The organism is Mesorhizobium sp. M1428 (assembly GCF_040317515.1).
GTDB lineage: Bacteria > Pseudomonadota > Alphaproteobacteria > Rhizobiales > Rhizobiaceae > Mesorhizobium.
The window spans coordinates 54,364-169,274 of the sequence record NZ_JAMYKT010000001.1 but is presented as its reverse complement, the minus strand read 5'-3'; the positions used below and the strand labels follow the sequence as shown (position 1 = coordinate 169,274).

106 protein-coding genes (2 of these 106 only partly in view) are annotated in these 114,911 nt (G+C 63.1%); 48 read left to right on the top strand and 58 right to left on the bottom strand.

Annotated features, from left to right (window positions below):
* Positions 1-114, top strand: the final stretch of a protein-coding gene (locus NKG60_RS00830) for a lytic murein transglycosylase (protein ID WP_352564461.1). 1,059 nt of this gene lie to the left of the window's left edge; the window shows 114 of its 1,173 coding nt (coding positions 1,060-1,173); its start codon lies beyond the left edge, outside the window; its stop codon occupies positions 112-114.
* Between the two features lie 76 nt (positions 115-190).
* On the opposite strand, the gene NKG60_RS00825 is transcribed toward NKG60_RS00830, so the two are convergent.
* The gene (locus NKG60_RS00825; RefSeq protein ID WP_352564460.1) at positions 191-1,084 is read right to left on the bottom strand and encodes a LysR family transcriptional regulator; all 894 of its coding nucleotides are present in this window, start codon (positions 1,082-1,084) and stop codon (positions 191-193) included.
* 123 nt (positions 1,085-1,207) lie between these two features.
* Here NKG60_RS00825 and NKG60_RS00820 point away from each other — a divergent pair, with 123 nt between their 5' ends.
* The gene (locus tag NKG60_RS00820; protein ID WP_352564456.1) at positions 1,208-1,939 is read left to right on the top strand and encodes an SDR family oxidoreductase; all 732 of its coding nucleotides are present in this window, start codon (positions 1,208-1,210) and stop codon (positions 1,937-1,939) included.
* 119 nt (positions 1,940-2,058) lie between these two features.
* Here the strand turns inward: NKG60_RS00820 and NKG60_RS00815 are convergent, their stop codons facing one another.
* The gene (locus tag NKG60_RS00815; RefSeq protein ID WP_023721223.1) at positions 2,059-3,279 is read right to left on the bottom strand and encodes an alanine racemase; all 1,221 of its coding nucleotides are present in this window, start codon (positions 3,277-3,279) and stop codon (positions 2,059-2,061) included.
* A 225-nt stretch (positions 3,280-3,504) separates the two neighbouring features.
* Between NKG60_RS00815 and NKG60_RS00810 the strand changes: the two genes are divergently transcribed.
* Complete coding sequence (locus tag NKG60_RS00810) at positions 3,505-4,422, top strand: DMT family transporter (protein ID WP_352564454.1); 918 nt, start codon at positions 3,505-3,507, stop codon at positions 4,420-4,422.
* A gap of 36 nt (positions 4,423-4,458) precedes the next feature.
* Here the strand turns inward: NKG60_RS00810 and NKG60_RS00805 are convergent, their stop codons facing one another.
* From NKG60_RS00805 to NKG60_RS00790, 4 genes are all read right to left on the bottom strand, one after another.
* Entirely contained in the window at positions 4,459-5,148 is a 690-nt protein-coding gene (locus NKG60_RS00805; protein ID WP_352665950.1) for an RES family NAD+ phosphorylase, read from the bottom strand.
* Positions 5,149-5,586 (bottom strand): antitoxin Xre/MbcA/ParS toxin-binding domain-containing protein, encoded by a 438-nt coding sequence (locus NKG60_RS00800; protein ID WP_352564452.1) that lies wholly within the window; start codon positions 5,584-5,586, stop codon positions 5,149-5,151. It abuts the gene before it with no gap.
* Between the two features lie 593 nt (positions 5,587-6,179).
* Positions 6,180-7,097 carry a methylenetetrahydrofolate reductase [NAD(P)H] gene (metF, locus tag NKG60_RS00795; protein WP_352564450.1) on the bottom strand — a complete coding sequence of 306 codons (918 nt, stop codon included), beginning with the start codon at positions 7,095-7,097 and terminating at the stop codon, positions 6,180-6,182.
* Positions 7,097-8,119, bottom strand: coding sequence for an ArsR/SmtB family transcription factor (locus NKG60_RS00790; protein WP_352564449.1), 1,023 nt, complete (start codon positions 8,117-8,119; stop codon positions 7,097-7,099). Before NKG60_RS00790 ends, metF begins: the two co-directional genes overlap by 1 nt.
* Positions 8,120-8,261: 142 nt before the next feature.
* On the opposite strand from NKG60_RS00790, the gene tsaA reads away from it, so the two are divergent.
* Both tsaA and NKG60_RS00780 read left to right on the top strand, forming a co-directional pair.
* On the top strand, positions 8,262-8,786 hold the full coding sequence (tsaA, locus tag NKG60_RS00785; protein WP_352564447.1) for a tRNA (N6-threonylcarbamoyladenosine(37)-N6)-methyltransferase TrmO: 525 nt from the start codon (positions 8,262-8,264) through the stop codon (positions 8,784-8,786).
* Positions 8,783-9,094 (top strand): DUF2293 domain-containing protein, encoded by a 312-nt coding sequence (locus tag NKG60_RS00780; RefSeq protein ID WP_352564446.1) that lies wholly within the window; start codon positions 8,783-8,785, stop codon positions 9,092-9,094. Before tsaA ends, NKG60_RS00780 begins: the two co-directional genes overlap by 4 nt.
* A 302-nt stretch (positions 9,095-9,396) precedes the next feature.
* On the opposite strand, the gene NKG60_RS00775 is transcribed toward NKG60_RS00780, so the two are convergent.
* The gene (locus NKG60_RS00775) at positions 9,397-10,014 is read right to left on the bottom strand and encodes an MOSC domain-containing protein (protein ID WP_352564444.1); all 618 of its coding nucleotides are present in this window, start codon (positions 10,012-10,014) and stop codon (positions 9,397-9,399) included.
* Between the two features lie 207 nt (positions 10,015-10,221).
* Here NKG60_RS00775 and NKG60_RS00770 point away from each other — a divergent pair, with 207 nt between their 5' ends.
* Positions 10,222-10,788: a methyltransferase family protein gene (locus NKG60_RS00770; protein WP_352564443.1), complete on the top strand. Its 567-nt coding sequence runs from the start codon at positions 10,222-10,224 to the stop codon at positions 10,786-10,788.
* A gap of 68 nt (positions 10,789-10,856) precedes the next feature.
* On the opposite strand, the gene NKG60_RS00765 is transcribed toward NKG60_RS00770, so the two are convergent.
* From NKG60_RS00765 to ettA, 4 genes are all read right to left on the bottom strand, one after another.
* Positions 10,857-11,978 carry a beta-ketoacyl-ACP synthase III gene (locus NKG60_RS00765; RefSeq protein ID WP_352564441.1) on the bottom strand — a complete coding sequence of 374 codons (1,122 nt, stop codon included), beginning with the start codon at positions 11,976-11,978 and terminating at the stop codon, positions 10,857-10,859.
* Positions 11,979-12,099: 121 nt separating this feature from the next.
* On the bottom strand, positions 12,100-12,438 hold the full coding sequence (locus NKG60_RS00760) for a hypothetical protein (RefSeq protein WP_352951102.1): 339 nt from the start codon (positions 12,436-12,438) through the stop codon (positions 12,100-12,102).
* A 106-nt stretch (positions 12,439-12,544) separates the two neighbouring features.
* Entirely contained in the window at positions 12,545-13,315 is a 771-nt protein-coding gene (gene tam, locus NKG60_RS00755; RefSeq protein ID WP_352564437.1) for a trans-aconitate 2-methyltransferase, read from the bottom strand.
* A 45-nt stretch (positions 13,316-13,360) separates the two neighbouring features.
* Positions 13,361-15,010, bottom strand: a complete 1,650-nt coding sequence (gene ettA, locus NKG60_RS00750) for an energy-dependent translational throttle protein EttA (protein ID WP_352453385.1) — start codon at positions 15,008-15,010, stop codon at positions 13,361-13,363.
* A gap of 347 nt (positions 15,011-15,357) precedes the next feature.
* Here ettA and NKG60_RS00745 point away from each other — a divergent pair, with 347 nt between their 5' ends.
* Positions 15,358-16,653, top strand: coding sequence for a GGDEF domain-containing protein (locus NKG60_RS00745; protein ID WP_352564435.1), 1,296 nt, complete (start codon positions 15,358-15,360; stop codon positions 16,651-16,653).
* Positions 16,654-16,680: 27 nt separating this feature from the next.
* Here the strand turns inward: NKG60_RS00745 and NKG60_RS00740 are convergent, their stop codons facing one another.
* From NKG60_RS00740 to NKG60_RS00725, 4 genes are all read right to left on the bottom strand, one after another.
* Complete coding sequence (locus NKG60_RS00740; RefSeq protein WP_352564433.1) at positions 16,681-17,295, bottom strand: hypothetical protein; 615 nt, start codon at positions 17,293-17,295, stop codon at positions 16,681-16,683.
* A 73-nt stretch (positions 17,296-17,368) separates the two neighbouring features.
* The gene (locus NKG60_RS00735; protein ID WP_352564431.1) at positions 17,369-18,382 is read right to left on the bottom strand and encodes a ribonuclease T2 family protein; all 1,014 of its coding nucleotides are present in this window, start codon (positions 18,380-18,382) and stop codon (positions 17,369-17,371) included.
* Positions 18,383-18,502: 120 nt separating this feature from the next.
* The gene (locus tag NKG60_RS00730; protein WP_352665954.1) at positions 18,503-18,952 is read right to left on the bottom strand and encodes a MarR family winged helix-turn-helix transcriptional regulator; all 450 of its coding nucleotides are present in this window, start codon (positions 18,950-18,952) and stop codon (positions 18,503-18,505) included.
* A complete protein-coding gene (locus NKG60_RS00725; RefSeq protein WP_352564428.1) occupies positions 18,949-19,851 on the bottom strand; it encodes an alpha/beta fold hydrolase in 903 nt (300 codons plus the stop codon). The genes NKG60_RS00730 and NKG60_RS00725 overlap by 4 nt, the downstream gene beginning before the upstream one ends.
* A 146-nt stretch (positions 19,852-19,997) precedes the next feature.
* Here NKG60_RS00725 and NKG60_RS00720 point away from each other — a divergent pair, with 146 nt between their 5' ends.
* From NKG60_RS00720 to NKG60_RS00710, 3 genes are all read left to right on the top strand, one after another.
* Positions 19,998-20,933, top strand: coding sequence for an alpha/beta fold hydrolase (locus NKG60_RS00720; protein ID WP_352564426.1), 936 nt, complete (start codon positions 19,998-20,000; stop codon positions 20,931-20,933).
* Between the two features lie 78 nt (positions 20,934-21,011).
* On the top strand, positions 21,012-22,187 hold the full coding sequence (locus NKG60_RS00715) for a CaiB/BaiF CoA transferase family protein (protein ID WP_352505567.1): 1,176 nt from the start codon (positions 21,012-21,014) through the stop codon (positions 22,185-22,187).
* On the top strand, positions 22,184-23,833 hold the full coding sequence (locus NKG60_RS00710) for a thiamine pyrophosphate-binding protein (protein WP_352564425.1): 1,650 nt from the start codon (positions 22,184-22,186) through the stop codon (positions 23,831-23,833). The genes NKG60_RS00715 and NKG60_RS00710 overlap by 4 nt, the downstream gene beginning before the upstream one ends.
* Positions 23,834-23,882: 49 nt before the next feature.
* On the opposite strand, the gene NKG60_RS00705 is transcribed toward NKG60_RS00710, so the two are convergent.
* From NKG60_RS00705 to NKG60_RS00685, 5 genes are all read right to left on the bottom strand, one after another.
* On the bottom strand, positions 23,883-24,326 hold the full coding sequence (locus NKG60_RS00705) for a CHRD domain-containing protein (protein ID WP_352564540.1): 444 nt from the start codon (positions 24,324-24,326) through the stop codon (positions 23,883-23,885).
* A gap of 152 nt (positions 24,327-24,478) precedes the next feature.
* The gene (locus NKG60_RS00700) at positions 24,479-25,450 is read right to left on the bottom strand and encodes an ABC transporter substrate-binding protein (protein WP_352564423.1); all 972 of its coding nucleotides are present in this window, start codon (positions 25,448-25,450) and stop codon (positions 24,479-24,481) included.
* A 40-nt stretch (positions 25,451-25,490) separates the two neighbouring features.
* Entirely contained in the window at positions 25,491-26,627 is a 1,137-nt protein-coding gene (locus NKG60_RS00695) for an ABC transporter permease (RefSeq protein WP_352564421.1), read from the bottom strand.
* The gene (locus NKG60_RS00690) at positions 26,624-27,502 is read right to left on the bottom strand and encodes an ABC transporter permease (RefSeq protein ID WP_352665955.1); all 879 of its coding nucleotides are present in this window, start codon (positions 27,500-27,502) and stop codon (positions 26,624-26,626) included. Before NKG60_RS00690 ends, NKG60_RS00695 begins: the two co-directional genes overlap by 4 nt.
* 451 nt (positions 27,503-27,953) lie before the next feature.
* Positions 27,954-28,745, bottom strand: a complete 792-nt coding sequence (locus NKG60_RS00685; protein ID WP_352564417.1) for an ABC transporter ATP-binding protein — start codon at positions 28,743-28,745, stop codon at positions 27,954-27,956.
* A 158-nt stretch (positions 28,746-28,903) separates the two neighbouring features.
* On the opposite strand from NKG60_RS00685, the gene NKG60_RS00680 reads away from it, so the two are divergent.
* A complete protein-coding gene (locus tag NKG60_RS00680; RefSeq protein WP_023720850.1) occupies positions 28,904-29,308 on the top strand; it encodes a cupin domain-containing protein in 405 nt (134 codons plus the stop codon).
* Between the two features lie 35 nt (positions 29,309-29,343).
* Here the strand turns inward: NKG60_RS00680 and NKG60_RS00675 are convergent, their stop codons facing one another.
* The 5 genes from NKG60_RS00675 to aptA form a co-directional block, all read right to left on the bottom strand.
* On the bottom strand, positions 29,344-29,706 hold the full coding sequence (locus NKG60_RS00675; RefSeq protein ID WP_352564415.1) for a hypothetical protein: 363 nt from the start codon (positions 29,704-29,706) through the stop codon (positions 29,344-29,346).
* Between the two features lie 5 nt (positions 29,707-29,711).
* Positions 29,712-31,163 carry a dihydropyrimidinase gene (hydA, locus tag NKG60_RS00670; protein WP_352564413.1) on the bottom strand — a complete coding sequence of 484 codons (1,452 nt, stop codon included), beginning with the start codon at positions 31,161-31,163 and terminating at the stop codon, positions 29,712-29,714.
* Positions 31,164-31,227: 64 nt separating this feature from the next.
* Entirely contained in the window at positions 31,228-32,478 is a 1,251-nt protein-coding gene (locus NKG60_RS00665) for a Zn-dependent hydrolase (protein WP_352564411.1), read from the bottom strand.
* A gap of 3 nt (positions 32,479-32,481) precedes the next feature.
* Complete coding sequence (locus NKG60_RS00660) at positions 32,482-32,928, bottom strand: endonuclease domain-containing protein (RefSeq protein WP_352564410.1); 447 nt, start codon at positions 32,926-32,928, stop codon at positions 32,482-32,484.
* A gap of 109 nt (positions 32,929-33,037) precedes the next feature.
* Entirely contained in the window at positions 33,038-34,366 is a 1,329-nt protein-coding gene (gene aptA / locus NKG60_RS00655; protein WP_352465212.1) for an omega-aminotransferase AptA, read from the bottom strand.
* 243 nt (positions 34,367-34,609) lie between these two features.
* Here aptA and NKG60_RS00650 point away from each other — a divergent pair, with 243 nt between their 5' ends.
* Positions 34,610-35,251, top strand: coding sequence for a TetR family transcriptional regulator C-terminal domain-containing protein (locus NKG60_RS00650; protein WP_352564406.1), 642 nt, complete (start codon positions 34,610-34,612; stop codon positions 35,249-35,251).
* 65 nt (positions 35,252-35,316) lie between these two features.
* Here NKG60_RS00650 and NKG60_RS00645 read toward each other — a convergent pair whose 3' ends face one another.
* Positions 35,317-36,189, bottom strand: coding sequence for a helix-turn-helix transcriptional regulator (locus NKG60_RS00645; RefSeq protein ID WP_352665956.1), 873 nt, complete (start codon positions 36,187-36,189; stop codon positions 35,317-35,319).
* A 105-nt stretch (positions 36,190-36,294) separates the two neighbouring features.
* Here NKG60_RS00645 and NKG60_RS00640 point away from each other — a divergent pair, with 105 nt between their 5' ends.
* Complete coding sequence (locus tag NKG60_RS00640) at positions 36,295-37,146, top strand: SDR family NAD(P)-dependent oxidoreductase (RefSeq protein WP_352564403.1); 852 nt, start codon at positions 36,295-36,297, stop codon at positions 37,144-37,146.
* Positions 37,143-37,865 carry an SDR family oxidoreductase gene (locus tag NKG60_RS00635; RefSeq protein ID WP_352564402.1) on the top strand — a complete coding sequence of 241 codons (723 nt, stop codon included), beginning with the start codon at positions 37,143-37,145 and terminating at the stop codon, positions 37,863-37,865. Before NKG60_RS00640 ends, NKG60_RS00635 begins: the two co-directional genes overlap by 4 nt.
* Before the next feature lie 28 nt (positions 37,866-37,893).
* Here the strand turns inward: NKG60_RS00635 and NKG60_RS00630 are convergent, their stop codons facing one another.
* From NKG60_RS00630 to NKG60_RS00610, 5 genes are all read right to left on the bottom strand, one after another.
* On the bottom strand, positions 37,894-38,271 hold the full coding sequence (locus NKG60_RS00630; protein WP_352564400.1) for a DoxX family protein: 378 nt from the start codon (positions 38,269-38,271) through the stop codon (positions 37,894-37,896).
* Between the two features lie 61 nt (positions 38,272-38,332).
* Positions 38,333-38,791, bottom strand: coding sequence for a carboxymuconolactone decarboxylase family protein (locus NKG60_RS00625; protein ID WP_352564399.1), 459 nt, complete (start codon positions 38,789-38,791; stop codon positions 38,333-38,335).
* A gap of 13 nt (positions 38,792-38,804) precedes the next feature.
* The gene (locus NKG60_RS00620) at positions 38,805-39,323 is read right to left on the bottom strand and encodes an RrF2 family transcriptional regulator (protein WP_352564397.1); all 519 of its coding nucleotides are present in this window, start codon (positions 39,321-39,323) and stop codon (positions 38,805-38,807) included.
* Between the two features lie 101 nt (positions 39,324-39,424).
* On the bottom strand, positions 39,425-40,738 hold the full coding sequence (gene preA, locus NKG60_RS00615) for an NAD-dependent dihydropyrimidine dehydrogenase subunit PreA (protein WP_352564395.1): 1,314 nt from the start codon (positions 40,736-40,738) through the stop codon (positions 39,425-39,427).
* Between the two features lie 2 nt (positions 40,739-40,740).
* Positions 40,741-42,105: an NAD(P)-dependent oxidoreductase gene (locus NKG60_RS00610; protein WP_352564393.1), complete on the bottom strand. Its 1,365-nt coding sequence runs from the start codon at positions 42,103-42,105 to the stop codon at positions 40,741-40,743.
* A gap of 387 nt (positions 42,106-42,492) precedes the next feature.
* On the opposite strand from NKG60_RS00610, the gene NKG60_RS00605 reads away from it, so the two are divergent.
* Positions 42,493-43,269: a VOC family protein gene (locus NKG60_RS00605; RefSeq protein WP_352564391.1), complete on the top strand. Its 777-nt coding sequence runs from the start codon at positions 42,493-42,495 to the stop codon at positions 43,267-43,269.
* 117 nt (positions 43,270-43,386) lie between these two features.
* Here the strand turns inward: NKG60_RS00605 and NKG60_RS00600 are convergent, their stop codons facing one another.
* The gene (locus tag NKG60_RS00600) at positions 43,387-43,893 is read right to left on the bottom strand and encodes a hypothetical protein (RefSeq protein WP_352564538.1); all 507 of its coding nucleotides are present in this window, start codon (positions 43,891-43,893) and stop codon (positions 43,387-43,389) included.
* Between the two features lie 180 nt (positions 43,894-44,073).
* Between NKG60_RS00600 and NKG60_RS00595 the strand changes: the two genes are divergently transcribed.
* A complete protein-coding gene (locus NKG60_RS00595) occupies positions 44,074-44,466 on the top strand; it encodes a DoxX family protein (RefSeq protein ID WP_352564389.1) in 393 nt (130 codons plus the stop codon).
* Positions 44,467-44,481: 15 nt separating this feature from the next.
* Here NKG60_RS00595 and NKG60_RS00590 read toward each other — a convergent pair whose 3' ends face one another.
* Together NKG60_RS00590 and NKG60_RS00585 are read right to left on the bottom strand one after the other, a co-directional pair.
* Positions 44,482-46,923, bottom strand: coding sequence for a GcvT family protein (locus tag NKG60_RS00590; RefSeq protein WP_352973816.1), 2,442 nt, complete (start codon positions 46,921-46,923; stop codon positions 44,482-44,484).
* An 83-nt stretch (positions 46,924-47,006) separates the two neighbouring features.
* Positions 47,007-48,545 carry a trimethylamine methyltransferase family protein gene (locus tag NKG60_RS00585; protein WP_352564385.1) on the bottom strand — a complete coding sequence of 513 codons (1,539 nt, stop codon included), beginning with the start codon at positions 48,543-48,545 and terminating at the stop codon, positions 47,007-47,009.
* 218 nt (positions 48,546-48,763) lie between these two features.
* On the opposite strand from NKG60_RS00585, the gene NKG60_RS00580 reads away from it, so the two are divergent.
* A complete protein-coding gene (locus NKG60_RS00580; protein WP_352564384.1) occupies positions 48,764-49,354 on the top strand; it encodes a transglycosylase SLT domain-containing protein in 591 nt (196 codons plus the stop codon).
* A gap of 15 nt (positions 49,355-49,369) precedes the next feature.
* Here NKG60_RS00580 and NKG60_RS00575 read toward each other — a convergent pair whose 3' ends face one another.
* The 6 genes from NKG60_RS00575 to NKG60_RS00550 form a co-directional block, all read right to left on the bottom strand.
* Positions 49,370-51,793: a dipeptide ABC transporter ATP-binding protein gene (locus NKG60_RS00575; protein ID WP_352564382.1), complete on the bottom strand. Its 2,424-nt coding sequence runs from the start codon at positions 51,791-51,793 to the stop codon at positions 49,370-49,372.
* 64 nt (positions 51,794-51,857) lie between these two features.
* Positions 51,858-53,015: an ABC transporter permease gene (locus tag NKG60_RS00570; protein WP_352564380.1), complete on the bottom strand. Its 1,158-nt coding sequence runs from the start codon at positions 53,013-53,015 to the stop codon at positions 51,858-51,860.
* Between the two features lie 11 nt (positions 53,016-53,026).
* The gene (locus tag NKG60_RS00565; RefSeq protein WP_352564378.1) at positions 53,027-54,061 is read right to left on the bottom strand and encodes an ABC transporter permease; all 1,035 of its coding nucleotides are present in this window, start codon (positions 54,059-54,061) and stop codon (positions 53,027-53,029) included.
* Between the two features lie 221 nt (positions 54,062-54,282).
* Positions 54,283-55,935, bottom strand: coding sequence for an ABC transporter substrate-binding protein (locus tag NKG60_RS00560; RefSeq protein WP_352491081.1), 1,653 nt, complete (start codon positions 55,933-55,935; stop codon positions 54,283-54,285).
* A gap of 260 nt (positions 55,936-56,195) precedes the next feature.
* The gene (locus NKG60_RS00555; RefSeq protein ID WP_352863642.1) at positions 56,196-62,246 is read right to left on the bottom strand and encodes a translocation/assembly module TamB domain-containing protein; all 6,051 of its coding nucleotides are present in this window, start codon (positions 62,244-62,246) and stop codon (positions 56,196-56,198) included.
* Positions 62,246-64,171, bottom strand: a complete 1,926-nt coding sequence (locus NKG60_RS00550; RefSeq protein WP_352564374.1) for an autotransporter assembly complex protein TamA — start codon at positions 64,169-64,171, stop codon at positions 62,246-62,248. The genes NKG60_RS00555 and NKG60_RS00550 overlap by 1 nt, the downstream gene beginning before the upstream one ends.
* A 273-nt stretch (positions 64,172-64,444) precedes the next feature.
* On the opposite strand from NKG60_RS00550, the gene NKG60_RS00545 reads away from it, so the two are divergent.
* The 7 genes from NKG60_RS00545 (at position 64,445) to NKG60_RS00515 (ending at position 77,299) form a co-directional block, all read left to right on the top strand.
* Positions 64,445-69,925: an alpha-2-macroglobulin family protein gene (locus NKG60_RS00545; protein WP_352564373.1), complete on the top strand. Its 5,481-nt coding sequence runs from the start codon at positions 64,445-64,447 to the stop codon at positions 69,923-69,925.
* A 217-nt stretch (positions 69,926-70,142) separates the two neighbouring features.
* Positions 70,143-72,233, top strand: coding sequence for a penicillin-binding protein 1C (pbpC, locus tag NKG60_RS00540; protein WP_352564371.1), 2,091 nt, complete (start codon positions 70,143-70,145; stop codon positions 72,231-72,233).
* A 174-nt stretch (positions 72,234-72,407) separates the two neighbouring features.
* The gene (locus NKG60_RS00535) at positions 72,408-73,193 is read left to right on the top strand and encodes a M15 family metallopeptidase (RefSeq protein WP_352564369.1); all 786 of its coding nucleotides are present in this window, start codon (positions 72,408-72,410) and stop codon (positions 73,191-73,193) included.
* A gap of 216 nt (positions 73,194-73,409) precedes the next feature.
* Positions 73,410-74,438 carry a sulfate ABC transporter substrate-binding protein gene (locus NKG60_RS00530; protein ID WP_352491075.1) on the top strand — a complete coding sequence of 343 codons (1,029 nt, stop codon included), beginning with the start codon at positions 73,410-73,412 and terminating at the stop codon, positions 74,436-74,438.
* Between the two features lie 18 nt (positions 74,439-74,456).
* Positions 74,457-75,308 (top strand): sulfate ABC transporter permease subunit CysT, encoded by an 852-nt coding sequence (gene cysT, locus NKG60_RS00525; protein ID WP_352665961.1) that lies wholly within the window; start codon positions 74,457-74,459, stop codon positions 75,306-75,308.
* Positions 75,301-76,185: a sulfate ABC transporter permease subunit CysW gene (gene cysW, locus NKG60_RS00520; protein WP_292658912.1), complete on the top strand. Its 885-nt coding sequence runs from the start codon at positions 75,301-75,303 to the stop codon at positions 76,183-76,185. Before cysT ends, cysW begins: the two co-directional genes overlap by 8 nt.
* A gap of 73 nt (positions 76,186-76,258) precedes the next feature.
* Entirely contained in the window at positions 76,259-77,299 is a 1,041-nt protein-coding gene (locus tag NKG60_RS00515; protein ID WP_352564367.1) for a sulfate/molybdate ABC transporter ATP-binding protein, read from the top strand.
* A gap of 7 nt (positions 77,300-77,306) precedes the next feature.
* Here the strand turns inward: NKG60_RS00515 and NKG60_RS00510 are convergent, their stop codons facing one another.
* Positions 77,307-77,711, bottom strand: a complete 405-nt coding sequence (locus NKG60_RS00510) for a type II toxin-antitoxin system VapC family toxin (RefSeq protein WP_502899242.1) — start codon at positions 77,709-77,711, stop codon at positions 77,307-77,309.
* The gene (locus NKG60_RS00505) at positions 77,711-77,983 is read right to left on the bottom strand and encodes an antitoxin (RefSeq protein WP_352564364.1); all 273 of its coding nucleotides are present in this window, start codon (positions 77,981-77,983) and stop codon (positions 77,711-77,713) included. Before NKG60_RS00505 ends, NKG60_RS00510 begins: the two co-directional genes overlap by 1 nt.
* A 283-nt stretch (positions 77,984-78,266) precedes the next feature.
* Between NKG60_RS00505 and NKG60_RS00500 the strand changes: the two genes are divergently transcribed.
* Together NKG60_RS00500 and NKG60_RS00495 are read left to right on the top strand one after the other, a co-directional pair.
* Entirely contained in the window at positions 78,267-79,253 is a 987-nt protein-coding gene (locus NKG60_RS00500; protein WP_352973807.1) for a sulfate ABC transporter substrate-binding protein, read from the top strand.
* A 255-nt stretch (positions 79,254-79,508) separates the two neighbouring features.
* Positions 79,509-79,958, top strand: a complete 450-nt coding sequence (locus NKG60_RS00495; RefSeq protein WP_006202816.1) for an RrF2 family transcriptional regulator — start codon at positions 79,509-79,511, stop codon at positions 79,956-79,958.
* Here the strand turns inward: NKG60_RS00495 and NKG60_RS00490 are convergent.
* The 7 genes from NKG60_RS00490 to NKG60_RS00460 all read right to left on the bottom strand — a co-directional run bounded on the left by NKG60_RS00490 (position 79,955) and on the right by NKG60_RS00460 (position 87,948).
* Entirely contained in the window at positions 79,955-80,500 is a 546-nt protein-coding gene (locus NKG60_RS00490; protein WP_352564362.1) for a gluconokinase, read from the bottom strand. The two genes, NKG60_RS00495 and NKG60_RS00490, sit on opposite strands and share 4 nt — an antisense overlap.
* Before the next feature lie 5 nt (positions 80,501-80,505).
* Complete coding sequence (locus NKG60_RS00485; RefSeq protein ID WP_352564360.1) at positions 80,506-81,492, bottom strand: ABC transporter permease; 987 nt, start codon at positions 81,490-81,492, stop codon at positions 80,506-80,508.
* The gene (locus tag NKG60_RS00480) at positions 81,489-82,469 is read right to left on the bottom strand and encodes an ABC transporter permease (RefSeq protein WP_352564358.1); all 981 of its coding nucleotides are present in this window, start codon (positions 82,467-82,469) and stop codon (positions 81,489-81,491) included. Before NKG60_RS00480 ends, NKG60_RS00485 begins: the two co-directional genes overlap by 4 nt.
* Positions 82,466-84,007 carry a sugar ABC transporter ATP-binding protein gene (locus NKG60_RS00475; RefSeq protein ID WP_352973803.1) on the bottom strand — a complete coding sequence of 514 codons (1,542 nt, stop codon included), beginning with the start codon at positions 84,005-84,007 and terminating at the stop codon, positions 82,466-82,468. Before NKG60_RS00475 ends, NKG60_RS00480 begins: the two co-directional genes overlap by 4 nt.
* 80 nt (positions 84,008-84,087) lie before the next feature.
* Complete coding sequence (locus NKG60_RS00470; protein WP_352564355.1) at positions 84,088-85,212, bottom strand: sugar ABC transporter substrate-binding protein; 1,125 nt, start codon at positions 85,210-85,212, stop codon at positions 84,088-84,090.
* A gap of 297 nt (positions 85,213-85,509) precedes the next feature.
* Complete coding sequence (gene gntR / locus NKG60_RS00465; RefSeq protein ID WP_352564353.1) at positions 85,510-86,538, bottom strand: HTH-type transcriptional regulator GntR; 1,029 nt, start codon at positions 86,536-86,538, stop codon at positions 85,510-85,512.
* 177 nt (positions 86,539-86,715) lie between these two features.
* On the bottom strand, positions 86,716-87,948 hold the full coding sequence (locus tag NKG60_RS00460; RefSeq protein WP_352564351.1) for an MFS transporter: 1,233 nt from the start codon (positions 87,946-87,948) through the stop codon (positions 86,716-86,718).
* A gap of 175 nt (positions 87,949-88,123) precedes the next feature.
* Here NKG60_RS00460 and NKG60_RS00455 point away from each other — a divergent pair, with 175 nt between their 5' ends.
* From NKG60_RS00455 to NKG60_RS00435, 5 genes are all read left to right on the top strand, one after another.
* Positions 88,124-88,411, top strand: a complete 288-nt coding sequence (locus NKG60_RS00455; protein WP_023675825.1) for a DUF3175 domain-containing protein — start codon at positions 88,124-88,126, stop codon at positions 88,409-88,411.
* Between the two features lie 111 nt (positions 88,412-88,522).
* Complete coding sequence (gene iolE, locus NKG60_RS00450) at positions 88,523-89,434, top strand: myo-inosose-2 dehydratase (protein WP_352564350.1); 912 nt, start codon at positions 88,523-88,525, stop codon at positions 89,432-89,434.
* Positions 89,435-89,634: 200 nt separating this feature from the next.
* On the top strand, positions 89,635-89,841 hold the full coding sequence (locus NKG60_RS00445; RefSeq protein ID WP_352453276.1) for a LacI family DNA-binding transcriptional regulator: 207 nt from the start codon (positions 89,635-89,637) through the stop codon (positions 89,839-89,841).
* Positions 89,842-89,845: 4 nt separating this feature from the next.
* A complete protein-coding gene (gene mocR / locus NKG60_RS00440) occupies positions 89,846-91,312 on the top strand; it encodes a rhizopine catabolism transcriptional regulator MocR (RefSeq protein ID WP_352564348.1) in 1,467 nt (488 codons plus the stop codon).
* 190 nt (positions 91,313-91,502) lie between these two features.
* Positions 91,503-91,868: a GFA family protein gene (locus tag NKG60_RS00435; protein ID WP_352564346.1), complete on the top strand. Its 366-nt coding sequence runs from the start codon at positions 91,503-91,505 to the stop codon at positions 91,866-91,868.
* A gap of 29 nt (positions 91,869-91,897) precedes the next feature.
* Here the strand turns inward: NKG60_RS00435 and NKG60_RS00430 are convergent, their stop codons facing one another.
* Positions 91,898-92,341 (bottom strand): SRPBCC family protein, encoded by a 444-nt coding sequence (locus NKG60_RS00430; protein ID WP_352564345.1) that lies wholly within the window; start codon positions 92,339-92,341, stop codon positions 91,898-91,900.
* 169 nt (positions 92,342-92,510) lie between these two features.
* A complete protein-coding gene (locus tag NKG60_RS00425; protein ID WP_352564343.1) occupies positions 92,511-93,755 on the bottom strand; it encodes a DegT/DnrJ/EryC1/StrS family aminotransferase in 1,245 nt (414 codons plus the stop codon).
* Positions 93,756-94,118: 363 nt separating this feature from the next.
* On the opposite strand from NKG60_RS00425, the gene NKG60_RS00420 reads away from it, so the two are divergent.
* The 5 genes from NKG60_RS00420 (at position 94,119) to NKG60_RS00400 (ending at position 99,390) form a co-directional block, all read left to right on the top strand.
* A complete protein-coding gene (locus NKG60_RS00420) occupies positions 94,119-95,093 on the top strand; it encodes a polysaccharide deacetylase family protein (protein ID WP_352564341.1) in 975 nt (324 codons plus the stop codon).
* Between the two features lie 80 nt (positions 95,094-95,173).
* Entirely contained in the window at positions 95,174-96,142 is a 969-nt protein-coding gene (locus NKG60_RS00415) for a rhizopine catabolism ABC transporter substrate-binding protein (RefSeq protein WP_352516737.1), read from the top strand.
* 148 nt (positions 96,143-96,290) lie between these two features.
* Positions 96,291-97,406, top strand: coding sequence for an ABC transporter permease (locus tag NKG60_RS00410; protein ID WP_352456268.1), 1,116 nt, complete (start codon positions 96,291-96,293; stop codon positions 97,404-97,406).
* Between the two features lie 14 nt (positions 97,407-97,420).
* Positions 97,421-98,251, top strand: coding sequence for an ATP-binding cassette domain-containing protein (locus tag NKG60_RS00405; RefSeq protein WP_352564536.1), 831 nt, complete (start codon positions 97,421-97,423; stop codon positions 98,249-98,251).
* 32 nt (positions 98,252-98,283) lie between these two features.
* Positions 98,284-99,390 carry a Gfo/Idh/MocA family protein gene (locus tag NKG60_RS00400; RefSeq protein WP_352564340.1) on the top strand — a complete coding sequence of 369 codons (1,107 nt, stop codon included), beginning with the start codon at positions 98,284-98,286 and terminating at the stop codon, positions 99,388-99,390.
* A gap of 21 nt (positions 99,391-99,411) precedes the next feature.
* On the opposite strand, the gene NKG60_RS00395 is transcribed toward NKG60_RS00400, so the two are convergent.
* Together NKG60_RS00395 and NKG60_RS00390 are read right to left on the bottom strand one after the other, a co-directional pair.
* A complete protein-coding gene (locus NKG60_RS00395) occupies positions 99,412-100,185 on the bottom strand; it encodes a FadR/GntR family transcriptional regulator (RefSeq protein WP_352564339.1) in 774 nt (257 codons plus the stop codon).
* Between the two features lie 30 nt (positions 100,186-100,215).
* Complete coding sequence (locus tag NKG60_RS00390) at positions 100,216-101,217, bottom strand: LysR family transcriptional regulator (protein ID WP_352564337.1); 1,002 nt, start codon at positions 101,215-101,217, stop codon at positions 100,216-100,218.
* Between the two features lie 109 nt (positions 101,218-101,326).
* Between NKG60_RS00390 and NKG60_RS00385 the strand changes: the two genes are divergently transcribed.
* From NKG60_RS00385 to NKG60_RS00375, 3 genes are all read left to right on the top strand, one after another.
* A complete protein-coding gene (locus NKG60_RS00385) occupies positions 101,327-101,941 on the top strand; it encodes a nitroreductase family protein (RefSeq protein ID WP_352564335.1) in 615 nt (204 codons plus the stop codon).
* Positions 101,938-102,795, top strand: coding sequence for an EamA family transporter (locus NKG60_RS00380; protein WP_352564333.1), 858 nt, complete (start codon positions 101,938-101,940; stop codon positions 102,793-102,795). Before NKG60_RS00385 ends, NKG60_RS00380 begins: the two co-directional genes overlap by 4 nt.
* A 164-nt stretch (positions 102,796-102,959) precedes the next feature.
* On the top strand, positions 102,960-103,448 hold the full coding sequence (locus NKG60_RS00375; RefSeq protein WP_352564331.1) for a nucleoside deaminase: 489 nt from the start codon (positions 102,960-102,962) through the stop codon (positions 103,446-103,448).
* Between the two features lie 152 nt (positions 103,449-103,600).
* On the opposite strand, the gene NKG60_RS00370 is transcribed toward NKG60_RS00375, so the two are convergent.
* Complete coding sequence (locus NKG60_RS00370) at positions 103,601-104,083, bottom strand: MarR family winged helix-turn-helix transcriptional regulator (RefSeq protein ID WP_352564330.1); 483 nt, start codon at positions 104,081-104,083, stop codon at positions 103,601-103,603.
* Between the two features lie 108 nt (positions 104,084-104,191).
* Here NKG60_RS00370 and NKG60_RS00365 point away from each other — a divergent pair, with 108 nt between their 5' ends.
* Positions 104,192-104,596, top strand: coding sequence for a VOC family protein (locus tag NKG60_RS00365; protein WP_352564328.1), 405 nt, complete (start codon positions 104,192-104,194; stop codon positions 104,594-104,596).
* A gap of 101 nt (positions 104,597-104,697) precedes the next feature.
* Here the strand turns inward: NKG60_RS00365 and NKG60_RS00360 are convergent, their stop codons facing one another.
* Positions 104,698-105,594, bottom strand: coding sequence for an NAD-dependent epimerase/dehydratase family protein (locus NKG60_RS00360; RefSeq protein ID WP_352973793.1), 897 nt, complete (start codon positions 105,592-105,594; stop codon positions 104,698-104,700).
* Positions 105,595-105,740: 146 nt separating this feature from the next.
* Between NKG60_RS00360 and NKG60_RS00355 the strand changes: the two genes are divergently transcribed.
* Positions 105,741-106,679 (top strand): NAD(P)-dependent oxidoreductase, encoded by a 939-nt coding sequence (locus NKG60_RS00355; protein WP_352564324.1) that lies wholly within the window; start codon positions 105,741-105,743, stop codon positions 106,677-106,679.
* A 250-nt stretch (positions 106,680-106,929) separates the two neighbouring features.
* Here the strand turns inward: NKG60_RS00355 and NKG60_RS00350 are convergent, their stop codons facing one another.
* The 3 genes from NKG60_RS00350 to NKG60_RS00340 all read right to left on the bottom strand — a co-directional run bounded on the left by NKG60_RS00350 (position 106,930) and on the right by NKG60_RS00340 (position 109,352).
* Positions 106,930-107,148 (bottom strand): hypothetical protein, encoded by a 219-nt coding sequence (locus tag NKG60_RS00350; RefSeq protein ID WP_352665962.1) that lies wholly within the window; start codon positions 107,146-107,148, stop codon positions 106,930-106,932.
* Between the two features lie 285 nt (positions 107,149-107,433).
* On the bottom strand, positions 107,434-108,213 hold the full coding sequence (locus NKG60_RS00345) for a FadR/GntR family transcriptional regulator (protein WP_352564321.1): 780 nt from the start codon (positions 108,211-108,213) through the stop codon (positions 107,434-107,436).
* Positions 108,214-108,362: 149 nt separating this feature from the next.
* On the bottom strand, positions 108,363-109,352 hold the full coding sequence (locus NKG60_RS00340; RefSeq protein ID WP_023675805.1) for a sugar-binding protein: 990 nt from the start codon (positions 109,350-109,352) through the stop codon (positions 108,363-108,365).
* A gap of 427 nt (positions 109,353-109,779) precedes the next feature.
* On the opposite strand from NKG60_RS00340, the gene NKG60_RS00335 reads away from it, so the two are divergent.
* The 7 genes from NKG60_RS00335 to NKG60_RS00305 all read left to right on the top strand — a co-directional run.
* Positions 109,780-110,520: an ATP-binding cassette domain-containing protein gene (locus NKG60_RS00335; RefSeq protein ID WP_023675804.1), complete on the top strand. Its 741-nt coding sequence runs from the start codon at positions 109,780-109,782 to the stop codon at positions 110,518-110,520.
* 33 nt (positions 110,521-110,553) lie between these two features.
* Positions 110,554-111,552, top strand: coding sequence for an ABC transporter permease (locus tag NKG60_RS00330; protein ID WP_254820532.1), 999 nt, complete (start codon positions 110,554-110,556; stop codon positions 111,550-111,552).
* 279 nt (positions 111,553-111,831) lie between these two features.
* Entirely contained in the window at positions 111,832-112,659 is an 828-nt protein-coding gene (locus NKG60_RS00325) for a helix-turn-helix domain-containing protein (RefSeq protein ID WP_352564319.1), read from the top strand.
* Positions 112,660-112,766: 107 nt separating this feature from the next.
* Entirely contained in the window at positions 112,767-113,219 is a 453-nt protein-coding gene (locus NKG60_RS00320) for an SRPBCC family protein (RefSeq protein ID WP_352973789.1), read from the top strand.
* Positions 113,220-113,240: 21 nt separating this feature from the next.
* Positions 113,241-114,035 carry an FAD binding domain-containing protein gene (locus NKG60_RS00315; protein WP_352668406.1) on the top strand — a complete coding sequence of 265 codons (795 nt, stop codon included), beginning with the start codon at positions 113,241-113,243 and terminating at the stop codon, positions 114,033-114,035.
* 31 nt (positions 114,036-114,066) lie between these two features.
* Positions 114,067-114,549: a (2Fe-2S)-binding protein gene (locus tag NKG60_RS00310; protein ID WP_352564314.1), complete on the top strand. Its 483-nt coding sequence runs from the start codon at positions 114,067-114,069 to the stop codon at positions 114,547-114,549.
* 14 nt (positions 114,550-114,563) lie between these two features.
* Positions 114,564-114,911, top strand: partial view of a xanthine dehydrogenase family protein molybdopterin-binding subunit gene (locus NKG60_RS00305; protein WP_352564312.1) — the beginning only. It continues 1,020 nt past the right edge of the window; the window shows 348 of its 1,368 coding nt (coding positions 1-348); the start codon lies at positions 114,564-114,566; its stop codon lies beyond the right edge, outside the window.

Here is a 114,911-nt window from a genome sequence, read left to right as displayed (position 1 = left end):
ACCGTCGACGGCATACTGGGCACCAACACCCGCGAAGCTATCCGCAAGGAGCAGATGCGGCTGGGCCTGCCGGTCGACGGCTGGCCGACGCCGGAGCTGCTGGCCAGACTGTGAGGGTGGTGAATGGTGAAAAGGAATAGCACCGGAGCCGCACTGGGCACCAGAGCTACTACTATTCACTATTCACTATTCACCGCCTCGCCAGCAGGAAATCGATGAACGCTCGCAGCGGCGCCGGAACCTGGCGGGAACTCGCGTGATAGAGATAAAAACCCGGAAATCTCGGCGACCAGGCTTCGAGAAAACGGATGAGCTTTCCCGCTTCGATCCACGGCCGGACCTGATATTCCAGCATGTACGCCACGCCGACCCCATCCAGAACCGCCCCGATCATCAGTTCCGTATCGTTGATCGTCAGGCCGCCGCTGACGGCCACTTCCAAGGCACGTTGGCCCCGGGCGAACTCCCATCGATAAAGATTGCCGCCGCTCGGCCACTGGAAATTGATGCACTGGTGCTGATGCAGGTCCGCGGGGTGACGCGGCATCGGGTGATGCTCCAGATAGCTCGGCGCCGCCACTGCGGCCATCTCGAGTTCCTCGCTGAGCTTCACCGCCACCATGTCCTTGTGCAGCCGCTCACCCAGTCTGATCCCGGCATCGAAGCGGCCCTCGACGATGTCGGTGAGCATGTCGTCGACAATGATTGTGAGGGTGATATCGGGATAGGCGCGGCGGAAATCGCCGAGGATGGGCGCGATGAAACGCATGGCGGCGATGCGCGGAACATTGATGCGCAGCGAGCCTGCCGGCCGGCCGCGTGATGCATGAGCGTCGGCTACGGCCCCTTCCAGTTCGCCGAACGCCGGTGCGATGCGGGCAAACAGCTTCTCGCCCTCAGCGGTCGGCGACATGCTGCGCGTGGTGCGGTTCAGCAGGCGGACACCGAGACGCTCTTCCAGCCCGCGTATCGTCTGGCTGAGCGCTGGAGGCGAAATCCTGAGCTTGGCCGCGGCACGGACGAAGGTTCCCTCTTCGATGATTGCTGCAAATGCCGTGAGTTCGGAAAACTCGCTTCCTCGCATTATGTACCTCAGGCTTAACAAGTCAGTTAGATAATAGGCTATTCTCTTAGCAATAGCATGCCTCTAGCTTTCCCTGGAACGCCGCTCGATCGAGGCGGCCGTCATCAGACGGAAGGAGAAGCCATGCATCGTCCACTCGAAGGCAAAACCGCACTTGTGACCGGCAGTTCACGCGGCATCGGACGCGCCATCGCGGAGGGGCTCGCGGCCAAGGGTGCTGCCGTGGTCGTCAACTATGTCGGCAACGAGAAGGCAGCCAGGGAGGTCGTTGCCGCCATTGAAGGGAATGGCGGAAAAGCCGTCGCCATCCAGGCGGACGTCTCCAGTCTCCCCGACATTCGCAGGCTGTTCGAGGAGACCGAAAGGCAGATGGGGCCGATTGACATCGTCGTCGCCAATGTCGGCGTCGCCGTCATAAAGCCGCTCGTCGATGCCACCGAAGCGGACTTCGATCACGTCTTCGGCGCCAATGCCAAGGGCACCTTCTTCACGCTTCAGGAGGCGGCGCGCCGCGTTCGCGACGGTGGCCGTATCATTGCCGTCTCCACCGGTGGAACCAGGATGTTCTTCACGCAGACGGCGCTTTATCTCGGCAGCAAGGGAGCCGTCGAGCAGTTCGTCCGCGTCCTCTCGCGCGAACTCGGTCCGCGCGCCGTTACCGTGAATGCGCTTTCACCAGGCTTCACCGACACTGACCTGCTCCCCGAACGGGACCGCGCCGTGGCCGCCGGCATGTCGCCCTTCGGCCGGATCGGAGCACCACGCGACGTCGCCGATGTCGCGGTTTTCCTGGCTTCCGACGAAGCTCGCTGGCTTACCGGCGAGAACATCCAGGCCGGCGGCGGCGTGGCCTGACTACGGGGGGTGAATGGTGAATGGTGAATGGTGAATGGTGAATGGTGACAATTCACCGAAGCGGACGGAACGCAAGAACTACTTCCAATCACTATTCACTATTCACCATTCACCATCAACTAATCCGCCATCGTCTCCAGGCTGGCAAACCCCTGCGGCGCATCGCCTTCGTCGAATGGCGTCGCCACCTCGACGAAAGTATCGGGATAGAAGCCGTTGAACCGTGTTCGGAGCGACAGCGAATAGGCGCCGATATGGCCGATCTCGATCCAATCGCCGGTATCGACGGTTTCGGGCAACCAGAACGGCCGCGACAATATATCGACGGAATCGCAGGTCGCGCCGCAGACCTTGAACGGCACGATGGTCTTGTCCTCGCCATTGCGCGAGCGGATCGCCGGATCGGGGATGAAGCGAGCCGGCAGCGTGATCTTGCCGGTCCATGAATCCGACAGCGACGCCCAGATGCCGTCATTGATGTAGAGCCTTTTGCCCTTGCGCAGCAGCACACGCACAATCAGCGACAGGCAGCGCGCCACGATCACCCGGCCGGGCTCGGCCACCAGCGGCATCTGGTCGAACTGGTACTCCTGGAGGTCGCCCGACAGCCGCGACATGATCTGGCCGAGCGACGGCATCTCCGGCTTGCGGCTGTTCGGATCATGACCGTATTCGGCCGGAAAGCCGCCGCCGACATCGAGCCCGGCAATGTCGAAGCCGACGCGGTTGCGCACCCAGTCGGCGGAGGCCAGCGCCCGCTCATAGGTGTCGGGATCCTCGATCTGGCTGCCGACGTGAAAGCATAGGCCGACCTTGTAGCCCGTCCGGTTCAGCCGTTCGGCGAGTTCGACCGCATTGGCCGGTCCGGCGCCGAACTTCTTCGACAGCTCGTAGGCCGCCGAGCCTTTCGTCTGGATGCGCACGAACACGGTGATCGCGCCCGGATCGATGTCGAGCGCCCGCACCACCCTGGTCAGCTTGGTGATCTCGTCTTCATGGTCGAGCGAAATGACGCGGATGGCGTATTTTTCCAGCGCCAGCCTGATGTCCGACTGCGCCTTGACCGGGTGCATGTAGAGCATCTCGGCGTCGGGCGAGACGGCGCGCACGGCGGCGAATTCGCCGGGCGAGGCCACATCGAAGGCGCTGACGCCGGCCTCGACCAGGGCGTTGAGCACGATCTGTTCGCCATTGGTCTTGACCGCATAGGCGGTCTTGCCGGGAAACATGCCCATGAACTGTTTGGCGTCCGCCTTCAGCACCTGCGGGCGGAAGCAATAGATCGGATCGTCCGGGCGAAGCGCCAGCGCTGCCTCGCGGGCATTTTCGAATCGCTGCATGGACGAATCCCTTGACTGAGGCTGCGCACAATTAATCGAAGCTAGCGGCTAATGAAAACAATTCTATGTCTCGCCGCCCCGGCTTCGCGGCGCTACGCCGTTCTGTACCGCCGGTTATGGGCGAGCCAGGCCATCGCTCAGGTTTTGGGTGGCCCTTGCGGCCGGATCGGATATGGCGTGAACAGATGCCTGACGAGCAAGGCATCTCGTCTGGGAGGACGACCAATGGCGATAGCTGCCACCAACACTGTGCGCGGTCCGATGGTGCTCAAAGACTGGGCGCAGCTTCTGCTGCTCGGCGCCATCTGGGGCGGTTCGTTCTTCTTTGCCCGCATTGCGGTGGCGGAACTTCCGCCGCTGGTGCTGGTGCTGTTCCGCGTCACCATCGCGGCCGCGGCACTGCAGCTCTATCTTGCGGTCCGCGGCCCGTCGTTTCGCCTCGCCTTGCCGCATGCCGGCCTGTTCTTCCTGCTGGCGTTCGCCAACAACGTCATCCCTTTCTCGCTGATCTTTGCCGGCCAGACCGAGCTTGGCGCCGGTGTCGCCTCGGTGCTCAATTCGACGACGCCGTTCTGGACGCTGATCCTCGCCAACGCCCTGACCAGTGATGAAAAGCTGTCGTGGAACAAGCTCGCCGGCATCGCCCTCGGTATCGCGGGAACGGCGGTGATGATCGGTCCCGGCCTTGTCGCCGGGCTCGGCGGCCCGGTCTGGGCGAAATTCGCGCTCATCGGTGCCTCGGTCTCCTATGCGGTTGCGCTGATGATTGCCCGCCGCTTCAAGGGTGTCCCGTCACCGGTCATTGCCACCGGCCAATTGACTTGCTCGACCATCATCATGATCCCGGTCGTTTTGTTCACCTATGATGCCGCCAATCTGTTTTCGGCCTCGCCGCCGGTCTGGGCGGCGGTGCTGGCGCTGGCGCTGCTGTCGACGGCTTTCGCCTATATCCTCTATTTCAACCTTGTCGCCTCGGCCGGCGCCACCAACGCCTCGCTGGTCACGCTGATCGTGCCGGCCAGTGCCATCCTGCTCGGCTTCCTGTTCCTCGGCGAGCGGCTCGAACTGTTCGAACTCGGCGGCATGGCGCTGATCGCGCTCGGCCTCGTCACCATCGACGGTCGCCTGTTCGGGCGGCGTTAGAGATGGCACAGCGAAGTTGTCGCTTCCGATCGTGCGCTATATGGGCGTGATCGCGGGAACAGATGAACCCTGCCATTCCAGACGCCAGATACCGCCTTGCCGGAGATTCTGAACGAGATCGGGAAGGAAGGCGGCAAGGCAGGTCCCGCCAACATGTCTCACGGAAGGATACACAAGACCGGTCGCGGCGTCTTGCTTGCGGAGTTGTTTCGCCAGCGCCTGACCGGCCGGATAGGCTAAGGCGGTATCCGGATCGAGCACCGGGTCCTTGCTGAACTCAGCACCGCGCAGATCGTGAAACGAGCCTATGAAGTCGGCAACGAGCTCCGCGTAGTCGGTGACGTTTTCGAACCGTTCGATCGCGGCAAGCTCTCGCGTCAGATGAAACGAGACCTCGCCGAGCGCAGTTTCCGCATCGAACGCACAGTACCAAGCGCCCCTGGCATCATCGTTGAAACGATTGCCGCCCGGACGGGTGTAAGCGAACGCCGCATTGATGAAGGTGTAGCCTGGCCTCCCGAACACCAGTTCGCGCGGATCGAGGTCGGGCAATCCCCCTTGCTGCGCCTGAAGGCGGCCGCTGGTGGCTCCTTCGAGCTCCGCAAGGTCTTCCAAATCTCCATGATTCCTGGCCAACGGCATCAGGACCGGTTCCTTGAGCCTGCCTGTCGAAATCAGCCGGATCGTGTCGCGCTGGGAAATGTCAGCGCGCGGCGGGATCTGCATTCAAAGTCCACCGCGCAAGGCGTCGATGTGTTGGCGAACCTGCAGCAGTTTCGGAATGCCGCCCTCGATCATCACGTCCAGGGGGCGCCGGCCACCATAAAGAGGCCCTTTGTTCGGTAACCGCACCCATTCATCGGCAAGCGCTTCGGAAAACAGAAGCCGCAGTCCTTTGAAGATGCCGATCAGGGCGCTGATGCGTGTCAGCGAATCCTGGGAGAGAACGCCCTCCCATTCGCCCTTCTTCATGCGGAACCAGGTTCTCTCCGACACGTCGCCGATCAAGGCACAGATCTCGGTGCTGGTCAGATGCCAGATGTCTGCGAGCCTGACGATGCCGGCAACAGCAGCTGGCGTGATCCGCGCCCGTGCCGAGGCATCCGCCAGATTTGCCGGCAAAGCCTGATTTGCAGGATCGCGAACAGCATAAGCGACACTCATTCCGACCTCCAACACTTGGCAGGCAATATAGTGCCAATTGGCAGCATATTCAAGTCCGGGCTATCCTCACACCGCGCTGCTGGTTGCCCTTCGCGTCATGTAGCGTCCAGCATCCGGCTGGACGTGCAAAGGACGTTTCGAATCTTCGTTCGTTCCGAAATCGATTCCGATTTCTGGCGCGGTAGCGCTGCCATTCTCGTTGCTGCCTCGGCTTTGCCACAAATTATTCACAGGTCCCGAGCCGGCTTTTGACAAAGAGTTTCAATGCCTAACGGCAAACGGCAGGTCGCAAATTCCACAATCTCGTCGCATTGCAGCAAAGTTTCTGCTTGCCTGTGGCACAAATGACCCTAGACTCTCGCCATAGCTCTTTAAGAGGAGGCTATGACATGGGACTGACGAGGCCGATCAACGCATTGATGATTTGTGCTGCGTTTGCATTCATCGGCGCCCTCATTATGGGCGTCCTTCCATAAGGCCGCTGAGCGGGGGAAGACCAGCACCGAATACTCCAAATCATTGAAAAGGCCGGGCATTTTGCCCGGCCTTTTGCATTCCCCGATCTTTGGCATTTCAAAAAGGAGCTTGCCGCTTTACGCCGCGGCGGATCCCGCCGCCTCGACTTCGTGCGACCTGATGCCGATCATGTGGCAGATGGCAAAGACCAGATCGGCCCGGTTCATCGTGTAGAAGTGGAAATCGCCGACGCCGCGCTCGACAAGGTCCAGCACCTGCTCGGCCGCCACGGCAGACGCCACCAGCGCATGCGTTTGCGGGTCGTTTTGCAGCCCATCGAAGCGCTCGGCCAGCCATGCCGGCACCAAGGCTCCGCACCGTGCCGAGAAGTTGGCGACCTGGGTGAAATTGTGCACCGGCAATATGCCCGGCACGATCGGTATGTAGATGCCGGCCCGCCGTGCCCGCTCGACATAGCGTTCATAGAGATCGTTGTCGAAGAAGAACTGGGTGATCGCCCGCGTCGCTCCGTTGTCGGCCTTGCGCTTCAGCATGTCGAAGTCGGTGGCGAAATCCGGGCTTTCCGGATGTTTTTCCGGATAGGCCGAGACTGATATGTCGAAATCGCCGGCGCCCTTCAGCGCATCGACCAGTTCGGCGCCATTGGCATAGCCTTCCGGATGCGGCCGGTAGGCCGCGCCGACGCCCTCGGCCGGATCGCCGCGCAGGGCGACGAAACGCTTGACGCCCATGTCGGCGAACTCCCGGATCACCGCATCGACCTCGTGGCGCGCCGCATCGACGCAGGTCATGTGCGCCGCCGGCGTCAGCGTCGTTTCATTGAGGATGCGCTTGACGGTACGGGCCGTGCGCTCGCGGGTCGAACCACCGGCGCCATAGGTGACCGAGACGAATTTCGGCCTGAGCGGCTCCAGCCGGGTGACCGTGTCCCACAGCCTTGCTTCCATGTCGTCGTTTTTCGGCGGAAAGAACTCGAACGAAACCCTGACCTTGTCGCCGATGTCGGGGCGGCGGGAGAAGCGGAACTGGTTCATCAGGCGGTTTCCCCTATCGGATACGCATTGGCCGGTTGTCTGTCGTTGGAAGGCTCGGCAATCAGCATGCGCCGATCGCGGCCGAGCCAGAGTTTGACGGTGAGCTTGGCCTCGTTGCCGCCGCGCGGCTCGAATTCCTGGCTGTCCTCGAGGTCGAGGCCGGCCTCGGAAAACCAGTCGCCAATTTGCCGGTCGGAAAAGCCGAGGCGCATATGCGCGTGCTCCTCGCGCAAGAACTCCAGCGTGTGCGGCGCGAAATCGACGATCACCAGCCGGCCGGCCGGGCGCAACAGCCGCGCCGCCTCGCGGATGGCGCGGGCGGGATCGTCGAGATAGTGCAGCACCTGATGGATGGTAACGAGGTCGAAGGCGTCGCGCTCGACCGGCGGCGCAAAAATGTCGCCCTGGCGCACCTGCGCATTCGAAACGCCCGCCTTGTCGAGATTGGCGCGCGCCACAGTCAGCATCTCGCGCGACATGTCGATGCCGACGCCGCGCCGATAGAGCGGCGAAAAGATCTCGAGCAGCCGTCCGGTGCCGGTGCCGAGATCGAGCATCGACTGGAACGGCCGCTTGCCGACGACTTTGATGAGGGCTGCCTCGACCGCGCGGTCCGGCACATGCAGCGAGCGGATATGGTCCCAGCTTGCGGCGTTTACCGAGAAATATTCGGCAGCCCGGTCCTGCCGCTTGCGCTTGACCGCGGCCAGCCGTTCGAGATCACGCTCGACCTGCGGATCGGCGCCGCGGATGCCGGAAACCAGCCTCAGCACGAAATCGCGCGAGGAGTCGGAATCCGATAGCCGGAAGAACGCCCACGAGCCCTCCTGGTAGCGGCCGATCAGCCCTGCCTCCAGCAGCAATTTCAAATGGCGCGAGACGCGCGGCTGCGATTGGCCGAGGATTTCGGTGAGATCGGACACCGTCAGATCGCCGCGCGACAGCAGCGCCAATATGCGCAGCCGGCTGGATTCGGCAGCCGCCTTCAATGTATCTACCATCGTGTCGAGAGCGACATGCATGCGAGCATTCTCTTTGAAAAGATATAAACATATGTTTATGTCGGTTTTGATAGGCTTGCAAGCGCTATGTCGCTTCCGGACAAGAAAATGACGCATGCGTCGCGGACCGCGCAAGCCCGCAAGCATGATCGAGGCGAGACCCATGTTCGAAACGCGCAGCGGCGAAAAGCTTCTGGAAACCGACCCGGCAACGATGCCGCCGGATGGCCACATCGTCTTCATCGGCCGCATCGCTTCGCCTTGGATTACGCGGGAGACCTGCCCCAAAAACATGAAGGCCGCGCGGGAGACGGGACAGCCGGCGGCTCTCACGATCGATCCGCTCTATCGGGACGGCCTGCTTGGGCTGGAACGCGCCAGCCACGTCATCATCCTGTCCTGGCTGCACCATGCGCCGCGGCAACTGATTGTCCAGAAACCCCGCCATGCCACGGAGCCGAAAGGCGTCTTTTCGCTGCGCTCCCCTGCCCGGCCGAACCCAATTGGGCTGCATGTCGCCAAGCTCGTTACACTCGACATCGACATCGGCCGCGTCGAGCTTGACGCCATCGACGTGCTCGACGGCACGCCGGTCATCGACATCAAGCCCTATTTCGCCTCGACCGATGCCTTCGCCGAGGCGACCATGGCTGGGCGGAACGAGACGTCCAGATCGGACGAGCGGTGAGCGCCCCGACCGGCCGCCGCCGCGCCATCGCCAAGGCGCTGACAGCGCTTCTGCCGCTGGCGCCCTATGCCGACATGGAAAAGATCCGTGCCGATGCCGGCGCCGTGCACATGAAGAGCTTGCCGCCGAGCATTGCCGTGTGGCTGGCGACGATTGCGCATATTCGTCACGCCCACACCGACTACGAAAAGCTGCTCGCCGACGGCTATGACCGCGATTCCGCGCGCTTCTTCGTCATCGAACAAACCAACATCGCGCTGACCCGCTGGCGTGCCACCCGTCTGCTCGACGATGAGGATGAGGCGTAGAGGACGGCAAGCAGACGCGTCGAGTTCTGCGGCGCCCCCTCTGTCCCGCCTACGTCAGGTCGGCAACAAAAAACCCGCCTCGGGAGGCGGGTCGTTGGAGCCAATTAGCACCATACCCAAATTAGTAGCATAGCTGCCGGCACAAAGCAAGAACAAAGTTGCTCGCCTTCAGCATTGAATCGCGACTTCGTTTCAGCATGGGTTTTGAGAGGTCCAGGGACAGTGCCCCTCTGCCCTGCAGGATATAGGGGTACGAAGGAACGCGGCTTCGACTGGCAACACCGCCTTGCCTGGACTCACCTTCAGGCCCGGTAAATCCACTGCTCGGGCACGCGCACCGATATCTCCTCGCCGGCCGTGATCGTGCCGGGCTTCTCGACCCAGGCGACGAGCCCGCGCAAGCGCTTTGCCGCCTTCGGGAACAGCAGCGCGCCGGCCTCGTGGTCGGCCATCCCGGCCTTTTCGGCGACTGATCGGCCGGCGATCCGGCAAGGCCCGTTCTGCGCGTCGATCTTGACGGTCGCGCCGCCTTTGAAGAACAGCAGCGAGCCGGATGGCAGCATGGAGAGGTGCGGCAGGCCTTCGATCAGGAGATTGGCGCCGATCCATTCAGGCTTGATCTCGGTAATGCCCATCCGTTCGGCAACGATTGCCAGTTCGTCCGCCGCGACGATCGACAATTGCCGTTCGTTGCGCATCTCGGTGCCGCGCGGATACCAGGGTTCCCGCCCGCCGGAGCGCCGCGTCGTGCCGGCGTGGAAATCGCCTTCGATACCGTCGAAGCCGAGCTGCAGCGTATCCACCGCTCGTGTCTCAAAACGATCGAATGATGCGAGATAGAGCGCCGCCACCCTGGCGGCGAGTTTTCGCGCCGGCACGATCTCGACTGGATTTTCGGTTGCGGGAAACAGATCCGGCATTGGTCTCATTCCTAGCGACGGGATGCAATTAGCCGAAGTCGATTTATAGGGTCCAGTCGAAAGCGTTGATGCTCCAATCAAGACGGCTGATACGGGTCGGCACCACCAGCGTCCTGGTTGAATCGAGCCCTTGCACAAGCGTGCCGCATTGCTGCCGCGCTGCATCGGTTGATAATATCGGTCAGGTTAAGCCTGCGGAGGTTTATCGTGCATCCCGCATCGGCAATCGCGCAGCTCTGGCTGCTCTGGGTCGTCTCATGGGCCGCGGCCGCCTTCTGGGCCGACCGGGCAGAAAAACGCGCCGGCTTCGAGGCCGAACTGCCCTACCGGGCCGTGCTGGTGGTCGGCACGATCCTGCTCTTCATCCCGGCGCACGGTTACGCCGGCCCGCTGAGGCTTTGGACGCCGAACCTTGCCGAAGCGTGGATCTGCGTCGCGCTGATTGCCGCCGGCCTGGCATTTGCCTGGTGGGCGCGGCTGCATCTCGGCCGCCTGTGGTCGGGCACGGTCACCGCCAAGGCAGAGCACCGCGTCATCGACAGCGGCCCCTACCGGCTGGTCCGCCACCCGATCTACACCGGGCTGCTTCTGGCAATCCTCGCCACCATGGCGGCGAAAGGCACCCTCTGGGGCATCGCTGGCGCCGCCCTTCTCACCGCCGGCATCATCATGAAGGCAAGGCTGGAGGAGCGTTTTCTGCGCAGCGAACTGGGTAGCGCTTACGACGACTATGCCAGGCGCGTTCCGATGCTGGTTCCGTTCGCGCCGAGCTAATGCATGTCGCCCAAAAGCATGCCCTCGGGCTTGAACCGAGGGCGCACAGCGGTTTTGGGACAACGAGTCTAAAGCATGCGCAACAGCGCGCCCCCGATCGAGTAGCCGGCGCCGAAGGCGCAGAGCAGGCCATAGTCGCCGGCCTTCATATCGGCATGGTTCTCCGACAGGGCGACGATTGCGCCGGCGGCGGCGGTGTTGCCGAGGCGCTCCAGCACCATCGGCGCGCGGTCATGATCGACGTCATGGCCGAACGACAGTTTCAGGATCATGGCGTTCATCCGCGCATTGGCCTGATGCAGCCAGAAGCGCCGGATCGCTTGCGGCGTCAGCCCGTGCTCGGCCAGGAATTCGACGATGAACTTGTGGCCGGCGACCGTGACTTCCTTGAACACCTTGTTGCCGATCTGCTTGATCAGATTGCCTTCCAGATCGATCATGTACGGATCGTCCTGGGTGGCGCGGGTGTAATAACCGAGATTGGTGCGGATGCTGTTCGACATCTGCGTCCAGGCGCGCGTGTCGAGCACCTCGAAGCGCCCCGGCCGCTTCTCGCCTTGCGCGAGCCCCTCGACGATCATCGACACGGAAGCGTCGCCGAAGATGAAATGCGTCTGCCGGTCGCGAAAATTGAGATGGCCGGTGATGATCTCCGGCGTCGTCACCAGCACGCGTTTATGCGCCCCTGCCCGCACCAGGTTGACGGCGATGTGCAATGCCGCCGCCGCCGACGAGCAGCCAAGCCCCATATCGAAGCCGGCGCCTTTCGTCCCCATCGCCTGCTGCATTTCGATGGCGATCGCCGGATAGGGCCGCTGATGGTGCGAGGCGGAGCAGATCACCAGGTCTATATCCCCGGGCTTCAGCCCGGCATGATCGAGCGCCTTGCTGGCCGAGGCGATGCCGAACTCGGCCTCCAGCGACAGCGCATCGTCGGGCCGCGCCGGGAAGCGCGGCGCCATGCGGTTCGGGTCGAGGATGCCCTCCCGTTCGATGACATGGCGGGTCTGGACGCCCGAGGCATGGACGATGAAGGCACTGTCCGATTTCTGCAGCAGCGGCTCGCCCGATACCTCGCGGCGGACGTTCTCCATGTCCACCCAGCTGTTGAAGCTGGCGACGAGTTCCTCATTGGTGATCGAAGCTTCGGGGATCTCAACGCCGATGCCGCTGATGATGACGCGATGCATTTCCAGTTCGTCCCGTGCGCAGGCGTTGCGGCTTCATGTCGACGCCGCAAAAAGCTCGGCGCAACCTCTTTTGCACCTAGCCAGTTTATGCCGGCTTAAATCAAGTCCCTGGAAACAGTCTTTACCAGGCGCAGAGCTTGGTATTGGTCTGCGGGTTGTTCCAGCAGGCACCGTCATCGCGGCTCCGCACGAATTGCCCGGGCAGCGGCACGTTGCGGCGGCCGAGATTGACATAGCCATAGGCAAAACCCGGCCCGTCGATCTCCAGGACGTAAGTCGGATAGCCCGGCGCCGAGATGCGAAAGCTGCCGGCATCGTCCAGCGCCCGGTAGCTGCAGGAGAAATAGCCGTCATCGCTGGTGAAGCAGCGCGCTCGCTTGGCCTGCGCCGATATCGAAAAGGCAAGCATAGCGGCCGCACAAATACTGCCGCCGAAAACCATCTTTTTCAGTGTCATCATCCACCCCCCATGGCCCATGAAGGGCCGTGCCCCAGTGAGATGCGCATGACGGCGAAAGCCGGTCAAGCACCCGCTGCTGGCTGTTTTTGGGTGTAGCTAAGAGCTTCTAAGCAGAACGCCGCGCCACGATGAAGAGACGGGGAAAGCGCAGCAATACCTTGCCGCTTGCCGTTTTCGGATAGGCTTCGCTGATCCTGGCCGTGTAGCGCGTCAGGAAAAGGAGCCGCTCGTTTTCGTCGAGCGGATCGAGGAACGGCTTCAGCCCCGTCGACTTCACCCACTCGACGATCGCCTCGGCATCGGCCAGCGGATGATTGTAGATCGTGTGCCAGATATCGAGCCGATCCGAGAATGGCGACAAAAGGTCGTAGTAGAACGCGACCGGCGGCAGCGGCGCGCGGGCCGCGCGCTCGAGCTTTTCGACAAACGGCATCTCGGCCGCGGTCTCCCGCATCAGCCGGTGCGAAGGCTCGGCCATGTTGTCCGGCATCTGCACGGCAAGCGCGCCGCCAGGCGCCAAAAATCCCATCAGCCGCTGGAAGACCGCCGGATGCTCCGGCAGCCACTGAAACACCGCATTGGCAAAGATCACGTCGACTGGTTCGGCCGGCTGCCACGCCGCCGCATCCGCCAGCGCAAAGCTGACGCCGGGCAGGCGCGCCTTGGCCTTCTCGATCATGTCGGGCGAGGTATCGAAGCCGCTGATCTGCGCCTGCGGCCAGCGCTCGACCAGCAATTCGGTCGAATTGCCCGGCCCGCAGCCAATGTCCACGACCCTGCGCGGTGCCGGCACCTGCACCTGCGCAACGAGATCGCGCGCCGGGCGGGTGCGCTCATCCTCGAATTTCAGGTAGAGGGCGGCGGACCAGTCGGCCATCTTGGTTCCTCAGATCATTTGAGAATTCGCCGCCCTGTAAATGTCTTACCGCGTCAGCCGCTTATACGTCATGCGGTGCGGGTTGACCGCTTCCGGGCCGAGACGGCGGATCTTGTCCTGCTCGTAATCCTCGAAATTGCCTTCGAACCATTCGACATGGCTGTCGCCCTCGAAGGCGAGGATGTGCGTCGCCAGACGATCGAGGAACATGCGATCGTGCGAGATGATGACGGCGCAGCCGGCGAAACTCTCGAGCGCGTCTTCAAGTGCGGCCAGCGTTTCGGTATCGAGATCGTTGGTCGGTTCGTCGAGCAGCAGCACGTTGCCGCCGGTCTTCAGCATCTTGGCCAGATGCACGCGGTTGCGCTGACCGCCGGAGAGATTGCCGACCTTTTGCTGCTGGTCGCCGCCGCGGAAATTGAACGACGCGCAATAGGCGCGGGTGTTGGCTTCGAACTTGCCGAGCTTGACCACTTCGGCGCCGCCCGAGATCTCTTCCCAGACGGTCTTGGTCGGGTCGAGTGCGTCGCGGCTCTGGTCGACATAACCAAGCTTGACCGTCTCGCCGACGCGGATGGTGCCGGCATCGGGCTTTTCCTGGCCGGTGATCATGCGGAACAGCGTCGTCTTGCCGGCGCCGTTCGGGCCGATGACGCCGACGATGCCGCCGGGCGGCAGCTTGAATTCGAGATCGTCGATCAAAAGCGTGTCGCCAAAGCCCTTCGACAGGCCCTCGACCTCGATCACCACATTGCCGAGCCGCTCGCCGTGCGGAATGACGATCTGCGTGTCGCTCGGACGCCGCTTGTCGGCTGCATCCAGCAGATCCTGGAACGCCTGGATACGGGCTTTCGACTTGGTCTGCCTAGCCTTAGGGCTCGACTGGATCCACTCGCGCTCGCGGCCGATCGCCCGCTGGCGTGCATCGTCCTCGCGGCCCTCCTGCTTGAGCCGCTTGGCCTTGGCTTCGAGATATTTGGTGTAGTTGCCTTCGTACGGGATTCCGCGGCCACGATCGAGCTCGAGGATCCAGCCGGTGACGTTGTCGAGGAAGTAGCGATCGTGGGTGATGATCATCACCGCGCCCGGATAGGCGCGCAGATGCTTTTCCAGCCACGCCGTCGTCTCGGCGTCGAGATGGTTGGTCGGCTCGTCGAGCAGCAGAAGGTCAGGCTGGCGCAGCAGCAGCTGGCACAGCGCGACGCGACGGCGCTCGCCGCCCGACAGCTTGGTGACGTCGGCCTCCTTGGGCGGGCAGCCGAGTGCCTCCATCGCCATCTCGACCTGCTGTTCGAGATCCCAGAGGTTGAGCCGGTCCATCTCGTCCTGCAGCTTGGCCGACTCGTCCGCCGTCTCGTCGGAATAGTTCATCATCAATTCGTTGTAGCGCTCGATGATGGCGGTCTTGGCGGCGACGCCTTCCATGACGTTCTCGAACACGTTCTTGTTCGGATCGAGCGCCGGCTCCTGCGCCAGGTAACCGACGGTAGCACCCTCGGCCAGCCAGGCCTCGCCGCTCCACTCCTTGTCGATGCCGGCCATGATCTTGAGGATCGTCGACTTGCCGGCGCCGTTGGGGCCGAGGATGCCGATCTTGGCGTCCGGGTAGAAGGACAGATGAATGTTCTCGAGCACCTTCTTGGTGCCGTAGGCCTTGTTGAGGCCGGCCATGTGATAGATGAACTGGCGTGCCACGCGCGCTTTCCCTGAAAAGTCGACTGATGTCGGATTTGAATGGAAGTTGGGCGCTATGTAAGCGATGCGGCCCCGAACGGCAAACAGTTTTGGCCCTAGAGCAATTCCAGGAAAAGTGTGAAACGGTTTTCCGTCCGGAATTGCGTCAAAAACAAAAAGATGGGGCGGTTCAGCGTTTCAGTGAAACGATGAACCGCCCCCAGGCGGATTTGGTCGCACCCGCAAACGCTTAGCCGCTTCATTTCGTGCCGGCGCCCGGGCGAAAGCTCCGGTTAACCATTCCGCGTCAAAACAGTGTTGGATGGGAAATCGCTGGCAGCCGCGATTTCGGGGAGAGAGATCGGGCCGTGCTGAACAGTTTCCTGCTTTTTGCCGAAGCGGTTCTCTATTTCGGCATCATGGTCACGCTTTTTCGGTTCAGGGGCCGCATCGGCCTCGGCGTCTTTGTTTGCGCCCTTGGCGTCATGCATTTCCTGGAAACCTATCTCGCCAGCGTCTTCTACGTCGCGCTACCGTTCGGCATGGTATCGCCGGGTTCGGCCGTGCTGTTTTCCGGCAAGCTGGTCATGCTTCTCCTGCTCTACATCAAGGAGGACGCGGCAACCGTCCGCCAGCCGATCTACGGCCTGCTGCTCGGCAATACCCTGATGATCGGGCTCGTGCTGATCCTGCGCCTGCACGACATCGCACCGCTGCCCGACGGCAAGCTTCCCGACATCGGCTTTATCGACGAGATGGGCTGGCTGATGGTGTGGGGCACGACGCTGCTGTTCGTCGACGCCATCCTGATTATCCTGCTCTATGAAAAGCTCGGCAAATATCTGCGCAAGGCGCTTTTCACCCGAATCCTAGTCTCCGTCGCCTGCGTGCTCACCTTCGATCAGGCAGGTTTTTTCACGGCGCTGCATTTCGTCACCGGTGCGCCGGTGGCGGTGTTCTTCGGCGGCTGGTTCGCCAAGATGGCAGCGGCCCTGATCTACAGCACCATGCTGGTCGCCTATATCAGGTGGTTCGAGGCACGGCAGGTGCCGGCGCCGCGTGGGCTTTCCGACATTTTCGACACGCTGACCTATCGCGAGCGCTATGAAGCGCTGGTCGAGCACGTCGGTCGCGACGGCCTCACCGGCCTGCTGCACAGGGGTCGCTTCGACAGCGAAGGCGAGGCCTCCGTGGCAACCAGCCTGCGGACCGCCAGGCCGCTCAGCCTGCTGATCATCGATGTCGACCACTTCAAATCGATCAATGACCGCTTCGGCCATGCCGAGGGCGACAAGGTGCTGAAAGCCCTGGCGATTTTGCTTGGCGAACTTGTCGGGACCGAAGATCAACTGTTCAGGATCGGCGGCGAGGAATTCGCCATCCTCGGCTGGCGTCCGCAGCCGCTCGCCAGGCTGCTGGGCGAAACCGTCAGGCAAGCGGTCAAGACGTCCGCAAGCACCAGCCGGTTCGACATCACCGTCAGCGCCGGCATCTCGACGGTCAGCGAGACCACCCGTTGCCTTGCCGATCTCTTCGCGCTCGCCGACCAGCGTCTCTACAAGGCCAAATCGACGGGGCGCGATCGCGTTGTCGGCGAACCGGGCGGCAGCGAAGCAGACGGCCGCAACACATGGACTAGGCCGGAGCGCAGCGCCGGCGCGTAACGCTACTCTGGCCTTTGCTTGGGGCAATCAGGATTGTTTGCGCCGCTGCCATCCGCCGATCGCAACCGAAACCGCCACCAGCGCGATCGCCAGCCATTTCAACGCGGTAATAATCGGGCCGGCTTCGATATCGTAGGCGATGAACAGAAGGATGCCCGGCACCAACAGGCCGCAGAGCACGAGCGTGATCCGGTTGATCTGCCATGACACTTTTGCCGCAAGCGCCTGGTCGCCGGGCACGGCGACAAGCGCGGCCCGCATTGCCTTCGGCGCGACCAGCGCGGCCGAAAGACGCAGCGAAATCGGCAGGCCGATGCCGATGATCAGGAAGGCGCATGCCGCCAGGAGCAGCGAAAACTTGAGCGCACTGGTTTCGGCCGGTACCGGGAACAGCAGCGCCGCCAGCGGCAGGAAGACACAGAAGATCCCGAGCGCGGCAATGGCGATGAAGATCGCCGCGTTGACCAGCGTGAACAATTGGTACGTGCCGCCGCCGACGGGTTTGGCGAGCGTGGTCATGCGCACCCACTCGACTTCGGAGTAGGAAAAGCCCGGCCATTCCATATGGCCGTCGCGGATCGCCGTCATGCCCTTGGCCCAGAACGCCAGCCGCGCCAGCGCGCCGCTCGTCATGCCACTCATCGCCACCCCCTGCGAATGATACCCGCGGGATCATACCATCCCCGGCGCAAAGCGACAGTCGCGTTCGGCCTGTTTACTGGAACCCGACGGCATCGACCGTGCCCTTCGGGCAGCCGGCCTTGGTTGTCGGCGCCGAGGCAAGCAGCAGGGTACCGAGCGAAGCGTTCGAGGCGATCGGGCCGGTCAGGCCGAGCGTCAGCTCGCCGATCAGCCGCCTGCCGTTCGAAGGATCGATCACGCAGGACACGCGGACCCGGTCGCCCGCGCCTTTGCCGAACGCGCTGTCGAAGGTGCTGCGGATCTGATCGGACGTAAGCTGCTTGCCGATGCTTCTGGTGAAGAGATCGCGCACCGGCGAAGCATTCACCGCGCGCATCAGGTTCAAGGCGTCGGCGAAATACTCCTGCTGGCTCTTGCCGTAGCAGGTGCCGTGCTTGATCCATTCATGCCTTTCGAGGGCGGATGCGGTGCCCGGCATCACCTGGTCGAGTTCCGCTCGCGTATTCGGGTCCAGCGTGACCGGCGGCAAATCCCGCCAGTGCGCTGGATCGTCGTTCGCCTTGTCGCTTGCCGCGACCTGGCAATAGAAATTTCCGTTCGGCTGCGGCCACAACCCATGCAAGGTGAAGTGGGTCGCATCGAAACCGGCGGCGGTCTGCGCCCGGCATTCGGTCTTGCTGGATTTGGTCTCGCAGAAAGCCGGCTGCCAGCTCAGCGCGAAGACATATTCCGGCTTTCCGGACGCCGATGGCTTGTTCGGCTCGGCAGGTGCCGGTGCAGCCGGCATCGCCGACGCATTGCCACCCGAAACATGGCCGCAACTGATCTTGACCCAGCGGCGCTCCGGATCGGCGCCCGGCACCCGAATGAGATAGTGCGTGGGCGCGTCCTTGTTGCCGGCCAGCAGATCGTAGCTCTGGCCAGCCGCAGTCGATATGTTGCCGGGGTTCTTGCCGCTCTTGATCGCCTGCGTTGCCGGACAGGCGGAATCGGCGACGAAAGAGCCGGTCATCTTCACATCGGCCCGCGCCGCGCTTGCGCCAGCAAACGCAAGAAACACCGCCCCCCATATCGCCCAAATCCGCATTCCGGCACTCCTCGTGATTCACGCGGCAAGCTAGAAACTTGCGACATGTCAGAATTACGATTTCTTTCGCCGGCCGTAAAAACAATCGCCAGCGCATTGAGACGGCTCTCGCGTAGTCGATCAGGATCCGCCCGCCTCCACCCGTTCTGTCAGGGTGCGCAGCAGATCAAGCGAGGCTTTCAGCGCGTCGGCGTCCATACCCTCCGAAACGCGGTTCGCCCAAACATGCTGGCGTGTGCCGATATTCTTGACCGCTGCCCAGCCGGTATCGGTTATCGACAACAGCTTGGCGCGGCGATGCGCCGGGTTGTCGGCATAGGCAGCAAGCCCCTCCGCAGCCAGTATGTCGGCCAGCCGCTGTACGCTCTGACGGGCGAGGCCCATGTCGCGGGCGATGTCGGCCACGGATTTCGGCTCCTTCAAAACCGCACCCAAAACCTGCCAGCGCGCTGCCGTCAGCCCGGTTGGAGCGGCCAGCCGGTCGGCCGCATCCAGAAAACTGCCGTTCAGCCTGAACACGGCAAGCACCAGATCGGTGAGCACATTTGCGGCTTCGGTCCTGGTCGTCATTTCTGGCCGGCCTCGATGGTCGCGACGAAATTGTTGACGGCTTCGGCTACGACCTCGGGCTTGTCGAGCATCACCCAATGGCCGCTGCCCGCCACGATCTGGCGCGGAATGTCCGTGCGCAGCCGGTAGAGCGCGACTGGAGTGTCACTAGCCTCGGTAGCCAATACGAACATCGGCCCGCGATACGCATTGAGTGCCGGCTCCGAGTTCCATTCGGCCAGTGCCTTGCCGACACCTGCCCTCGCCGCCGGATCGACCACTGCCGCATCGGCCAGAACACGCTGGCGAACAGCCGCGTTAGGGCCGGCAATCGACGTGTAGTAGGCGTTCAGGACATCGCGGCCTTGCGGACCGGCCAGATCGCGGACAAAGCCGTCACGAATCGCCTGCGGCAGCGCACGAGGATCGGTCGCCGGGTCGACGAGCAAGACACCGGCGACCCGGTCGGCATGGCTGGCGGCATAAGCGAGCGCCACGCCACCACCGCCGCTGTGCGCGACAATGAGAAACCGCTTCAGGCCAAACGCGTCGGCCACGGCGCCGACATCCATTGCACGGCCGTCATAGCCATAGTCACCGTCCTGCGCCGGCGCGGAGGCGCCATGGCCGCGAAAATCGAAGGCTACCGCCTCGCGGCCTTCGACGGAGAGCTGCATCACCCGGTCCCAGTGGGAAGCGCGGCTGCAATCTCCATGCAGGAACATGATCGGCAGGCCATTGCCGGCGTTGATCCTATAAGTGGCAAGCTGGCCTTGCGGGCCCGGAACGGTGGACGTCATCATGGTGATCTCCCTGGTTTCCTGACTGAACGCAGCAATCCCTGGCAGCAGGGTGGCCGTCGTAAAGGCGAAGGCCGCCAGCAAGATTGCACGCCGCGAAATGGCCCCGGTGGTTTTCATAGTCATATCCCCAATCTGCTGCTGACCATTTGACAGCATGCTGTCATGCAATCACATTGACAGCATGCTGTCAACTGCGGCCGAATGGGCACCGTCCCTTGACGTCGATCGCTGCGTCGCCCAACAGTCGCCGACGGGAGCGAGACATGCCATTTGACGAGCAGAGGATGCTGGCATCGCCGACCGGCGCCGAGCTCAACCTTTATGTGAAACACGCCATCGGCCAACCGCGCGCAGTCATCCAGATCAATCACGGACTGGCCGAGCACGCCGCGCGCTATGCCCGCTTCGCCGCTTTCCTCGGCGAGCGCGGCTACCAGGTCTACGCGCACGACCACCGTGGCCATGGCGCCACCAAGGCGCCGGACGCGCCACCCGGCAGGTTCGCCGATGCGGATGGCGGCGCCAAGGTCATCGCCGATGTCGCCGCCGTCCACGATCTGATCGCCACGGAACGGCCCGGCCTGCCGGTCATCGTCTTCGGCCATTCCTTGGGCGCGTCGGTCGCACTGAACTTTGTTCTCCGCCACTCGGCGCGCATCCACGCCGCCGCGATCTGGAACGGCAATTTCTCGGCCGGACTGCTCGGCCAAATCGCGCTGGGCATGCTTGGTTGGGAAAAGTTCCGGCTTGGCTCAGACGTGCCGTCGCGCCTGCTGCCCCGGCTGACGTTCCGGGCCTGGGGCAAGGCCGTGCCCAATCACCGGACGCCGTTCGACTGGCTGTCGCGCGATGCCATAGAAGTCGAGAAATACATCGCCGACCCGCTTTGCGGCTGGGATGCGTCGGTGTCGATGTGGCAGGACATCGTCAAGATGACGCTGCATTGCGGCAGCGACAGCAATTTTTCCGGCGTGCGGCGCGACCTGTCCGTCAACCTGGTCGGAGGCGAGCACGATCCGGCCTCGGACGGCGGCAAGGCGGTCAGCCATCTTGCCGGCCGAATGCACATGATGGGCTTTTCGAATCTCGTGTCAAAGGTTTACGCCAAAACCCGCCACGAAAGCCTGAACGAGATCAACCGAGACATCATCATGGAGGATTTTGCCGCCTGGGCCGACCGCGTGCTGAGGGCACAGTGATACTGGCCCATTGCAAGGGCCGTGACAGCGGCGCGCGGGATTGATAGAGGCTGCGCTTTCGATCAACCACGGTGATCCATGACTGAGCCTCCGCTCAAAGGCATCCGCGTCATCGAACTCGCACGTATCCTCGCCGGGCCATGGGCCGGGCAGCTGCTTGCCGACCTCGGCGCCGACGTGATCAAGGTCGAAAGCCCGGACGGCGGCGACGACACCCGCAAATGGGGACCGCCCTTTGTCATCGGCCATGACGGCGAGAACCTTTCGGCCGCTTATTACCATTCCTGCAACCGCGGCAAGCGCTCCATCGCCATCGACTTCTCGACGCCCGAGGGCGCCGAGACGGTGCGCCGGCTGGTCGCGACATCGGACGTGCTGATCGAAAACTTCAAGGTCGGCGGGCTTAAGAAATACGGCCTCGACTATGACAGCCTGAGGAAAATCAACCCACGGCTGATCTATTGCTCGATCACCGGTTTTGGCCAGTCGGGACCGTATGCGCCGCGTGCCGGCTATGATTTCATCATCCAGGGCATGGCCGGCATGATGTCGATCACCGGCGAAGCCGGCCGCGAACCGCAGAAGGCCGGCGTCGCTATTTCAGATGTTTTCACCGGGCTTTATTCGGTCATCGCCATCCAGGCGGCGCTTCGCCATGCCGAGAAGACCGGCGAAGGCCAGCATATCGACATGGCGCTCTACGACACCCAGATCTCGACGCTCGGCAACCAGAACCTCAACTATCTCGTCTCCGGACAGTCGCCGGTGCAGATGGGCAATGCGCATATGAACATCGCGCCCTACGAAGTGGTGCCGGTGAAGAATGGCCACATCATCCTGGCGGTCGGCAATGACGGCCAGTTCGCAAAGTTCTGCGCTGCCGTCGGCCTCGACGAGCTGGCGTCGAACCCTGACTTCGCCACCAATCCCGCCCGCGTCGCCAACCGGGCAAAGTTGCGCGAGCACATGATCGAGGCGCTGAAAGCCTTCGATCGCGACCCGCTGCTGGCCAGGCTCGAAGCCGCCGGAGTGCCGGCCAGCCCGATCAACAACATCGGCCAGATGTTTGCCGACCCCCAGACCATCGCGCGAGGCATGCGGCTCGACCTCGATGACGGCCATGGCAATCTCTTGCCCTCGGTCCGGGCGCCGATGGTCATGTCCGGCACGCCACTGGTCTATGAGCGCCCGTCGCCGCGTCTCGGCGAACACACCGAAGAAATCCTTGCCGAACTGGAGAGGTCAGGAAAATGAAGACCGGCGGACAACTCATCGTCGATGCGCTCGAAGCCAACGGAACGGACCATATCTATTGCGTACCTGGCGAATCCTATCTGGCGGTGCTCGACGCGCTGCATGATTCGCCGATCCGCACTATCGTCTGCCGCCAGGAGGGCGGCGCCGCAATGATGGCCGACTGCCATGGCCGCCTGACCGGCAGGCCCGGCATCTGCTTCGTCACCCGCGGCCCCGGCGCCACCAATGCCTCGGCCGGCATCCACATCGCCATGCAGGATTCGGTCCCCCTCATCCTGTTCATCGGCCAGGTCGCCAGCCACGCCAAGGGGCGCGAGGCCTTCCAGGAGGTCGACTACGTCAGGTTCTTCGGCGATATCGCCAAATGGGTGGTCGAGATCGACGACGCCGCACGCATCCCCGAATTCGTCACACGCGCTTTTTCGGTGGCGACCTCCGGCCGCCCGGGCCCGGTCGTCATCTCGCTGCCCGAGGACATACTGACCAGCCTCGCCGAGGCACCGGAAGCCCAGCATTACACCCCTGTCGAGACGCGGCCTGGCGAAGCCGACCTCGACGCGCTGGACGTGTTGCTCAACAAGGCAAAGCGGCCCTTCGTCATCCTTGGCGGCACGCGCTGGGACGCGCAGGCCGTTGCACAGATGCGGACGATAGCCGAAGCCTGGTCGCTGCCGGTCGGCTGTTCCTTCCGCCGCCAGATGCTGTTCGACCATCTCCACCCGAACTATGCCGGCGATGTCGGCATCGGCATCAATCCCAAAGTAGCAACCGCCATCAAGCAGGCCGACCTTGTACTGCTCATCGGCGGCCGCATGGGCGAGATGCCGTCATCCGACTACACGCTGTTGAAGAGCCCCTACCCCGACCAGACGCTGGTCCATATCCATGCCGACGCCGGCGAGCTCGGCCGCGTCTACCGGCCGGCGCTGGCGATCAATGCCTCGCCTGCCGCTTTCGTCGAAGCCTTTGCCAAACGCAAGCCGGCCGCAACGCCGGTGTGGGCGGCGGAGGCAGCGAAGCTGCACGCCGCCTATCTCGACTGGTCGACGCCTCCGGAGAGCGGCCCCGGCGCCGTGCAGATGGGGCCGATCATGAATTATCTCGAAACGATGCTGCCGGACGACGCCATCCTCACCAACGGTGCCGGCAACTACGCCACCTGGGTACATCGTTACCATCGCTTCCGGCATTTCGGCACGCAGGCAGCACCCACATCCGGCTCGATGGGTTACGGCACGCCGGCGGCGGTCGCCGCCAAGCAGCTTTTCCCCGACCGCGACGTGATTGCCTTCGCCGGCGACGGCTGTTTCCTGATGAACGGCCAGGAATTCGCCACCGCCGTGCAATACGGGCTGCCGATCATCGTCATCGTCGTCAACAATGGCATCTACGGCACCATCCGCATGCATCAGGAGCGCGAATATCCCGGCCGTGTCGTCGCCACGGATTTGACGAATCCGGATTTCGCCGCTCTTGCCCGCGCTTACGGCGGCCATGGCGAGACGGTGGAAAAGACCGCCGACTTCGCCGCGGCCTTCGAGCGAGCGCGGGCCAGCGGCAAGCCGTCGATCATCGAGATCAGGCTCGACCCCGAGGCGATTACGCCGATGCGGACAATGACCCAGATACGGGAAAAGTCATGATCCGGTAGAGGGGCGGTCGCCCGCCCCTCTATCGGCAGAATGACCGGCGCTACATCGCCTTCTCGATTTGACCCCGGATCTCACCGTCGGCGTGGGCCGCGGTGTGGATATTGACGTAATATTTGCCAGCCTCCAGGTCGGTGGCCTGGGCATCGGTCAATGTCGCCGAACCCTTGATCGGGCTCTTCAGCTTGCCTTCGAACGGCACCACCGGGTCGGCGTTTTCACCCTTTGCCGCCGGGCCGTGAATGTGTGCGGCCTTCGCCGGTCCGCTGAGACCGGAATATCTCACGGTCCAGCTAAGTTTCTTGGTGGCGGTGTTGAACCTGAGCGTGGCGGTGCCCTTGCCCTTCGTGGTGACGGGCGGGTTCTGTTGAGCACCATCGAGCGTCGCCGTCATCTTTATAGTTTCGGCCAAGGCCGGTGAAGCAGAGAAGATGGCTGCAGAAATGGCCAGCGCCGAAAGCATCGGCGTGAAGGACTGGATGCGCATGGAAAACCTCCGTTGTGACACCCTTGAGGCGGATGCACTGGCACAACGATTTTGCGAGCGGATGTTTCCGCCGGTAACGTTCATTTTACATCCCACTAAAAGGGGCGGTCGCCCGCCCCTTTTCGTCTTCCAACAGAGCCTGCTTGATAGCTCTATTTGATGGCCTTGTCGGTGATCGCCGTCGTGTAGGCGCCGGTAGGCTCCTTGCTGATGATCTTCTGGTCAAGCAGCGCCTTGGCGGTGCGCTCGTAGGTCGCCGGATCGAGCTTGCCATCGGCATTGTCGATCAGCTTGGCGACTTCGCCCATCATCCGCTTCTGGTGGTTCTCGTCCTGGCCGCCATTGTCCATGACGATGCCGGCCGCCTCGTCGGAATTGTCGACGGCGTATTTCCAACCCTTCATCGAAGCGCGCACAAAACGCACCATCTTGTCCTCGAAGGCCGTATCCTTGAGCTTGTCCTCCAATGCATAGAGCCCGTCTTCGAGCAGATCATTGCCCATGGCGGAATAGTTGAAGACGGTCAGCTCTTCCGGCTTGTAGCCGGCGTCGATGAGCTGCCAGTATTCGTTGTAGGTCATGACCGAAATGCAATCCGCCTGCTTCTGGATCAGCGGCTGCACGTCAAAGCTCTGCTTGAGCACGGTGACGCCGTCCGGCCCGCCATCGGTCTTGAGGCCAAGCTTGTTCATCCAGGCATAGAACGGATACTCGTTGCCGAAGAACCAGACGCCGAGAGTGTGGCCCTTGAAGTCGGCTTCGGTCTTGATCGGGCCGTCCTTCGGGCAGACCAGCTCCATGCCGGCCTTCTTGAACGGCTGGGCGATGTTGACCAGCGGCACGCCCTTCTCGCGCGCAGCCAGCGCACCGCCCATCCAGTCGACGATGACGTCGGCGCCGCCGCCGGCAATAACCTGCTCCGGTGCAATGTCCGGGCCGCCGGGCTTGATGTCGACGTCGAGGCCCTCGGCTTCATAGAAACCCTTGGCCTTGGCGACATAATAGCCGGCGAACTGTGCCTGGGTGACCCATTTCAGCTGCAGCGTCACCTTGTCTGCGGCCATCGCCTGGAACGCGGCAAGCGACATCGCGCCGGCCAGCATCGAAACAACAAGTCTTTTCATGTTTTTACCCTCTGAAGTTAGCGCCCTAAACCCACCGCCCCTATCCACCACGGACAGAGGGATGCCAAAACGTGATTGCTCTCTCGAAAAGAGCGACCACGCCATAAAAGACCGAACCCGCAAGTGCTGCAACTGCGATTTCCGCCCACACCATGTCGATGTTCATCCGCCCGACTTCCGTCGAAATGCGGAATCCCATGCCGACCACCGGCGTGCCGAAGAACTCGGCGACGATGGCGCCGATCAGCGCCAGCGTCGAATTGATCTTCAACGCATTGAAGATGAAGGGTGCCGCCGCCGGCAGCCGCAGCTTGAACAGCGTCTGCCAGTAGCTCGAGGCATAGGTGCGCATCAGGTCGCGCTCCATATGGCCGGAGGCGGCAAGCCCGGCGACGGTGTTCACCAGCATCGGGAAGAAGGTCATGATGATGACCACCGCTGCCTTCGACTGCCAGTCGAAGCCGAACCACATGACCATGATCGGCGCGACACCGATGATCGGCAGCGCCGACACCATATTGCCGATCGGCAGAAGCCCGCGCCGCAGGAACGGCACGCGGTCGGCGGCGATGGCAACGAGGAAGCCGGCGCCGCTGCCCACCACATAGCCGAAGATGACCGCCTTGAAGATGGTCTGCCTGACATCGGCCCCCAGCACCGGCAGCGAGCCGACGATGCGTGCACCGATGGCGCTTGGCGGCGGCAACAGGATGAAGGGAATGCCGGCACCACGCGTCACCGCTTCCCAGATGATCAGGATCCAGGCGCCGAAGATGGCCGGTATGATCAGGCGCAGGGCGGTTGACGCCCAGCGCGAAATCGGGCGAAACGACGACAAGACCGTTACGCAGCGCCAGGCCAAAAACCACGCCGCGACGAGCAGCAGATAGAAGGATGCGCGAGCGCTGCCCTCATTGCCGGTTATGCCGGCGAGCAGCATCCACGCTGCGCCATGCGCGCCAAGGAACAGCAACACCACCCCTATCATCGGTGGAAAGTTGTCGGCCTCGATTGCCACGAGCAGCAAAATGAAAATCAAAACCGTAGTCGCCATGCCGTAACCGGGCGTAGCACTGACGAGCGGCCAAAGAAGCAGCGCGCCGACAAGCAGGACAAGCGCGGCATAACCTTGCCAGGATCGGGGGGTGATTGAGGAAAGGCTCAGGAGCGAGCTCATGCCGGCCTCCCGCCCATGGCGCGGTCGACTAGGCGCCCGGCAATGCCGACCAGCATAACCAGCAGCGCCGCCACCACGGAGCCGGCAACCAGAGCCGACCAGATGTCGATGGTCTGGCTGTAATAGGCGCCGGCGAGCAGTTTGGCGCCGATGCCGGCGACGGCACCGGTCGGCAGCTCGCCGACGATGGCGCCAACCAGGCTGGCGGCCACAGCCACCTTCATCGAGGTGAACAGGAACGGCACCGAAGCCGGCACCCGCAATTTCCAGAAGGTCTGCGAGGGGCTGGCATTATAGGTGTGCATCAGGTCGAGATGGGTGAGCTCGGGCGAGCGAAGCCCCTTCACCATGCCAACCGCCACAGGGAAGAACGACAGATAGGTCGAGATCAGCGCCTTCGGGATAAGCCCGGTGATGTCGACCGCCGCCAGCACGACAATGATCATCGGCGCCACCGCCAGGATCGGAATGGTCTGCGAGGCGATGATCCACGGCATCAGGCTGCGGTCGAGCGTCGCCACATGCACGATGCCGACGGCGATGACGATGCCGAGCGCTGTGCCGAAGGCAAAGCCGAGCAGCGTCGACGACAGCGTTACCCAGGCATTGTAGACCAGGCTCCGGCTTGAGGTGACACTGCGCAAAAAGGTGTTTTCGAAGAAATTCACCGCCACCTGATGCGGCGCCGGCAGCGTCGGCTTCGGCTGCGCCAGCGTCTTGCCGATGAATTCCACAACGCCCGGCGTCTGATTGGCGCGGCGGTCGAGATCGCGCTGGAACGGCGCGTTGAGGATGACCGCCATGACGTACCAGACGACGACCACGCCCAGGAGGATCGAGGTCACCGGAACGAGCTTGTCACGGAAGGAATCCATCTAGAAGGCCTCGCCGGATACGCGCCCTCCTCTCCCCAGCGGGGAGAGGGTGGCCGGAGCGAAGCGGAGGCCGCGTACTTTCGCCCCGGCAATCGTTTCTTTCGTCCTCCAAAGGCGGAGCAGCCGCGAAGCGGCGCATATCGAGAGCGCGGCCAACCACGCTTTCGTCATCCTAGGGCGGAGCAAGGAGCGAAGCGACGCGGCGCAGACCCTAGGATCCATGCCGTTACCTTCCCGCTCCGCAAGGATGCGGAACATTGCTCCCTCTCTGGAGGGAACAGCGCCCGTGGCTTGCCCGGCGCTTATTCTCGACTGTTTGCGCCCTTCGGCCGACGTCGCGGCATGGATCCTAGGGTCTGCGCACGCCGCTTCGCGGCGGCTCCGCCCTAGGATGACGAAGGCGCGGGTGGCCGCTTCGTCGTTAGGCGAAGCCGGAATCCTGTCCTGCGCCTCAATCATCATAGCTGTGTCCCGCCCTCAGCCCGTCGCGCACGCGTGCCGCGATGGCCAGGAACTCCGGCGTCTCGCGGATATCGAGCGGCCGCTTTTTCGGCAGCGTCGATTCTATGACATCGCTGACACGCCCCGGGCGAGGCGACATGACGACAATGCGCGTCGACAGATAGACCGCCTCGGGGATCGAATGGGTGACGAAGCAGATAGTCTTGTTGGTCCGCTCCCAAAGCTCCAGCAGCTGTTCGTTGAGGTGGTCGCGCACGATCTCGTCGAGCGCGCCAAAAGGTTCGTCCATCAACAAAAGGTCGGCGTCGAAGGCGAGCGCCCGCGCGATCGAGGCGCGCTGCTGCATGCCGCCCGAAAGCTGCCAGGGGTATTTCTTCTCGAAGCCGCTGAGGTTGACGAGGTCGAGGGTTCGCTTGATGCGCGCCGCCTGCTCCGCCCTGGACAGGCCCATGATCTCCAGCGGCAGGGCCACATTGCGCTCGATCGTGCGCCATGGATAAAGTGCGGCCGCCTGGAAGACATAGCCATAGGCGCGGCTCTGGCGCGCCTGCTCGGGCGTCATGCCGTTGACGGAGATGGCTCCCGATGTCGGCTTCTCCAGATCGGCGATGACGCGCAGCAACGTCGTCTTGCCGCAGCCGGACGGCCCGATGAAGGACACGAATTCGCCCTTGCCGATGGTCAGGTCGACATTCGACAGCGCCTGCACCGGACCATCATTGGTCTGGAAGGTCAGGCCAAGCTTGCTTGCCGAAACAACGGCTGGCGATGCTCCCGTCATCGGCCGAAGCCTGTCGCTTCCGGCCACTGCCGCGGCCGGAAGCCCATTGATTTTACCCCGATGTTGTTTTCCACTCGACCAGTCCTACTCGCCCCGGTTCTATTCGCCCCGGTCCTACTCGCCCTTACCCCATCAGATAGACGCCCGGAGTTGCCCCGATGTCGCCCAAACCGACTTGCCATCTTATCCGCCCTGAAAGCTCTTATGAAGGCAAGCAGGGCCTGAGCTATTTCGCCGGTATCGCCGCCGAAACAGTCGGGTCGTCCGGCATCTGCATGCATCTGCTGACCATGCCGCCGGGCGCCCGCGCCAAGGCGCATATGCACGAAAACCATGAAACCGCGATCTATGTGCTCTCCGGCGAGGTCCATACCTGGTATGGTGACCGGCTCGAACAGCATATCGTGGTCAAGGCCGGCGATCTTTTCTATATTCCCCCCGGCGTCCCGCATCTGCCGGCCAATCTCAGCGACAGCCCCGCCTCGGCGGTCATTGCCCGCACTGACCCCAACGAACAGGAAAGCGTCGTCCTGCTGCCGGAACTGGACGGGTTGGTCGCCTGAGGCCGGCATCGAGGCAGCGGCCGTCATCGGCACCGTCACGAACATGATTTCAGCGGCCCTATCTCCTCAAGGCCGGGAATGGTCACGAAGAAACCGTCCCCTCCTCTGTTGATGACCTTGACGACATCCGTGGTGGTGCCCTCCTCGCCCTCGGCGAAACAGGTGGAGCTCAACAACAGGGTGCCAGGCGCCGTCGTCAATCGCTGTGCGAACTGGCAGCCGCTGCCATAGGTTTCGATGCCGTCGGCGGTCAGCACAACATAATCGTCGCTGTCCTGATAACCGAGCCGTACACCAGCGCAACCGACCTCATTGCCAAAGGAACCGGCAAGGACGTCAGCCGCCGGCCCGGCGGCAAGGATCACCGCGGCCATCGAGATAATCGCTGTCTGGCTCACCAAGCTCAAACGCCCGTCGCCGGGATGCCCGTCCGTTCCACCTTGCGCGGCGCGGAAATCTCCTTCCAGGTCGACAGTGCCCGGTTAACAGCCGCGTTCGGCTCGCGAGCAACGAACTCGCCATGGCCGGGCTTTGCCTTCACTTCGTTTTCCTCGATCGACAGTTCGCCGCGCGAGAAGACGAAGCGCGGCAGGCCGGTTACCTCAAAACCTTCGAAGACGTTGTAGTCGATCACCGACTGCTGCTTCTTGGCCGTAATCTTCTTCTTGGCGCTGGGGTCCCAGACGAGGATGTCGGCGTCCGCGCCTTCGACGATGGCGCCCTTCTTCGGATACATGTTGAGGATCTTGGCGATGTTGGTCGAGGTCACCGCGACGAACTCGTTCATCGTCAGCCGGCCGGTTTTGACGCCGGTCGTCCACAGCACCGGCAAACGATCTTCGAGCCCGCCCGTGCCGTTCGGAATCTTGGTGAAGTCGCCGACGCCGTTGCGCTTCTGTTTGGTGGTGAAGGCACAATGGTCGGTCGCCACCACTTGCAGCGAGCCGGCCTGCAGGCCGGCCCACAGCGAATCCTGGTGCAATTTGTTGCGGAAGGGCGGGCTCATGACGCGGCGCGCCGCATGGTCCCAGTCCTTGTTGAAATATTCGCTCTCGTCCAGCGTCAGGTGCTGGATCAGCGGCTCGCCGAATACCCGCATGCCCTTCTGGCGCGCCCGGCGGATGGCTTCGTGCGCCTGCTCGCAGGAGACATGCACGACATAGAGCGGCACGCCGGCCATGTCGGCGATCATGATGGCGCGGTTGGTCGCCTCGCCTTCGACTTCCGGCGGCCGCGAATAGGCGTGTCCCTCCGGGCCGCTGTTGCCCGCCGCCAGCAGCTTTTGCGACAGCGCCGCCACCACGTCGCCATTCTCGGCATGGACCAGCGGCAGCGCGCCAAGATCGGCGCAGCGCTGGAACGACGAATAAAGCTCGTCGTCGTCGACCATCAACGCGCCCTTGTAGGCCATGAAATGCTTGAACGAGGTAATGCCCCTGTCGACGACGGTGGCCATCTCGTCGAACACCTGCTTGCCCCACCAGGTGATTGCCATGTGGAAGGAATAGTCGCAGGACGCCTTCGAGGTCTTGTTGTCCCACATCTGCAGGGCCTCGAGCAGAGACTGCTGCGGCGCCGGCAGACAGAAATCGACGACCATCGTCGTGCCGCCGGCAAGGGCGGCGCGTGTACCGCTCTCGAAATCGTCGGCCGAATAGGTGCCCATGAACGGCATTTCGAGATGGGTATGCGGGTCGATGCCGCCCGGCATCACATAGCAGCCGCTGGCGTCGAACTCATGGTCGCCATGCAGGTTCGAACCGATGGCAACGATCTTGCCGTGCTGCATCAGCACATCGGCCTTCCATGTGCGGTCGGCGGTGACGATCGTGCCATTCTTGATGACTTTGGACATTTTCTTGTTCCCTTATTCTCTTCGCGCTTCTTGCGAGCGGCGTTGCGAGGCGGCAGCTACCCCATCATTCGACAATCACCGCCGTGTCGACCACCGCGTGGAACAGCACGTCGGCGCCGGCCGCTGCCCATTCCTTGGTGATTTCCTCGGCCTCGTTGTGGCTGAGACCGTCGACGCAGGGGCACATCACCATTGCGGTGGGTGCGACGCGGTTGATCCAGCAGGCGTCATGGCCGGCGCCGGAGACGATATTGCGATGCGTATAGCCCAGGCGCTCCGCCGCATCCCGCACAGCCTTGACGCAGCCCGCGTCGAAGGTGACCGGGTCGAAATGGCCGACCTGATCGATTTGATATTTGATGTCGAGCGCGTCACAGATCGTGTCGATGCCTTCGCGGATGCGGCCGTCCATAGCGTCCAGCACCTTCTTTTCCGGCGAGCGGATGTCGATGGTGAAGACGGTGCGGCCGGCGATGATGTTGCGCGAGTTCGGATAGACCTCCATATGGCCGACCGCGCCGACGGCGTCGGGTTGGTAGTCCATGGCGATCTCGTGCACCAATTCGATCACCCGCGCCATGCCGAGCCCGGCATTGCGCCGCTTCGGCATCGGCGTCGAACCGGTATGCGCCTCCTTGCCGGTCAGCGTCACCTGCAGCCATTTCAACCCTTGCCCATGGGTGACGACACCAATGTCGATACCCTCGTCCTCGAGGATCGGGCCCTGCTCGATATGCAATTCGAAGAAGGCGTGGATCTTGCGCTCGCCGACTTTCTCGGTCCCCTTCCAGCCGATCCGTTCGAGCTCCTCGCCGAATTTCTTGCCGTCCTTGTCGACATGCGAATAAACGTCGGCCTGATCGAGCACGCCGGCGAAAACGCCGGACGCCATCATGGCCGGCGCAAAGCGCGCGCCTTCCTCGTTGGTCCAGTTGGTGACGACGATCGGGTGCTTTGTCTTGATGCCGAGATCGTTTAGCGAGCGCACGACCTCCAGCCCGCCGAGCACGCCGAGCACGCCGTCATACTTGCCGCCGGTCGGCTGGGTGTCGAGATGGCTGCCGACATAGACCGGCGGCAGGCTGGGATCGGTGCCTTCGCGACGGGCAAACATCGTGCCCATCTCGTCGACGCCCATTTCGAGCCCCGCCTCATCGCACCAGCGCTTGAACAGGTGCCGCCCTTCGCCGTCCTCGTCGGTAACGGTCTGGCGATTGTTGCCGCCGGCAATGCCAGGGCCGATCTTCGCCATCTCCATTATCGAATCCCACAAACGGTCTGAATTGATTCGCAGATTCTCGCCGGGGGCGGCCATATTCTAAAACCTCATCGGTTGCGGCACGCCAGCGTCCCCCTCCCCCTCGAGGGGAGGGTGGCCGCGAAGCGGTCGGGTGGGGTCGGCTGACATGCGCGCGACCTTCTCCTTGACCACCTGTGCGACATGCCAAGCGCTGTTTATGACATCGGGCTCATCGACGCGAAAGATATCGAACCCAAGCGATCGCAGATAGGCATCACGGACGGCGTCGTGCCGTTTGCCCTTCTCCTGTTCGTGCAGATCACCATCGACTTCAACGACCAGCTTTACCGCGAGGCAGGTAAAGTCGACGATGTAAGGCCCGATCGGACACTGGCGGCGGAATTTCATCCCGGCCGATTTCAATTCGCGCAGTTCATACCAAAGCAGCGATTCGCCTTTGGTCGCATGAACCCGAAGCGCGCGCGCCTTTTGGCGCATTTCGAAGCTCACGCGGGTCCGCGGCATCACAGGCACCTACGCGGCCGAAGGTCAGGTTGGCGCGCTGCCGCACCGACCCCACCCGGCCGCTTCGCGGCCACCCTCCCCTCGAGGGGGAGGGAAAGCTGCGCCTGGTTCAATCCACCGCCCTCAGCACTTCGCGCACATGGTCGATCAATTCGTTGATCTGGCCTTTGGTGATGATCAGCGGCGGCGACAGCGCGATGATGTCGCCGGTGGTGCGGATCAATGCACCGCGCTCGAACGCCTTGACAAAGGCCGAGAAAGCCCGCTTCGTCGGCTGGCCGGCGATCGGCGCCAGCTCGATTGCACCGATCAGGCCGATGTTGCGGATGTCGATGACGTTCGGCTCGCCCTTCAGCGAGTGCAGCGCGTCCTCCCAGTACGGCGCCAGTTCCTCGCCGCGCGTCAGCAGCCCCTCTTCCTTGTAGGTGTCGAGCGTGCCCAGCGCCGCCGCGCAGGCGATCGGATTGCCTGAATAGGTGTAGCCGTGGAAGAACTCGATCATGTGCTCGGGCCCGGTCATGAAGGCGTCGTGGATTTCCTTCTTCACGAACACCGCGCCCATCGGGATGACGCCGTTGGAGACGCCCTTCGCCGTGGTCATGATATCCGGCGTGACGCCGAAATAGTCGGCGGCAAACGGCGTACCGAGACGGCCGAAACCGGTGATGACCTCATCGAAAATCAGAAGAATGCCGTGCTTGGTGCAGATCTCGCGCAGCTTCTGCAGATAGCCCTTCGGCGGCAGGATGACGCCGGTGGAACCGGCAACCGGCTCGACGATGACGGCGGCGATGGTCGAGGCGTCGTGCAGTGCGACGATGCGCTCCAGCTCGTTCGCCAGTTCCGCGCCATGCTCGGGCACGCCCTTGGTGAAGGAGTTCTTTTCCGGCAGATGCGTGTGTGGCATGTGATCGACGCCGCCGAGCAGTGTGCCGAACATCTTGCGGTTGGTGACGATGCCGCCGACCGAGATGCCGCCGAAATTGACGCCGTGATAGCCGCGTTCGCGGCCGATCAGACGGGTGCGCGAACCCTCGCCTTTTACGCGGTGATAGGCGATCGCCATCTTCAGCGCGGTCTCGACCGATTCCGATCCGGAATTGGTGAAGAACACATGGTCCATGCCCTTCGGCGCGATATCGACCAGCCGGTTCGCCAGCTCGAACACGATCGGGTGGCCCATCTGGAACGCCGGCGCATAGTCGAGCTCGGCCGCCTGGCTCTGGATCGCCTCGGTGATCTTTGGGCGGCAGTGGCCGGCATTGACACACCACAGGCCGGCGGTGCCGTCGAGAACCTTGCGCCCGTCGCTGGTCGTGTAATGCATGTCCTTGGCCGACACCATCATGCGCGGCGCCTGCTTGAACTGCCGGTTTGCCGTGAACGGCATCCAGAATGCACTGAGATCGTTCGGCGTGACTTTCAGCCGGTTGGACATGACCAAGACTTCCCCTTGTAACCTGTTTCGGTGCGGCTAACGCCTGGTCTTTCCAACACTTGGTCTTTGCTGTGTTTTCGTGCTACGCAAATTTTTGACCGGTTGGACAAACGTTAGCACCGCTCTATCAGCGGTCAAGGGATTACTAGCGGAAATGCGGCTTTCGAAGTGCGCTCCACAGGGCGGAGAAAAACTGGTCCAGAGAATTGGTCCAGACGCTCCTCGCAGCGAAGGTTTTTCGAGGTGACGGGAGCGGTCGAAAGCTCCACTCCTCGCCGCACCCGCATCCAGCTGGAAAAGCGCGAGCTCATCCTCGAAGCGGCGCTCGAAGTCTTTTCGACCAATGGTTTTCGCGGCTCGACCATCGACCAGATCGCCGAAGCCGCCGGCATGTCGAAGCCGAACCTGCTCTATTATTTCCGCCGCAAGGAGGACATCCACAAGACGCTGATGCAGCGGCTTCTCGACACCTGGCTGGCGCCGCTGCGCGAACTCGACGATATCGGCGACCCCTTGACCGAACTGCGCAGCTACATCCGGCGCAAGCTCGAAATGGCGCGCGATTTCCCGCGCGAGAGCCGGCTGTTCGCCAACGAGATCCTGCAGGGCGCGCCGCGCATCATGCCGATGCTGGAAGGCGAGTTGAAGACGCTGGTCGACGAGAAAGCCAATGTCATCAAGGGCTGGATGCGCGCCGGTAAGATTGCCCGCACCGACCCCTGGCACCTGATCTTCTCGATCTGGGCGACGACGCAGCATTATGCCGATTTCGACGTCCAGGTCCGCGCCGTGCTCGGCCCCGACCGCGGTGGCGACGGCCGCTTCGAGGATGCCGCAAGGTTTCTCGAGCAACTGTTCATCGACGGGCTGAAGCCGAAAGGCTGACGACCATGATCCCGAAAAGTGGAAGCCGGTTTTCGGACAAGATCATGGTCAAACAAAGATAGGGTTCACGCGCTGCGCCGCTCGGCCGGAAGCGTCTCCAGCAGCTGTTCGAGCTTGGCGATCGAGTTCTGCTCGGCGAGCGGCGTGTAGACGATCAGCTTCATATCCGAGCCGTCGTCGATCGACAGGCTCATATGCTCGAAAGCCATGGCGCCCGCTATCGGGTGCCGGACATGCTTCACTCCCGATAGGTTGCGGGCCACGTCGCGCAACGGCCACCAGGCGCGAAACTCCGGGCTCGAGCGCGTCATCAGCGCGATCAGCCGCTCGAAATCCGGATCGCCGACATATCTGGCGCTTTCTGCCCGGAATGACGCCAGCACGGCACGCGCCAGTTCCTCCCAGTCGACGAGCAGGCGCCGATGCTGCGGGCTGGTGAAAACCATGTGGACGATGTTACGGGAATCGCCCTCCAGCAAACCATAGTCGCCGAACACGGCTGCCGCGGCAGAGTTCCAGGCCAGCACATCCCAGCGCCGCCCAAGGACATAGGCCGGCTGCAGGACCAGGCTCTGCAGCATGTGCAGCAACGGACTATCGACCTTTTCCGGCGCGTCGACGCGACGCTCCGGCTGCGGTCGGCCGGCAAGGATGAACAGATGCCGCTGCTCGGCCGCGTCCAGGCGCAGCGCCCGGCTGAGTGCGGTCAGCACTTCCACCGACGGCCGAACGTCACGACCTTGCTCCAGCCAGGTGTACCAGGTCGTACCGACGCCGGCGATCATCGCCACCTCCTCGCGCCGCAGCCCGGGCGTGCGCCGGCGCAACCCCGTCGAGATGCCGGTGGCCGAAGGCGTCAGCCTTTCGCGCCGCGAGCGCAGGAAGGCGCCAAGCTCGCGGCGGCGGCTGTCTTCGGCGGAGTGCGTGGTGGAATCCATCGGCGCTATTATAGCAGTATCGATACCAGGATAAAGTTTGAACTGTTTGGCAAGTGGCTGGTGCCCCATCTTTCCGCTCAGAGCGATGAGATGGAGGCTCTGAACATGGAACTGACAGACAAGACAATCCTCATCACCGGGTCGACCGACGGCGTCGGCCGCGTCGTCGCGCAAAGGCTCGGCGCTGGCGGCGCCCGCATCCTGGTGCATGGCCGCGACGCGACAAGGGGCAAGGCGATCGTGGCCGAAATCGAAGCCGCCGGCGGCAAGGCCGAGCTGCTCGTCGCCGATCTCTCCTCCCTGGCGGAAGTCCGCCGCCTCGCGGAGGCCGTGAGCGCAAGGACCAAGCGGCTCGAAATCCTCATCAACAATGCTGGCGTCGGCACCGCCGGTCCCAACTCCAAACGACAAGTCAGTGCCGACGGCTACGAACTGCGCTTTGCTGTCAATTATCTCGCCGGCTTCCTGCTCACCATGGAGCTGCTGCCGCTGCTCAAGGCCAGCGCGCCGGCGCGCATTGTCAACGTCGCCTCGGCCGGCCAGCAGGCGATCGATTTCGACGACGTCATGCTGACCCGCTCCTATGACGGCGTCCGTGCCTACTGCCAGAGCAAGCTGGCGCAGATCATGTTCACCATCGATCTGGCGGAGCAGCTGAACGGCACCAATGTGACCGTCAACAGCTTGCATCCCGCAAGCTACATGAACACCACGATGGTGCGGCAGGCGGGCATCACGCCGTGGAGCTCGGTCGAAACCGGCGCCGAAGCCATCACCAACCTCGCCACATCGCCGGCACTCGAAGGGCGAAGCGGCCTCTATTTCGACGGCCAAAGAGAATCCCGCGCCGATGCGCAAGCCTATGACGCAAAGGCAAGGCAGCAGTTGCGCGAATTGAGCCTCGGCCTTGTCGGGCTCGCACCCGCTTCCGCAACATCGAAGAAGGAAAATTCATGACCGAGAAAACCTATCACACCGTCGTCGTCGGCGGCTCCTCCGGCATCGGCCTCGCCACCGCGAAAGAGCTGCTCGGCCTGGGGATGAAGGTGACGATGACCGGGCGCAACCAGGAAAGGCTCGACAACGCATGGCAAAGCCTTGGCGGTGCGGTCGAAAAAGCTGCCTTCGATGCCGCGAAACCGGACGAGGTTCGCCGGTTCTTCAGCGACCTCGGCCCTTTCGATCACCTGGTGCTGGCCGCCAGCGGCGGCAAGGGGCTCGGCCCGTTCGAAACGCTTGACCTGACCGACATCGGCGGTGGCGTCGACGAGAAGGTCCGGCCACAGCTCTCCTGCCTGCAGGCGGCCTTGCCGACACTGAACAAGAGTGGCTCGGTGACTTTCATCTCGGCGGTGTCGGCGCAATTGTCGGCGCCGGGTGTCGCCGGCATCGCCGCCGTCAACGGCATGCTGCTGACCGTGGTGCCGATCCTGGCAATGGAGCTGAAGCCGTTACGCGTCAATGTCGTGGCACCGGGTGTCATCGACACGCCATGGTGGGATTTTCTGCCCGATGGGCAGCGGCAGGCGGTGTTTGCCGAGTATGCCGGCAAGACGCCGGTCGGCCGTATCGGTCGCGCCGAGGACGTCGCCGAGGCGATTGCGTTCCTGGTTTCGAACAGTTTCGTTACCGGCCAGGTCCTGACCTGTGATGGCGGCTTGCGGTATGCGGCGTAACGCGGCTACCTCGACGCGATGATCGCTGTCAAAGCGATTGCGCGATCAGCGCCAGAAATCCTCCGGTCAGCGCGACGTTGCCGACAAAACCGTTGATGCGGGACGCGCGCTCCGGGCCCTGATGATTCCAGAAGTTATGAAACATCGGCGTGGCAACGATCAGGAACAGGATCAGGCACAGAGCGGCGGCAGCGGTCCAGATGCCCACAATCACCAGTGCTCCGGCGACCATCTGCAGGACTATCCCCAGCCACAGCACCAGCCGTGCCTGCGGCACGCCGCGCGTCGTCATCAATTGGCTCACCAATGCCGCGTTCTGAACGTTGCGCAGGCCGGCAAAGACAAAGGCGCCGCCAAGCAGCAAGCGGGCGGCGAATAGTATCTCACTATCAAAGTTTGAAAACATGCTGTCAGGTCCTTGGGCAGAAAAGAGGCGCGCGGCGCAAGGCTGCGCGCCTGGTCCATGCTCAAGCGGCCAAGACCGCTGGCATCGGATGGATTGCATGGAACGGAACGCAAAGCCGGTTCCAGGTGTTGATCATGCCGAGCGCAACCGAGAGCTTGACCAGCTCCTCTTCCGAGAAATGCTCAAGCGTCCTTGCATAGAGTTCGTCCGACACACCGTTGTCGGCGATCCTGGTCAGCGCGTCGGTCCAGGCGAAGGCTGCGCGTTCGCGCTCCGAAAACAGCGGCGATTCCTTCCAGGCGGAGACCAGATAGAGCCGCTGCTCGCTTTCGCCGTCGCGGCGCGCTTCGCGGCTGTGCATCTCGACGCAATACGAGCAGCCGTTGATCTGCGACGCCCTGAGCTTGATCAGATGCAACAGGCTTTTTTCGAGCCCGCATTCGTCGACTGCCTTGTTGAGCGCCGACACCGCCTTCATGATCTCCGGCGCCGCGCCGAAAAATTGCAGCCTCTGTTTCATCGTCTGTAGCCTTTCATGCTTGCTTGGTTGAACTTGATTTCTGCGGCCGCTGGTGGCGCCCGACGAAGGCGCAGTTGGCCGCGACCGAACGGGGATCGGCATCGGCCGTGTATTCCGCAACGATGTCGGACAGCCGGGCGTCGGCGAGCGCGGCGCGATAGGCACGTTCGGCCTTCAGCATTGCCACGTTGATGCCGCAGGGTTTGACATAGACCGAGGCATCGAGCTTCGCCGGGCCGCGCTGGCGGATTTCGGCGCAGCGGAAGGCCGGTTCGCGCCCCTCGACGGCCAGTACGATATCGAGCAGCGTTATGCGTTCCGCCGGCCGTGCCAGCCGGTAGCCGCCGGACGGCCCCGGCACCGATTCCAGAATGCCCGACGCTGTCAGCGCGTTGAGATGCTTTAGCAGATAGCTCGGCGACAGCCCGAACGCTTCGGCCATGGCAGCACCCGGCAAGGTCGCGGCGCCATCAACGCCGGCAAGCATCGCGGCGCAGTGGATGGCCGCTTCGACGCCTTCGCCCAGCTTCATTTCGCTCTCCCATTCATGGATATAGATTATCGTGGATAGTTTTTATCCGCAATAGCAAAATTAAAAAGCGGCGCCCGTGAACGCCGCTTTTTTTCGCAATGCTACTCCGCCGCCACCTTGGCCATCGGATTGTTCGGATGCGTCGTCCAGTTGGCATAGATCGGCGATACCGGCTTGCCGGTGCGCTGGTCCATCACGCCGGCCGCCAAAGGCTCCATGGTGATGCAGTTCTCGACCGGACAGACATTGACGCAGAGATTGCAGCCGACGCATTCGGCCTCGATCACTTCGAAATGCCTGACGCCGTCGACCATGCTGGTGATCGCCTGGTGCGAGGTGTCCTCGCAGGCGATGTGGCAGCGGCCGCATTTTATGCAGGCGTCCTGGTCGATGCGCGCCTTGGCGATGTAATTGAGGTTGAGGTACTGCCAGTCGGTGACGTTGGGCGTTGCGCGGCCGATGATGTCGTCGAGCGAGGCATGGCCCTTCTCGTCCATCCAGTTTTCCAGGCCGGCGATCATCTCCTGCACGATCTTGAAGCCATAGGTCATCGCCGCAGTGCACACCTGCACATTGCCGGCGCCGAGCGCCATGAACTCGGCGGCGTCACGCCAGGTGGTGATGCCGCCGATGCCGGAGATCGGCAGGCCATGCGTTTCAGGGTCGCGCGCGATCTCGGCCACCATGTTCATGGCGATCGGCTTCACCGCCGGACCGCAATAGCCGCCATGCGAACCCTTGCCGTCGATCGTCGGCTCCGGTGCGAAACTATCGAGATTGACGCCGGTGATCGAATTGATGGTGTTGATCAGCGACACCGCATCGGTGCCGCCGGCAAGGGCAGCGCGTGCCGGCTTGCGTATGTCGGTGATGTTCGGCGTCAGCTTGGTGATCACCGGCATACGGGTGTTGGCCTTGCACCAGCGCACCACCATTTCGATGTATTCCGGCACCTGGCCGACGGCGGCACCCATGCCGCGTTCCGACATGCCGTGCGGGCAGCCGAAATTGAGCTCTATGCCGTCGGCGCCGGTCTCCTCGACCACCGGCAGGATCGCCTTCCAGGCATGCTCCTCGCACGGCACCATCAGCGAGACGACGATCGCCCGGTCGGGCCAGTCCATCTTGACCTGCTTGATCTCGCGCAGATTGACCTGCAGGTCGCGGTCGGTAATCAACTCGATGTTGTTCAGGCCAAGCAGGCGACGATCTGCGCCCCAGATGGCGCCATAGCGTGGCCCGTTGACGTTGACCACCGGTGGGCCCTCTTCGCCCAGCGTCTTCCAGACGACACCGCCCCAGCCGGCCTTGAAGGCGCGGATGACGTTGTAGGCCTTGTCGGTCGGCGGCGCCGACGCCAGCCAGAACGGGTTCGGCGATTTGATGCCGACGAAATTATTGCGGATGTCTGCCATGCTCATGCCCTCCCGTTCGAGGTCAATGCCCGATGAATGCCTTCCGCAGCATCGCGGCCTTGCGCGACGGCCGAGACTGTCAGGTCGTCGCCGCCAAAGATGCAGTCGCCGCCGGCCCAGACGTTTGGCAGCGAGGTGCGGCCTTCGGCGTCGACCTTGATGCGGCCGGCTTCCAGCGCGATCTCCGCACCGCTGCCGTTGAGCGCAGCTGGGACAAAGCTCTGGCCGATCGCCTTGAACACTTGGTCGGCAGTCAGCGTCAGCCGCTCGCCGGTGCCGACGAGCCTGTCGCCGTCCATCGCGGTGTATTCGAGCTCGATCGCCGACACCTTGCCAGCGTCGGCAATGACCCGCTTCGGCTGCAACCAGTGCCGGATGATGACGCCGTTGGCGGCAGCCAGATCCTGCTCGAATTCGGAAGCATTCATGTGCTCAGGGCCGCGCCGATAGCAGATCGTCACCTCTTCGGCTCCGAGCAGCTTCGATTGCACCGCCGCGTCGATCGCCGTCATGCCGCCGCCGATGACGACAACACGCCGGCCGACCGGCAGGCTGGCCAGATCACTGGCCTGACGAAGCTCGGCAATGAACTCGACGGCATTGGTGACGCCTTGCGCCTCCTCGCCATCCGCTCGCAAGGCATTGACGCCGGCAAGCCCCATGCCGAGGAACACCGCATCGTAATTCCTGGTCAGGTCCGACAGCTGGTAGTCACGGCCGAGCGCCTTGCCGTTCTGGATGTCGATGCCGCCGATGGAGGTGACATAGTCGACTTCGGCCTGGGCGAAATTGTCGACGCTCTTATAGGCCGCGATACCGTACTCATTGAGGCCGCCGGGCTTCGGGCGGGCTTCCAGGATGGTCACGTCGTGACCGTGGCGGGCAAGCCGATGCGCGGCCGCAAGCCCGGCCGGTCCGGCGCCGACCACGGCGACCGTCTTGCCGGTCGGTTCGGAGCGCTTGTAGAACTGCTTGTTTTCGGCCATCGCGACATCGGTGGCGTAGCGCTGAAGGCGACCAATCTGCACCGGCTTGCCTTCTGCCACCTCGCGCACGCAGACCTCTTCGCACAGCGTCTCGGTCGGGCAGACGCGGGCGCACATGCCGCCCAAAATGTTCTGATCGAAAATAGTCTTGGCTGAGCCGATCGGATTGCCCGTCGAAATCTGGCGAATGAACAGCGGGATGTCGATCGAAGTCGGGCATGCATTCATGCACGGCGCGTCATAGCAGAAATAGCAGCGGTCGGACTCGACCAGCGCCTCGTGATGATCGAGCGGTGGATGCAGGTCGGCAAAATTATCGGCATATTGCTCCGGCGAGAGCCGCCCGCCGGCAATGCCTTGCTTGAACTGGCCTTCTGGCATCGTCAGTTCCCCATGTTCTTGTTTTGGGGAAGGCTAGCACGTTTTATTTTTTTATCAATTGGTCAATTTTCGCCGCAACCCGCTGAAAACCTTCAAAAAACATGATTATAATAGTCATGTTTTCCAAACGGCCATGCGTCACGAAGCAGGTACGGATTGGCTCTCTCGATGGCACAGCGCGACAAGTTCGGAAGTGAGCGAGATCCCGGCGCATGGATCAACAACCCCTCGTTGACTGCAAGCAAGATCGAAAACCGCAGGGCGCACAACCCGGTAACATTTCCAATTCGCCGCCATCTTTTTTGGTTGGCTGTCGGATTTTCGTCGTGAAGATCGTCCTAGAATGGATCGCGCATGATCGATGTACAAACCGCAAGGAGCACGACAATGCCACAGTCCCCCATGCCTTTCTTCTGGTACGAGCTGATGACCACCGATCTCGACGCCGCCGAGGCGTTTTACACCTCCGTGGTGGGCTGGAGGGGGCAGCCTTTCGAAGGGGCCCAGGGCATGCCGCGCTATATCGTCATGAATGTCGGCGAGCGCGGCGTCGGCGGGCTGATGACGCTGCCCGAGGACGCGCGCAAGATGGGCATGCCGCCGGCTTGGATCGGTTATATCCTCACCAGGGACGTCGATGCCGCAACGGCGTCCCTCAAGAAGGCTGGTGGCGCGGTTCACCGCGAGCCCGACGACATTCCTGGCGTCGGCCGCTTCGCCGTCGTTGCCGACCCGCAAGGCGCGATGTTCAACTTCCTGCAGCCCAGCGGCCCCGACCAGCCGCCGCTGCCGTTGACGACACCCGGCAACGTCGGCTGGCATGAGCTCTACACGTCAGACTGGAAGGCGGCGTTCGATTTCTATTCCAGCCAGTTCGGCTGGGAGAAGGGCGACGCCATGGACATGGGTCCGATGGGCGTCTACCAGCTTTTCGCCTTCGGCGCCGAGCCTGTTGGCGGCATGATGAACAAGCCCGAGCAGATCCCGGTGCCGGTCTGGCAGTTCTATTTCAACGTGCCCGGCATCGACGCGGCAGCCAAGCGCGTCACCGACAATGGCGGCAAGATCCTGATGGGTCCGATGGAGGTCCCCGGCGGCAGCTGGATCGTGCAGTGCACAGACCCACAAGGCGCCCATTTCGCGCTAATGGCACCGGTGCGGTAGCAACGTCGCGTCGCGATTGGCGAAACCGGCAGCAAAAACCGATCTCCCCCCTCGTGGGGGAGATGTCCGGCAGGACAGAGAGGGGCGCTGTCCCTCCAATCTAACGCTCTTTGAGAACTATTCCGGCGTCAGCACGGAAACTTTGAGATCGGGCTTCTTGGCGCCGCTGAGCTGGATGGTCGCCCGGCCGGCGGCTAGCTTGAAGCGCACGCTCTTGCGGATCCCCGGACAGGTTTTTATACCACTGGAAGCCGCCGACTTCACGGCTTTACCGTCCTGAACGACATCGATCCAGGCCTCATCAGACAGGCTGATCTGGAGTTTTCCCTCCGGGGGCACGGCCACGCTCGCCGTCGCGCCGAATGTACCGGCTGCCGGCGCGCGTTCCGGCGGAACGGTGAAGCTGATCGTGCCGACCGGCGCCAACGCCACATCTGCAGCCTCGCCGACCGAAAGGTCAGCGCCGGACTGCGCGGCGGGCGCCGCCGCAAACAGGGCCTCCTCGCGCGTCACTGGCCATTTGAAAGCAGCACAGCCGGCGTCGTCGGCCATGGCGACGCTGGTGCCTGCAAGGATGGCGAATAGGCTGACGACGACTTTTCTCATGGCAAACGGAACCCACATGGTTTGGAGTGTCTGGATCTCAGTACAACTATAGCGGTTTAAATACAACCCTGGAGAGAAAAATATTGAAAGGACGAGGAACATTTCCATCACTGATTGTTGATGGCGGGCCATGCGAAGTGAATGGTCCCCTGCCGGGCGATAATCTATGGCCGGTTCGGGGGTGAAATGGAGTCTTAGATGAAGCTTTTCGACGGCCTTGCCAGATATCAGCCGCAGGCTCTGGCCGCATTGCGCATCATGACGGCACTGCAATTCATCGAACATGGTACGCAAAAGCTGTTCAATTTTCCCGCCGGCGACCATGCCGGTACATTGACCGGGCTGACGCTGACCGCTGGCCTCCTCGAATTCGTGGGCGGCATTCTCTTGGCGCCTGGGCGCTTCGCCCGGCCGGTCGCCTTCCTCCTGGCTGGCGAGATGGCGATCGCCTATTTCATGGCGCACATGCCGCGCGACTTCTTCCCCATCAACAATGGCGGCGATTCGGCGATCTCGTTCTGCTTCATTTTCCTCTATCTGGTGTTTGCCGGTCCGGGTGCCCTGGCCCTCGACAACCGGCGCAACAGCTGAGGCGTCGGCGCGTCTTCACCCACGCATCCGCTCGAAATTCGCGTCGAACAGCGGGATCGGCTGCATGCGCGCAGCGTGGCGTTTGCCCAGAATCTCGATCTCGAAGCCTTCAACTTCGTCGGCAATCTCTTTCGGCACATAGCCGATGGCGACGGATTTTTTCGAATGATGTGCGTAGCCGCCCGACGTGACCCAGCCGCGCACGGCACCGCCAAACCAGATTGGCTCGTCGCCGATGACGTCGGCATCGACAGTATCGACGACAAAGGCCCGCAGCCGCAGTCTGCCGCCGTGCTTGCGCTCCGCCAATGCGGCCTGCTTGCCAATAAAATCGGCCTGCTTGCCATAGGCAACGAAGCGGTCGAGCCCAGCCTCCAGCGGCCCGTAGATCGGCCGGTATTCGCGCGCCCATGAGCCGTAATTCTTCTCCAGCCGCAGCGCATTGAGGGCGCGCGAGCCGAACAGGCCGATGCCGAATTCCTCGCCCGCCGCCATCAGCGCCTGATAGGCGGTGCGCTGATATTCCGGCGCCACCCAGATTTCGTAGCCGAGATCGCCGGTGTAGCTGACGCGCCCGACCAGGCACGGCGCCATGCCGATGTCCATCCTGCTGATGGCCATGAACGGAAAAGCCGCGTTCGACACGTCAGATCGTGTGACCTTTTCAAGAAGCTTCCGCGCGCTCGGCCCGGCGATCGACGAGCCGGTGAGTTTTGCGCCGAGCGCCTCGATGCTGACAGAGCCGTCCTTCGGCAGATGCGCTTCGAACCAGCGCATATGGTACTGCTCGGCGACGCCGGAGCCGGCCAGGAACCAATCGCCATTTTCAGAATTTAGGCTGCTGAGATTGGCCAGCGTGAAATCGCCGATCAGCCTGCCGTTTTCCTTCAGCATCGGCGCCAGCGTCATGCGGCCGGGGCTTGGCAACTTGCAGGCAAGCAGGCGGTCGAGCCAGGCTGCAGCGCCCTCGCCGGTTACCCTGTATTTGGCGAATGACGAGATTTCCGAGAGACCAACGCCCTGCCGAACCGTCTCCACTTCTCTCGCCACATGCTCGAAATCGTTCGAGCGGCGCCAGGAGAATTCGTCCTTGACGCCTTCGGGCGCGTACCACAGCGGCACTTCCAGCCCATAGGCGACCCCCCATTGCGCGCCCTTGACCGACAACAGGTCGTAGACCGGTGTCGTCCTGAGTGGCCGTCCGGCCGGTAGTTCCTCGTTCGGGAAGCGGATCGAAAACCGCCGCGAATAGTTTTCGCGCACCTTGGCGTTGGTGTAGGCCATCGTCGCCCAGTCACCGTAACGCGACACATCCATCGCCCAGATATCGGCGCCGGGATCGCCCTCAATCATCCAGTTCGACAACGCCAGGCCGACGCCGCCTCCCTGCGAGAACCCCGCCATGACACCACAGGCCACCCAGAATCCCGGCAGGCCGCGCACCGGCCCGACCAGCGGATTGCCGTCCGGCGCGAAGGTGAAGGGACCGTTGATGATCTGCTTGATGCCGGTGTTCTGGAAGGCCGGGAAATGCCGGAACCCGACCTCCAGCGACGGCGCGATCCGGTCGATGTCGGGTTCGAGCAGCTCGTGGCCGAAATTCCACGGCGTCTGGAACTCGGACCATGGCTTGTTGGCCTTTTCGTAAGTGCCCATCAGCATGCCGCCGCGCTCCTGGCGCAGATAGAGCTCGCCGTCGAAATCGACCGCGTGGATGATCTCCGTGCCGGTCTTCTGGTTCCAGGCGGCGACTTCCGGCATGTCTTCGGTGATCAGGTACATGTGCTCCATCGCCAGCACCGGCAGCTCCAGCCCGACCATGCGGCCGACCTCGCGCGCCCACAGGCCGCCGGCGTTGACGACATGCTCGGCCACCACCTCGCCCTTGTTGGTAATGACGCGCCACAGTCCGTCGGCGCGTCGCACGATGTCCTCGACCTTGGTGAAGCGCTCGACCTCGGCACCAAGCTTCCTCGCCGCCTTGGCGTAGGCGTGGGTAACGCCGGACGGGTCGAGATGACCGTCCTCCTTGTTGCGCACAGCACCAACGAACTGCTTGGGATCGAGCAGCGGCATCAGCTCGGCCGCCTCATCAGGCGATATCTCCTCGAGGTCGATGCCGAGATAGCGACCCTTGGCGACGACGCCGCGCAGCCAGTCGAGCCGCGCCTCGGTCGCCGCCAGCAAGACGCCGCCGGTCAGATGCACGCCAGTCGCCTGGCCGGACAGCTCCTCGATCTCCTTGTAGAGCGAGATCGTGTATTTCTGCAGCTTGGCGACGTTGGGGTCGCCATTGATCGTGTGCATGCCGCCGGCCGCGTGCCAGGTCGAGCCGGAGGTCAATTCATCGCGCTCCAGAAGCACTATGTCGGTCCAGCCGTGACGGGCCAGATGGAACAGCACGGAGCACCCGACAACGCCACCGCCGATAACCACGACCTTTGCATGCGATTTCATGGGATTCTCGTCATTTCAAAGAGTTGGTTGGGTTTCATGATTCTGTAGGAGAAGAGAATGAATCCAAACAAGAAGAGCGGCGCTTAAGGCTCGCTTTGCCCGATCGCTTCCTTGCGCTTGGCCACATACGCCTCCAGCGCCTCGCGCCTGGAGATTTCCATCACCGGCTCGACATAGTCCTCTAGCGCCTTCTTCCACAGCCTCGTCGCACGCGCCGTGGCGTCGAGCCCACCGGCCTCCTCCCAGGCCTCGTAGTTCTGCCAGTTGGACAGAATCGGCTGGTAGAAGGCCGTGGCGTAGCGCTCCAGCGTGTGTGGCTCGCCGAAAAAGTGGCCGCCGGTCGGAACCGCACCCAGAGCCTCGACGGCAAGCTCGGCCTCGTTGACTTCGATCGGGCGCAAAAACTCCATCATGTGCTGGATCATCTCGACGTCGATGATGAACTTTTCGAACGACGCTGTCAGTCCGCCCTCCTGCCAGCCGGCGGCATGGTAGACGAGGTTGCCATGGCCGAGCACCGCGCCCCACAGCGCCATCAGCGTCTCATAGGCGCCTTGCGCGTCGGCGGCGTTGGAAGCCGAGCCCGGCGTCGTCCGGTAAGGCAGCCTGTAACGCCGCGCCAACTGTCCGGACGCGATATTCGCCTTGGTGTTTTCAGGCGTGCCGAACGCGGGCGCTCCCGATTTCATATCGACATTGGAGGTGAAGGCGCCATACATCACCGGCGCGCCGGGGCGGACGAGCTGCGTCAGCACCACGCCGAACAGCGCCTCGGCATTCTGCTGGGCGAGCGCGCCGGCAAGCGTCACCGGGCTCATCGCCCCCATCAGCGTGAACGGCGTTACCGCCACCGACTGGCCGAACTCGGCCATCGTCATCAGCCCCTCGGCCATCATCTCATCGAAGCGGCGCGGCGAGTTGACCGAAATGATCGTGGTGACGCCGGGATCGTCGCGCATCTCGTCAAGCGTCAGTCCGCGCGCGATTGCCATCATTTCGATGCCGTCGAGCGCCCTGCCGCGGCCGATAGCCGAGACGTGAAAGCTTTTGTCGGTCAGCGTCAGATTGGCGAAATAGGTGTCGAGGTGGCGGGAATTCGCCGGCAGTTCCATCGGCGCGCAGACCTGGTTGCCTAGCATGTGGATGCAGTTGAAATGCTGCGCCAGCCGGACGAGATCGGAATAATCGCGCAAATTGCCGGCACGGCGGCCGCGCTCCATGTCGTGCACATTCGGCGGCCCGGCGACGAGCGTGAAGTTGATGGTATTGCCGCCGAGGTGGACGGCATGGGCGGGATTGCGCGGCGTCAGCGTATAGCTGGACTGCGTCGTCTTCAGCGCTTCCTCAATCATGGCGCGATCGATGCGGACGTTCATCGTGGCATGATCGACCTTGGCCCCGGCCTTCTCGAACAGCGACAGCGCCCGCGGGCTCATCACCTCGATGCCGAAATTCTCAAGAATGTGCGTCGACGCCTGGTGGATCGCCTCGATCTGGTCGGCCGAGAGCATCGCCATCGGCGGATAAGGGTTTGTCACCCGCCTGAGCGGCAGTTGCGGGATGGCGGTCGGTCCCCTGTTGCTGGTTCGCTCGGCGCCGCGCTTGCGTCTTGGTTCGCTCATGCGGCGCATCAAAGCGCTGGCGCGAAGATCGAGCTGTCAAGAATCCGCCACCTGCGGGCGTGATTTTAGCCAAGGCGCCATTCCGGGAATTTCATATCGGTAAAAGCGACAACAAACGTCGGAATGTTCATACTTCCTCAGCGCCAGCCAAAACGGCCGACGAGCCGTTAAGAAACGCCGCAAGATTCCTTTTATGTTTTCAGCCTAATGCTCTTCCGATGCGTAGGTCGAGTTTTAGTAAAATTGTAGCGATTGCCGTGCCGCTGACGCTTTCGGCCTGCGCGACGCCGCCGAACCACATCAACGATGTCTGTGCCGTTTTCGACCAGAATGACGGCTGGTTCGACAATTGGCAGGCGGCGGCACAACGCGCCGAGCAGAAATACGGTGTGCCGGTTCCCGTGCTGATGGCGACGGTGCGCAAGGAATCCGGCTTCAAGAGCAACGCCAGGCCGCCGCGCACCAAGCTGCTGGGCTTCATTCCCTGGAAACATATCTCCAGTGCAACCGGCTTCTCGCAGGCGCTCGACGGGACCTGGGCGCAATACCAGAACGAGACCGGCAGCTGGGCGGCGCGCCGCACCAGGTTTGCCGATGCCGTCGATTTTGTCGGCTGGTATCATTCCAAGACCGCCGACACACTCGGCGTCGCCCGCAACGACACTTACAATCTGTATCTCGCCTACTATCTCGGCTGGAACGCCTATAAGCGCGGTAATCGCGGCGACGCTGACGTGCAGCGCTATGCGCACGCCACCGAGCAGATGGCCCAGGACTACGCCGCGCAGCTACGGCAATGCGCGCCCTAGCGTACTAGCGGCATTTCAGCCGCCCTTGGGTTTGCGCGGCCTGCGCGGAGCGTCCTCTGCCTGCCGTCCATCACCGACCGTCGGCGGCGTGATTGGTGCCACCGCGCTATCGGCAGGGCTTGAGGTCCCGCCGGTCTCTGAAACCTCGTCGCGAATCTCGTGACTTCGGGCTTTGGCGACCGCTTCGGCATTCTCCACTGCCTGGCCCTCGGCATCGGCTTCAACGCTGCCAGTCTTCCCATGCGGGCGCTTGGGCGGATCTCCGGCAAAGCCCGGGCCAACACCGTGGTTTGCATCCTCGGGCACGCCCTCATTCGCGGCGTGCTCCTTGTCGAATTTGATCACCGGCTCCATTTTCGCCAGCACGTCGTCGGACAGCCAGCACAGGCTCATATGGCCGTCGCCGAGATTTTTGACTGGCGGCACCGTAGTTTCGCAAAGATTGTCCGGCACCAGTTTCTTGTAGCCGCAGCGCGTCTGGAACGGACATCCCGAGGGCGGGTTCATCGCTGACGGAATGTCGCCTTCCAGCACGATGTGCCTTTTCACCACGCTGGTATCGGCAATCGGGATCGCCGACAGCAGCGCCTCGGTGTAGGGGTGATAGGGCGGCGAAAATATCTGGTCGGTCGTGCCTTGCTCGACGATATAGCCGAGATACATGACGACGACGCGGTCGGCGATGTAGCGCACCACCGACAGATCGTGGCTGATGAACAGCATCGTCGTCTTGTTCTTGCGCTGGATGTCCATCAAAAGCTCGGTCACCGCCGCCTGGACCGACACATCCAATGCCGAGACCGGCTCGTCGGCCACCACCACCTTGGCGTCGCCGGCAAAGGCGCGCGCCACGCCGATGCGCTGTTTCTGGCCACCTGAAAGCTGGCGCGGCTTGCGTGTCTCGAATGCTCTGGGCAGCTTCACCAGGTCTAGCAATTCCAGCATCCGCTTGCGCCGGTCGGCCACCGTGTTGCCGACATTGAACTTTTCCAGCGTGCGAATGATCTGCGAACCGACCGAATGGCTGGGATTGAGTGTGTCGAACGGATTTTGAAACACCATCTGGATCGACGATACCGTGTCGACGCTGCGCTTCTCGATCCCGGTCGACTGGATCTCCTTGTTGCCGAGCTTGACGCGGCCGGAACTTGCCGTTTCGAGGCCGAGCAGCACCTTGGCCAGGGTCGATTTTCCGCAGCCGGATTCGCCAACGATAGCGACGGTCTCGGATTCGCGCGCCATGAACGAGATCGTCTCATTGGCCTTGACGACACGGCCCTCGCTCGAGCCGAACACTTCGCTGCCGCCGACCTTGTAGTACTTCCTGAGGTCTTCGATTTGGAGCACCGGCGCACCGGGCACCACCCGCTCGTTCACCTTCTTGGCGCCGGGTGGCAGCGCCTCCCAGTCGATCTCGTTGAAGCGCACACAGCGCGAGAAATGCCCGTCATGGCCTTCGACCGCGATCATCGGAATTTCGGCGGCGTTGCAGACGCCCTCGACGAAATGGTGGCAGCGCGGGCCGAAATTGCAGCCCTTCGGCCGCTCGTGCGGTAGCGGCAACTGACCCGGGATGGATATTAGCGGCCGCGAATTCTTGTCGGCGCCCGGCAATGGGATCGAGCGGAACAGGCCTTGCGTGTAGGGATGGCGCATCCGGTCGAAGACGTCCTTGATCTTGCCCGTCTCCACCGCTTCGCCCGAATACATCACCGTGATGCGGTCGCAGGTCTCCAGGATCAGGCCCAGATTGTGCGACACGAAGATCATCGAGGTGCCGAACTTCTCGCCCAGCCCCTTGACCAGGTCGACGATACCGGCCTCAACCGTCACGTCGAGCGCTGTCGTCGGCTCGTCGAGCAGAAGCAGCGCCGGCTTCGACAGCAGCGCCATGGCAATGACGATGCGCTGCTGCTGGCCGCCGGAAAGCTGGTGCGGGTAGGAACGCATCATGCGCTCGGGATCCGGCAGCTTCACCGCGCGCACCATTTCCAAAGCGCGTTTGTAAGCTTCGTCCTTCGACACCTTGTCGTGGATCAGCGGCACTTCCATCAGCTGCTGGCCGACCTTCATCGCGGGGTTGAGGCTGGCCATTGGCTCCTGGTAGATCATGGCGATCTTGTTGCCGCGGATAGCGCGCAGTTCCTCGTCGGACAGTTCTCCCATGTCCTTGCCCTGGAACTTGATCTTTCCGCCGACGATCTTTCCGATGTTGGAGAGGTCACGCATGATACCGAGCGACACGGTCGACTTGCCGCAGCCGGATTCGCCGACAATACCCATCGCCTCGCCAGGCATGACCGTGCAGGAAAAATCCATGACGGCCGGGATCTCGCCCTTGCGGGTGAAGAAGGAGATCGACAGGTTCTCGATCTCGATGATCGGCCCATTGGTCGGCCCATTGGTCGGCTTGGCGGGATTTCGAACTGCCTCATTCATGGGTCGCTCCAATCCTTGTTCTTCAGGCATGTCGGGCCGAACCCGGCATCGATCTTTCCCGGTATCAATCTTTCATCGACTGTTCGCGCAGCGAATCCGCCAGGAGGTTGAGGCCGAGCACGAACGACATCAATGCGATCGTCGGCGGCAGCGCCGGGTGGATGAAGGAGCGCAGCAGCCGGCTGGCATCCTTGATCGCCGTGCCCCAGTCCGGACTTTCCGGCGCCAGTCCCAGCCCGAAATAGCCGAGTGTGCCGAGCAGGATCGTAGTGTAGCCGATGCGCAGGCAGGCGTCGACGATCAGCGGCCCGCGCGCATTGGGCAATATCTCCCACAGCATGATGTACCAGGGCGATTCACCCCGCGTCTGCGCCGCCGCAACATAGTCGCGCGTTTTGATGTCCATGACCAGGCCGCGCACGATGCGGAACACGCCCGGGCTGGAGGCGAACACCACCGCCACGAAGATGTTGAGCTGGTTGGGATCGATATGGATGATCTTGAACGGATCGGCATCGAAGACAAGGCCGGCATAGATCCAGCCGCCAACCACCAACGTCAGGCCAAGCAGGATATAGAGGCGGTCGGGTCGGTTCTTGTAGCGCGTCCAGAACAGCACGCTGAAGAAGATGATCGGAAATAGGAAGAACAGCCCGGCCATCGCGTAGGGGATCGGCGTGTCCATGATGCCCGGCGTCACCAGCAGGTAGAACAGCAGGATCACCGGGAAGGCCAGCACAAGGTTGGCGAGGAAGGACAGCACCGTATCGATCTTGCCGCCATAATAGCCGGCCGGCAGGCCGAGCGTTATGCCGACCATCAGTGCAAAACCGGTCGCCGCCGGCGCGATGATCAGCACGATCTGGCTGCCATAGACCATGCGGGAGAACACGTCGCGGGCGAGCTTGTCGCCGCCGAAATAATATACAAGTTTCGACGCCGGCTCGATCGCGCCCGGCAGCGCGTCCTTCATGATCGGCACTTGGGCGAGCGGATCGAAGGGCGAGATGGTCGACGCGAAGATCGCCGTAAACAGCCAGAACAGGCAGATGCCGACGCCAACGATGCCGACGCCGCTGTCGAAAAGCTGGCCGTAAAGGCCTAGCTTCTTCTTGTAGCCGAAGCTCGTCCCCATCACCAGGGCGAGAGCGATCCAGACCGGCCAGAAGCGGGTAAGCACGCCGAGTACGACGTTGAAGGCGCTGAGATATTCGACCTGCATCCGCCGGTCTCCTATTGAACTCTGATGCGCGGATTGAGGAACGCGTAGCCGACATCGGAGATGAGCTGTGTGATCAGGACGATAAACACCGAGACCAGCGAGCAGCCGAGCAGAAGATCGATGTCGTTGTTGCCGGCGGCCTCGACCAGCGTGTAGCCGAACCCCTGGTAGCGGAACATCACCTCGACGATGACGACGCCGGTGAGCAGCCAGGGAAACTGTAGCATGATGACCGTGAACGGTGCGATCAGCGCGTTGCGCAGAGCGTGCTTTATCACCACGCTGCCGAAGGAGAGGCCCTTGAGCCGGGCGGTGCGGATATACTGTTGCGTCATCACCTCGACCATCGAGGCTCGGGTCATGCGGGCGATGTAGCCGATGCCGTAGATCGCCAGCGTCATCACCGGCAAGGTGAAATTGTAGAAGGTGATGCCCTGGCTGGCCGAGGCCGCCGAACCGTTCAGTACGCCGAGCCAGGAGGCGAAGATGACGGTGAAGATGACGCCCGAAACATATTCGGGCGTCGCCGTCGAGGCGATCGAAGCCACCGACAATGTACGGTCGGTGCGTGAGCCCTCGCGCATGCCGGCGAGGATGCCAATCAAAAGCGAGATCGGCACCATTACGGCCAGCACGCAGAGCATCAGGATGCCGGTGGCACTGAGCGCCGGAAAGAGTTTCGAAGCGACCGTCGTCTTGAACTTGGTCGAGCAACCGAAATCGCCTTGCAGGATGCCGGAGAATGTCGGCACGACCGGATCGTTGCAGAAGGAGAAACGCTGCGCCGGCTTGCCGGTCGCCGGGTCGGTAACCGGCTGCTTGGGCACCACACCCAGCCATTGGCCATAGCGGACAAAGAAATTCTGCCGATAGCCATGGTTGACCAGCCAAGCTTCAAGCTGCTCGGCCGAGGTGTGCATTTCGGTCTGGCTGATCGCCAGCTTTTTCAGATTGGGCCCGAGATTGACCAGGAAAAAGACGATCATCGTCAGACACAGCATCGTCAATGCCATGGTGCCGAGACGCCTGATTACGAAAGAAAGCATGGCGGTCCCCTGCCGGTCGGGTTGGGGGTTCGAACCGGTTTGCAAGCCGTGCCCTGCCGTCAGCGGCAGAACAAGCCTTCAGACCAGTCCCAGATGCAATACCCTTTTTATTGCAGACCCAGGCCGAAGAGTCCGCAACTTTTTGCTGCGCCGACTTCCGGTCCAAGGACCATGCAAAGAGCGAGGGAAAGGGGCGAGACGCCCCTTTCCGGATCGTCCGGTCAGGCCTGTTCGAGCCAGACCTTGCCGTAGTCACGCTCGAAGGTCGGGTGCATCTTGTAGTTCTGCACCGCCTTGACCGAATGGCTGTAGAGCTTGCGCCAATAAGGCTGGATGATAATGCCGGAATCCTGCAGGATCTGCTCGATATCCTTCATCATTTCCTTGCGCTTGGCGGCGTCGGCAACTGCCAGCGCAGCGTTGAGCTTGGCGTCCCACTCCGGATTCGACCAGGCCGTCTCGTTCCAGGCTTCACCTGTGCGATAGCCGATCGCCAGAACCTGGACGCCGAGCGGCCGCATGTTCCAGTTGGTCATCGACAGCGGATACTTCGTCCAGTCGTTCCAGAACGTCGAACCCGGCAGCACCGTACGCTTCACCTTGATGCCGGCGTCGCGCATCTGCGCGGCGATCGCATCGCCTGTGTTCTTGTGCCAATCCTCGTCGACCGTGATCAGCTCGTGCTCGAAATCGGCCTGGCCGGCTTCCGCCATCAGCGCCTTTGCCTTGGCCGGGTCGCGAGCAACCTTCGGCAATTCGTAGTATTCCGGATGGATCGGGGCGACATGGTGGTTTTCGGCAACCGTGCCGGCATTGCCGTAGCCGAGCTGGAGGACGACATTGTTGTCGACTGCGAGCTGCAGGGCGTTGCGAACCTTCTGGTCGCCGTAAGGCTTGTTGGTCACATTGGTGCGACAGACGATCGTCGACGCGGTGACGATCTCCGACTTCACCAGGTCCATGCCGTCGAGGATCGACACATAGTCGGCTGACGTTTCGAAATTGGTATGGACTTCGCCAGCTTCGAAAGCGCTGACCATCGCCGCCGGATCGGTGCCGTAGTCGATGAACTCGATGCCGTCGAGGAAGACGTCACCATCCCACCATTTGTTGTCTTCGCGGCGCTTGTAGACCACTTTCTGGCCGACATCGTAGGAGACGAGCTCGAACGGCCCGGTGCCGATCGGGCAGGACTTGAAGTCGCCGCCTTTTTCGTCGAACGTCTTGTGGACAATGAGGCCGGGATAGTCGCACACGTTGGGAATGAGGGCGATATCCGGCTTGCTGAGCGTCAGCTTGATCGTGTGGTCATCGACCTTGGTCACCGCGCTCTCATCCAGCTTGTCGTCCTTGACCAGAGAACCGAGGCGACCGGGCATGGAATTGCCTTCGGCCTTCTTGTCGGCCCAACGCTTGAGGTTGAAGATGACGTCGTCTGCGGTGAACGGATCGCCGTTGTTCCAGGTGACGCCCTTGCGCACATGCAGCGTGTATTCGGTAGCGTCGTCATTCACGTCCCAGCTCTCCAGCAGATAGGGGCGGAATGTATATTCGGTTGTATATTTGACCAGCGGCTCGAGCGCCTGACGCTCGGCATTGGCGATTTCCGACCAGTCGGACTTGCGCGGATCCTTCGGATCCTTGATCCATTGCGCGACCTTCAATACGCCGCCTTTCTTGCCCTGGACCTCTTCCGCCCTGGCCGGCGTCGGGTCTGCAAGGCCAAGCATGCCATAGGCCATCGCCGTCGACGCGCCGAAGACGCTGGCGAGAGCCAGAAATTCGCGACGATCCATCTTGCCTGCCTTGGCGTCTTCGGCCATGGCTAGGATGTGATCGGGAACGCGGTCGCCGTTACTCTTGTAGATCGTCATGACTAACTCCCATTGTTGGCTTTCTGCCTTTTAACATTCCGCATTCGCGCCATGATGTCAAAGACGGCGCGGATTGGGAACATGCTAAGGAATGTGCAACTTTGAAAGCAGGGCGGTTCGCGCGATAACGACAGTCTTGGCGCAAATTTGCTACTGCGCCAGGGATTTCGTCCGAAATCTCAACGGGCGATTAAACTGGGACATTCGCCGCTGCGCCGCTCGTTCTTCGGAGACCAACTGTCCTGCGCGAACGGCCTGTTTCAATATTCTCGTTCGTAGAAAACACCGCCTTTGGCTTCGCCGGCGTCGGTTGCCTCACCACGCAGCTTGACGCCGCGCCCAACGTCGAGATCGACGGTTGCCTTGCCCGAACCCGGCCTATCGCCCTTCTGGATCGTCACGTAGGTGCGGTCGTTGAGATACTTGCCCGCCGAGACGGCGGTGCCGCCCTGTTCGTCGGTGATTACGTCGAGATCGTCGACGCCGATCGCGCTGCGCAGGTTCTGCAGCAGGGAGGTCGAGCCGCCGACGCCGGCCAGTTGTCCGGCAGCCTCGGCAAGCTGCGCGATCTGCAGCGGCGACAGGTTCGACATCGAACGGCCGAAGATCAGCTGCGCCAGCACCTCGTCCTCCGGCAGCGCAGGTACCGAGGAGAAGCTGAATTTCGGGTTGTTCGCCTCGCCCGACACCACGATGGTCACGGTGGCGCTGGTCGTCTTCGATTGCGCCGTAAGGTTGAGGTAGGGCACCAGAGAGCCGGAGAAGCCGACTGTGCCTTCGGTGAAGGTCAGCCGCTTGGCAAGGATCGTCAGCCGCCCGCGCCGCAAGGTGAAGGTGCCGATCGCCTGGGGTGACGATGCCGGACCGGTCAGCCGCAGCGAACCGCCGAGCTCGGCGTCGACACCCCTGCCCTGGATGAAGATCTGGCTCGGCGCATTGACCGTGACGTCGAGGTTGAGGCCGCTGCCTCCACTGCCGTTGCTTGCTGCGGCCGGGCGCAACGCCTTGTCCTGCGCACGCACGGCGGCCGGCGCATTCTTGTGCTTGACGTTGAGCTCGGCCAGCGAACCGGGCAGCTTTTCGGGTACGGTGATGACGGTCTTGGCCAGATTGACGGTACCGGAAATCACCGGCGCGGAGGTGAGCGGTCCCTTGACGGTCAGGTCGCCGCCAAGATTGGCGGTGACCACCTTGCCGTCGGTATAGCGGCCGTCGACGAGCTTGATCGACAGATCGGCCGGAAAGCCCTTAGCCGGATCGATGCCGACGGTGCCGCTGGCCGAAAGGCTGCCGCGCGTCGACGGCGTGCCGGTCAGGCGATTGATCCTTGCCACGCCGCCACCGATGGCGACGTCGGCAGTGATGTCGTTGATCGCAAGCCCCGAGCGCGCGTCGAGCAGGCGGGCGCCTGACGTGCGGACTGTGCCTGAGATCACCGGCGACGTCGCCGGGCCGCGCACCTGCAGATCGACGTCGGCCGTGCCGCTCAAGGACAGGCCTTGTGCGGCGAGTGTCCTGGTGAGAAAGGCGAACGGCACCTTGCCGGAAAAATTGAGATCAAGGGTGGGCGCGCCTGATGTCGTCATCGTGCCGCCGCCCTTGAGGCCGAGGCCAGCGGCATCGCTCATGTTGGCGTCGAACGTCAGTCTGTTGCCCGAATACGTACCTGAGGATGAAACGCCCATGCCGCCGAAACCTGCACCACGGGTCTGCGACGTCTGAACGCCTGCGGCGTCAATCTTGAAGGCAACGGCCGGATTGGCCGGCACGCCCGTCACCTTCACAGTGCCCGAGATGGAACCGGCGGCATCGAGGCCCGGCGAAAAACTGTTGGCTATCGAGATCGGTACGCGCGCCAGCGTCGCGTTGAGGTCGAGCGCTTGCCCAGCCTTGCCCGTGACCGTCGCCGTGCCGCCGCCGAGGTTGAGCACCAGCCTGTCGAGGCTGGTCACTCCATTAGCGATGTTGATGGTCGAGGCCTGGGCGATGGCCGCCTTGATGCCGCGGATGGTCGCCTCGCCGGAGGCAAGTTCGACCGTCGTCGTACCCTTGACTGCCTTGACCCGGCCGGCGGCCTTCAGCGGAATATCCTTGACGGAGGCGCCACCGGAAAAGCCGGTCCATTCGCCGTCGCGCTTGAGATCGACGTTGACGCCCCGAATAGCCGTGCCGCCGGAAGTTACGCTCTCGGCACGGATTTTGCCCGAGATCACCGGTGCCGCCAGATAGTTGGCGATCAGCGCATCGATGCTCACGGCCTTGGCCGAGACATCGCCGCGCGAGATCGAGGCCGTTGTCGCCTTGACGGCGACCTGTGGCACGGTGCCCGCCTTGGAGAAGGCGATCGTGCCGCGTACATCGCCATCGGCCTTTTCCAGTGCCAGGGCCGCAAGCGGACCGATATCGGGCAGGTCGAGTGCCACGGTGCCGGCTGGCACAAAGGCATCGTCGAGCGCCAGGTCGCCGGAGACACGGTTCTTGCCGAGCGACAGCAAAAGCCCGTTGATGGCGCGTTTGCCGTCCGATGTCGCCAGCACAGCGCTGCCCTGCAGCGGTTGGCCGCCGACATTTCCGGTGAGTTGCACATTCGCAGCCGGGTTGGCGGCATCAGCCTTGCCGGTGGCGGTGAGCTTCAGCCCGGTGATCTCGCGTGCGGCCACCGAAAGCTTGTCGCTGTTGACAGTCAGCGACAGATCCGGCGCGGTGCTGGCGCCTTGCGCATTCAGCGCGAAAGAAATGGCGCCTTGAGCGTCCTTGGATAGCAGCGAGACGTCGCCCAGCGCGCCTTTGACGTCGGCGCTGAGCTTGTTGTCGGCAAGGCTCGCCTGCCCGCCTGCCGTCAGCGAACCAGACGACAGCCTGACTGTGTTGGCGATGACATTGCCGTTGGCGTCACGCTTCAGCGCGGCACTGAATTGCGTTCGCTCGGCGAGCACGCCACGCACCGCCCCCGGCAGTGCCGCCGAGGCGGCGTCCGCCTTGACATTGAGGTCGATGGCGCCGTCGGCCAGCGAGACCCGCCCGTTGAAGCCGCTGTTCAACGCGTCGCTGGTCACCGTGCCGCTATCGACGACGATGGCATCGGCGGCAAGGCTGCCGGCGAGTTTGGCGGTGACCTTGCCGGCGATCAGCGGCGCGATGGTCGGATTGTCGAGGCCGATTTTTTCAGCGATCACCGAGCCGGAGATCGGCCCGCTCCGGGCTTTCACGTCGAAGCGGTCGGAGTGCAGCGCAAGCGTGATGCCCTCGATCTTAGCTAGATTGGTGGCGGCCGATGGCAGCGTCGCGGAGATGTCGAGCTTCGGCTGGGTGCCCTGCCCGGCCGCCTTCAACGACAGTGCCTGCAGCTCGAGCTTGATCGGGCTCGCCTTGCTGCCGAGCGACAGCGGCAGACTCGGGCCGGTGGATGCGAGGTCGAGCGAGAAATCGCTGGCGCCATTCGGATTGATGGTGCCGGCTGCCTTGCCGGAGATTTTCTCGCCGGCAAGCGTCGCCTGCTCGATGGCGAGGCCGCTGGCCGACGAGAAATGGCCTGCCGCATCGAGATTGAGCGGCCCGAGCCCAGCCTGCCGGGTCTGGCTGGTTTCGGCGCCGCTGAGCCGGGCGTTGAAGCGAATATCTGGGGCAGCCGACGATCCCGTGACCTGCGCGGTGCCGCTGAGCGCGCCCACGGCATCGAGGCCTGGTGAAAAATCATTGGCAAGTGCTGCCGGCAGCGCCGACAAGGTGGCAGCGAGATCGAGCGTCTGGCCAGCCGTACCCGACACAGCAACCGAACCGCCGCCGACACCGAGCGCCAGTTTCTCTATGCTCACCATGCCATTGGCGATTGTTAGCGCCGATGGCTGCGCGATAGCTGTCTTGATGCCGCGGATGGTCGCCTCGCCCGAGGCAAGCTCGATGCTGGTGGTGCCGTTCGCCACCCTGACCCGCCCGGACGCGCTGGCCGGAATGCTGGCGACCGTGGCGCCGCCGGTAAAGCCGGTCCAGTCGCCATTGCGCTTCAGGTCGACATCGATGCCGCTGATCACCGTGATTCCGGAGGTGATCGAGTCGGCCTTGATCTTGCCGGAGATTGCCGGTGCACTGAGATAATTGGCGACCAGCGCGTTGACAGCGATTGTCTTTGCCGCCAGTTCGCCGCGCGAGACCGCGGTGCTCGTCGCATCGATCGCGACCGTCGGCGCTCCGTCGTCGTTCGCAAAGCGGATGGTGCCGCGCACGTCGCCGGCTACCGTTTGGCCGGCAAGTCTGGCCAGCGGAGCAATATCGGCGGCATCGAGGGTCAACGTGCCGAGCGGCAGCAGGTTGTCGTCGAGCCCGAGGTCGCCGGAGACCCTGTTGTCGGCCAACGAGACGGCAAGTCCATTGATGGAGCGCTTGCCGTCGGTTGTTACCAGCGATGCCTTGAGGTCGAGCGGCTGGTCGTCGACCGAGCCGGTCAGCGAGACATCGGCGGCGGGACTGGCGATATCGGCCTTGCCGCTCGCACTCAGCTTGATCTGCTTCACAGCATGACCGGACGCCGTCAGGCTGTCGCTGTTGGCCGAAACCGAGAAATTCGGTGCGCTGCGCGCGCCGCTTGCGGTCAGCGCGAAACCGACCGCGCCGCCGACCTTGGCGCCGACCAGCGGCGACAGCACCGACACGTCGCCCAGCGTGCCTTTGATATCGGCCCGGATATCGGTGCCCTGCGCACTGGCGGTGCCGCTGGCGCTAAGCGTGCCTGAGGTGAGTTGCAATGCGTTGGCGGCGAACGCACCATCCGGGTCGCGTGTCGCGGTTGCGGAAAACTGCACGCGCTGGCCGAGAACCGAGCTGATCTGGGGCGGCAGCGCCGTCGAGGCCGCGTCGGCATTCATTTTGAGCGTCATCGACAGATCGGCAAGCGCTACTGTGGCCGTCACGGACGCATTGAGGGCGTCGCTGCGCAGCGTGCCTTCGTCGACGACGACCTGTTCCTTGCTGACCGAGCCGGCGAGACCGGCGCTGACCCTGCCCGTTACCAGCGGCGCCAAGGTCGCGACGTCGGTGTTCAGGCCGGCCGCCGTCAGCTTGATGGTGACGGGCCCGCTACGGTTCTGGATGTCGAAGCCGTCGGAATGCACTTGCCCGATCAGGTCGTCCACCCGCGTGCCGCCCGCCACCACCGAGACCAGCGACGCGCCGATATCCACCATCGGCGCCTTGCCATCGCCGAAAGCGCGGGCCGTGGCATCCTTGATCGCCACGGTTATCGGCTGCGCCTCGCTGCCGAGGCTGAGCACGATCGGCGGCCCCTTTGCGGCGAGCTTCACCGAAAGGTCGCTGGTGCCGTTCGGATCGACAATGCCAGCGGCGGTAGCGTGGATGGCGCCGCTGTCGATATTGGCGCGCTCGACATCGACGCCGCCGGCCGCGGTCGCTGTGCCGGCGAGGTCGAAGCTGGTCTTGCCGGCAAACAGCGGTTTCAGGGTTTCGGGCAGGAAGCGCTCGAATTCGCCATCGCCATTGGCCTCGACATAATGACCCTTGTCGGTGAGTTGATGGCGACCGGTAAGCTGGGTGACGATCCGGCCGTCGACAACGAAGGTCCCGATGCCATTCCAGTTGGCGAGCGGTCCGGTGCCGGAAACGACAATGTTGACCGGCGGCGCGCCCGGCAGGTTGAGCAGGTTGGCGATGATGCCGCCGGCCGGCTCGGATGCCTTAAGGTCGAGATCGAGTTTGTTGTCGGCCGGCGCGAAATGGGCTTTGGCGTCGACCATGCCTTGCTTGCCGTCATGGCGAACGATCTTGAGGTTGGTCTCGATCGCCAACGGTGAGGCGTCCGCCTTGAGTGCCCCCTTGGCTGCAAGTTCGGCGACACCGCTGCCGGCCAGAGCCTGCCCGAGCGCGATTTCGGGAAGGTCGAGTTGCCTGACGTCGATGGAAACCGGCAGCGTCGTCGCTCCGCCTTGGCTCGGCTGTGTACTGGCCACCGGCAGCCTTGCCAACTCGATACGCTCTGCCCCGATGCGATCGGCGCTGAAGCTCTTCGACAGGAGTGCCAGCGGCGACCAGTCGACGGCCACCTTGCGTGCCACCATCCAGGCGCCTTCGCGATCCTCCAGAACGACATGATCGACCCTCAGCGCGCCCGACCAGATGCCGTCGATGCCGACGACAGTGACCTTGCGATCACCGGTCGAGGCCATGGTCGAGATGATGCCGGCAAGGTTTTCGCGGCCGCCCTCGGTTTTGGTCAACACGACGAGCGCCCCCACCGCCGCTGCCGCGACGATGAGCAGCGTGTAGAAAAGGATACGGAGGATGCGCTTGAATATTGCCATCAGAATGCCTGGCCGATGCCGGCATAAATGCCGAAATGAGGATCGTCGGGGCCGCGGTTGAGCGGCACTGCCGCGTCGATGCGCAGCGGCCCGAACGCCGTCAGATAGCGCAAGCCTACACCCGCGCCGACCTTCATGTCTGAAAAATCGGGGACCTGCCTGGTCGACACCGTGCCGGCATCGACGAACGGCACGACGCCGATCTTGTCGGTGACGGCGATGCGCATTTCGACCGAGGTCTCGAAGAAGGAAAGCCCGCCGATCGGCTCTCCGTTGCTGTCCTTCGGGCCTATGCCTTGATAGGCATAGCCGCGCACCGAACCGCCGCCGCCTGAGTAGAAGCGTCGATCTGCCGGAACATCTTGAAGACCGGCGCCGATGATCGAGCCGATGGCGACACGTTCGGCGAAAACGAATTTCGAGGCCGAATCGAGCGACTGGTAGGCCGACCCCTCGCCCTTCAGCTTGACGAACGCAGCCCCGCTCAAAATGTCGTAGCTCGGCTCGCCATAGGCCAGCACCCTGAAGCCGCGGGTCGGATTGAGCTTGCTGTCGCGATTATCGTAGACATATTGCAGTGGAATGCTGGCGATCAGATAGGTGTGCTTGCCGAAAGCGTCGTGGATCCTCGAATAGTCCAGCGCGACTTGCGCGGAAACCGTCTGCTTCTTGTCGAGTTCGTAGGATAGGCCGGTGCTGCCCTTGACCGAGAAATGGTCGTAGGCGTCGGGGTGCTCCAAAACGGTATTGACGCTGGCAATGAATTTCGACGCCGGCCCGACGACGCCCGGCTTTTCGAACATGACGCCGGCATTGTAATTGAGCTGGGTCAAGTCGTTGCTGCCGATGCCGCTGATCTTGCCGTCGATGCGCAGCTTTTCGGCGCGGCCAAACAGATTGCGGTGCCCCCAATAGCCTTCGAGGCCCAGCCCTTCGGTATTTGAGAAGCTGCCGCCAATGCCGAAATAGCGTGGCTTGCGTTCGCTGACCTCGACACCGATCGGGATATTGCCCTCGGCGTCGAGCGCGTCGGCTTCCTTCACCGTCACGCTGTTGAAGACCTCGAGCCCGAGCAGCCGGTCGCGCGCATCGTCGATCTCATCGGGCGAATACTGGCGGCCGCGCTTCAGGCCGGTCATATATTCGGTGAAGTCGCGGTCGACCTTTTCGGTGCCCTCGACAGTGGTGTCGCCATAGCCGGCGACCGGCCCGGCCGCGACGGTGAGCGTCACGTCGAGCGTCGAACCGGCGTGCTCGGCGACGATCTCGCGGCCCGTCACCTTGGCCAGCGGCCTGCCTTCTTGCTTGAGTGCCCGCACGATCGCCGCCTCGGCCTTGAGCACGGCGCCCGAACTGGCGTCACCCCCGGCGATCAGGCCGAAATCGGCACTTGCCAGCCCCGCCGCATCGCCTTTCAGCCTGATGTTGCCAAGCGTGAATTTCGGCCCGGCCGCTATGCTGATCACCACCGGTATCGGCTGCGGACCCGAAAACTCGGCATCGGGCGGCAGATCGTCGAGCGGCTTGCCCTGAATAGTGATGGTGACGACACCCTCGTAGCGGGCGTCCGCGTAGAGCGCGGCGACAAGTTGCTCACGGTCGCTGCGCGCCTTGGCCAGCAGGCCGAGAGAACCGGATACCGGGTGTTCCTCGTCGGCCTTCAGCGCCGAGGCGTTTTCGAGCTTCTCGACGAGATCCTTGTCGGCGTCCGGCGCCTCGATCGTCACCGCATAGCGCAGCGGGTCGACGATATCGGCATCTTCGTCTTTGGATCCCCACAGCTTGATGCCGAAAATCTCGAAGGCTGCCGCACTTCCGGTTTCGGCAACAAGTGCCGTCGAGCACAACAATGCGAAAAGCAGGGCGCGCGAAAGCGCGCGCCGTGGCGCGGTTCCTCCCGACATCTGCCTTTCATACGCCGGCATTACGCTCCTAGCCTAACCCGCAAACCTAAAATTGGAATGAAGTTCTGAAGCACTCGTAAAGGGGCCACAATCCAATTGCTGAAATAGACAGGGCTTGGAACTCACACCTTCTGCGTCGCCGCAAGAAAGCGTGATCCCCTGTCCTATGGAGCTACTACCGGTCATCGGCCGGAAAGCAAACCGTTGGCAGGCGGATCCTGCCGCGTCCTGATGTTGACAAGCGCGACTGAAGCTTGAACATTTCTGGACGTAAGCACTTGTCTGGAGGGGTTTATGGCAATGCGCGCGGCTCGTGGTCTATCGATTCTTTTCCTTCTCTTTTTTGCCTGGAGCGGTGTCGCGCAAGCGGCCGAAGCCCGGCGGGTGGTGACATCGGACAATTCCGATTATTTCGGTTTCGATCTCAGATCCGACCAGAATGTCAGCCTCGACCAGTGCAAGACCACCTGCCTCGGCGACCCGGCCTGCCGCGCCTTCACCTACAACCTCAAGGCCAAATGGTGCTTCCTTAAATCCGATTACAATTCGTTGAAACCCTTCGGCGGCGCCGTCGCCGGCAAGGTCGTCAACATCGATGGCGATCCCGACATCGGCGCGCCACCCGAACTCGCCTTCTTCCCCAACTGGATGGCCGACCAGGCCCAGCAGTACCGCAACAAGCTCACTAGCCCGACCTACGTCAAGCCGACCGAGGGGCTGACGGCGCTGAGGGCCGCCGCCGAACAGTCGGCGCTGACGGGCGATCATCGCTCGGCCATGAACAAATACGAGGCGGCGGTTTCGGTGTTGCCTGATGATGGCCAGCTCTGGCTCGAGCTGGCGCGCGAAACGCTTGCCGTCCATCCGACCGCCAACAGTTCGGAGCCGTCGACGCTGCCGGCGAACGCCACTTCCGCCGCCTTCAACGCCTACAAATTGCTGCGCACCACAAAGACGCGCGCCGACGTGCTGGCCCTGCTCGGGGACGGCCTTGATCGCCGCGATCTCTACAGGCCGGCCCTGCAGGCCTACGAGGCGAGTCTCGCTCTCGTCAATTCGCCGGGAGTCAGGGCCGCCTACCAGGATCTCAAGGCCCGCAAGGGGTTCCGCGTCATCGATCATACCGTCGATGCCGACACCAGCGCGCCACGCATCTGCGCGCAGTTCTCCGAGGAACTGGTCAAGACCGGCGTCGATTACTCGCAGTTCGTTACCGTCGACAACGCCGCTCCCAAGGGCGTCGACGCCAAGGACAAGCAGATCTGCGTCGAAGGGCTCGAGCACGGCCAACATTATGACGTGACCTTCCGCGCCGGTCTGCCGGCCGCCATTGGCGAGGTCACCGCGGCACCGGTGGTTCTGTCGATCTACGTGCAGGACCGCGCGCCTTCGGCCCGCTTCACCGGCGACAGCTTCGTGCTGCCCGCCGGCGCACGCCGCGGCATACCGGTCGTCACCGTCAACATGAATGCCGCCGAAATGAAGCTCTTCCGCATCGGCGACCGCTCGCTGGCCCAGCTTCTGTCGGGATATCAGTTCCTGCGCCAACTCGACGGCTACGATATTTCGAACATCTCCGAACAGATGGGCGAGCCGGTCTGGCAAGGCCAGCTCGACATCGCCAACGACCTCAACAAGGAAGTCACCACCTCCTTCCCCATCGACGAGGCGTTGCCGAAGCGCAAGCCCGGCGTCTATGTGCTGACCGCACAAGCCGTCGACGATCGCAGCGACGACTATGATTCGCACGCCACGCAATGGTTCGTCGTCTCCGATATCGGCCTGTCGACCTATACCGGACAGGATGGGCTGAATGTCTTTGCCCGTTCGCTCGCAACCGCCAGACCGATCGCCGGCGCCGAGCTGACGCTGCTGGCCAGAAACAATGAAATCCTCGGCACCGCGACCACCGACGCGGAAGGGCGGGCGGTGTTCAATCCCGGCCTGACGCGCGGCGACAGCGGCATGGCCCCGGCCGTGCTGATGGCCAAACAGGGCGACGACGATTTCGTCTTCCTCGATATGGGCCGGGCCGGCTTCGACCTGTCCGACCGTGGCGTCGCCGGACGGCCGGCACCTGGCGCGCTCGACGTCTATGCCTGGACCGAGCGCGGCATCTACCGCGCCGGCGAAGATGTCCATGTCGCGGCCCTTGCCCGCGACAGTGCCGCCAAGGCGGTCGAGAATCTGCCGCTGACCTTCATCTTCTCGCGGCCCGACGGCGTCGAGGACCGCCGCATCGTCAGCGATGGCGCATCGGCCGGCGGTCACGCGGTCGACCTGCCGCTGGAACCCAACGCCATGCGCGGCACCTGGACGGTGGCGATCCATACCGATCCCAAGCAGGCGGCAGTCGCCAGCCAGATGTTCCTGGTCGAGGACTTCGTACCGGATCGCATCGAGTTCGACCTGTCCTCCGACAAGCAGGAGATCGCCCAGGGCGAGACCGCCAACATCACCGTCGACGGCCGCTTTCTCTACGGCGCGCCGGCGGCGGGCCTCGCGCTCGAAGGCGAATTGACGCTGTCGACCGGCCGCGACTGGGACCGCTTCAAGGGCTATTCCTTCGGTCTGGCCGACGAACAGTCGGCCGAACCGACGGTGACGCCCTTCACCGGCCTGCCGGTGGTCGGCGAGGACGGCAAGGCGACCTTCCCGGTTTCCGTCGATCAATTGCCATCCACCACCAAGCTGGTCGATGCAAAGGTCACGGTCAGGATGCGTGAAACCGGCGGCCGTGCGATCGAGCGCTCGCTGAACATCGGCATACGCCCGCAGGGCCACATGATCGGCATCCGCCCGGATTTCGACGACGACGAGGTGCCGCAAGGCGGCACGGCCAAGTTCAGCCTGATCGCTGTCGACCCAGACGGCAAGCGTGAGGCGCTGAAGGGCGCGCAGTGGTCGCTGGTCAAGGTGGAGCGTAGCTACCAGTGGTACCGCTCGAGCAACTCCTGGAACTATGAGCCGGTCACCTTCACCAAGGCGGTGGCCAACGGCCAGGTCGACCTGAGCACCGATGGCGAGGCGACGGTGTCGCTGCCGGTCGACTGGGGCCGCTACCGGCTCGAGATCGAGACAGCGGATCCGGAAGGCCCGGCCACCAGTTACGAGTTCGACGCCGGCTGGTATGTCAGTTCCACCACCACCGAAACGCCCGACGGCCTCGAGATCGCCCTCGACAAGGATACCTATGCGGCGGGTGAAGTGGCCAAGCTCAAAGTGTCGCCGCACTTTGCCGGCGAGCTGCTCGTCACCATCGGCGCCGACAAGCTCCTGAAGACCGTCACCGCCAGCGTGCCGGCCGGCGGCAGCACCGTCGATATCCCGGTCGGCGACGACTGGGGTGCCGGCGCCTACGTCACGGCAACGCTGTTCAGGCCGGGCGATGCGCAAGAGACACGCATGCCGGCGCGCGCCATCGGCGTCAAATGGCTGAAGCTCGATCCCGGCTCGCGCAAGCTTGCCGTCAGCCTGGCGCCGCCGGACAAGACCATGCCGCGCCAGCAGCTGTCGATCCCGGTCGCCGTTGCCGGCGTGCAGCCCGGCACCAACGCCTATGTCATGATCGCGGCCGTCGACGTCGGCATCCTCAACCTGACCAACTACAAGGTGCCGGATCCGGAGAACTGGTTCTTCGGCCAGCGCATGCTCGGTCTCGAGGTTCGCGACATCTATGGCCGGCTGATCGACGGCTCGCTGGGCACAACCGGTAAGCTGCGCACCGGCGGCGATGGCGCCAACATGCAATCGCAAGGCAGTCCGCCGACCGAAAAGCTGGTCGCCTTCTTCTCCGGCCCGGTCCAGCTCGATGCCGACGGCAAGGCGCGGATCGACTTCGACATTCCGCAGTTCAACGGCACCGTGCGCGTCATGGCCGTCGCCTGGACCAAGGAGGCCGTCGGCCATGCCCAGTCCGACGTCATCGTGCGCGATCCGGTGGTGATCACCGCCGGCCTGCCGCGCTTCCTGGCGCCCGGCGATTCCGCCGTCATGCGGCTCGACGTCTCCGACACCGACGGCCCCGCTGGCGACTACAAGCTGACCATCGACACGACGGGCGACCTGTCTACCGGCAGTGCCGCCTTGCCTGAAAAGCTGACGCTGGCCAAAGGCAAGCGGCAGACACTGACCGTACCATTGATTGCGCAGACTGCGGGCAACGCCTCGATCACCATCAAGCTTGCGCATGCCGACGGCACCGCCGTCGAGCAGACGCTCTATGTGCCGGTGCGCCCGGCGCAACTGCCGGTGACCACCCGCATGGTCGTCGACCTCAAGGGCAATGGCGGCGCGCTGCGCGTCGACAAGGAACTGCTGGCGGCAAGCCTGCTCGATGGCGCTTCGGTCAGCGTCGGGGTTTCGCAGGCGGCTGCCTTCGATGTGCCGTCGCTGCTGATGACGCTCGACCGCTATCCCTATGGTTGCGCCGAACAGACCACCAGCCGCGCCATGCCGCTTCTCTACGTCAACGAGATGGCTTCCGGCATCGGCATGGCCAGCGACCCCGATCTGCATGGCCGCGTCCAGGACGCCATCTACAAGGTGCTGAGCTACCAGGCCTCGGCCGGCAGCTTCGGCCTGTGGGGTCCGGGTTCCGGCGATCTGTGGCTCGACGCCTATGTCACCGATTTCCTGACCCGAGCACGCGAGCAGAAATACGACGTGCCGGCTCTGGCGATGAACCAGGCGCTGAGCAATCTGCAGAACGCGATCGGCTACGATCAGGACGTCCAGGATCGCGGCAGCGAGATCGCCTATGCGCTTTATGTGCTTGCCCGCAACAAGAAGGCCTCGGTCGGCGATCTGCGTTATTATGCCGACACCCAGCTCGAAGCCTTTACCAGCCCGATGGCCGTTGCCCAATTGGCGGCGTCTCTCGCGCTCTACGATGACACCCAGCGCTCGGAGGCAACCTTCCAGGCCGCGCTGCAGCTGGCCAAGTCGACGCCCGAGTATGACTATTACCGGTCCGACTATGGCTCGCCACTGCGTGACGGCGCGGCGATCCTGGCGCTTGCCGCGGAAAGCAAGCCGGTGCCGACCATCGTGCCGGCGCTGATCCAACTGGTGACCAGGGAACGCGCCGACGCCAGGTGGACCAGCACGCAGGACGAGTCCTGGATGCTGCTGGCGGCCCGCGCGCTGAAGGCCGGCAATGATTCGATCGCGCTGACCGTCAACGGCGCACCGCACGCCGGCGGTTATTCGGACCAGATCGCCGGCAGCGACCTGGCCGACAGTCCGCTGACCATCGTTAATACCGGCAGAAATCCGCTGCAGGCGGTCGTCACCACCGTGGCCTCGCCGATCCAGCCTCTGCCGGCCGGCGGCAATGGCTTTACCATCAGCCGTACCTACTACAGGCTCGACGGCACAGAGGCCAACGTGACGGAGGTCAAGCAGAACGAACGCTATGTCGTCGTGCTCAAGGTTTACGAGCAGAACACCTGGCCTTCGCGCCTGCTGATCACCGACCTGTTGCCGGCCGGCTTCGAGATCGACAATCCGGGCCTGGTTTCCAGCGCCCAATTGACGAACTTCTCCTGGCTGGCGCAGACCGATGCCGCCCATCTCGAATTCCGCGACGACCGTTTCGTTGCGGCATTCAATCCGAACGACGGCGACGGCGACCGCAATATCACGCTCGCCTACGTCGTGCGCGCGGTGACGCCGGGCACCTACGCCCACCCGGCAGCAACGATCGAGGACATGTACCGGCCGCAATATTCGGCCCGCACCGCCACCGGCATGATGGAGGTCAAGGCGCCGTAAAGGCACCGTTGGTGACGATCATGAACAGAACGCTGGTGCTGCCCCTCATCCGCCTGCCGGCACCTTCTCCCCGTACAGTGACGGGGAGAAGGGGACTGTCGCGATCGTCGGCACCTGTTTTTCAACGTTGGAAACTGGCGAAAGCCTCGATGCAGGCTCCTTTCTCCCCGTCACTATACGGGGAGAAATGCCCGGCAGGGCAATGAGGGGCAGCGCCATGTTCTCAAGAAAGCTCCTTCACCGCACCGCCATCGCAAGCATCTCCTTCGCCGGTCTCGCTGCAATCACCGCCGCCGCCCTCTGGCAGCTCGACCGCGCTTTTCCGCCGCCGCTGCCGATTGCGCTGACGGTCTCGACCGAAGTGCAGGACCGTGACGGCCAGCTGTTGCGCGCCTTCGCCACGCCGGACGGCTACTGGCGGCTCGCTACCAGCCTGGACCAGGTCGACAAGCAGTTCGTAGACATGCTGGTCACCTATGAGGACAAGCGCTTCTGGGATCATCAAGGCGTCGACGTGCTGGCACTGGCGCGTGCCGCCGGCCAGTTCGCGACCAGCGGCCATATCGTCTCCGGTGGTTCGACGCTGTCGATGCAGCTCGCGCGGCTGATCGAACCGCGCGACAGCCGCAGCCTCGGCTCGAAGATCAAGCAGATGCTGCGCGCCGTCCAGATCGAACGGCGGCTTTCCAAGCGCGAGATCCTGGAACGCTATCTGACGCTGGCGCCCTATGGCGGCAATCTCGAAGGTGTGCGCGCCGCTTCGCTCGCCTATTTCGGCAAGGAGCCGAAGCGGCTGACGGTCTCGGAGGCGGCCCTGCTCGTCGCGTTGCCGCAATTGCCGGAAAAGCGGCGCCCCGACCGCAACCTCGACGTCGCCCATGCGGCCCGCGACCGCGTGCTGACCCGCATGGTCTCGGCGGGCCTGCTCGGCGAACGCGAGGCCGCGCGAGCCGCGCTCGACGATGTGTCGGGGCTGCGGCGCACCTTGCCGGCACTCGCTGCCCATGCGGCCTATGCGATGCTGCCCAAGGCAATCCCCGGCCAGAAGCTGCAACTGACGATCCGCAAGAGTGTCCAGGAAGGGCTGGAGCAGGTGGCCAAGGATGCCGCCGCCAGGCTCGGCCCTCGCCTCTCGGTGGCCATGGTGCTGGCCGATTCCCGCACCGGCGATATCCTTGGCGAGGTCGGCTCCGCCGATTTCTTCGATGCCAGCCGTTCGGGCTGGATCGACATGACCAAAGTCGTTCGCTCGCCTGGCTCGACGCTGAAGCCGTTCATCTACGGCCTCGCCTTCGAACAAGGCCTGGTGGCGCAGGAGACGCTGATCGAGGACAGCCCAGCCGATTTCTCCGGTTACCGGCCGAAGAACTTCGACATGGGCTATCAGGGCGATGTCAGCATCAGGCAGGCGCTGCAATTGTCGCTCAACGTGCCGGCGATCCGCGTGCTCGACGCGGTCGGCCCGGCTCGGCTGATGGCGCGCTTTCGCCAGGCCGATGTGACCCCTATCCTACCCGTCAACGAAGCGCCCGGCCTGGCGATCGGCCTCGGCGGCGTCGGGGTGACGCTGCGCGACCTGGTTCAGCTCTATACCGGGCTTGCCAATGGCGGCAAGGCACACACGCTGCATGACGGCACCGAGCCGGCGAATGCCGAACGCTCAACCACCACCATCCTCGATGATCAGGCGACCTGGCAGATCACCGACATCCTGTCGGGCGTCAAGCCGCCCCAGGGTGCCGCCCAACGCGGCATCGCTTACAAGACCGGCACCTCCTACGGCTATCGCGACGCCTGGTCGGTCGGCTTCGACGGCCGCTATGTGCTCGGCGTGTGGGTCGGCCGCCCCGACGCCGGCGCGGTGCCCGGCCTGTCCGGCTACATCTCGGCAGCGCCCATCCTGTTCGAAGGCTTTGTCCGTTCCGGCCTGGCCGCCGTGCCGCTGCCAAGCCAGCCGTCCGGCGTCCGGCGTCCGAAGCGCGAGGAGCTGCCGGTGACGCTGACGCGCTTCGGCGTCGGCACCGATGGGCTGGTGCAGGCGACGCCGACCGAACCTGCGCCAACCATCATCTTTCCGCCCGACGGTGCCCGCGTCGATCTCGACACTTCCTCGGCCGACGCCTCGCCGCTGGTTCTCAAGCTGCAAGGCGGCCGCGCACCATTCCGCTGGTTGGCCAACGGCAAGCCGCTGGTCGGCATCGACCGGCGGCGCACCGCGACCTGGCAGCCGGACGGCGCCGGCTATTCGACCCTGACCGTGATCGACGCGGCGGGACGCGCGGCCAGCGTGAAGGTTTTTGTTGAATAGACGGCGCCAAGCGATTAACTGAATTGGTTTTCCATAGGTCGGCGGATAGCAGGATATTCACCCATGCCTGTTCCGAGGCACCCCCCTCTGGCCTGCCGGCCATCTCCCCCGCAAGGGGGGAGATCGGATGTCTCCATCGTTTTCGCCAATCACCAAGGTTGGAGAGCAAGCGAGGTGGCGGAGCTGCCAATCTCTCCCCTTGCGGGGGAGATGGCCGGCAGGCCAGAGGGGGGTGTGCCGAAGCGCGCCCTGCAAAAGATTGCCGCGGTCCTTGCCACGTTGTTCGCAATCATCCTCTCCGCCTCCGCCGCTGACCTCCCGGCCGGTTTCGTCCGCCTTGCGGACATCGACCCGACGATCCGGCAGGATATCCGCTATGCCGGCCTCGAAAATTTCCTGCATCGCAAGGTAAGCGGTTACGATGCGCCGGTATGCGTCCTCACTAGGCAAGCGGCGCAAGCGCTTTCGGGAGTGCAGAAAGTGATTGCTGCCGAAAGGCTGACGCTGGTCGTGTTCGACTGCTACCGCCCTGCACGGGCTGTCACCGACATGGGTGAATGGACAAAAACGGGCGGGCCACCGGACCCGCAATGGTACCCGAAGATCAAGCGCAAGGATCTCATCGCCAAGGGCTATATCGGCGAACTGTCCACCCATTCGCGCGGATCGACGGTCGATGTCGCGATCGCGCCAGCCGATCGCAAGAGCGCTCCGAAACCGGCCTGCGGCGCGACCGATGCCGACACGCTCGATTTCGGCACGGGTTTCGACTGTTTCGATCCGGCGAGCGAAACGGCTCACCGACCGATAGCCAGTGGAGCGGCGGCAAACCGCAAAAAACTTGTCGAGGCGATGCGCGCCGGCGGCTTCAAGAATTACGCGCGCGAATGGTGGCACTTCACGCTGGAGAACGAGCCGTTTCCAAGGGAGCGCTTCAACTTTCCCGTTACCGCCGAATAGCCAGCCGAACCTTCGGACGCGACGCAGCCATTGCCGAAGAGCTGGCCGTCTCTAGTTAATCGCGTCGGGAGCGCGGTCGGTCCATGCGGGGAAAATAGTTCCTCGCATCGCCGAAACTAGGCGAAAAATTGCTTCAATGAGCCAAAAAAGGCAACATTGAATGCATCTAAATTCTATCAATTCGGTAGATTTGGCGCGAGTTCAACGGAGGCGGAAATGACCAAACCTCATTTCAGGAAACTGCTCGGCGCACTGGTCGCCACATCTGTCCAGTTCGGCACGCTCGGTTTCGCGTTTGCCGACACCACCATTCTCAACGTGTCCTATGATCCGACGCGTGAGCTCTACAAGCAATTCGACGAGGCCTTCATTGCCCACTGGAAGGCCGAGACAGGCGAGACGGTCACCGTCCAGCAGTCGCATGGCGGGTCGGGTGCCCAGGCCCGCGCCGTGATCGACGGGCTCGACGCCGACGTGGTGACGCTGGCGCTCGAAGGCGACATTAACGCGATTGTCTCGAAATCGAAGAGGATCAATCCCGACTGGCGGACGAAATTCGAAAACAATTCCGCGCCCTACACCTCGACCATCATCTTTCTCGTCCGCAAGGGAAACCCCAAAGGCATCCATGACTGGAGCGATCTGGTCAAGGACGATGTCCAGGTGATCACACCCAATCCGAAGACCTCCGGTGGCGCGCGCTGGAACTATCTCGCCGCCTGGGCCTACGCCAGCGCCAAGGATGGCGGCGACGAGGCCAAGACCAAGGAATTCGTCGGCAATCTCTATGCGCATGTCCCGGTTCTCGACACCGGTGCGCGCGGCGCCACCGTGACCTTCGCGCAAAAAGGGCTGGGCGACGTGCTGCTCGCCTGGGAAAACGAGGCCTATCTGGCGCTCGACGAGTTCGGCGCCGACAATTTCGATATCGTCTACCCGCCGACCTCGATCCTGGCCGAGCCGCCGGTCGCCGTGGTCGACGCCAATGTCGACGCCAAAGGCACGCGCAAAGTTGCCGAAGCCTATCTGAGCTATCTCTATTCCAAGGAAGGCCAGACGATCATCGCCAAGAACCATTATCGCCCTTCGAAGCCGGACCTGGTACCGGCGGAGGACCTGGCCAAGCTGCCTGAGATCAAGCTGATCACCATCGACGACCCGCTTTTTGGCGGCTGGAAGAAGGCACAGCCTTATCATTTCGGCGATGGTGGTATATTCGACCAGATCTACAAGCCGGCCCAGTAGCATTTAGATCAGGACGACATGACCACAGCACCCGCCAAGGCGGGGTGGCGGTTCAGACAGCCGAGCGTCATTCCGGGTTTCGGATTGACGCTCGGCTTCTCGCTTGCCTACCTCACCCTCATCATCCTCATTCCGCTGTCCGGGCTGATCTGGCGCTCGGCGGCGCTCGGCTGGACCGACTTCTGGGCGATCGTCACCGACCGCCGCACCATCAACGCGCTTGAAATCAGCTTCGGCACCGCTTTCATTGCCGCCGCCGTCAACGTCGTCTTCGGCACGATCGTCGCCTGGGTGCTGGTGCGCTACAGCTTTCCAGGCCGCCGCATCGTCGATGCCATGGTCGACCTGCCCTTCGCGCTGCCGACGGCGGTTGCCGGCATCGCGCTGACCACGCTTTACGCACCGAACGGCTGGATCGGAAGCCTGCTGACGCCGCTCGGCATCAAGGTCGCGTATACGCCGCTCGGCATCGTCATCGCGCTGGTCTTCATCGGCCTGCCTTTCGTCGTGCGCACCGTGCAGCCGATCATGGAGGAGATCGACAAGGAGGTAGAGGAAGTGGCCGCCACGCTCGGCGCCAATCGCTTCCAGATCATCAGCCGCGTTCTGCTACCCGGACTGGCGCCTGCTATCGTCACCGGTTTCGCGCTGGCCTTCGCACGCGGCGTCGGCGAGTACGGTTCCGTCATCTTCATCGCCGGCAACCTGCCCTTCAAATCCGAGATCGCGCCGCTTCTGATCGTCATCCGGCTGGAGGAATATAACTACGCCGCGGCGACCGCGATCGCGGCGATCATGCTGGCGCTGTCCTTCGTGATGCTGCTGGTCATCAACCTGGTGCAGACCTGGAGCCGCAAGCGCTATGGCTGACCCGGAGATCAAATCCTACGCGCCGCACCACGAGAGCCAGTCGCCGGCAGTGACCGAAAGTCGCACGGCGAGAACCGTGCTGATGATCGTGACCTTTGCCTTCCTCGGCATTTTCCTGCTCCTGCCGCTGATCATCGTCTTCAAGGAAGCTTTCGCCAAAGGCATCGAGGCCTACACACAGGCGCTGGGCGAACCGGACACGCGCTCGGCGATCCGCCTGACGCTTCTGGTGGCGGCGATCTCGGTGCCGCTCAACGTCGTCTTCGGTATTTCCGCCGCCTGGGCGATCGCCAAGTTCGAGTTCAAGGGCAAGGCGTTCCTGACCACGCTGATCGACCTGCCGTTTTCGGTCTCCCCGGTCATTTCCGGCCTGGTCTATGTACTTCTGTTCGGCGCGCAAGGCCTGCTCGGCGCCTGGCTCAAGGCGCATGGCATCGTCATCCTGTTTGCCGTGCCGGGCATCGTGCTTGCCACGATCTTCGTCACCTTCCCCTTCGTCGCCCGCGAATTGATCCCGCTGATGCAGGAACAAGGTAACGGCGACGAGGAGGCAGCCCTGTCGCTCGGGGCCAATGGCTGGCAGGCGTTCTGGTATGTGACGTTGCCCAACGTCAAATGGGGATTGCTCTACGGCGTGCTGCTGTGCAATGCCCGCGCGATGGGCGAGTTCGGCGCGGTCTCGGTTGTGTCGGGCCACATACGCGGGCTGACCAACACCATGCCACTGCATGTCGAAATCCTTTATAACGAGTACAATGCCGCCGCCGCCTTTGCCGTCGCTTCGCTGCTTGCCGGCCTGGCGCTCGTCACGCTGGTCTTGAAAACACTTCTCGAGATGCGCTACGGCGCCGAGATCGCCGCGACGCGCGGACACTGACAAAATGCATGTCGCCCAAAACTGGGAACCGGTTTTGGGATAACGACATGCATCAACTACAAAAGGGATTTGCATGGAAGTTCGCGTTGCCAACGTGCGCAAGGAGTTTGAGCGGTTTCCGGCCCTCCACGACGTTTCGCTCGACATCAAGTCGGGAGAACTGATCGCTCTGCTGGGACCTTCCGGTTCCGGCAAGACGACGCTGCTCAGGCTGATTGCCGGGTTGGAGCGGCCGACCCGCGGAAAGATCTTCTTCGGCGAAGAGGATGCCTCGCAAAAGTCGATCCAGGAGCGCAATGTCGGCTTCGTCTTCCAGCACTACGCGCTGTTTCGCCATATGACGGTCGCCGACAATATCGGCTTCGGACTCAAAGTCCGGCACGGGCCGTCACGCCCGTCGGCGAAGGAAATCCGCCGCCGCGCCTCGGAACTCCTCAACCTCGTTCAGCTTTCCGGCCTAGAAAAACGCTATCCGGCGCAACTTTCGGGCGGCCAGCGCCAGCGGGTGGCGCTGGCCCGCGCCATGGCGATCGAACCAGCCGTGCTTTTGCTCGACGAGCCGTTCGGCGCGCTCGACGCGCAGGTGCGCCGCGAGTTGCGCCGCTGGCTGCGCGACATCCACGACACCACGGGTCATACCACCGTCTTCGTCACCCATGACCAGGAAGAGGCGCTGGAGCTTGCCGACCGCGTCGTGGTGATGAGCCAGGGCCGCATCGAGCAGGTCGGCACCGCCGACGAGATCTACGACACGCCGAACTCGCCCTTCGTCTACGGTTTCATCGGCGAATCGAGCTCGCTTCCAGTCAAGGTCGAGGACGGCCAGGTCTGGATCGCCGACCGGCCGATCGGGCTTTCCGCACCGCACGCACCGCAAGGCGAAGCGACGCTGTTCTTCCGCCCGCACGACGTCGATCTGGTGGAAGAATGCAACGGCTGCATCGCCGGCACGGTCGCCGCCAGCCGCCGCGTCGCCGGCACCAGGCGGGTCGAGCTCGAAATCGGCGGCGAACGCCAGCGGGTCGAGATCGAATTGCCCGTCGATCATCCGGCAGCGCAGAAAAGTCGAGTGGCTTTTAGGCCGCGGCGCTGGAAGCTTTTTCCGGCTGCTTGATCCTCTATCAGGCGCTAACCAGCCAGTTCTCGACCTTCAGGCCTTTGATCCGGTTGAACTCCCCGGTGTTGGCCGTCACCAGGGTAGTTCCCAGCGCACGGGCGTGGGCAGCAATAAAAAGGTCGTTTTGGCCGATGGTCTGGCCCCTGCCTTCCAGTTCTGCGCGAATCGCGCCGTACTCGGCATCCACCGGCGCATCGAGCGGCAAGACGGGAATCTCAGCCAGCAATTCCTCAACCTTCTTGTGCAACTTGGCTGATCTTTTCTTGACACAGCCATATCGCAGTTCCGACGCGACCACGATGCTGGTACACACGGCGGCGTCTCCCACGCGCAAGACAGCGCTTGCGGCTTTCCCGGCCGGATTTCGGATCATGTCGCTGACAATGTTCGTGTCCAGCATGAACCTCATCAAAAAAATTCCTCGGATTTGACAGGCATATCCTCGACTTCGGGAAAGTCTTCCTCGGCACCCGGCGGCGGCTCTTTCGCCCATTGCGCGAGCAGTGCGGTGAGGCCAGGTTTGCGGACCGGCTCGATGATGAGGCGGTCGCCTTCACGGCTGATCAAGACCTTTTCGCCGGGAAGTTCGAACTCGACAGGAATGCGCACCGCCTGGCTGCGATTATTACGAAACAGCTTCGCCTCCTTTGGCGGGGTTGTTGAATGGCGGCGTTGAGGCATGACGACAGCTCCTTGTATATACCATTTGTATATGCCAGACAGCACGGCGATGCAATTGCCTTGCACCGCGTTGGCCGGCCGGGAACCATCGTGCACGCCGACGGCATCGGCACCGCCGCCAAGCTGTCCTGAGACTCTGCTTGAAAGAAAAAACTAGAAATCGCCCACAGCGGGAATATTTCTTCTATCGACAACGTGGAGCGGCCGCTCCGCGTCCCTCGTCGCGCACAATGTCTTGCCGCTATGGTCCGGCATTAAGCGCACGGCATTGGAGCCCTGTTTCATGAAGCGATTTTTGCTTGGCGTCGCCACGTTGGCCGGCCTGTTCCTCGCATCCTCCCAAGCCTGGTCGGCCGACAAATTGCTGAACGCCTCTTACGATGTCGGCCGCGAACTGTTTGCACAGGTCAACAAGGCATTCGTCGCCGCGCACCCAGGCGTCGCCATCGATCAGTCGCATGCCGGGACGTCGGCGCAGGCACGCGCCATTGCCGAAGGCCTCGGCGCCGACGTGGTCACCTTCAACCAGGTCATCGACATCGACTTCCTGGTCAAGAAAGGCCTTATCTCCGCCGACTGGCAGAAGGACTTTCCGGACAACGCCTCGCCTTTCTATTCGCTGCCCTCCTTCCTGGTGCGCGCCGGTAATCCGAAGCACATCAAGGATTGGAACGATCTCGTGCGCGACGACGTCCAGGTGATCTTCCCCAATCCGAAAACATCGGGCAATGCGCGCTACACCTATCTCGCGGCCACCGCCTACGCCAAGGAAGCCTTCAAAGGCGACGATGCCAAGGTGAAGGAGTTTGTGACAAAGCTGTTCAACAACGTGCCGGTGTTCGACAGCGGCGGGCGCGCCGCGACCACCACTTTCGTGCAGCGGGAGATCGGCGACGTGCTGATCACCTTCGAGTCGGAAACGCGCGGCGTCCGCAAGGAGTATGGCGAGGACAAATTCGAGCAGGTGACGCCTTCGGTCAGCCTGTTGGCGGAATTTCCGGTGGCGATCCTCGACACGGTCGCCGACGAGCACGGCACACGCGATCTCGCCAAGACCTATCTCGACTTCCTCTATGCGCCGGAGGGCCAGGACATCGCAGCCCGCAACGGCCTGCGGGCCCGCGACCCGGCCGTCGCCGCCAGATACAAGGCTGAGTTTCCCGATGTCCGCCTGCTGACGGTGGATGACGTCTTCGGCGGCTGGGCCAAGGTCCAGGCCGAGCATTTTGCAGCGGGCGGCCTGCTCGACCAGACTTACGGCAGCCGCTGATGTCGCCAACCTCGCGGATTGATTGAAAGCCGGCGCTTGCCGGCTTTCTCTCCATTTTGCCCCGCCGAAATTGCAGCTTCCGCACATTCCGGACCGCCCGCCCGCCAAAACGTTACGAAGAATCAACGCGTTTGCGCGCAATATGTCGTCGGACGGCCTGTCTGCGCGAACGGCATCGCACGGCCAAACCGTCATTATTTGCACACAAACAGCCGCCAGATGCGGGTGGTTGGGGCTTTATGGGTCGGTTCGGGCATGCTTACCAAAAAAGGCAAATACGGCCTCAAGGCCCTCGTGCATCTGTCGGGCCTGCCGGTCGGCCAGCTTGCATTCGTCAACGACATTGCGGTCGCCAACAACATCCCCAAGAAATTTCTGGATGCCATCCTGGGCGAGTTGCGCAACGCAGGATTCGTCCAGAGCCGCAAGGGTAAGGAAGGCGGCTATCGTCTCGCCCGGCCGGCTTCCGAGATCAAGATCGGCCATGTCGTGCGCGTCCTCGACGGGCCGCTGGCGCCGATCCCCTGCGCCAGCCGCACGCAATACCAGCGCTGCGAGGATTGCGACGAGGCGACCTGCCAAGTCCGGCATATGATGCTGGAGGTCCGTCAGGCAATCGCCGAGGTGCTCGACAACCGCAGCCTCGCGGCCATGCGCGACGCCGACAATGACGATTTCCCAGTCGAACTGACGTCGCAAATCTAGCGCGCGAGCAGGCTCAAGGCGGTCGCGACGGTGTCGGCGACCGGACGCGTGCCATCCAAGGTTATCGCCGCCTCGTCCGCCGCTGGCGGCTCGAGCGTGGCGAACTGGCTGTCGACCAGGCTTGCCGGCATGAAATGACCCTTGCGATCGCCGACGCGCTTTTTTGCCGTTGCCGGGTCGATCTCCAGGTAAACGAAAACGATATCCGGGCAAAAGCCGCGCAGGCGATCGCGATAGCTGCGCTTCAACGCCGAGCAGGCGGCGACCACACCTTGCCCGCTTGCGACCGATGCTGCCATGCGCTGGCCGATCGCGTCGAGCCAGCCCTCGCGCAGCGCGTCGGTGAGCGGCTGCCCGCTCGCCATGCGCGCGACGTTTTCGGGCGGATGCAGCCTGTCGCCTTCGATAAAGACGGCGCCCGATGCCGCTGCAAGCGCTTCGCCGACGACCGACTTGCCGCAGCCGGCGACGCCCATCACCACGATGGCGGATGTCGCTCGTCCAGTGCTCGCCGGCTTATATGCCACGTCTTTCCCGGTCATGCAGGTCAGCGGCTTGCCGGCGCGCGGCCATAGAGCAGCAGCATGGCGACGATGACGACGCCGTAGATGATCTGCCGTCCCGCCTCCGGCATCTGCATGACAGAGAGAATGGATTGCAAAAGCGTGATCAGGATCACGCCGGCGACGGTGCCGAGATAGGAGCCGCGCCCGCCGAGGATCGAGGTGCCGCCGAGCACCACCGCGGCGATCGACGGCAGCAGATAGGCATCGCCCATCGATTGTGCCGCCTTGGAGGCATAGCCGGCCAACAGCACGCCGCCGAAGGCGGAGAGCCCGCCCGAAACCGCAAAGGCGATCATCACCACCCGCCTTGTATCGATGCCGGAAAGATAGGCGGCACGCTCGCGATTGCCGATACCGTAAACGGTGCGGCCGAAGCCAGTGCGGGTCAGCACGAACACCATTGCGGCGCCGATCAGCGCCCAGATGAGGACCGCATTGGGCACGCCAGGAACGGCAAAGCCGGTCGCCACATAGCGCATCGCACCGGTCGCGGAATCCTGCGGCGAGAAACCGCCCGTATAGACCACCATCAGCCCCTGCGCGACGGCGTTGGTGGCAAGCGTGATGATCATCGAGGGAATGCGCAGATAGGCTACGCCGATGCCGTTGACGATGCCGATCAGGACGCCGCAGAAGATGCCGAACGGAATGGCAAGCGCCACGCCAACGGGACCGTATGCGGCCGCAGCGCAGGCCATCATGGCGCCGGCCGCCACCGACCAGGGAACCGACAGGTCGATCTGGCCGAGCAGGATGACCAGCATCATGCCGGTGGCGATGACGCCGAGAAACGACGCCACCTTGAGCTGCTGCAAAAGGTATTCAGGCGACAGGAAGCTGCGCGAATAGAGGCTGCCGAGGAACAGCAGCAGCACGATACAGGCGAACGCCGTGAGCACCGCCGGATCGGCGCGGCGGAGGAATTTCGGCATGCGGCCGGCGAGACCGCTCACAGTCGTTTCGCTCACAGGAACCACTCCAGCCGGTTGCGGACCCGAAACAGGGCGAAGGCGCCGAGGCTGACCGCGATCAGCAGGATGACGCCCTGGAACAGGGGCTGCCAGAGCGGATCGAAATCGAAGACGAACAGCAGGTCGCCGATGGTGCGGAAGGCAAGCGCGCCGAAGATCGCGCCGATGGCGCTGCCCTTGCCGCCGAACAGCGACACGCCGCCGAGCACGACCGCGGCAATCGAAAACAGCGTATAGGCGTTGCCGCTGGCATAGGCCGCATCGCCGGTATAGGTGAAGAACGTCAGGAACAGCCCGCCGATCGCTGCAAGCAGCCCGGCAAGCGCATAGGCGGCGAACTTTCCACGCCGGATCGGCACGCCGGACATGTAGGCCGCCATCTCCGAGGAGCCGGCTGCATAGGCGGCCCGGCCGAGCACCGAGCGGCTGAACGGCACCCAGACAACGAGCACGACCGCCAGCAGCGTCACCAGGCTCGCCGGCACAAAACCAAACAGGCGCCCGGTCAGCGCATCGGCGAGCCCTTCATTGACCGAGCCGCCCGGAAACGGCCGAAGCAGCAGCGCGATGCCGAAATAGACCGCGCCGGTGGCGATGGTGGCGACGATCGGCTGCAGGCGTCCATAGATGACGATGGCGCCGTTGATTGCCCCGCACAGCAGCCCGGTGCCGAGCACGGCGATGACGCCGAAGGCGGTCTCGATGCCGGTGCCGACGACCAGCCACGACGCCAGGCAGTTGGTCAGCGTGAAGATCATGCCGACCGAAAGATCGATGCCGGCGGTGATCACCACCAGCGTCTGCGCCATGGCGACGAAGGCGAGCAGCACGCCCTTGTTCGAGGCCGTCTGTACGACGTTGGCGGTGAAACCCGCCGGATGGTTCGAGGTGTAGATGACGAACATGACGACGAAGATGCCGAACGCCAGCAGCGTTCCGCGCTGTTCGGCAAGCCAGTAGCGCCAATCCTTCACGCGTCCGCTCCTTGCCTTGGCATCTCTTCGTGAATGTTGAGCGCGCTGGCGATCAGCGCCCGCTCGGTGATTTCGGCGCCGACCAATTCGCGCTTGACCGCACCGTCATAGAGCACCAGCACCCGGTCGCAGCAGCCGATCAGCTCGTCATAGTCGGTCGAATAGAACAGGATCGCCGCACCCTGGTCGGCAAGCTTGCGCATCAACTGGTAAAGCTCCTGCTTGGTGCCGACATCGATGCCGCGCGTCGGATCGTTGAGCAGGATGATGCGCGGCTGCCGCATCAGCCATTTGGCGATGACGACTTTCTGCTGGTTGCCGCCGGACAGCGCGCCGACCGGAATGTCGAGGCCGGCCGTCTTGATCGCCAGAAGACCGACCATGTCGTCGATCAGCCGCTGCTCGGCGGCGCGATCGATGATGCCGGCCCTGGACAGCCGGTCGAGGGCGGCGAAGGAGAGGTTTTCGCGCACCGTCATCGGCAGCATCAACCCTTCCGTCTTGCGATCCTCCGGGATCAGCGCCATGCCGATCCGGTCGTCACGCGCCGCGGCCGGACTGGCGATCGCCACCGGCCTGCCGTCGATCAGGATCCGGCCCGACAGGCCGCGCAGCACACCGAAGAAGGCGAGCAGCAATTCGCGCTGGCCCTGGCCATCGAGGCCGCCGAGGCCGACCACCTCGCCCGCCCCGACCGACAGCGAGACATCGTGCAGCCGATCCGTCCAGGACAGGCTGCGCGCCTCCAGAACCGGCGTGGCTGCAGCAGCCGCCCGCGCGGGCTTGGGCGGAAAAATGTGGCTGTACTCGCGCCCGATCATCAGTTCGACGACCTCGTTGTCGCTCTTGGTGCCGGCCGCATAGCTGGCGACATTGCGGCCATTGCGGAATACCGTGCACTGGTCGGCCAGCTCGGCGATCTCGTTCATGCGGTGCGATATGTAGAGGAGCGCCAGCCCTTCCGAACGCAGCCGCTTCAACACGGCGAAAACTCTGGCGACGTCAGCCGCGGTCAGCGCCGAGGTCGCCTCGTCGAGGATCAGGATGCGTGGCTTGCGCGCCAGCGCCTTGGCGATCTCGACCATCTGCCTTCTCGAAAGTGGAAGATCCTTGACCAGCGCCAGCGGATGGATATCGGAGGCGCCGGCGCGAGCAAGGGCTTCTTCGGCGATGCGGCGCTGCGCCTTGCGGTCGATCATGCCGAAACGCTTCGGCGGATCGGAAATGACGATGTTGTCGGCAACACTGAGTTCGGGGACGAGCGACAGTTCCTGGAAGATGCAGACGATGCCGGCCTGGTTGGCAGCGGCCGGCGAAGCGAAGCTCACTTCGTTTCCGTCCAGCATCATGCGGCCCTCGTCGGGCGCGACAACGCCCGCCATGACCTTGATCAGCGTCGATTTGCCGGCGCCGTTCTCGCCGAGAATGGCGTGGATGCTGCCTGGAGTGACCGACAGTTCAGCCTTCTCCAGCGCCCGCACGCCGCCATAGCGCTTGGATATGCCTTCCATCCGGAAGAGCGGAACCGCACCGTCCATCGGCCCTCCCCAGGCGCTTGGCAATCAGGATGTCGAGCGCCGACGCCGCGGGATTTCCCGCGGCGTCGGGCTGTTGGAGTTTACTGGTTTTCCTTGCTCTGGCCCATGATTTCCTGCGCCGTGAAATTGATGCCGCAGGTCGGGAAGGAATTGCCGACGAAGAAATTGTCGGATTGGTCGGGGAAGAAATCCTGGCCTGCCTTGAAGTTCGGATCCTCGACGATCGCCAGCGGCAGCTTGACCGCTTGCGGCACGACCTGGCCTTCAAGTGCTGCAATCGCCGTCTTGATGGCAACCGCGACCTGAGCCGGGCCGGTGCCGGCCGACGAGCATTTCAGCCCGTCAGCGGCGAACTTGGCGCAGAATTTTCGGAAGCCATTCTCCGTCTCGCCGCCGAACGGCACAAACGGATGCTTGGCATCGATCATCGCCTGCACGATGCCGGTATCGCCGCCCTGTCCGGTAATGCCGTCGAAGGGGCCGTTGGTAGCAATGGCATCGGCCGTAGCCTTTTGCGCAACGCCGTCATCCCACTTGCCGACGACCTCGGTGACATCCCATTTCTTGCCGGAAGCGTCGAGAACCTCGTGGATGCCGCTATGGCGATCGGTGTCGACGGACGTGCCGGCGACGCCGCGCACTTCCAGCACCTTGCCACCGTTCGGTATGTGCTTGACCAGCCAGTTGCCCCACAATTCGCCAAGGCCTTTCTGGTCGACATTGACGTTGATGGCATCCTTGGTGTCGAGGATGTTGTCGAAGGCGACCAGCACCACGCCGGCTTCCTTGGCCCGCTTGATGACAGGGCCGAATGCGGTCGGGTTCTGGGCGTTGACGACGATCGCGTCATAGCCGGAATCGATGAAATTGTTGATTGCCGAAATCTGGGCCGGCACGTCTTCGCCGGTCGAGACCACCTTGAATTCCTTGAGCTTGGCCGCGACCTCCGGCTGCGCTGCATAGGCCTTTGCCGTCTGCACCATCTGGATGCGCCAAGTGTTGGCGATGTAGCCGTTGGCCAGAGCGATGCGGTACGGGCCGTCTTTCTTGGGAAACTTGAAGAACTGCGTATCGGCCGACCAGGGCGCGAAGCAGTCAGGCTCGGCCGATGGCCCCTTGACGATTTCAGGTTCGGCGATCGCCGACGAGCTCAGCATGACGAAAGCAGTGGCGGCAACGATACCGCCAACGAGTGACTTGATCATCGATATTCCTCCCAGTTGCAGTTTTGTTTGTTCTTACGCCGATGAATTTTCGCGTTTCCGGCCCGGCACCTCCCGCCGTACCCGTTGCGCGTTCAGGTGGCCGAATGCCGACCCGATCCCCTCCCTTGTTGCTCCGGCTAGTCCCGCAAAAACTATCATATTATACATAATAAACAAGCGTGAGCTGTCGCTTATGTATAATAAACAGCCTACCATCTTCGGGGCGACGTTCCGCCCGGCGACAACTGGTAGCGCTACCATGACGTAGTGTAAAGCGCCATTGCGTTGAAGCTCGCTTCAGCGCGCCGTGCTTTCACGTCGCTTGAGTTCGAAGCCAAGGTCGACGACCCGCTGCTCCGGCCTGCTGCCCTCGATCGCCGCAAGCGCCATGGCGACAGCCCGCCGGCCGATCTCGTAACGATAGGTCCGGACGCTGGTGACCGACGGGAAAGCTACCTCCATCATGTCGAGATCATTGAAGCCGACGATGCCGACCGTCTTCGGAACCGCGATCGAAGCGCGATGGCATTCGAACAGCACGCCGAGGGCGATATCGTCATTGTTGCAGAACACCCCGTCGAGGCTCGGCACCTTGGCCAGCGCGTCGCGGAACAATTCGCGGCCGAGGGTGACGCTGGAGGGCACCGGCGTCGTGGTGGTGAGCCGCGCATCGAACAGCCCGGCCGCCTCCATCGCTGCGCGATAGCCGGCCAGGCGCCGCTGCGAACGCGGATCCATGCGCGCACCGATGAAACCGATCCGGCGATAGCCTGCCTCGATCAGATGTTCCGCAGCCGCCTTGCCGCCCTCGAAATGTGAGAACCCGACCATCATGTCGACCGGATCTGGCCCGGTCTCCATCACCTGCACCACCGGACAGCCTGCCGTTTCCAGCAGTTTTCGCGACGCCGGAGTCTGGTCGATGCCGGCCACGATCAGCGCCGCCGGGCGTTGCGGGCCAAACACCTGCAGCAGCCGCTCTTCCTCGAGGCCGGAATAGTGAGTGTTGCCGAGTTGGATGCGGAAAGGGCCGTCCGACAGGCTGTCGTAGATGCCACGCACCACTTCGGCAAAGACGTTGTTGGTAAGCGAGGGCACCAGGACGCCAAAGACCTCGGCGCGCGCCGAAGCCAGCGCCCGCGCATTCGGGTCGGGCACATAGCCGAGCTCGTTCACGGCGGACTCGATCTGGCGGCGCAGATCTTCTGAGACACGTCCCGGCTCACGCAAGGCACGCGATACGGTAATGGCGCCGACGCCGGCCTTGCGGGCGACATCGGCGATGGTCGGGCGGCCGCCGCCGCGGCGTGAGCGCGGCTTGATCACCGTATTGGTCCCAAAGCCGGGCAACCGCCCGGACGCGACCGTGAGACGATGTTCAGCGTTTTTGCCACTGCTGCTGCCATGCCAACCTGGCCCGTTGCCACACCCTTGTCTGGCGTCGCGCAGCCTTCGGCTATTGTCAAGCGACGGCCGGAGAGACCGTATCCGTACCGCCGTGCTTCAGGCCGTCACGGCAGCGCTGCGCCGGGCCTTCCACAGCAGCAGCACCATGGCCAAAATATTCAGCAGGTTCCAGGCAATGCCGTTGAGGAACGCGGCGGCATAGGAACCGGTCAAATCGTAGATCCAGCCCGACATCCAGCCACCGATAGCCATGCCGAAGATGGTCGCCATCATGACGATGCCGACGCGCTGGCCAGCCTCCTTGGCTGGCATATATTCGCGCACGATGATCGCATAACAGGGCACGATGCCGCCCTGCGACAGGCCGAAGACCAGCGAGACGACATAAAGCGATGCAAGCCCGTCGAACGGGATATAAAACAACAGCGACAGGCATTGCAGCACCGAGCCGATCAGCAGGGTTTTCACGCCGCCGATGCGATCGGCAAGGAAGCCCGAGCCAAGCCGGCTGACAACGCCCGCGGCCAGCATGATCGACAGCATATCGGCGCCATGCGCCACGCCGTAGCCGAGATCCATGCAATAGGCGACGATATGGACTTGCGGCATCGACATCGCCACGCAGCAGCCGAGCCCGGCGACGATGAGCAGCGCCTGCAAGGCCGCCGGCGACAGCGAGATCGGCTGGACCACGCGGCTGCCCGGCGATCCCGGAGCCGCCTGGGGCGGTGCGCCGCGCCTGAGCAGCAGGATCAAGGGCACCATGGTGACCAGGCAGACGAGGCCGATCGCGGCATAGGTGAAGCGCCAGCCTTCGGTCTGCATGACATAGGGCATCGCCGTCGGCCAGATCGCTCCGGCGAGATAGTTGCCGGACGCGGCAGCCGTCACCGCGACACCGCGGCGCCGGTTGAACCAGTGCGAGATGTCGGCGATCAAAGGGCCGAAGATCGCCGACGAGCCGACGCCGATCAACAGGCCCTGGACGAGGGTGAACTGCAGGATAGAACTGGTAAGCGACGCCAGCAGGAAGCCGGCGCCAAGCGCGATCGCGGCAATCAGTGCCGGGATCCAATACCCCATGCGGTCGATGGCGCGGCCGAACAGCACATTGCCGGCGGCAAAGCCGACCATGGTCGCGGTGTAGGGCATCGAGGCAGCGGCGCGATCAACGCCGAATTCTGCCTGCACGGCGGGCAGCACCACGACCACCGCCCACATGCCGACCCCGCCGATCGTTGCCAGCAGCATCGAGATGCCCAGCCGTATCCAGGCATAGGCACTGTCGATGCCGGAACTTCCTGCCTGGCTTGAGACGATTGGGGTCAAGAGCGTTTCCTGTCCGCAGTTCTTGAATCGGCGGTTCTGACCACTATCGGCGCATTCGCATCGCCGAGCAGCGCCACGACAGGCAAATCCGTGGCTCCAGGGATTCGGGCCGAGGTGGAACAGGGGTGCGCCACAAGGCGTTTTCCCGGCAACGACCTAGTGGAAGGAGTTTGCCATGACCGCTCAACGGAAATGGTCCGCCGACGTCACCGAGCATAGCGACGCGCTGGACCTCGAGGAACACATCTTCGAATCCCACGATCCCAAAAAGATTGCCGCCTCTTTGAAGCGATCGGCCGAGCACAGCGATCGACGCAAGGCAGGGCCGTTTCAATCCGCCATGTCGATGCTGAATTTCTACATCAACCGCGCCGGCAAGAACCTGCCGGCGGCGCAGAAGAAAGTGCTGGAGGACGCAAAGGACGAGCTGCGTGCCCTCTTCGGGCGCCCCAAAGAGGACTAGGGTTAACATTGGTTCTGCCAAATTCGGCTGAACTGGACCTAGTGACAGGGCCTCTTTGTCGCCAGTTTGCAGGCTCGGCTTGTATTCCCAAGCCTGCAAAAGCCTGGCGTCATGACGGTCAAGATCGGCATCAATCCCATCACCTGGAGCAATGACGACGTTCCGGCGCTTGGCGGCGATACGCCCTTGGAGACCTGCCTGTCGGAAACCGCGCAGGCCGGCTACCGCGGCACCGAGCTCGGCGGCAAATTTCCGCGCCAGGCTGAAGTGCTTGGGCCGCTCCTGTCTTCCTATGGCCTGGAACTCGTCTCCGGCTGGTATGATGGCCGCATTCTCGACCGCACGGTCTACGAGGAATTCGCGGCGATTACCCCACATCTGCAGCTGTTGCGCGACCTTGGCGCCAGGATCGTCGTCTACGCCGACACCTCTCGCGGTCGCCATGACGGCATTTTCGCACCGATCTCCGAGCGTCCGCGCCTCGCCGACAGCGACTGGCCGTCCTATGGCGAGAAACTGACCGCACTCGCCGACCGCATGGCCGCATTCGGGGTCGGCATGGCCTTCCACCACCACATGGGCACCATTGTCGAGACGGACGATGAAGTCGACAGGCTGATGACGGCGACGGGCCGAAGCGTCGGCCTGTTGTTCGATACCGGCCATTGCCTGTTTTCGGGCGGCGACCCGCAATCGCTGCTGCAACGGCATCTCGACCGCATCGTGCATTTCCATTGCAAGGATGTTCGCAGGGCGGTGCTGGAACGGGCACGCCGCGAGGACATGAGCTTCATGGCGGCGGTAATGGACGGCATTTTTACCGTGCCCGGCGATGGCTCGGTCGATTTCCTGTCGTTGCTGAAACCCCTCGCGACGCGCGGCTATGAAGGTTGGATCGTTGTCGAAGCCGAGCAGGATCCGGCCAAGGCGCATCCGCTGACCTATGCCAGCAAAGGCTATTTCTCGTTGCTCGCCACCGCCCGCGAAGCCGGTTTCGAAGTGGCGACGCGACAGGCAGACTGACCGGACCGTATTGCTAGCCGGAGGAACATGATGGGCGCGCGCCTCGATGGGGTTAGCGACGCGAAAGCGCCCGGCGATCCGCGCCGTCTTGCTCCCTGTGCGGCGCGGATCGCAGAATCCCGGCTCTGGATTTCAAACCCCGACTTTCAAGCTTGAGGCCGGCCGGAAGCCGTGCCTTGATGCAACCGAGGAGGAGCGACATGGCTTTCGAAGCTGCGCTTGGCATGGAACGGCTTTGCACCATCCGGGAGATCGCCGAGAAGGCGGAACTTGGCGCCGCCACCGTGCATCGCGCGCTGAAGAACAGCCGCGAGATCCGCCCTGAAACCAGGCGACTGGTGCTCGACACCGTCTGCCGGCTCAACGAGGAAAAGATCGCCCGCGCCGCCCGGTTCGTCGGGGGATAGTGCCGTGGCCGACCAGATGCGCCTTTCCCTCGACATCATGTCGGTCGACCGTGCTTCGGAAGAACCGATGCATCGTCAGATCTACGGCGCGTTGCGACGCTTCATCCTTGACGGCCAGATCCCGCAGAACACGCTGCTGCCGTCGACGCGCTCGCTGGCCGAAGATCTGAAGGTCGGGCGCAACACGGTCATCGCCGCCTATGACCAGCTCCTTGCCGAAGGTTTCATCGAGGCGCGTGCCGGATCGGGCACCTGGGTGGCGCCGATCCAGCAGAACCGTCCCCTGGCATCGCTGCGCGCCGGACTGGCAGCGCCGCAAAAGCTGTCGCGGCGTGGCCAGACCATCGTCAACGGCCCGCAACCGCCACGCAATGCCGGCGTCATCAATTTCCATCCGGGCGTCCCCGAAACGGCATCGTTTCCGTTCACCATCTGGTCAAGCCTTCTGGTGCGCAATGCACGCAGCCGCGACGAGAGCCTGCTTGGTTATCTCTCCTTTGCCGGCCACCCCGGCCTGCGTCAGGCTATTGCCTCGACCATCGGCCTGTCGCGCGGCATCAGCTGCACCGCCGACCAGGTGATCATCGTCACCGGCGCGCAGGCAGCGCTCGATCTCGTCTCGCGCGTGCTGATGGACGAAGGCGACCATGTCTGGATGGAGGAGCCCGGCTATCTCGGCGCCAAGAGCGCCTTTCTCGCCAGCGGCGCCAGGCTGGCACCGTTGAAGGTCGACCGGCGCGGCTGGCATCTTGCCGATCCGGAGCTGCCGCCGCCGCGGCTGATCTATGTGACGCCATCCTGCCAATGGCCGTTCGGCACCATCATGCGCATCGAGGAGCGGTTGCAGCTGCTCGACATCGCCGAACGCAACGGCGCCTGGATCGCCGAGGATGACTATGACGGCGAATACCGGTTCCGCGGCCGGCCGGTGCCGGCGCTGCGCGGGCTCGATCATGCCGACCGCGTCGTCTATATCGGCAGCTTCGGCAAAACACTGATCCCGGCGCTGCGCATCGGCTATCTGATCGTGCCGCGCGAACTGTCGGTGCCGTTCGACCGGGCAGTGAGCATCACCGGCCAATTCGCGCCGCTGATCCTGCAGGCAACGGTCAACGACTTCATCACGCAGGGCTATTTCGCCACGCACCTCAAGCGCATGCGCCGGCTCTATGCGCGCCGGCAGGCGAACTTCGTCAAGCTGTGCCAGGAGCATCTGGCCGAATGGCTGACCGTCACGGAAAACGATTCCGGCATGCAACTGCTGGCGACCTTCGTCAGGCCCTATAAGGACAGCGACGTGGTTGCCGCCGCCGTCAAGGAGGGGCTCGACGTCCAGGGCATCTCCATCAACTATCACTCTACTGAACCCGAGCACGGCCTCCTGCTCGGCTATGCGGCAATGGACGAACGCCAGATCCTGCGCGCCGTGCTTGCCCTGCGCGCCGCGTTTCTGAGGTTGGACAGAAGCTAGGGCAAGCGCGTCATCTCGTTCACCGCGGTTGCAACATTCGCCCGAGGCGATTAGAAATACGGCATCGGTCCTGGTCCTTCGCCGCGTTCGCGCAAGGAGCCACTCACAGGCCGAATCTCCCCGAAAACCAGAAGCATGCTAACCGCCGAAATTGGCGGAGCAACGCATTCGTCTGACCGTGAGGACTGCCATGAGAACCGCATCCTGTGCCTGCGGGCAACTGAGGATCTCCTGTGAGGGAGACCCGCGACTGGTCGCGCAATGCCACTGCCTCGACTGCCAGAAACGGACCGGCAGCACATACGGCGTCGCGGCCTTCTTCGCGCGCGACAAGGTAGAAGCCGAAGGCAACGCCAGTACCTACAGGCGATCGGCTCGGAGCGGCCATCACGTCACTTTCCATTTCTGCCCGGGCTGCGGCTCGAGCGTCTTCTGGGAGCCCGAGCGAAAGCCTGAATGGATCGCCGTCGCGGTCGGCTGCTTCGCCGATCCCGCGTTTCCGGCCCCAGCGCATGTTGGGTGGGAAGAACGGCGTCATCACTGGGTTTCCGGTTAGCGACGCCAACCCGCCAGGGCAGCTTTATCTTACTGGTTGATCTCGGGTTCGACGAGCTTCGCCAGATTTCGCAGCGACTCCTGCCAGCCGAGATAGCAGGCCTCAACCGGGATGACGTCTGGAATACCGGCCTGCGTGATATTCACTTCGGTGCCGACCGACACTTTCTTCAATGTCACGGTCACCTCGATCTCGCCGGCCAGGTTGGGGTCGTCGAACCGGTCGGTGTAGCGCAGCTGCTCATTGGGCACGAGCTCGACATATTCGCCGCCGAACGAATGGCTGTCGCCGGTGGTGAAGTTGCGGAAGGACATTTTGAACGTACCGCCGACTTTCGCCTCGAAGTGATGAACCGTGCAGGTGAAGCCGTTCGGCGGAAGCCATTTCGCAAGTGCATCCGCTTCGACGAACGCGCGGTAGACTTTCTCCGGGCTGGTTGTCAGAACGCGGTGCAGACGTACGGTGCCGGGCATATCGTTATTCCTCCGTATTGGTGATCGATGCCCCCTAGGACGAGCGGAGCCCGGCCTATCCGACACGGGCCTGCCGATTTTTTGATTACCGGTTATGCCGACCGGAATCCTCGCCCGGCCGCCGGACAAGGAACTCGGCCCCAGGGTAGCAAACCGCGCCGGATCTGGTCTAGTTCACACTATCGAACTTCTGCAGATCAACCGGTGCCGCCCTGCGCAATTCGACATCATCCAGCGAAGCATTCTCCAGCGCCACCCGCGCCGCCGCATCGATGTTGTGGATCATGTCCTGAATGTCGGTATCGCTGTGCGCCGGGTTCATGGCGACCATCACGGTGCGGTTGAGGATGTCGAGCGAGCGCTTGCCGAGGTCGTCGGAATAATCCAACCGCAGGCCCTGGTTCTCGGGCAGTGCGTAAGGATTGAGCGCCGGATGATGCGCGCCTTCATGCATCAGCACCTGGTCCCACTGGGTGAAATTATGGCGGCCGGTCTTGCCGGCAACGACGCTCGGAATGGTCTTCGAAAAAGTCTGCGACGCCTGCTCGCTCGGCAGCAGGTACATCACCTGTGCGGCGCAATCGTCGTCCGGACTGTTCATCGGCGACGGCGTCAGCCCGAGATTGCTAAGGTGGCGGGTGCCGGCCAGCACCGTCTTCTTCTCGGCCCGCATCGCCTCGATGATGCCGTCCAGCCGGTCGAGCTGGACGTTGAGCATCGCCCCCATCAGTTCGGAAGCACGCGCGCCGATGCCGGCGAAGGGTTTGATGCTGTCGCTTCTGCCCTGCCAATAGAAATGGCAAGGGTCGATGGCGCAGCGCGCCCGCTCCGCCACCTTCGGGTCGCTGGTGGCGATGCCGCCGCCCTCGCCCGAGGTCATGTTTTTGAAGTAGTTGAAGGAATAGGCACCGGCATGGCCGATCGAGCCGAGCTTGCGGCCCTCATAGCCGCCGCCGATGCCCTGGCAGACATCCTCCAGCACCAGCAAGCCGCGCTTGGCAGCAATGTCCATGATCGCGTTCATGTTGCAGGCCGCGCCCCACATATGCACCGGGATGACCGCCCTGGTGCGCGGCCCGATAGCCTCGCGCAAGGCGATGGGATCGATGGTCAGGCTCTCGTCGATGTCGACGATAACGGGAATGGCCCCGACCGACAGCACCGCGGTCGCGGTCGCCATATAGGTGTGCGCAGGCACCAGCACTTCGTCGCCGGGGCCGATGCCGAGCCCGATCAGGCCTGCGGCGAGCCCATAGGTGCCGCTGGCGGCCAGCGCGAAATGCTCGACGCCAAGATGCTGCGCATAGCGGGCCTCGAAGCGGTCGCATTCGCTGTCCTTGCCGTAACGAAACAGCGCACCCGAGCGGATCACCCTGGCAATGGCTTCGATTTCCTCTTCGCCGGCGGTGTACATGACAGGCCTCCAAGTTACTTGGTAGTTTGGGTCACTTGATAATGTGGTCGCTTGATGGTGTGGACAGCTGTAGGCTTGTCGGCACAGTTTGAAAGAACCACTCCGCCGCTATTCGACCAAGCCATCTGCGCCCGGAAGACAGTTCCTATGACTGGTTTTGAACCCTGATTGGGGAAATCGGCAGCTAAGTGTCTCAGCCGGCAGGCAAATTGTACCCATCCGAATTCGCCAAAGTGGCCCTGTCGGAAAGGCAGGTTTCGGCGTTCCATTCCGGCCAGTTGGGCAAACGGTTGGTTCCATGAAAGACGGGACACACTTTGGAAGACCCCCGAAGCCGGTATGCCGGCGGGAAGGCGGCCATTCGTGAACGCCGCCGGCTCCAGCAAACGGATCGTGCTCCACGAGGACGATGTCGGCATGTGCCACGGCGCCAACAGCGCCTTCCTCGAATTGAGCGGGCTGGGTGTCTGCAGTTCCGGCGCGGTGATGGTGCCGTGCCCCTGGTTCCTCGAAATGGCCGAGAGCGCTGCAGCCAACCCTGCCCTTGACCTTGGCGTTCACCTGACACTGAACAGCGAGAAGCAGCATTACAAATGGCGGCCGTTGACCGCGCCGTCGCGGGCGGCGGGCCTGACCGACGAGTTCGGCTTCTTGTGGCCCGATGTGGCGACCACGCGCCGCAAGGCGGTGCCGCAGGCGGTCGAGGCCGAGCTTCGGGCCCAGATCGACACCGCCTATCGCGCCGGCATCGACGTCACCCATCTCGACGCGCATATGGGCGCGGCATTGTCGCCGGAATTTTGCGACATCTACATCAAGCTCGGGCTCGAATATCAGCTGCCCGTGCTGCTGACCAAGACCCTGTCCGCCTATTCCCCCAACGACAATCTGGTCGGGGTTACCGAGGAGGCGTTCCAGCGCGGCGTGGCGCTGGCCCGCGCCGGCGGCTTTGCCATTTTCGACGCCGCCATCCAGACGACCTGGGGCCGGCCGCGTTCCAGGCCGATCGGGCCCGCTTACAAAGCGCTCATCGAGGGTGTGCGCGAGGGCCTGACCTTCTTTTGCCTGCATTGCAACGCGCCCGGTGAACTCGAGCTGATCGAGCCGCGCTCCGCCTATGTCCGCACCGAAGAGTACGAGCTGTTCCGCGACCAGGGCTTTCGCGACTGGCTCGCCGCACAGCCAATCGACGTCATCGGCATGAAACCGTTGCGCGAGGAGCTTCGCGCCACGCTCTCGGCCGGGCGAGCATCAACAACGGCCCGCGGCAGCAGCGCGGGCGAACAGCGATTGGCGTCGGCAAAGGCCCGCAAAGCGGCCACCCGATCCGCGACATGAGCCGATCGTCGCGGCCGGAAAAACGGCGCCAGAGGGATTGGACAAGGGATTGGAACTGCAACGATAAATGGGAGAATAAGATGAAAGCTCTTCTGAAAGTGGCATTGGGCGCCTTCGTCTCGGCGGGCCTGATGACAGGTATCGCGCATGCCGCGGGCCTCAAGGATCCGAAGGACGTCCGCATCACCTTCGTGGTGCACGGGTCGGCGTCCGATCCCTATTGGTCGGTGGTCAAGCGCGGCGTCGATGACGCGGCCGCCCTCACCGGCGCCAAGGTCGAATATTACGCGCCGCAGGTCTTCGACGTGGTCGAGCAGGCCCGGCTTCTGGACGCCGCCATCGCCACCAAGCCGGACGGTATCGCCGTCTCCATCGCCGACGCCAATGCACTCGGCAAATCGGTCAAATCCGGGCTTGCCGCCAATATTCCCATGGTGGTTCTGGATTCCGGCGAGAAGGAAGGCGCCGAGCTCGGCACGACGCTCTATGTCGGCACCGTTTCCGAATATGATTCCGGCAAGAAGGCCGGCGAGCGGCTGGCCAAGGAAGGCACGCTGAAGGTCGTCTGCATCAACCACGAGGTCGGCAATGTCAGCCTCGACCAGCGCTGCCAAGGCCTCAATGACGGGCTGAAGCCCTCCGGCGGCGGCACCGAGGTTCTGGCCGTGGCGCCGGATCCCGCCGATATCCAGCGCCGCACCGAAGCCTATCTGTCGGCGCATCCCGATACGCAGGCCGTCTTCGCGCTCGGCGCCACCGCCGCCAACCCGCTGATCCCGATGTTCCGCGACAAGGAACTGTTCGGCAAGCTCAAGCTCTACACCTTCGACATCAGCCCGGAGGTCCTCGACTCTGTCGTCGCCGGCGAAATGGGCTTCGGCATGGACGCCCAGCAATATCTGATGGGCTACCTGCCGGTGATCTATCTGGTCGAGCAGGCGACGCATGGCTTCTGGCCGCAGAACAACGCCTATACCGGACCGCTGTTCATAGACTCGCCGGAAAAAGCCAAGGCGATCCTGGCGCTCGCCAAAGAGGGCATCCGCTAGGCAAGCGCTCCGACGGAACGGGAGAATGCGCCAAGCGCTCTCCCGATCCGTTCGAAGATTGCGAATTGAGCGATTGGAGAGCCTAATGGCGGTCGTGGAAGACAAGGCGATACCTCCGGGCGAACTGAAGGCGGCCGACCGCTTCGGCATGACGTCGAAGCGGGCCGCCGGCGCCGACGAGCGGCTGGCCAGCACCGGCAAGCTGACCCAGTGGCTGCGCCGGCCGGAAGCCGGTGCTGCCGGTGGGCTGCTTGCGACGATCATCATCTTTGCCCTGCTGCCAGGCGCGGCGAACCTCTATTCGCTGCAGGGATCGATGACCTTCCTGACGCTGTCGGCGGAGCTCGGCATCGTCGCCACCGCGGCGGCACTCCTCATCATCGCCGGCGAGTTCGACCTTTCGGTCGGCTCAATGGTCGGCTTTGCCGGTGTCGTCATCGGGCTGACGGTGAAGTACTGGGGCCTGCCGCTATGGGGCGGCATCGCCTGTGCCTTCGCCGTTGCCATCCTCACCGGCTATCTCAATGGCCTGATCGTGGTGAAGACGCGCCTGCCCTCCTTCATCGTCACGCTCGCCACGCTCTATATCCTGCGCGGACTGTCGATCGGCATCACCCGCGCCGTCACCGGGCGCACCCAGATCCCCTACATCCTCGAAGGCGCACCGGACCCGGCGACGGCCGGCATTTTCAACGGTCATCTGCTCACCGGCCTGTTCCACTGGATGGGCGCGCAAGGCTGGATCGCCACCCGCAGCGACGGCATTCCCTTCGTCGCCGGCATTCCGATGTCGATCGTCTGGTGGCTCGGCCTGACGGCGCTGGCCGGCTACGTGCTCACCCAGACGAAATATGGCAACTGGATCTTCGCTACCGGCGGCGACCTGATCGCAGCCCGCAACGTCGGCGTGCCGGTCGATCGCGTCAAGATCAGCCTGTTCGTCTACACCGCCTGCGCGGCGACGCTGCTCGCCACCATCCAGGTGATGGAGGCGGGCTCCGCCGACACCACGCGCGGCCTGCTCAAGGAATTCGAGGCGATCATCGCCGCTGTCATCGGCGGCGTGCTGCTCACCGGCGGCTACGGCACCGTCTATGGCGTGCTGTTCGGCGCGCTGATCTTCGGGCTGGTGCAGATGGGCATCTTCTACACCGGCATCGACACCGACTGGTTCAAGGTCTTCCTCGGCATCGTCATCCTGATGGCCGTGCTGGTCAACAACTACATCAGGCTGAAGGCGCTCGGCCGCGGAGGTGGCAAATGACTGCGCCAGCCCAAATGAGCGAACCGGCCCGAACGACCGAACCGGCAATGGAACTGCGCGGCGTCAGCGTCAATTTCGGCTCGGTGCGCGCGCTCCAGGACATCGACATCAAGGTCTATCCGGGCGAGGTCCACTGCCTGCTCGGCGACAACGGCGCCGGCAAGTCGACGCTGATCAAGGTTCTGTCGGGCGTCTACCGGCCGAGCAAGGGCGAAATCCTGGTCGACGGCAGACCGGTCACCTTCCGCAGCCCGCGCGACGCGCAGGAGCTCGGCGTGGCAACGGTATTCCAGGACCTCGGCATGATCTCGCTGATGTCGATTACCCGCAACTTCTTCCTCGGCCGCGAGCCGACCAAAAGCAGCCTGCCCTTCTCGCGCATCGACAAGGAGCGCGCCAACACCATCGCCAGGCAGGCGATGGCCGATATCGGCATCGACGTGCGCGATCCGACGCAAGCCGTCGGCACGCTGTCGGGCGGCGAGCGCCAGTCGGTGGCGATCGCCCGCGCCGTGCATTTTGGCGCGCGCGTGCTGATCCTCGACGAGCCGACCTCCGCGCTCGGCGTCCACCAGGCGGCGATGGTGCTGAAGTTCATCATCGAAGCACGCATGCGGGGCTTGGCCGTGATCTTCATCAGCCACAACATCCACCATGCCTATCCGGTCGGCGACACCTTCACGCTGCTCAACCGCGGCCGCAATCGCGGCACCTACGCCAAGTCCGAGATTTCGCGCGATGAGGTCATCTCGATCATGTCGGGCGGCGAGGATTTGAAAGCGGTCGAGGCGGAGATTGCCGGCCTGCTCGCCCAGATCGGCAACCGGCCGCCTGCGGCGCCTTGAGCTGACATCAGGACATTGCGGGGAATGATGGCATGAGCAGGATACGCGTCGGGGTCGTCGGCGCCGGCATGATCTCGCAGGTCGAGCATATCCCCAATCTGCTGCGCCTCGGTGAATTGTTCGAGGTCGTCGGGGTCGCCGATCCCTCGAGGATTTCGCGGCAGTTCGTCACCGACACCCATGGCGTTGCCAATTTCGAAACGATCGACCAGCTCTTCGACCAGCGCCTCGACGCGGTGGTGATCGGCTCACCGGACCCGCTGCACCACGAACAGGTGCTGGCGGCGCTGGCGCGCGGCCTGCATGTCTTTTGCGAAAAGCCGCTCTGCTATTCGCCGGCGGAAATCCTGGAGATCGTCGCCGCGCGCGATGCCGCCAGGAAAGTCATGCAAGTCGGCTACATGAAGCGCTTCGACCCGAGCTATCGGCTGGCGCTCGCTTCGCTGCCAGGCACATCAAGCACACTGCGTTCGGTCTCGGTGGAGGTAAACGATCCCGACGCCTGGCCGTTCATTGCCCATCAGCCCTACAGGCGCGGCACCGATATACCCAAGGACATGATCGCCGCCGTCGCCGCCAGGCAGAAGCGCCAGGTCGAAGAGGCCGTCGGCGTGCATCTGACCGATCTCGCTTTCCGTGGATTTACCGGCGCTTACAGCTCGGCCTTGATTCACGACGTCAATGCCGTCCATGGCCTGCTCGATGCGCTCGGCGTGCCGGACGGCGAGGTCGTCGGCGCACAGATCTTCGCCAATGGCGACGGCGGCCACGGCGCCGTCAAGCTTTTGGACGGGCAGGCACTGTGGACCATGACCCACCTCACCGTACCCAAGCTCGCCGACTACAAGGAGCGGATCACGCTGTTTTTCGACGATGCCAGCCTGGAGCTCGAATTCCCCTCGCCCTGGCTCAACCATCATCCGACCCGGCTGACGGTGACGACCGCGGACGGTCACACGCTGTCGAAGAACGATTTGCGTGCCGGCTATGCAGAAGCCTTCGTCGAGGAGATGCGTGGCTTCTGGGCAGCGATCGTCAATGGCGATGCCGTCGTCAACCCGCCCGAGCACGCCGCCCGCGACCAGGCCTTGCTGATCGGGCTGACCCAGCGGCATCTGGCGACCGCACCCATCGACTGAGTGCCTGTAGCCGAACGGCAGCTACCGGGACTTGATGACGCTGTCGGTATTGGCCAGCAGCTTGCGCACCGCATTGCGCGCCGCGTCCGGCCGCTGCAGGCGGATGCTCTTCTCGATTGCCTCATGCAGCCGCTGCGCATGCTGCAAATCGTCGAGTTCCCGCGTGGTATAAGCGAACAGATGATCGAACGCCGATTCGATCAGCACGCCGAGCGGCACCAGCAGATCGTTGCCCGAAGCGCGCAGGATGGCGAGGTGAAACCGCGTGTCGGCGCGCGTCCGCTCCTGCAGGTTGGTCGCTTCGCCCATCTCGCGGCAGGCCTGGCTGATCTCGGCCATCTGCTCGTCGGTGCGCCGCATCGCGGCAAAAGCGCTGGCCTCCGGCTCGATGATGTGGCGGAATTCCTGCACGGTTCTCAGGAACACCTCGCGGTCCGGCGAGGTCGCATACCAGGCCAGCACATCGCGATCGAGCAGGTTCCAGCGTTCCTTCGGCTCGACCCAGCTGCCGATTTTCGGGCGTGACGCAAGCAGGCTCTTGGCCATCAGCATCTTGATCGCCTCGCGCACCGCCGAGCGACTGACGTCGAAAGTCTCCGACCATTTGGCTTCGTTGGGCAGGATGGTTCCCGGCGGATAGTCGCCGCGCACGATCCTCAGCCCGATCTCGTTGGCCAGCGACGCATGCACGCTCGACCCCGGCACGCGTGCCGCATCGGCCCGGCGGACACCGCTGGTGCGTTCGGCGAACGCCTCGGCCGCTGTCTTTCGCTTATTCGGCTTCGCGTCCTGCATAGCTCCACAAAGTCCGGATTTGGAGGCATGTCAAGGAGATGAAATCGACGGCAATATCTCCGTTTGACTTTCCGCGTCCGTCGCCTCGCCGACACCGCGCTTTGCCGAGCGCTCACGCCGGAGCGGCACGAACGGCTTCTCTTTGTCCCGACAGAATTCCTCGATCAGGAAATCAAGGAAGACGCGGATTTTCGGGGCGAGATGCTGCCGTGCCGGATAGACCGCGTAGAGCGTGGTTTCGACCTTTTCCCAGTCATCCAGGGCCGATTGCAGCCGGCCTGCTTTCAGATCGCTCTCGACATAGGGATAGGGGATCAGGCTGACGCCGAAGCCGGCGCGCAACGCATCGCGCACGGCAAGGCTCGAGGAGACCGAATATCGTCCGTCGATGGCGATCCGCTCGCTGCGGCCGTCCTTGCAGAACTCCCATATGTCCGCATGTCCCGAGAGGCTGAACCGGATGCAATTGGCCGCCTTCAAATCGGCAGGCGTTTTGGGCCGGCCATGCGTCGCGAAATAGGCCGGAGCTGCGCAAAGCACGTGCGGCATGACAGCAAGCTTTCTGGCGACCAGGCTGGAATCCTCGAGATTGTCGCTGCCGCGAATGGCCAGGTCAAATCCCTCCCGCACGATGTCGACGCGCCTGTCATCAAGATGCAGATCGAGCTTCAAATCGGAATAGCGCGATAGAAACGCGGGAATGGCAGCCGAAAGCCGCGTCAACGTGACAGTCATCGGCGCGCTGACCCGCAACGTCCCGCTCGGCGCCGTCTTGATCGGGCCGAGAACCTGGTCGGCCCTGGCCAGCGCATCGAGCCCCTGCGTGACATGCTCCAGGTAGATCCTGCCTTCTTCGGTCAGCGCCATGCGCCGCGTCGTCCGGTTGATGAGCCGTACCCCCAGATGCGCCTCCAGCTCGGCGATGTTCTTGCTGATCGCCGGAGGCGAGAGGCCGAGCCGCCGCCCGGCTTCGGCAAAGCTGTTCAGTTCAGCCACTTGGCGGAAAACCTGCAACGCAGTCAGGCGATCCATCGCACCATTCTCTTCCAGTAAACAATGTCTTTCATTTCTCACATATTATCGTCTGTTGGTAAATTCCATATCTGCTTCCCGAACGGCTTACTCATTTCGGAATGACATGATGACCAACCCCACAATCTCCCTTATCGAGCGACGCATGTCGGCCAATCGGTTCGATGTCTCGCACGCGTTGACGGATGCCGAGGTCGAGGAACTGGCACGCCTCGCAACGCGCGCGCCAACCGCCTACAACCTTCAGAATTGGCGGTTCATCGCCGTGCGGACGCCGGAAGCAAAGGCACGGTTGCGCAGCGTGGCCCACGGCCAGGCCAAGGTGCAGGACGCAGCCGTCACCTTCATCATCTGCGGCGTACTGCCCGACCACGCTGCCCTCAATGCCAGGCTGCGTCCTTTCGTCGAAGCCGGCTTCATGCCGGCGGATATGGCTTCGGGCTGGCAGGAAGGCGCCCGCACCCAATATGCCGATCCTCGAGCGGCCCGCGACGAAGCCGTGCGCTCGGCAACGCTTGGCGCTGCAACGCTGATTTTTGCAGCCGAAGCGCTGGGGCTCGTCGCTGGTCCTATGGGAGGCTTCGATGCCGAAGGCGTGGCCCGCGAGTTTGGCCTTGGAACGAATGAAGTGCCGGTGATGCTCATCGCGGTCGGCCGCGCCACGCCCGGAAACTGGCCGCAAAAGCCGCGCCGCCCTCTTGCCGAAGTTCTGGAAATCTTATGAAAACGCACCGTTCCGATCTGTTGCTTACAGCCATTGCACCCGCGATATGGGGCAGCACCTATATTGTCACGACGCAGTTCCTGCCGAACCTCTCGCCGATGACGGTTGCGATGCTGCGGGCCTTGCCCGCCGGATTGCTGCTGCTCGCGATCGTCCGGAAACTGCCGACGGGCATCTGGTGGCTGCGCAGTTTCGTGCTCGGAGCCCTCAACATCTCGATCTTCCTGAGCATGTTGTTTGTCGCCGCCTACCGGCTTCCTGGCGGGGTCGCGGCGACGGTACTGTCGGTCCAGCCGTTGATCGTGATTTTCCTTGCCGCTGCCCTGCTTGCCAGCGCCGTCCGACCGTTAGCGATCGTCGCTGCCCTTGTCGGGATCGCCGGTGTTGCATTGCTGGTGCTGACCCCGAACGCGACGCTCGATTTAGTCGGCGTTGCCGCCGGCCTCGCCGGGGCGGCCTCCATGGCCTTCGGAAGCGTATTGGCCCGTAAGTGGCAACCGCCAGTATCGCTGCTTACCTTCACGGCATGGCAACTGACTGCCGGCGGTCTCCTTCTCGTTCCGGTGGTCGTGCTTTTCGAACCACCCATCCCGTTCCCGACTGCGGCCAACCTGCTTGGACTGGCGTGGCTCGGCCTGGTCGGCGCGGCGCTGACTTACGTCCTCTGGTTCCGGGGCATTGCGCGACTGGAATCTGCGGTGGTGTCGTCGCTGCTTTTCCTCAGCCCGGTGACCGCCGTGCTGCTTGGATGGGTATTCCTGGACCAGACGCTGACCTTGCCTCAAATCGCCGGCGTCGTTTTCGTCATCGGCAGCATCTGGCTGGCTCAACGCCCTAGTCGCAACGAGTCCTAATGCATGTCGCGCAAAAGTGTGCAGCGGTTTTGCGATTACGACATGCATCAAACAAGAACCTAAAGCGCGTCGCATGGAGGCCGGTCGAACGCGACGCGCTTTAGGCCGCCGACTTGTGTCGGCGGATTGTTCGGCACTATGGTCAAGCGGCGGAGGATCTGCCGATGCCACAACGCCCCTATGATGAGCGCCTGCTCCGTCAGGCGTTCGACGTCGCGCGCAAAGCCCGCGATGCCGGCGAACATCCCTTTGGTTCGCTCCTCGCCGACAAGGACGGCAATGTGTTGCGCGAGCAGCCCAACGGTTACAAAGCCGGCGGGGGCGACCGCACCGCTCATGCCGAAAGGCTGCTGGCCTCCTGGGCGGGGATGAATATCAGTCTCGAAAAACTGGCTTCCTGCACCCTCTACACTTCGGCCGAACCTTGCGCGATGTGCTCCGGGACGATTTATTGGGCGGGCATCGGACGGGTCGTCTTTGGGCAGAGCGAACACGACCTCAAGCGGCTGACGGGCGCACATGTCGAGAATCCCACACTCGACCTGCCCTGCAGGATCGTCTTCGAAGCCGGGCAGCGTCCGACTGAGGTCATCGGCCCGCTGCTTGCCGATGAAGCGGCGCAACTCCAGGCCGAATTCTGGAAAGACAAGTAGGGTCGGGACTCGTTGATTCAGAGGCAGAGGTGACTGACTGCCACCTGATGCAATTCCAGGAAAAGTGTGAAACGGTTTTCCGTCCGGAATTTGCGTCAAAACAAAAAGATAGATCGGTTCGGCGTTCCGTGAAACGATGAAATCGTTCTAATTTAAAGGCCTGTCAGCAATTTCTTAAGCAGAGCGTTAAGAGTTTCCTGCTCCGCCAGCGTCAGCACGGAGATTAATTGCTCTTCCAGCGCCACCATTGGACCGATCAAATCGTCGATCGCGCGCTTGCCGCCAGTCGTCAGCGCAATTTGCTTGCCGCGCCGGTCGGCGGGATCGGGGCGTCGTTCAACCAGCCCGGCGCGCTCCAGCCGGTCCAGGCGGCTCGTCATGCCGCCCGAGGAGATCATTGCCGATTCGTAGAGCTGAGTAGGTGAGAGCATATACGGTTCACCGGCGCGCCTGAGCGGCGTGAGCACATCAAACTCACCTACATTCAGGCCTGCTTCTTTGAGCAACGGGTTCATGTGATCGCGGATAACCCGCGCGGCGGCATCAAGCAGACGACCTACCGTTTCAACAGGCAACAACGGAAGATCGGGGCGCTCGCGGGTCCATTCCTTAGCTGCGGCCTCGGCGCGATCCATGGCAAATATTCCCTCGGCAAAATGTATCTTGCAATCAAGATACATTGCATCTACTAACATTATAGTAAGATAATAGCGCAGCGCGCATTCCTGGAGAAGGCGAAATCGATGCCCAAAATGATTTTCGTGAACCTGCCTGTCCGTGACCTGTCGGCGTCAACGGCGTTCTACGTGGCGCTAGGCGGCACTGTGAACCCGCAGTTTTCGGGCGAGAAATCCACCTCGATCATGTTCTCGGACACGATCGGGGTGATGCTGCTGACCCATGACCACTACCGCGAATTCACTACACGCCCAATCGGCGACGCAAGGCGCGATAGCCAGGCAATGATCGTCCTCACTGTCGATGACCGCGACGCCGTCGATTCAACACTGACCAGCGCAGTTGCGGCGGGCGGTCGCGCCGATCCCAACCCGGCACAGGATCTTGGCTTCATGTATAATCGCCACATTGAAGACCCAGATGGCTACGTCTGGGAAATCGTGTGGATGAACCCGACGGCGAACACCTGAACGTCGGGTGCGGGCGCATCGGCCGTAGCGGTTCCTGAGCCTGGAGTCGTGACCAGCAATTCGGTGCTGGCCCAGTGCCGGCTCCGCATCAGCTGCGCCCGTCAGGTCGTCTTGACATATTTCCGCCAGCTGTGCTCCGGCCGGAAGCCGAGCATGTCCCGCGCCTTGCGGTTGGAGAGCAGCGTCTCGTATTCGCCAACTTCACCCTTGACCGGCACATCGGGATAAAACCGCTTCAGCAGTTCGGCTGTCGGCAGGTCGGACGAGGTGTCGTCATTGGCGGCGTTGAACACCTGATAGCCGAGCCGATCCTTCTCGATGGCGCGCAGCGTGATCTGGCCGAGGTCGCGCGCGTCGATGTAGCTCCAGGCAATGCGCTTGCGGAAACCCGGATCGGCGAACCATTTCGGAAACAGCGAATATTCATGCGGCTCGATGACGTTGCCGATGCGCAAGGCGTAAATGTCGAAGCCGCTGCGCAGGGCAAAGGCGCGCGCCGTCTTCTCGTTGACGACCTTGGACAGCGCATAGCTGTCCATCGGATCGACGTCGTACTCCTCGTCAAGCGGGAAATGCGTCGGATCGCGTGGCTCATTGGCGAAGACCAGGCCGTAGCTCGTTTCGCTGGAGGCGATCACCACCTTGCGGATGCCGAGCTTCACCGCCGCCTCGATGACGTTGTAGGTGCCGAGCGCGTTGATGCGGAACACCTCGTTGTCGGGCGTGATCATGATGCGCGGGATCGCCGCGAAATGCACCACGGCATCGACCGGCTGCGTGCGCAGCGACGGGTCGAATTCATGCAGGCCCATATAGCTCGACAGCGCATTGAACACCTGCCCGCTGTCGGTGATGTCGGTGATCAGCGTGCGCACCTTGGGATTATCGAGCGGCTTGGTGTCGATGTTGAGCACCTGGCAGCCCTGCTCGACCAGATACTGCACGACGTGGCGCCCGGCCTTGCCGCTGCCGCCGGTGAACATGATCCGCTTCGTCATTTTGCTCTCCCTGGAATTCATGTGTATTGTCAGACAATATCGAACTCTGCAATCGCCTGCCATGGCATGCGGCAAAAACCCGCTTCAACAATTCGCCGGCAAGGTGCAGCGCCGTCATCCATCATTGCAAAATAGGACGAAACGACATGAACACGACCGCTGCGAGCGAAAAGATCGGCTTCATCGGGCTTGGCCTGATGGGCCATGGGATCGCGAAGAACATCGTCGACAAGGGCTATCCGCTGACGTTTCTCGGCCGCAAGAACCGCACGCCGGCCGAAGACCTGCTCGGCCGCGGCGCCAGGGAAGCGGCGACCTCGCGCGACGTCGCGGCGGCATCCGATATCGTCTTCATCTGCGTCACCGGCTCGCGCGAGGTCGAAGCCATCATCCGCGGCCCAGGCGGCCTCAGGGAAGGCCTGAAGCAGGGATCGGTTGTCGTCGACTGCTCGACCTCGGATCCTGTCTCGACGGTGGCGCTGGCCGCCGAGCTCAAGGGGTTCGGCGTCGACTATGTCGATGCCCCGCTCAGCCGCACGCCGAAGGAGGCCTGGGAAGGCACGCTCGACGCCATGGTCGGCGCGCCCGACGCGGTCTTTTCCCGGCTGAAGCCGGTGCTCGAAACCTGGGCCGGGCGCATCGTCCATATCGGCGACACCGGTGACGGCCATCGCATGAAGCTGCTCAACAATTTCATTTCGCTCGGCTACGCCGCGATCTATTCCGAGGCGCTGGCGCTGGCGCAGAAGGTCGGCATCTCGCCGCCGCGCTTCGACAGCGTCATCCGCAACGGCCGCATGGATTGCGGCTTCTACCAGACCTTCATGCGCTGGACGCTGGAAGGCGACCGCGACGCGCACAAATTCACCATCGCCAACGCCTTCAAGGATCTCACCTATCTCGAATCGATGGCAGGTGCTGCCGGCATCGCCAACCCGCTCGGCAACGCCACCAAGAACGCCTTCGCCGGCGCCTTCGCGGCCGGCCCCGCCGACCAGTACGTGCCGATGCTGGCCACGCATATCGGCAAGGTCAACGGCGTCGATCTCATGCCGACCAGGGATGGCAAAAAGCAGACGATCTGAGGCGGCCGATCAGCTTTCGGCCACGCAACATTCCGGGGTAAGCGCACCGGCGAAGCTGCCGACCTCCCTGAGGCAGTGCCATCGCACGTCGGCAAGAGCCCCCTCACCCGGATTGCCAACCGAATTGCGAAGGGCAATTCGGGACAATCCGACCTCTCCCCAAGGGGAGAGGAGGTCGCCTGCGTTGATGCCAGGGCTCTTCTCCCCAGCGGGGAGAGTGGCCGCGAAGCGGCCGGATGAGGGGGACTCCCTATGCGATTGCCCTGCCTTGCTGTCCCTCAGTCCTCGGCAACACCGAAACTTTCAAAGCCAGAAATAAAAAACCCGCCTCGTTGGGCGGGTCGTCGGGGCCAATCAGCACCATAGCCAGATTAGTAGCATAGCTGCCGGCACAAAGCAAGAACAAAATACGCTGCGGTCGCACAAAAAACGCGATTTCCTTCACCGCCGCGAGCTTGCGCTCAAACATGCCGCAGCAGGGCGCCGTCGGCGAAGCTGCCGATCTCCCCCCTTGCGGGGGAGATGCCCGGCAGGGCAGAGGGGGGTGCTGTCCCGCCGACCTGTGAACCAGCCGCAGTCAAGTCCTCATGCTGAATCTCGATTGGAATGCTGAGGGCCAAGTTGGCGATCCTTCCCACCCCCCTCTGTCCTACCGGACATCTCCCCCGCAAGGGGGGAGATCGGATGACGCTTCTGCTTTCGCCAATCACTAACATAAAGCAGGGCCAGGCTGGCGCCCGCCTCGGCGCCTAAATCACCGCCGCGAACGGCCGATGACATCGTCGGTGTTGGCGAGAAGCCTGTGTACCGCGGCGCGGGCTGCGGCGGGCCGCTGCAGGCGGATGTTCTTCTCGATCGCCTCGTGCAGCCTTTGCGCATGCTGCTGGTCGCTGGTTTCGCGCGTGACGAAGACAAACAGGTGATCGAGCGCCGATTCGATCAGCACGCCGAGCGGCACCAGCAGATCGTTGCCCGAAGCGCGCAGGATGGCGAGGTGAAACCGCGTGTCGGCGCGCGTCCGCTCCTGCAGGTTGGTCGCTTCGCCCATCTCGCGGCAGGCCTGGCTGATCTCGGCCATCTGCTCGTCGGTGCGCCGCATCGCGGCAAAAGCGCTGGCCTCCGGCTCGATGATGTGGCGGAATTCCTGCACGGTTCTCAGGAACACCTCGCGGTCCGGCGAGGTCGCGTACCAGGCCAGCACATCGCGATCGAGCAGGTTCCAGCGCTCCTTCGGCTCGACCCAGCTGCCGATCTTCGGGCGCGACGCAAGCAGGCTTTTCGCCATCAGCATTTTGATGGCTTCGCGCACCGCCGAGCGGCTGACGTCGAAGGTCTCGGACCATTTGGCTTCGTTGGGCAGGATGGTTCCCGGCGGATAGTCGCCGCGCACGATCCTCAGCCCGATTTCGTTGGCGAGCGACGCATGCACGCTCGAGCCGGGAAAGTGTGCGGCGTCGGCACGCCGAACGCCGGCCGGCCGCGCAGCCTCGGCCTTCAACTTGGCGGGTCGCTTTTTTGATGTCGCGTCCGGCATTCGTATTCCCCGGCAGCTGCTTGTCGAAAGCCTGAACTCAGGACACGACAAAGCAACGGCCTACGCTCCAAAGCAGCGTCGCCTCGTGCGTTTTGTATGGACGATGCGTAACGGGGCGCCCGCTGAACGGGCGCCCCGAAACTGCGAACCTACTTCTGGATGCAGGTGTCGACGGTGTCCTTGGTGCATTCGTCGAGGCCGGTGAACACCGGATCGGCGACCGGCTTGCCGTCGACCAGGTCGATCATCACCGAGGGCGCCTTGTAGCCCATCTCGAACGGCCGCTGGCCAACCAGTGCGGTCACCAGCCCGTCACGAGCAATCGCCACCTCGTCGCCGATGGTGTCGGCGGCGCCGATGACAAAGGCGTTGCTGGCGATCTTGTCGGCCATCGGCTTGAACAGGTCGCGGTAGGGCTGCGGAGCGCCGAACAGCGGCCAGCCGCCCATGATGCCGAAGGCGTCGAGGTCGGGATTGGCAGCGAGGATGTCGGTCATCGCCTGCACGCCCTTGGCACCGTCGTCATTGGTGAACACCGGGCAGCCGGCAACTTCCGTCCAGCCGCCTTCGCCCGCCAGCGCCGCGAGGCCGTCCTTGCCCGAAAGCGCGTCACGCATGCCCTGCGCGCGGCGCAGGATGTTGTCGGCCGCCGGATTGCCTTCGATGGTGCAGATCTTGCCGCCATTCGGCTTGGCCTTCTTGATGTATTCGCCGATCTTGTGACCCATCAGGTAGTTGTCGGTGCCGAGATAGGTCTTGCGCAGCGCCGCGTCTTCCTTGCTGAGGTCGGCGTCGAGGGTCATGATCGGGATCGACGGATTGGCGCTTTTGATCGTCTGCGCGATCAATGGCGCGTTGGACGGCGAAATTGCCATCGCCACCGTGTCGGGCTTGCTCAGCATGTCCTGGACGATCTGGGCTTCACCGGCCTCGTCCGAGGTCGATGCCGGTCCGGTGTAGAAGCACTCATATTCCGAGCTGGCGTTTTCCTTGTTCCATTTCTCGCAACCCTGGTGGATGGCCTCGAAGAATGGATTGTCGAGACCCTTCACGACGATGACGAGCTGTTTCTTGGCCATGGCCGGCCCGGCACCCAACGCCATGACGGCGGCGGCAGCGAGCAATAGTGATTTCCTCATGTCAGTCCTCCCTTTTGAAACAAACGGACACCGCGTGCCCGCCACACACAGATCGACCCGGAGCAAGATGACAGAGGACGTCGCACTCGTGTCGCCAAGCCAGGTCGATAAGCATTTTCATATTCAGTCTCAGACCGGCACCGACAGATACTGCTGGTTACCAAATCCCTGACCGACAAACCTTCACCGATTCCTTCCGGCAACCCGGGACATCGGTGCAAGCTCCTCCGACACTTAGCTAATATCGCCTTGTCACCGACGTCAATGCTATTTGTCCTACAAAACTGATTTTTCGAAAGAAGCCGTGGTTGACGCCAAGAAGGCTTATGCGTAAATGGGCGAAATCGCTGCTTCCGGGAGGAACTGGGGAGAGCGAAAGGCCGCGGCAGAACCGCAGGCCGCAAAGCACGGGGAGGCAAGAAGGCTGGTGGCGGTTCTCGAACTCACCAACATCTCGAAGCATTTTGGCGCCATTCAGGCGGTCAACGACGTGTCGTTGTCGATCGAGGCCGGACAGGTTGTCGGCCTGATGGGCGACAACGGCGCCGGCAAGTCGACGCTGGTCAAGATGATCGCCGGCAATTTCCCGCCGAGCCATGGCACGATGCAGATGGACGGCAAGGAGCTGATCCTGCACAAGCCGGTCGAGGCGCGCCAGCACGGCATCGAAATCGTCCATCAGGACCTGGCGCTGTGCAACAATCTGACGGCCGCCGCCAACGTCTATCTCGGCCGTGAATTGCGCCGCGGCCTCGGGCCGCTTCGCATCCTCGACTATGCCGCCATGTACAAGCGTGCCGGCCAGATCTTCGCCGAGCTGAAATCCGAAACGCGCCCGCGCGACCTGGTCAAACAAATGTCGGGTGGCCAGCGGCAGGCGGTGGCGATCGCCCGCACCATGCTTTCGCAGGCCAAGATCGTGCTGATGGACGAGCCGACCGCGGCGATCTCGGTCCGCCAGGTCGCCGAGGTGCTGAACCTGATCCGCCATTTGCGCGACCAGGGCATCGCCGTCGTGCTGATCAGCCACCGCATGCCCGACGTCTTTGACGTTGCCGACCGCGTCATCGTCATGCGGCGCGGCCGCAAGGTCGCCGACAAGACGATCGCATCGAGTTCGCCGGAAGAAGTCACCGGACTCATCACCGGCGCCATCGAACAGGTATGATTGACGCCTCAACCAGAGTAAAAAAGGTCGATAATGGCAGTCACCCTTGATCAGACGATCGCGCACAAGCAGCACACCTTGCTGAGCAAGGTGTTTGCCAGCCAGACCTTCTGGGTGGTAATCGCGGTCATCCTCGCCTGCCTGTTCCTGTCGGTGGCCACGGATTCCTTCGCCACGACCAAGAACCTCTACAACATCACCCGTAACGTCACCTTCGTCGCCATCGTGGCGCTCGGCATGACCTTCGTCATCATCACCGGCGGTATCGACCTGTCGGTCGGCTCGGTGCTTTGCCTGTGCTCGATGGTGCTGGCCGTGACCATGCATGCCGGCTACGGCATCGAGATCGGCATTGGCGCTGCAATCGCGACAGCGCTGATCATCGGCGCCTTCAACGGGGTTCTGATCGCCTATCTCGGCTTTCCGCCCTTCGTGGTGACGCTCGGCATGCTGTCGATTGCGCGCAGCCTTGCCATGGTCGCCTCCAACAACACAGTCGTCTTCCAGTTCGGGCCCGACCACGACAAGCTGCTGGCGCTGGGCGGCGGCGCCTGGGTGTTCGGCATCGCTAATCCGGTGCTTTACATGATCGTGCTGGCGTTGATCACCGGCTTTGTGCTGCGCTGGACGAAATTCGGCCGGCACATCTTCGCCATCGGCGGCAACGAGCATGCAGCAACGCTGACCGGCGTTCCGGTGCGCCAGATCAAGGTTGTCGTCTACATGATCTCGGCACTGGCGGCTGGCCTTGCCGGCATCATCCAGACCGGCTGGCTGGGCGCGGTCACCACCAATCTCGGCAACGGCATGGAGCTTCAGGTGATCGCCGCCACCGTCATCGGCGGTGCCAACCTAGCCGGCGGCATGGGCACAGCCTTCGGCGCGGTCGTTGGCGCTGCGCTGATCGAGGTCATCCGCAACAGCCTCGGCCTGCTCGGCATCAATGCCTTCTGGCAAGGCGTGTTCATCGGCGGCGCCATCCTGCTCGCCGTGCTGTTCGATCGCATCCGCAATTTCAGGCGCAACGACTGAATTTTCGGCCGGATCTCGGCGCTGAATCATAGATCGTTCGCCGGTCGAATTGCCGGCCTCGAGGCCTCGCTGGCGCTGGTCGCCGGCCGACCGCGACGGTCTTGCCATACCGGCCTGGAAACGCTCGCCTTCCTCCTATCGCCGAGTCTGAAAATCCGCCGCTGCGGCGCATGGCCGGCGCCCCGACGTGCACATCCGTCTTGACGCAAGCCCAAACTGAGCCGCACAATCGCTCGCAGCAGGCGAAGGGAGGCCAGTCGCCTGCGGGAGGATATACCCATGACGGAAGCGATCAGGCTCTACTGGGGCCGGTTCGGACATGTTTCTGTCCTGAACGTCGCCAGCGACTTCGTCACCCATGCCCATGTCGAGGCGCATATCATCATCTGGCTGGAAGGCACGGCCGGCGAGATGACTATCGGCCGCGAGACGGTGCGGCTTGGACCGGGCACCGCCGCCGGCATCAATTCCTTCCAGCCGCACAGCCACGCTCTGTCCCGCGACGGCACGCCCGGCCTGTTCCTCGCCTTCTACATCGATCCGGACTGGGCTCGAAAACGCCGCGAGCTGCCTTCCTCTGCGCCACTGTTCTCGAGCCCGGCAATCACGCTCGAGCCTTGGCTGCACAAGGCAGCGGCTAACCTCCTCGATCATCTCAGCGACAATGAGAGCATCGACGACATCGCCAATTACGAGATCGAGCGCTTCATCGACAGCGTGCTCGATGCCGCCGACGCGTCCGCACCGCAGACGGTGCGCGCCCGCGTCAACACCATGCAGGATTTCCGCGTCCGCAAGGCGATCCAGCTGATGAAAGCCAATGTCTGCGAGCGCATCTGCTTCGACGACGTGGCGCGCAGCGTCGGCCTGTCGCGGCCGCATTTCTTCGCGCTGTTCAAGGAACAGACCAATCTGACGCCCAACGTCTATTGGAACACGCTGCGCATGGAGGAAGCGGTGCGGCAATTGCAGTGGTCGCAGGAGCCGCTGATCTCGGTCGCCTGCAATCTCGGCTTCACCACCCAGGGCAATTTCTCGCGTTTCTTCCGCGACCATGTCGGCGTCCCGCCGACGCTTTACCGCGAGGCGGCGCGGGCGATCAGCTGAGCGCCCGTTTTTCAGACTATTTGATAGGCGTTCAAGACGCATTGATAAGCGCTGCCGAGCCTGCCGCCCTACCCTCCCAAGCAGCTGATTTGCAAGGGAACGATCATATGGCGAAAGTCACCATCTCCAGCGTCATCGACGCGCCGGTCGAAAAGGTCTGGGCGCGTATACGCGACTTCAACGGTCTGCCGACCTGGCACCCGCGCATGGTCGAAAGTCATATCGAGGACGGCAAGGACGCTGGCACGATCGGCTGCGTGCGCAATTTCCAGCTCGTCAGCGGTGCCCGCCTGCGCGAAAAGCTGCTCGATTTTTCCGACGAGAATTTCCTCGTCAGCTACTCCATCCTGGAGACGCCGCAACCGCTCACCAACCACAAGGCAACGCTGCAGTTGCGGCGGGTAACCGACGGCGACCGCACCTATGCAGAATGGACCGCCAGCTTCGATGCGCCCCCAGAGGAAGCCGACAAGCTGGCCGACGGCATGGGCGCCAACGTCTTCCAGGGCGGCTTCAACGCCCTGAAGGCGCATTTCGCGGGCAAGGTTGAGCTGAATTGAGCTGACAAACAGGAGCGTTCCATGGCGCTTGCATTGCAGACTTTCCCGACGGTGAAGGATGCCGGCGCGGCGCTGAAAGTCGCCGGCGCCCGCTATCTCGGTGGCGGCACATTGGTCGTGCGCGCCGCCAATGAAGGCGACGTGTCGATTTCCGGTTTCGTCAGGTCGACCGAACCGGCGCTGTCGGTCATCCGCATTTCCGGCGGCGAGGTCCGCATTGGCGCTTCAGTGACCATGGCGGCGATCGCCCGTCACCCCGATCTCGCTCTGCTGGCCCACGCCGCGCGCGCCGTCGGCGGCCCGGCGATCCGCAACATGGCGACAGTCGGCGGCAATCTCTTCGCGCCGGCGCCCTATGGCGATTTCACCGTCGCGCTGCTGGCGTTGGAGGCAATTGTCAGCACCGAAGACGGCGAGAAGCCGATCGAAGCCTTCCTCGCAAAACGCGAAAGCAACCACGCCATCGTCACTGCGGTCGGCTTCACGCTTCCGAAGGAAGGCGGCTTTCGCTTCCTGAAAGTGTCGCGGATCAAGCCAAAGGGCATTTCGGTGCTGAGCATCGCCACCGTGCTGGAACAGGCGCCGGACGGCACTGTCACGTCAGCGCGGATCGCGCTCGGCTGCATGGCCGACCGGCCGATCCGTGCCAGCGCGGCAGAGAAAGCCTTGATTGGCCGGAAACTCACGGCAGACGGCATCGCACCGGCACTGGCTGTTGCCCGCGACGGCACTTCGCCGCCAACCGATCCGATCGCCAGTGCCTGGTATCGCAACGAAGTCCTGCCGGTCCATCTCGGCCGGCTGCTGCTCGCCTGAAAGCCCTGGCCGCGGCGCAAGGAGTAAAAAGATGGCAAAGGTCCCGATTCAGTTCACGCTCAATGGTGCGGAGAAAGCCGAGTTCATCGACAGCGGCACGACGCTGCTTCATGCGTTGCGCGACAAGATCGGCGACACCTCGCCGAAGGGCGGCTGCCATCAAGGCACCTGCGGCGCCTGCTCGGTCATTATCGATGGCGAGCTTAGGCTGTCCTGCCTGACGCTGGCCGAGACCTGCAATGGCGCCGCCATCACCACCACCTCGGGACTGGCGGAAGGCGGCGTTCTGCATCCCTTGCAGCGCGCTTTCCTCGACGCCTTCGCGACCCAATGCGGGTTCTGCACGCCGGGCATGATCATGGCCGCCAAGGTGCTTCTCGACCAAACCCCGAACCCCAGCCGCGAGGATGTGGTCGAGGCGCTGTCCGGCAATATCTGCCGCTGCACCGGCTACGAGCCGATCATCCAGGCGGTGCTGACCGCCGCACGCTCCAATTCGCAGAACCCGGCTTGAGGGGAGTTAAGAAAATGGAACTCCGCAAGAGCTATTTCGCCGACCAGCGCAAGGACGATCTGCACGAGATCGGCCAGCCGCGGCCGCGTTCGGATTCACCCGGCCATGTCACCGGCAAGACCGCCTATTTCGCCGACCGTAATTTTCCCGGCATGCTGCATTTGAAGATGGTGCGCAGCCCGCACCATCACGCCCGCATCCGCAGCATCGATACGTCCGAGGCGGAAAGGCATCCGGGTGTCGTCAAGGTGCTGACCGCCAAGGATGTGCCGCACAATGTCTACACCATCCTGATCCTGATCCAGATCGGGCCGGAGGACGAGACAGTGCTGGCCGACGGCAAGGTGCGCTGGGAGGGCGAG

Coding starts and splice junctions, on each gene's coding strand:
- NKG60_RS00400 (WP_352564340.1), top strand. CDS start 98,284: ATGAGCAGGATACGCGTCGGGGTCGTCGGCGCCGGCATGATCTCGCAG.
- NKG60_RS00340 (WP_023675805.1), bottom strand. CDS start 109,352: ATGAGGAAATCACTATTGCTCGCTGCCGCCGCCGTCATGGCGTTGGGT.
- NKG60_RS00470 (WP_352564355.1), bottom strand. CDS start 85,212: ATGATCAAGTCACTCGTTGGCGGTATCGTTGCCGCCACTGCTTTCGTC.
- NKG60_RS00805 (WP_352665950.1), bottom strand. CDS start 5,148: ATGCAGATCCCGCCGCGCGCTGACATTTCCCAGCGCGACACGATCCGG.
- NKG60_RS00665 (WP_352564411.1), bottom strand. CDS start 32,478: ATGGCCGCCCCCGGCGAGAATCTGCGAATCAATTCAGACCGTTTGTGG.
- NKG60_RS00430 (WP_352564345.1), bottom strand. CDS start 92,341: ATGCCCGGCACCGTACGTCTGCACCGCGTTCTGACAACCAGCCCGGAG.
- NKG60_RS00565 (WP_352564378.1), bottom strand. CDS start 54,061: ATGCTTTCTTTCGTAATCAGGCGTCTCGGCACCATGGCATTGACGATG.
- NKG60_RS00695 (WP_352564421.1), bottom strand. CDS start 26,627: ATGAGCTCGCTCCTGAGCCTTTCCTCAATCACCCCCCGATCCTGGCAA.
- NKG60_RS00475 (WP_352973803.1), bottom strand. CDS start 84,007: ATGGACGGTGCGGTTCCGCTCTTCCGGATGGAAGGCATATCCAAGCGC.
- NKG60_RS00735 (WP_352564431.1), bottom strand. CDS start 18,382: ATGCGGATTTGGGCGATATGGGGGGCGGTGTTTCTTGCGTTTGCTGGC.
- NKG60_RS00815 (WP_023721223.1), bottom strand. CDS start 3,279: ATGCAGCGATTCGAAAATGCCCGCGAGGCAGCGCTGGCGCTTCGCCCG.
- pbpC (WP_352564371.1), top strand. CDS start 70,143: ATGTTCTCAAGAAAGCTCCTTCACCGCACCGCCATCGCAAGCATCTCC.
- NKG60_RS00790 (WP_352564449.1), bottom strand. CDS start 8,119: ATGCATGTCGCTCTCGACACGATGGTAGATACATTGAAGGCGGCTGCC.
- NKG60_RS00495 (WP_006202816.1), top strand. CDS start 79,509: ATGCTTACCAAAAAAGGCAAATACGGCCTCAAGGCCCTCGTGCATCTG.
- NKG60_RS00630 (WP_352564400.1), bottom strand. CDS start 38,271: ATGTTTTCAAACTTTGATAGTGAGATACTATTCGCCGCCCGCTTGCTG.
- NKG60_RS00730 (WP_352665954.1), bottom strand. CDS start 18,952: ATGACGACCAGGACCGAAGCCGCAAATGTGCTCACCGATCTGGTGCTT.
- NKG60_RS00515 (WP_352564367.1), top strand. CDS start 76,259: ATGGAAGTTCGCGTTGCCAACGTGCGCAAGGAGTTTGAGCGGTTTCCG.
- NKG60_RS00725 (WP_352564428.1), bottom strand. CDS start 19,851: ATGAAAACCACCGGGGCCATTTCGCGGCGTGCAATCTTGCTGGCGGCC.
- NKG60_RS00435 (WP_352564346.1), top strand. CDS start 91,503: ATGAGAACCGCATCCTGTGCCTGCGGGCAACTGAGGATCTCCTGTGAG.
- NKG60_RS00505 (WP_352564364.1), bottom strand. CDS start 77,983: ATGCCTCAACGCCGCCATTCAACAACCCCGCCAAAGGAGGCGAAGCTG.
- aptA (WP_352465212.1), bottom strand. CDS start 34,366: ATGTCCAACCGGCTGAAAGTCACGCCGAACGATCTCAGTGCATTCTGG.
- NKG60_RS00595 (WP_352564389.1), top strand. CDS start 44,074: ATGAAGCTTTTCGACGGCCTTGCCAGATATCAGCCGCAGGCTCTGGCC.
- NKG60_RS00740 (WP_352564433.1), bottom strand. CDS start 17,295: ATGAGTGGCATGACGAGCGGCGCGCTGGCGCGGCTGGCGTTCTGGGCC.
- cysT (WP_352665961.1), top strand. CDS start 74,457: ATGACCACAGCACCCGCCAAGGCGGGGTGGCGGTTCAGACAGCCGAGC.
- NKG60_RS00775 (WP_352564444.1), bottom strand. CDS start 10,014: ATGCCGGATCTGTTTCCCGCAACCGAAAATCCAGTCGAGATCGTGCCG.
- NKG60_RS00510 (WP_502899242.1), bottom strand. CDS start 77,711: ATGAGGTTCATGCTGGACACGAACATTGTCAGCGACATGATCCGAAAT.
- NKG60_RS00680 (WP_023720850.1), top strand. CDS start 28,904: ATGTCGCCCAAACCGACTTGCCATCTTATCCGCCCTGAAAGCTCTTAT.
- NKG60_RS00380 (WP_352564333.1), top strand. CDS start 101,938: ATGAAAACGCACCGTTCCGATCTGTTGCTTACAGCCATTGCACCCGCG.
- NKG60_RS00645 (WP_352665956.1), bottom strand. CDS start 36,189: ATGGATTCCACCACGCACTCCGCCGAAGACAGCCGCCGCCGCGAGCTT.
- preA (WP_352564395.1), bottom strand. CDS start 40,738: ATGGCAGACATCCGCAATAATTTCGTCGGCATCAAATCGCCGAACCCG.
- NKG60_RS00385 (WP_352564335.1), top strand. CDS start 101,327: ATGACCAACCCCACAATCTCCCTTATCGAGCGACGCATGTCGGCCAAT.
- NKG60_RS00610 (WP_352564393.1), bottom strand. CDS start 42,105: ATGCCAGAAGGCCAGTTCAAGCAAGGCATTGCCGGCGGGCGGCTCTCG.
- NKG60_RS00425 (WP_352564343.1), bottom strand. CDS start 93,755: ATGTACACCGCCGGCGAAGAGGAAATCGAAGCCATTGCCAGGGTGATC.
- NKG60_RS00765 (WP_352564441.1), bottom strand. CDS start 11,978: ATGCATCGCGTCATCATCAGCGGCATCGGCGTTGAGATCCCCGAAGCT.
- NKG60_RS00820 (WP_352564456.1), top strand. CDS start 1,208: ATGCATCGTCCACTCGAAGGCAAAACCGCACTTGTGACCGGCAGTTCA.
- NKG60_RS00620 (WP_352564397.1), bottom strand. CDS start 39,323: ATGAAGCTGGGCGAAGGCGTCGAAGCGGCCATCCACTGCGCCGCGATG.
- NKG60_RS00375 (WP_352564331.1), top strand. CDS start 102,960: ATGCCACAACGCCCCTATGATGAGCGCCTGCTCCGTCAGGCGTTCGAC.
- NKG60_RS00355 (WP_352564324.1), top strand. CDS start 105,741: ATGAACACGACCGCTGCGAGCGAAAAGATCGGCTTCATCGGGCTTGGC.
- NKG60_RS00585 (WP_352564385.1), bottom strand. CDS start 48,545: ATGAGCGAACCAAGACGCAAGCGCGGCGCCGAGCGAACCAGCAACAGG.
- NKG60_RS00705 (WP_352564540.1), bottom strand. CDS start 24,326: ATGCGCATCCAGTCCTTCACGCCGATGCTTTCGGCGCTGGCCATTTCT.
- NKG60_RS00315 (WP_352668406.1), top strand. CDS start 113,241: ATGGCGCTTGCATTGCAGACTTTCCCGACGGTGAAGGATGCCGGCGCG.
- cysW (WP_292658912.1), top strand. CDS start 75,301: ATGGCTGACCCGGAGATCAAATCCTACGCGCCGCACCACGAGAGCCAG.
- NKG60_RS00825 (WP_352564460.1), bottom strand. CDS start 1,084: ATGCGAGGAAGCGAGTTTTCCGAACTCACGGCATTTGCAGCAATCATC.
- NKG60_RS00710 (WP_352564425.1), top strand. CDS start 22,184: ATGAAGACCGGCGGACAACTCATCGTCGATGCGCTCGAAGCCAACGGA.
- NKG60_RS00530 (WP_352491075.1), top strand. CDS start 73,410: ATGACCAAACCTCATTTCAGGAAACTGCTCGGCGCACTGGTCGCCACA.
- NKG60_RS00575 (WP_352564382.1), bottom strand. CDS start 51,793: ATGAATGAGGCAGTTCGAAATCCCGCCAAGCCGACCAATGGGCCGACC.
- NKG60_RS00550 (WP_352564374.1), bottom strand. CDS start 64,171: ATGCCGGCGTATGAAAGGCAGATGTCGGGAGGAACCGCGCCACGGCGC.
- tam (WP_352564437.1), bottom strand. CDS start 13,315: ATGGCCGACTGGTCCGCCGCCCTCTACCTGAAATTCGAGGATGAGCGC.
- NKG60_RS00405 (WP_352564536.1), top strand. CDS start 97,421: ATGAGCGAACCGGCCCGAACGACCGAACCGGCAATGGAACTGCGCGGC.
- NKG60_RS00720 (WP_352564426.1), top strand. CDS start 19,998: ATGCCATTTGACGAGCAGAGGATGCTGGCATCGCCGACCGGCGCCGAG.
- tsaA (WP_352564447.1), top strand. CDS start 8,262: ATGTTCGAAACGCGCAGCGGCGAAAAGCTTCTGGAAACCGACCCGGCA.
- NKG60_RS00700 (WP_352564423.1), bottom strand. CDS start 25,450: ATGAAAAGACTTGTTGTTTCGATGCTGGCCGGCGCGATGTCGCTTGCC.
- NKG60_RS00395 (WP_352564339.1), bottom strand. CDS start 100,185: ATGCAGGACGCGAAGCCGAATAAGCGAAAGACAGCGGCCGAGGCGTTC.
- NKG60_RS00640 (WP_352564403.1), top strand. CDS start 36,295: ATGGAACTGACAGACAAGACAATCCTCATCACCGGGTCGACCGACGGC.
- NKG60_RS00715 (WP_352505567.1), top strand. CDS start 21,012: ATGACTGAGCCTCCGCTCAAAGGCATCCGCGTCATCGAACTCGCACGT.
- NKG60_RS00635 (WP_352564402.1), top strand. CDS start 37,143: ATGACCGAGAAAACCTATCACACCGTCGTCGTCGGCGGCTCCTCCGGC.
- NKG60_RS00625 (WP_352564399.1), bottom strand. CDS start 38,791: ATGAAACAGAGGCTGCAATTTTTCGGCGCGGCGCCGGAGATCATGAAG.
- NKG60_RS00500 (WP_352973807.1), top strand. CDS start 78,267: ATGAAGCGATTTTTGCTTGGCGTCGCCACGTTGGCCGGCCTGTTCCTC.
- hydA (WP_352564413.1), bottom strand. CDS start 31,163: ATGTCCAAAGTCATCAAGAATGGCACGATCGTCACCGCCGACCGCACA.
- NKG60_RS00345 (WP_352564321.1), bottom strand. CDS start 108,213: ATGCCGGACGCGACATCAAAAAAGCGACCCGCCAAGTTGAAGGCCGAG.
- iolE (WP_352564350.1), top strand. CDS start 88,523: ATGACGGTCAAGATCGGCATCAATCCCATCACCTGGAGCAATGACGAC.
- NKG60_RS00580 (WP_352564384.1), top strand. CDS start 48,764: ATGCGTAGGTCGAGTTTTAGTAAAATTGTAGCGATTGCCGTGCCGCTG.
- NKG60_RS00360 (WP_352973793.1), bottom strand. CDS start 105,594: ATGACGAAGCGGATCATGTTCACCGGCGGCAGCGGCAAGGCCGGGCGC.
- NKG60_RS00660 (WP_352564410.1), bottom strand. CDS start 32,928: ATGCCGCGGACCCGCGTGAGCTTCGAAATGCGCCAAAAGGCGCGCGCG.
- NKG60_RS00760 (WP_352951102.1), bottom strand. CDS start 12,438: ATGATGACACTGAAAAAGATGGTTTTCGGCGGCAGTATTTGTGCGGCC.
- NKG60_RS00555 (WP_352863642.1), bottom strand. CDS start 62,246: ATGGCAATATTCAAGCGCATCCTCCGTATCCTTTTCTACACGCTGCTC.
- NKG60_RS00330 (WP_254820532.1), top strand. CDS start 110,554: ATGGCAGTCACCCTTGATCAGACGATCGCGCACAAGCAGCACACCTTG.
- NKG60_RS00390 (WP_352564337.1), bottom strand. CDS start 101,217: ATGGATCGCCTGACTGCGTTGCAGGTTTTCCGCCAAGTGGCTGAACTG.
- NKG60_RS00545 (WP_352564373.1), top strand. CDS start 64,445: ATGGCAATGCGCGCGGCTCGTGGTCTATCGATTCTTTTCCTTCTCTTT.
- NKG60_RS00445 (WP_352453276.1), top strand. CDS start 89,635: ATGGCTTTCGAAGCTGCGCTTGGCATGGAACGGCTTTGCACCATCCGG.
- NKG60_RS00320 (WP_352973789.1), top strand. CDS start 112,767: ATGGCGAAAGTCACCATCTCCAGCGTCATCGACGCGCCGGTCGAAAAG.
- NKG60_RS00350 (WP_352665962.1), bottom strand. CDS start 107,148: ATGTTTGAGCGCAAGCTCGCGGCGGTGAAGGAAATCGCGTTTTTTGTG.
- NKG60_RS00560 (WP_352491081.1), bottom strand. CDS start 55,935: ATGACGATCTACAAGAGTAACGGCGACCGCGTTCCCGATCACATCCTA.
- NKG60_RS00590 (WP_352973816.1), bottom strand. CDS start 46,923: ATGAAATCGCATGCAAAGGTCGTGGTTATCGGCGGTGGCGTTGTCGGG.
- NKG60_RS00310 (WP_352564314.1), top strand. CDS start 114,067: ATGGCAAAGGTCCCGATTCAGTTCACGCTCAATGGTGCGGAGAAAGCC.
- NKG60_RS00490 (WP_352564362.1), bottom strand. CDS start 80,500: ATGACCGGGAAAGACGTGGCATATAAGCCGGCGAGCACTGGACGAGCG.
- NKG60_RS00600 (WP_352564538.1), bottom strand. CDS start 43,893: ATGTGGGTTCCGTTTGCCATGAGAAAAGTCGTCGTCAGCCTATTCGCC.
- NKG60_RS00810 (WP_352564454.1), top strand. CDS start 3,505: ATGGCGATAGCTGCCACCAACACTGTGCGCGGTCCGATGGTGCTCAAA.
- metF (WP_352564450.1), bottom strand. CDS start 7,097: ATGAACCAGTTCCGCTTCTCCCGCCGCCCCGACATCGGCGACAAGGTC.
- NKG60_RS00570 (WP_352564380.1), bottom strand. CDS start 53,015: ATGCAGGTCGAATATCTCAGCGCCTTCAACGTCGTACTCGGCGTGCTT.
- NKG60_RS00455 (WP_023675825.1), top strand. CDS start 88,124: ATGACCGCTCAACGGAAATGGTCCGCCGACGTCACCGAGCATAGCGAC.
- NKG60_RS00325 (WP_352564319.1), top strand. CDS start 111,832: ATGACGGAAGCGATCAGGCTCTACTGGGGCCGGTTCGGACATGTTTCT.
- NKG60_RS00370 (WP_352564330.1), bottom strand. CDS start 104,083: ATGGATCGCGCCGAGGCCGCAGCTAAGGAATGGACCCGCGAGCGCCCC.
- NKG60_RS00800 (WP_352564452.1), bottom strand. CDS start 5,586: ATGAGTGTCGCTTATGCTGTTCGCGATCCTGCAAATCAGGCTTTGCCG.
- NKG60_RS00690 (WP_352665955.1), bottom strand. CDS start 27,502: ATGGATTCCTTCCGTGACAAGCTCGTTCCGGTGACCTCGATCCTCCTG.
- NKG60_RS00685 (WP_352564417.1), bottom strand. CDS start 28,745: ATGACGGGAGCATCGCCAGCCGTTGTTTCGGCAAGCAAGCTTGGCCTG.
- NKG60_RS00415 (WP_352516737.1), top strand. CDS start 95,174: ATGAAAGCTCTTCTGAAAGTGGCATTGGGCGCCTTCGTCTCGGCGGGC.
- NKG60_RS00365 (WP_352564328.1), top strand. CDS start 104,192: ATGCCCAAAATGATTTTCGTGAACCTGCCTGTCCGTGACCTGTCGGCG.
- NKG60_RS00605 (WP_352564391.1), top strand. CDS start 42,493: ATGCCACAGTCCCCCATGCCTTTCTTCTGGTACGAGCTGATGACCACC.
- NKG60_RS00410 (WP_352456268.1), top strand. CDS start 96,291: ATGACGTCGAAGCGGGCCGCCGGCGCCGACGAGCGGCTGGCCAGCACC.